The 96,832-nt window shown below is 71.0% G+C and carries 99 protein-coding genes (1 of these 99 cut by a window edge); 56 read left to right on the top strand and 43 right to left on the bottom strand.

Annotated features, from left to right (window positions below):
* Positions 1–116 precede the first annotated feature (116 nt).
* The gene (locus VEC03_RS16755) at positions 117–500 is read right to left on the bottom strand and encodes a hypothetical protein (RefSeq protein ID WP_324917683.1); all 384 of its coding nucleotides are present in this window, start codon (positions 498–500) and stop codon (positions 117–119) included.
* A gap of 64 nt (positions 501–564) precedes the next feature.
* Positions 565–1,407, bottom strand: a complete 843-nt coding sequence (gene cobA / locus VEC03_RS16750) for a uroporphyrinogen-III C-methyltransferase (protein WP_324917680.1) — start codon at positions 1,405–1,407, stop codon at positions 565–567.
* A gap of 113 nt (positions 1,408–1,520) precedes the next feature.
* Here cobA and VEC03_RS16745 point away from each other — a divergent pair, with 113 nt between their 5' ends.
* Genes VEC03_RS16745 through VEC03_RS16700 form a run of 10 tightly spaced genes read left to right on the top strand, consistent with a single transcriptional unit; the run spans position 1,521 to position 11,071 of the window.
* Positions 1,521–3,266 (top strand): cytochrome D1 domain-containing protein, encoded by a 1,746-nt coding sequence (locus VEC03_RS16745; protein ID WP_324917677.1) that lies wholly within the window; start codon positions 1,521–1,523, stop codon positions 3,264–3,266.
* Positions 3,267–3,291: 25 nt separating this feature from the next.
* Positions 3,292–3,600 (top strand): c-type cytochrome, encoded by a 309-nt coding sequence (locus VEC03_RS16740; RefSeq protein ID WP_324917674.1) that lies wholly within the window; start codon positions 3,292–3,294, stop codon positions 3,598–3,600.
* Between the two features lie 4 nt (positions 3,601–3,604).
* Positions 3,605–3,937: a cytochrome c gene (locus tag VEC03_RS16735; protein WP_324917671.1), complete on the top strand. Its 333-nt coding sequence runs from the start codon at positions 3,605–3,607 to the stop codon at positions 3,935–3,937.
* On the top strand, positions 3,934–5,130 hold the full coding sequence (locus VEC03_RS16730; protein ID WP_324917668.1) for a cytochrome D1 domain-containing protein: 1,197 nt from the start codon (positions 3,934–3,936) through the stop codon (positions 5,128–5,130). The genes VEC03_RS16735 and VEC03_RS16730 overlap by 4 nt, the downstream gene beginning before the upstream one ends.
* 21 nt (positions 5,131–5,151) lie before the next feature.
* Positions 5,152–6,150, top strand: coding sequence for an Lrp/AsnC family transcriptional regulator (locus tag VEC03_RS16725; RefSeq protein WP_324917665.1), 999 nt, complete (start codon positions 5,152–5,154; stop codon positions 6,148–6,150).
* Positions 6,150–7,304 (top strand): COX15/CtaA family protein, encoded by a 1,155-nt coding sequence (locus tag VEC03_RS16720; RefSeq protein WP_324917662.1) that lies wholly within the window; start codon positions 6,150–6,152, stop codon positions 7,302–7,304. The genes VEC03_RS16725 and VEC03_RS16720 overlap by 1 nt, the downstream gene beginning before the upstream one ends.
* Complete coding sequence (locus VEC03_RS16715; protein WP_324917659.1) at positions 7,301–7,789, top strand: Lrp/AsnC family transcriptional regulator; 489 nt, start codon at positions 7,301–7,303, stop codon at positions 7,787–7,789. The genes VEC03_RS16720 and VEC03_RS16715 overlap by 4 nt, the downstream gene beginning before the upstream one ends.
* Complete coding sequence (locus VEC03_RS16710; protein WP_324917656.1) at positions 7,786–8,286, top strand: Lrp/AsnC family transcriptional regulator; 501 nt, start codon at positions 7,786–7,788, stop codon at positions 8,284–8,286. Before VEC03_RS16715 ends, VEC03_RS16710 begins: the two co-directional genes overlap by 4 nt.
* A gap of 6 nt (positions 8,287–8,292) precedes the next feature.
* Positions 8,293–9,486: a heme d1 biosynthesis radical SAM protein NirJ gene (gene nirJ / locus VEC03_RS16705; RefSeq protein WP_324917654.1), complete on the top strand. Its 1,194-nt coding sequence runs from the start codon at positions 8,293–8,295 to the stop codon at positions 9,484–9,486.
* Positions 9,473–11,071, top strand: a complete 1,599-nt coding sequence (locus VEC03_RS16700; protein WP_324917651.1) for a cytochrome D1 domain-containing protein — start codon at positions 9,473–9,475, stop codon at positions 11,069–11,071. Before nirJ ends, VEC03_RS16700 begins: the two co-directional genes overlap by 14 nt.
* A gap of 111 nt (positions 11,072–11,182) precedes the next feature.
* Here the strand turns inward: VEC03_RS16700 and VEC03_RS16695 are convergent, their stop codons facing one another.
* Positions 11,183–11,578 carry a DUF302 domain-containing protein gene (locus VEC03_RS16695; RefSeq protein ID WP_324917649.1) on the bottom strand — a complete coding sequence of 132 codons (396 nt, stop codon included), beginning with the start codon at positions 11,576–11,578 and terminating at the stop codon, positions 11,183–11,185.
* A 54-nt stretch (positions 11,579–11,632) separates the two neighbouring features.
* Positions 11,633–12,007, bottom strand: a complete 375-nt coding sequence (locus VEC03_RS16690; protein ID WP_324917646.1) for a metalloregulator ArsR/SmtB family transcription factor — start codon at positions 12,005–12,007, stop codon at positions 11,633–11,635.
* 142 nt (positions 12,008–12,149) lie between these two features.
* On the opposite strand from VEC03_RS16690, the gene VEC03_RS16685 reads away from it, so the two are divergent.
* From VEC03_RS16685 to VEC03_RS16670, 4 genes are read left to right on the top strand one after another with little or no spacing between them, the layout of a single operon-like run.
* Positions 12,150–13,226 (top strand): efflux RND transporter periplasmic adaptor subunit, encoded by a 1,077-nt coding sequence (locus VEC03_RS16685; RefSeq protein ID WP_324917644.1) that lies wholly within the window; start codon positions 12,150–12,152, stop codon positions 13,224–13,226.
* A 15-nt stretch (positions 13,227–13,241) separates the two neighbouring features.
* On the top strand, positions 13,242–16,484 hold the full coding sequence (locus tag VEC03_RS16680; RefSeq protein ID WP_324917641.1) for an efflux RND transporter permease subunit: 3,243 nt from the start codon (positions 13,242–13,244) through the stop codon (positions 16,482–16,484).
* Positions 16,481–16,690: a DUF2892 domain-containing protein gene (locus tag VEC03_RS16675; protein ID WP_324917638.1), complete on the top strand. Its 210-nt coding sequence runs from the start codon at positions 16,481–16,483 to the stop codon at positions 16,688–16,690. Before VEC03_RS16680 ends, VEC03_RS16675 begins: the two co-directional genes overlap by 4 nt.
* A 1-nt stretch (position 16,691) precedes the next feature.
* Entirely contained in the window at positions 16,692–18,104 is a 1,413-nt protein-coding gene (locus tag VEC03_RS16670; RefSeq protein ID WP_324917635.1) for a TolC family outer membrane protein, read from the top strand.
* Here the strand turns inward: VEC03_RS16670 and VEC03_RS16665 are convergent.
* The 10 genes from VEC03_RS16665 to VEC03_RS16620 form a co-directional block, all read right to left on the bottom strand.
* Positions 18,064–18,768 carry a Crp/Fnr family transcriptional regulator gene (locus VEC03_RS16665; RefSeq protein ID WP_324917632.1) on the bottom strand — a complete coding sequence of 235 codons (705 nt, stop codon included), beginning with the start codon at positions 18,766–18,768 and terminating at the stop codon, positions 18,064–18,066. The two genes, VEC03_RS16670 and VEC03_RS16665, sit on opposite strands and share 41 nt — an antisense overlap.
* An 81-nt stretch (positions 18,769–18,849) precedes the next feature.
* Complete coding sequence (locus VEC03_RS16660; RefSeq protein WP_324917629.1) at positions 18,850–20,748, bottom strand: 2Fe-2S iron-sulfur cluster-binding protein; 1,899 nt, start codon at positions 20,746–20,748, stop codon at positions 18,850–18,852.
* Positions 20,748–22,172 carry a cbb3-type cytochrome c oxidase subunit I gene (locus tag VEC03_RS16655; protein ID WP_324917626.1) on the bottom strand — a complete coding sequence of 475 codons (1,425 nt, stop codon included), beginning with the start codon at positions 22,170–22,172 and terminating at the stop codon, positions 20,748–20,750. Before VEC03_RS16655 ends, VEC03_RS16660 begins: the two co-directional genes overlap by 1 nt.
* Before the next feature lie 135 nt (positions 22,173–22,307).
* Positions 22,308–22,817 (bottom strand): hypothetical protein, encoded by a 510-nt coding sequence (locus tag VEC03_RS16650; protein WP_324917623.1) that lies wholly within the window; start codon positions 22,815–22,817, stop codon positions 22,308–22,310.
* A complete protein-coding gene (locus VEC03_RS16645; protein WP_324917620.1) occupies positions 22,814–24,295 on the bottom strand; it encodes a hydrogenase iron-sulfur subunit in 1,482 nt (493 codons plus the stop codon). Before VEC03_RS16645 ends, VEC03_RS16650 begins: the two co-directional genes overlap by 4 nt.
* Positions 24,270–25,133, bottom strand: a complete 864-nt coding sequence (locus VEC03_RS16640; RefSeq protein WP_324917617.1) for an SCO family protein — start codon at positions 25,131–25,133, stop codon at positions 24,270–24,272. The genes VEC03_RS16645 and VEC03_RS16640 overlap by 26 nt, the downstream gene beginning before the upstream one ends.
* Before the next feature lie 4 nt (positions 25,134–25,137).
* The gene (cyoE, locus tag VEC03_RS16635; RefSeq protein ID WP_324917614.1) at positions 25,138–26,034 is read right to left on the bottom strand and encodes a heme o synthase; all 897 of its coding nucleotides are present in this window, start codon (positions 26,032–26,034) and stop codon (positions 25,138–25,140) included.
* A gap of 13 nt (positions 26,035–26,047) precedes the next feature.
* Positions 26,048–27,775 (bottom strand): cbb3-type cytochrome c oxidase subunit I, encoded by a 1,728-nt coding sequence (locus VEC03_RS16630; protein WP_324917610.1) that lies wholly within the window; start codon positions 27,773–27,775, stop codon positions 26,048–26,050.
* A 16-nt stretch (positions 27,776–27,791) separates the two neighbouring features.
* Positions 27,792–28,331, bottom strand: coding sequence for a cytochrome C oxidase subunit II (locus VEC03_RS16625; protein WP_324917607.1), 540 nt, complete (start codon positions 28,329–28,331; stop codon positions 27,792–27,794).
* A gap of 10 nt (positions 28,332–28,341) precedes the next feature.
* Positions 28,342–28,497, bottom strand: a complete 156-nt coding sequence (locus VEC03_RS16620) for a hypothetical protein (RefSeq protein WP_324917604.1) — start codon at positions 28,495–28,497, stop codon at positions 28,342–28,344.
* Positions 28,498–28,656: 159 nt separating this feature from the next.
* Between VEC03_RS16620 and VEC03_RS16615 the strand changes: the two genes are divergently transcribed.
* Entirely contained in the window at positions 28,657–29,550 is an 894-nt protein-coding gene (locus VEC03_RS16615; RefSeq protein WP_324917600.1) for a COX15/CtaA family protein, read from the top strand.
* A gap of 35 nt (positions 29,551–29,585) precedes the next feature.
* On the opposite strand, the gene VEC03_RS16610 is transcribed toward VEC03_RS16615, so the two are convergent.
* The 9 genes from VEC03_RS16610 to had all read right to left on the bottom strand — a co-directional run bounded on the left by VEC03_RS16610 (position 29,586) and on the right by had (position 38,087).
* Entirely contained in the window at positions 29,586–29,882 is a 297-nt protein-coding gene (locus tag VEC03_RS16610) for an iron-sulfur cluster assembly protein (RefSeq protein WP_324917598.1), read from the bottom strand.
* Positions 29,883–30,027: 145 nt separating this feature from the next.
* Positions 30,028–30,273 carry a YfhL family 4Fe-4S dicluster ferredoxin gene (locus tag VEC03_RS16605; protein ID WP_324917595.1) on the bottom strand — a complete coding sequence of 82 codons (246 nt, stop codon included), beginning with the start codon at positions 30,271–30,273 and terminating at the stop codon, positions 30,028–30,030.
* A gap of 38 nt (positions 30,274–30,311) precedes the next feature.
* The gene (bcrD, locus tag VEC03_RS16600) at positions 30,312–31,154 is read right to left on the bottom strand and encodes a benzoyl-CoA reductase subunit D (protein ID WP_324917592.1); all 843 of its coding nucleotides are present in this window, start codon (positions 31,152–31,154) and stop codon (positions 30,312–30,314) included.
* A 2-nt stretch (positions 31,155–31,156) separates the two neighbouring features.
* Positions 31,157–32,497: a benzoyl-CoA reductase subunit A gene (gene bcrA / locus VEC03_RS16595; protein WP_324917589.1), complete on the bottom strand. Its 1,341-nt coding sequence runs from the start codon at positions 32,495–32,497 to the stop codon at positions 31,157–31,159.
* 21 nt (positions 32,498–32,518) lie between these two features.
* The gene (bcrB, locus tag VEC03_RS16590; RefSeq protein ID WP_324917586.1) at positions 32,519–33,859 is read right to left on the bottom strand and encodes a benzoyl-CoA reductase subunit B; all 1,341 of its coding nucleotides are present in this window, start codon (positions 33,857–33,859) and stop codon (positions 32,519–32,521) included.
* Positions 33,856–35,034 carry a benzoyl-CoA reductase subunit C gene (gene bcrC / locus VEC03_RS16585; protein ID WP_324917583.1) on the bottom strand — a complete coding sequence of 393 codons (1,179 nt, stop codon included), beginning with the start codon at positions 35,032–35,034 and terminating at the stop codon, positions 33,856–33,858. The genes bcrB and bcrC overlap by 4 nt, the downstream gene beginning before the upstream one ends.
* A 14-nt stretch (positions 35,035–35,048) precedes the next feature.
* Positions 35,049–35,822 carry a cyclohexa-1,5-dienecarbonyl-CoA hydratase gene (locus VEC03_RS16580; RefSeq protein ID WP_324917581.1) on the bottom strand — a complete coding sequence of 258 codons (774 nt, stop codon included), beginning with the start codon at positions 35,820–35,822 and terminating at the stop codon, positions 35,049–35,051.
* Positions 35,823–35,876: 54 nt separating this feature from the next.
* Positions 35,877–36,998 carry a 6-oxocyclohex-1-ene-1-carbonyl-CoA hydratase gene (gene oah / locus VEC03_RS16575; RefSeq protein WP_324917578.1) on the bottom strand — a complete coding sequence of 374 codons (1,122 nt, stop codon included), beginning with the start codon at positions 36,996–36,998 and terminating at the stop codon, positions 35,877–35,879.
* Between the two features lie 21 nt (positions 36,999–37,019).
* The gene (gene had / locus VEC03_RS16570; protein ID WP_324917575.1) at positions 37,020–38,087 is read right to left on the bottom strand and encodes a 6-hydroxycyclohex-1-ene-1-carbonyl-CoA dehydrogenase; all 1,068 of its coding nucleotides are present in this window, start codon (positions 38,085–38,087) and stop codon (positions 37,020–37,022) included.
* Positions 38,088–38,284: 197 nt separating this feature from the next.
* On the opposite strand from had, the gene VEC03_RS16565 reads away from it, so the two are divergent.
* The 8 genes from VEC03_RS16565 (at position 38,285) to VEC03_RS16530 (ending at position 46,231) form a co-directional block, all read left to right on the top strand.
* Positions 38,285–40,060, top strand: coding sequence for a 2-oxoacid:acceptor oxidoreductase subunit alpha (locus VEC03_RS16565; protein WP_324917570.1), 1,776 nt, complete (start codon positions 38,285–38,287; stop codon positions 40,058–40,060).
* The gene (locus tag VEC03_RS16560; protein WP_324917567.1) at positions 40,057–40,914 is read left to right on the top strand and encodes a 2-oxoacid:ferredoxin oxidoreductase subunit beta; all 858 of its coding nucleotides are present in this window, start codon (positions 40,057–40,059) and stop codon (positions 40,912–40,914) included. Before VEC03_RS16565 ends, VEC03_RS16560 begins: the two co-directional genes overlap by 4 nt.
* Entirely contained in the window at positions 40,911–41,417 is a 507-nt protein-coding gene (locus tag VEC03_RS16555) for a ferritin family protein (RefSeq protein ID WP_324917564.1), read from the top strand. Before VEC03_RS16560 ends, VEC03_RS16555 begins: the two co-directional genes overlap by 4 nt.
* A 10-nt stretch (positions 41,418–41,427) precedes the next feature.
* Complete coding sequence (locus tag VEC03_RS16550; protein WP_324917562.1) at positions 41,428–41,829, top strand: RidA family protein; 402 nt, start codon at positions 41,428–41,430, stop codon at positions 41,827–41,829.
* 82 nt (positions 41,830–41,911) lie between these two features.
* Complete coding sequence (locus VEC03_RS16545) at positions 41,912–42,541, top strand: 2-oxoacid:acceptor oxidoreductase family protein (RefSeq protein WP_324917558.1); 630 nt, start codon at positions 41,912–41,914, stop codon at positions 42,539–42,541.
* A complete protein-coding gene (locus VEC03_RS16540; protein ID WP_324917556.1) occupies positions 42,538–44,184 on the top strand; it encodes an NAD(P)-binding protein in 1,647 nt (548 codons plus the stop codon). The genes VEC03_RS16545 and VEC03_RS16540 overlap by 4 nt, the downstream gene beginning before the upstream one ends.
* Entirely contained in the window at positions 44,181–45,332 is a 1,152-nt protein-coding gene (locus tag VEC03_RS16535) for a transketolase C-terminal domain-containing protein (protein ID WP_324917553.1), read from the top strand. Before VEC03_RS16540 ends, VEC03_RS16535 begins: the two co-directional genes overlap by 4 nt.
* The gene (locus tag VEC03_RS16530; protein WP_324917551.1) at positions 45,329–46,231 is read left to right on the top strand and encodes a thiamine pyrophosphate-dependent enzyme; all 903 of its coding nucleotides are present in this window, start codon (positions 45,329–45,331) and stop codon (positions 46,229–46,231) included. The genes VEC03_RS16535 and VEC03_RS16530 overlap by 4 nt, the downstream gene beginning before the upstream one ends.
* Before the next feature lie 44 nt (positions 46,232–46,275).
* Here the strand turns inward: VEC03_RS16530 and VEC03_RS16525 are convergent, their stop codons facing one another.
* Together VEC03_RS16525 and VEC03_RS16520 are read right to left on the bottom strand one after the other, a co-directional pair.
* Entirely contained in the window at positions 46,276–46,692 is a 417-nt protein-coding gene (locus VEC03_RS16525; RefSeq protein ID WP_324917548.1) for an Rrf2 family transcriptional regulator, read from the bottom strand.
* Positions 46,689–47,141, bottom strand: a complete 453-nt coding sequence (locus VEC03_RS16520; RefSeq protein ID WP_324917544.1) for a GNAT family N-acetyltransferase — start codon at positions 47,139–47,141, stop codon at positions 46,689–46,691. Before VEC03_RS16520 ends, VEC03_RS16525 begins: the two co-directional genes overlap by 4 nt.
* A gap of 215 nt (positions 47,142–47,356) precedes the next feature.
* Here VEC03_RS16520 and VEC03_RS16515 point away from each other — a divergent pair, with 215 nt between their 5' ends.
* Genes VEC03_RS16515 through VEC03_RS16445 form a run of 15 tightly spaced genes read left to right on the top strand, consistent with a single transcriptional unit; the run spans position 47,357 to position 64,489 of the window.
* Positions 47,357–48,520: an ABC transporter substrate-binding protein gene (locus tag VEC03_RS16515; RefSeq protein WP_414708512.1), complete on the top strand. Its 1,164-nt coding sequence runs from the start codon at positions 47,357–47,359 to the stop codon at positions 48,518–48,520.
* Positions 48,521–48,548: 28 nt separating this feature from the next.
* Positions 48,549–49,424 carry a branched-chain amino acid ABC transporter permease gene (locus tag VEC03_RS16510; RefSeq protein WP_324917538.1) on the top strand — a complete coding sequence of 292 codons (876 nt, stop codon included), beginning with the start codon at positions 48,549–48,551 and terminating at the stop codon, positions 49,422–49,424.
* Complete coding sequence (locus VEC03_RS16505; protein ID WP_324917535.1) at positions 49,417–50,382, top strand: branched-chain amino acid ABC transporter permease; 966 nt, start codon at positions 49,417–49,419, stop codon at positions 50,380–50,382. The genes VEC03_RS16510 and VEC03_RS16505 overlap by 8 nt, the downstream gene beginning before the upstream one ends.
* Positions 50,379–51,176 carry an ABC transporter ATP-binding protein gene (locus VEC03_RS16500; RefSeq protein WP_324917532.1) on the top strand — a complete coding sequence of 266 codons (798 nt, stop codon included), beginning with the start codon at positions 50,379–50,381 and terminating at the stop codon, positions 51,174–51,176. The genes VEC03_RS16505 and VEC03_RS16500 overlap by 4 nt, the downstream gene beginning before the upstream one ends.
* On the top strand, positions 51,169–51,867 hold the full coding sequence (locus VEC03_RS16495; RefSeq protein ID WP_324917529.1) for an ABC transporter ATP-binding protein: 699 nt from the start codon (positions 51,169–51,171) through the stop codon (positions 51,865–51,867). The genes VEC03_RS16500 and VEC03_RS16495 overlap by 8 nt, the downstream gene beginning before the upstream one ends.
* A gap of 23 nt (positions 51,868–51,890) precedes the next feature.
* On the top strand, positions 51,891–52,298 hold the full coding sequence (locus VEC03_RS16490; protein WP_324917526.1) for a thioesterase family protein: 408 nt from the start codon (positions 51,891–51,893) through the stop codon (positions 52,296–52,298).
* Between the two features lie 40 nt (positions 52,299–52,338).
* Positions 52,339–55,068, top strand: coding sequence for a molybdopterin-dependent oxidoreductase (locus VEC03_RS16485; RefSeq protein WP_324917523.1), 2,730 nt, complete (start codon positions 52,339–52,341; stop codon positions 55,066–55,068).
* On the top strand, positions 55,065–55,724 hold the full coding sequence (locus VEC03_RS16480) for a 4Fe-4S dicluster domain-containing protein (RefSeq protein WP_324917520.1): 660 nt from the start codon (positions 55,065–55,067) through the stop codon (positions 55,722–55,724). The genes VEC03_RS16485 and VEC03_RS16480 overlap by 4 nt, the downstream gene beginning before the upstream one ends.
* A complete protein-coding gene (locus VEC03_RS16475) occupies positions 55,721–56,575 on the top strand; it encodes a DmsC/YnfH family molybdoenzyme membrane anchor subunit (protein ID WP_324917517.1) in 855 nt (284 codons plus the stop codon). The genes VEC03_RS16480 and VEC03_RS16475 overlap by 4 nt, the downstream gene beginning before the upstream one ends.
* Positions 56,576–56,606: 31 nt before the next feature.
* Positions 56,607–57,941: a phenylacetate--CoA ligase gene (locus tag VEC03_RS16470; protein WP_324917515.1), complete on the top strand. Its 1,335-nt coding sequence runs from the start codon at positions 56,607–56,609 to the stop codon at positions 57,939–57,941.
* A gap of 2 nt (positions 57,942–57,943) precedes the next feature.
* A complete protein-coding gene (gene hcrC, locus VEC03_RS16465) occupies positions 57,944–58,414 on the top strand; it encodes a 4-hydroxybenzoyl-CoA reductase subunit gamma (protein ID WP_324917512.1) in 471 nt (156 codons plus the stop codon).
* Positions 58,411–60,768 carry a 4-hydroxybenzoyl-CoA reductase subunit alpha gene (gene hcrA / locus VEC03_RS16460; RefSeq protein ID WP_324917510.1) on the top strand — a complete coding sequence of 786 codons (2,358 nt, stop codon included), beginning with the start codon at positions 58,411–58,413 and terminating at the stop codon, positions 60,766–60,768. Before hcrC ends, hcrA begins: the two co-directional genes overlap by 4 nt.
* Positions 60,765–61,742, top strand: a complete 978-nt coding sequence (gene hcrB / locus VEC03_RS16455) for a 4-hydroxybenzoyl-CoA reductase subunit beta (RefSeq protein ID WP_324917507.1) — start codon at positions 60,765–60,767, stop codon at positions 61,740–61,742. The genes hcrA and hcrB overlap by 4 nt, the downstream gene beginning before the upstream one ends.
* A gap of 55 nt (positions 61,743–61,797) precedes the next feature.
* The gene (locus VEC03_RS16450; RefSeq protein WP_324917504.1) at positions 61,798–63,951 is read left to right on the top strand and encodes an AMP-binding protein; all 2,154 of its coding nucleotides are present in this window, start codon (positions 61,798–61,800) and stop codon (positions 63,949–63,951) included.
* Between the two features lie 40 nt (positions 63,952–63,991).
* Positions 63,992–64,489 carry a ferritin family protein gene (locus VEC03_RS16445; protein ID WP_324917501.1) on the top strand — a complete coding sequence of 166 codons (498 nt, stop codon included), beginning with the start codon at positions 63,992–63,994 and terminating at the stop codon, positions 64,487–64,489.
* Between the two features lie 49 nt (positions 64,490–64,538).
* On the opposite strand, the gene VEC03_RS16440 is transcribed toward VEC03_RS16445, so the two are convergent.
* Positions 64,539–64,958, bottom strand: coding sequence for an acyl-CoA thioesterase (locus tag VEC03_RS16440; protein WP_414708509.1), 420 nt, complete (start codon positions 64,956–64,958; stop codon positions 64,539–64,541).
* A 155-nt stretch (positions 64,959–65,113) separates the two neighbouring features.
* Here VEC03_RS16440 and VEC03_RS16435 point away from each other — a divergent pair, with 155 nt between their 5' ends.
* The 9 genes from VEC03_RS16435 (at position 65,114) to panC (ending at position 72,460) form a co-directional block, all read left to right on the top strand.
* Positions 65,114–65,707, top strand: a complete 594-nt coding sequence (locus tag VEC03_RS16435; RefSeq protein WP_324917495.1) for a TRAP transporter small permease — start codon at positions 65,114–65,116, stop codon at positions 65,705–65,707.
* On the top strand, positions 65,704–67,035 hold the full coding sequence (locus tag VEC03_RS16430; protein ID WP_324917492.1) for a TRAP transporter large permease: 1,332 nt from the start codon (positions 65,704–65,706) through the stop codon (positions 67,033–67,035). Before VEC03_RS16435 ends, VEC03_RS16430 begins: the two co-directional genes overlap by 4 nt.
* Positions 67,036–67,087: 52 nt before the next feature.
* On the top strand, positions 67,088–68,131 hold the full coding sequence (locus tag VEC03_RS16425) for a TRAP transporter substrate-binding protein (protein ID WP_324917489.1): 1,044 nt from the start codon (positions 67,088–67,090) through the stop codon (positions 68,129–68,131).
* 7 nt (positions 68,132–68,138) lie between these two features.
* Complete coding sequence (locus tag VEC03_RS16420) at positions 68,139–68,429, top strand: DUF2249 domain-containing protein (RefSeq protein ID WP_324917486.1); 291 nt, start codon at positions 68,139–68,141, stop codon at positions 68,427–68,429.
* Positions 68,426–69,703, top strand: coding sequence for a hypothetical protein (locus VEC03_RS16415; RefSeq protein ID WP_324917484.1), 1,278 nt, complete (start codon positions 68,426–68,428; stop codon positions 69,701–69,703). The genes VEC03_RS16420 and VEC03_RS16415 overlap by 4 nt, the downstream gene beginning before the upstream one ends.
* A gap of 72 nt (positions 69,704–69,775) precedes the next feature.
* Positions 69,776–70,258: a hemerythrin domain-containing protein gene (locus VEC03_RS16410; RefSeq protein ID WP_324917481.1), complete on the top strand. Its 483-nt coding sequence runs from the start codon at positions 69,776–69,778 to the stop codon at positions 70,256–70,258.
* Between the two features lie 136 nt (positions 70,259–70,394).
* Positions 70,395–70,784, top strand: coding sequence for an aspartate 1-decarboxylase (panD, locus tag VEC03_RS16405; protein WP_324917479.1), 390 nt, complete (start codon positions 70,395–70,397; stop codon positions 70,782–70,784).
* Complete coding sequence (panB, locus tag VEC03_RS16400; RefSeq protein ID WP_324917476.1) at positions 70,781–71,584, top strand: 3-methyl-2-oxobutanoate hydroxymethyltransferase; 804 nt, start codon at positions 70,781–70,783, stop codon at positions 71,582–71,584. The genes panD and panB overlap by 4 nt, the downstream gene beginning before the upstream one ends.
* 39 nt (positions 71,585–71,623) lie before the next feature.
* A complete protein-coding gene (gene panC / locus VEC03_RS16395; protein ID WP_324917473.1) occupies positions 71,624–72,460 on the top strand; it encodes a pantoate--beta-alanine ligase in 837 nt (278 codons plus the stop codon).
* A 53-nt stretch (positions 72,461–72,513) separates the two neighbouring features.
* Here the strand turns inward: panC and VEC03_RS16390 are convergent, their stop codons facing one another.
* Genes VEC03_RS16390 through ubiU form a run of 5 tightly spaced genes read right to left on the bottom strand, consistent with a single transcriptional unit; the run spans position 72,514 to position 76,957 of the window.
* Positions 72,514–73,995, bottom strand: coding sequence for a UbiD family decarboxylase (locus tag VEC03_RS16390; RefSeq protein ID WP_414708508.1), 1,482 nt, complete (start codon positions 73,993–73,995; stop codon positions 72,514–72,516).
* Positions 73,996–74,002: 7 nt separating this feature from the next.
* On the bottom strand, positions 74,003–74,578 hold the full coding sequence (locus tag VEC03_RS16385; RefSeq protein ID WP_414708507.1) for a UbiX family flavin prenyltransferase: 576 nt from the start codon (positions 74,576–74,578) through the stop codon (positions 74,003–74,005).
* Positions 74,575–75,024, bottom strand: coding sequence for a ubiquinone anaerobic biosynthesis accessory factor UbiT (gene ubiT, locus VEC03_RS16380; protein WP_324917464.1), 450 nt, complete (start codon positions 75,022–75,024; stop codon positions 74,575–74,577). Before ubiT ends, VEC03_RS16385 begins: the two co-directional genes overlap by 4 nt.
* Positions 75,024–75,920, bottom strand: a complete 897-nt coding sequence (gene ubiV / locus VEC03_RS16375; RefSeq protein WP_324917461.1) for a ubiquinone anaerobic biosynthesis protein UbiV — start codon at positions 75,918–75,920, stop codon at positions 75,024–75,026. The genes ubiT and ubiV overlap by 1 nt, the downstream gene beginning before the upstream one ends.
* 2 nt (positions 75,921–75,922) lie before the next feature.
* Positions 75,923–76,957, bottom strand: coding sequence for a ubiquinone anaerobic biosynthesis protein UbiU (ubiU, locus tag VEC03_RS16370; RefSeq protein WP_324917458.1), 1,035 nt, complete (start codon positions 76,955–76,957; stop codon positions 75,923–75,925).
* Between the two features lie 146 nt (positions 76,958–77,103).
* Here ubiU and VEC03_RS16365 point away from each other — a divergent pair, with 146 nt between their 5' ends.
* Together VEC03_RS16365 and VEC03_RS16360 are read left to right on the top strand one after the other, a co-directional pair.
* Positions 77,104–77,871, top strand: coding sequence for a Crp/Fnr family transcriptional regulator (locus VEC03_RS16365; protein ID WP_324917455.1), 768 nt, complete (start codon positions 77,104–77,106; stop codon positions 77,869–77,871).
* A 192-nt stretch (positions 77,872–78,063) separates the two neighbouring features.
* Positions 78,064–80,094 (top strand): hybrid sensor histidine kinase/response regulator, encoded by a 2,031-nt coding sequence (locus tag VEC03_RS16360; RefSeq protein ID WP_324917452.1) that lies wholly within the window; start codon positions 78,064–78,066, stop codon positions 80,092–80,094.
* Positions 80,095–80,100: 6 nt separating this feature from the next.
* Here VEC03_RS16360 and VEC03_RS16355 read toward each other — a convergent pair whose 3' ends face one another.
* The 10 genes from VEC03_RS16355 to VEC03_RS16310 all read right to left on the bottom strand — a co-directional run bounded on the left by VEC03_RS16355 (position 80,101) and on the right by VEC03_RS16310 (position 89,265).
* Positions 80,101–82,074 (bottom strand): hybrid sensor histidine kinase/response regulator, encoded by a 1,974-nt coding sequence (locus VEC03_RS16355; RefSeq protein ID WP_324917449.1) that lies wholly within the window; start codon positions 82,072–82,074, stop codon positions 80,101–80,103.
* Entirely contained in the window at positions 82,067–82,933 is an 867-nt protein-coding gene (locus VEC03_RS16350) for an ATP-binding protein (RefSeq protein WP_324917446.1), read from the bottom strand. The genes VEC03_RS16355 and VEC03_RS16350 overlap by 8 nt, the downstream gene beginning before the upstream one ends.
* Positions 82,930–83,949 carry an ATP-binding SpoIIE family protein phosphatase gene (locus VEC03_RS16345; RefSeq protein WP_324917443.1) on the bottom strand — a complete coding sequence of 340 codons (1,020 nt, stop codon included), beginning with the start codon at positions 83,947–83,949 and terminating at the stop codon, positions 82,930–82,932. Before VEC03_RS16345 ends, VEC03_RS16350 begins: the two co-directional genes overlap by 4 nt.
* Positions 83,940–84,350 carry an anti-sigma regulatory factor gene (locus VEC03_RS16340; RefSeq protein ID WP_324917440.1) on the bottom strand — a complete coding sequence of 137 codons (411 nt, stop codon included), beginning with the start codon at positions 84,348–84,350 and terminating at the stop codon, positions 83,940–83,942. The genes VEC03_RS16345 and VEC03_RS16340 overlap by 10 nt, the downstream gene beginning before the upstream one ends.
* Positions 84,337–84,714 carry an STAS domain-containing protein gene (locus VEC03_RS16335; protein WP_324917436.1) on the bottom strand — a complete coding sequence of 126 codons (378 nt, stop codon included), beginning with the start codon at positions 84,712–84,714 and terminating at the stop codon, positions 84,337–84,339. The genes VEC03_RS16340 and VEC03_RS16335 overlap by 14 nt, the downstream gene beginning before the upstream one ends.
* Positions 84,715–84,721: 7 nt before the next feature.
* A complete protein-coding gene (locus tag VEC03_RS16330) occupies positions 84,722–85,579 on the bottom strand; it encodes an STAS domain-containing protein (RefSeq protein ID WP_324917432.1) in 858 nt (285 codons plus the stop codon).
* 101 nt (positions 85,580–85,680) lie between these two features.
* Entirely contained in the window at positions 85,681–86,034 is a 354-nt protein-coding gene (locus VEC03_RS16325) for a response regulator (RefSeq protein ID WP_324917429.1), read from the bottom strand.
* An 86-nt stretch (positions 86,035–86,120) separates the two neighbouring features.
* Positions 86,121–87,116, bottom strand: a complete 996-nt coding sequence (locus VEC03_RS16320) for a tellurite resistance/C4-dicarboxylate transporter family protein (protein WP_414708511.1) — start codon at positions 87,114–87,116, stop codon at positions 86,121–86,123.
* 50 nt (positions 87,117–87,166) lie between these two features.
* Positions 87,167–87,964 carry a SapC family protein gene (locus VEC03_RS16315; protein WP_324917423.1) on the bottom strand — a complete coding sequence of 266 codons (798 nt, stop codon included), beginning with the start codon at positions 87,962–87,964 and terminating at the stop codon, positions 87,167–87,169.
* Positions 87,965–87,966: 2 nt separating this feature from the next.
* Positions 87,967–89,265 carry a hemolysin family protein gene (locus VEC03_RS16310; RefSeq protein ID WP_324917420.1) on the bottom strand — a complete coding sequence of 433 codons (1,299 nt, stop codon included), beginning with the start codon at positions 89,263–89,265 and terminating at the stop codon, positions 87,967–87,969.
* A 24-nt stretch (positions 89,266–89,289) separates the two neighbouring features.
* Between VEC03_RS16310 and VEC03_RS16305 the strand changes: the two genes are divergently transcribed.
* Complete coding sequence (locus VEC03_RS16305; protein WP_324917417.1) at positions 89,290–90,126, top strand: symmetrical bis(5'-nucleosyl)-tetraphosphatase; 837 nt, start codon at positions 89,290–89,292, stop codon at positions 90,124–90,126.
* Between the two features lie 17 nt (positions 90,127–90,143).
* Here the strand turns inward: VEC03_RS16305 and VEC03_RS16300 are convergent, their stop codons facing one another.
* A complete protein-coding gene (locus VEC03_RS16300) occupies positions 90,144–91,577 on the bottom strand; it encodes a DEAD/DEAH box helicase (RefSeq protein WP_324917414.1) in 1,434 nt (477 codons plus the stop codon).
* 80 nt (positions 91,578–91,657) lie between these two features.
* Positions 91,658–92,518, bottom strand: a complete 861-nt coding sequence (gene ypfJ, locus VEC03_RS16295) for a KPN_02809 family neutral zinc metallopeptidase (RefSeq protein WP_324917413.1) — start codon at positions 92,516–92,518, stop codon at positions 91,658–91,660.
* A gap of 28 nt (positions 92,519–92,546) precedes the next feature.
* Between ypfJ and pcp the strand changes: the two genes are divergently transcribed.
* The 6 genes from pcp to VEC03_RS16265 form a co-directional block, all read left to right on the top strand.
* Positions 92,547–93,218 (top strand): pyroglutamyl-peptidase I, encoded by a 672-nt coding sequence (gene pcp, locus VEC03_RS16290; RefSeq protein WP_324917410.1) that lies wholly within the window; start codon positions 92,547–92,549, stop codon positions 93,216–93,218.
* Positions 93,219–93,274: 56 nt separating this feature from the next.
* Positions 93,275–94,126, top strand: a complete 852-nt coding sequence (locus tag VEC03_RS16285; protein WP_324917407.1) for a 3',5'-nucleoside bisphosphate phosphatase — start codon at positions 93,275–93,277, stop codon at positions 94,124–94,126.
* Positions 94,123–95,040, top strand: a complete 918-nt coding sequence (locus VEC03_RS16280) for a DMT family transporter (protein ID WP_324917404.1) — start codon at positions 94,123–94,125, stop codon at positions 95,038–95,040. The genes VEC03_RS16285 and VEC03_RS16280 overlap by 4 nt, the downstream gene beginning before the upstream one ends.
* A 3-nt stretch (positions 95,041–95,043) precedes the next feature.
* Positions 95,044–95,679, top strand: a complete 636-nt coding sequence (locus VEC03_RS16275; protein ID WP_324917401.1) for an L-threonylcarbamoyladenylate synthase — start codon at positions 95,044–95,046, stop codon at positions 95,677–95,679.
* 123 nt (positions 95,680–95,802) lie between these two features.
* Positions 95,803–96,465 carry a site-2 protease family protein gene (locus tag VEC03_RS16270; protein WP_324917398.1) on the top strand — a complete coding sequence of 221 codons (663 nt, stop codon included), beginning with the start codon at positions 95,803–95,805 and terminating at the stop codon, positions 96,463–96,465.
* A 7-nt stretch (positions 96,466–96,472) separates the two neighbouring features.
* A protein-coding gene (locus VEC03_RS16265) for a tryptophan--tRNA ligase (RefSeq protein WP_324917395.1) crosses the window boundary here: on the top strand, positions 96,473–96,832 show its beginning. 933 nt of this gene lie beyond the right edge of the window; only the first 360 of its 1,293 coding nucleotides appear in the window; it begins with the start codon at positions 96,473–96,475; its stop codon lies beyond the right edge, outside the window.

The following is a 96,832-nucleotide window of genomic DNA, read 5'->3' as shown; positions in this document are numbered from 1 at the left end:
ACTCGCACGCATGCCACCCGCTGCTCGTGCCCGTGCGGATGGGGAGACGCGCCGTGCTGCTTGGATGCCATCGTCCGGCTGGGCTCGATCGGATGAGCCCGCTCAAGCGTTGCGCCTCAAGCCCGCCGCGCCGCCCAGCTGAACCCGCCCCACAGCACCAGCCAGGCGGCGGTGCGAAAGCCCATGGCGGCCACGCTCTCGCGCGCGACGGTGCCGGGCTGCGCCAGGTACAGCCAGACGATGAAGGCCAGCATCAGCGCATTCAGCACAAGGATCGTGGCGGCGCCGCGCCGCCCCTTGCGCGCGTCGAACCAGCCCCGCACGCCGGTGGACAGGTAGGCCGCGCCCATCGCCGTGTTGAACGCCAGCAGCGGCAGATACACCACGTAGCCCGGATCGGCACCGAGCAGCACGCGGACCCCGGCAAACAGCGTGGCCACGCCGAACACGCCAGCGATGATCGCCAGCACGCGCCGCAGGCTAGAAGGCGGGAGGGCCATGGCAGCCATCTTGCCAGCCGCATCCCCACCTGTACCGGCAGGGACATTGCGGCCGGCGGCGGGATCAGGCGGTCAAGGCGTGCTCGCGCACCGCCCAGGTCCACGCGGGCGGCGCCGGGTGGAACCAGGCCAGGTCGGAGCGCAGACGGACCACGTCGCCGACCACGATCAGCGCGGGCGCGGCGACGCGGTGCTGTGCCGCCAGTGCCGGCAGCCCACCCAGTGCTCCTTCGACCACTCGCTGGCGCGAAGTAGTGGCCTGCTCCACCAGCGCGGCCGGGGTGGTGGCTGGCAAGCCATGCGCCATGAGTTCGCGGCAGATCGTGTCCAGCCGCGCCAGGCCCATGTAGATCACGACGGTCTGGTGCGGCCGGGCCAGCGCAGCCCAGTCGGGATCCTCGCCGCCTTCGCGGCAGTGGCCAGTGGCGAACACCACGCTGGTGGCCAAGCCGCGGTGCGTGAGCGGAATGCCGCCATAGCTGGCCATGCCCTGGGCTGAGGTGATGCCCGGCACGACCTCGAACTCGATGCCGGCCTCGGCCAGCGCGAGCGCCTCCTCGGCCCCGCGGCCGAACACGTAGGGATCGCCGCCCTTGAGCCGCACCACGTCGTTGCCCTCGCCGGCCAGACGCACCAGCAGGGCGTTGATCTCCTCCTGCGGCATCGAATGCTTGCGGCTGCGCTTGCCCACGCAGATGCGCCGCGCCTGCACCGGCAGCAAGGCGAGCACGCCCTCGCCCACCAGGTGGTCGTACAGCACCACCCGCGCGTTCGCCAGCAGGCGTGCCGCCTTGAGCGTGAGCAAGTCCGCATCGCCGGGCCCCCCGCCCACCAGCCAGACCTTGCCGGGCATGCCCGCGGCAGCGCGCCGCATGGGTGACACCACGGCTTCGTGTTCGATCGTCATGGATTCATCGTCGCCGCGCAGCGCCGCCGCAGCCTTGAACCAAATCAAGGACGCGCACAGGGTTGCTCCGGATCATCCGTCGCAGCCAAGAGCAACCCCAAAGGAGAAAAGCCATGCCCTCACGCGCATTCCGCGCGGCCGTCCTCGCCCTCGCCGCAGCCGCGGCGGCGGGCACGGTGGCGCAGCAGCAAACCGCGGCCGCTCCGGACGACGGTCACAAGCAGGTGACCCCCGCCGAGCAGACCTACCAGCAAGGCACTTCGCCGCTGGCCCAGGAGCCGATGTACCAGAGCACCAACCCGAAGGCGCCGCCGATGACGCAGGCCGAGTTCGACCTCGGCCGCAAGATCTACTTCGAGCGCTGCGCCGGCTGCCACGGCGTGCTGCGCAAGGGCGCCACCGGCAAGCCGCTCACGCCGGACATCACGCTCGCCAAGGGCACCGAGTACCTCAAGATCTTCATCGGCTACGGCTCGCCGGCCGGCATGCCCAACTGGCTGACCTCGGGCGAGATGGACGCGAAGACCGTCGACGTGATGGCGCGCTACATCCAGCAGGACCCTCCCCAGCCGCCGGAATTCGGCATGGCGCAGATGAAGGAAACCTGGAAGGTCATCGTGCCGCCGGAGCAGCGGCCGAAGAAGAAGATGAACGACTACAGGATCGACAACATCTTCTCCACCACGCTGCGCGACACCGGCGAGGTGGCGCTGATCGACGGCGACACCAAGAAGATCATCAACATCGTCAAGACCGGGTACGCGGTGCACATCTCGCGCACCTCGGCCTCCGGCCGCTACCTGTTCGTGATCGGGCGTGACGCCAAGATCAACATGATCGACCTGTGGATGCCCAAGCCGGACAACGTGGCCGAGCTGCGCATCGGGCTGGAGGCGCGTTCCGTCGAAACCAGCAAGTACAAGGGCTACGAGGACAAGCTGGCGATCGCCGGCGCCTACTGGCCGCCCCAGTACGTGATCATGAAGGGCGACACGCTCGAGCCGCTCAAGATCGTCGGCACCCGGGGCATGACGGTGGGCACGCAGGAATACCACCCCGAGCCGCGCGTGGCCTCCATCGTCGGCAGCCACTTCAAGCCCGAGTTCGTGGTCAACGTCAAGGAGACCGGCAAGACCCTGCTGGTGGACTACAGCAACATCGACGCGCTCAAGGTCACCGAGATCGGCAGCGCGCCCTTCCTGCACGACGGTGGCCTGGACGCCAGCAAGCGCTACTTCATGGTGGCGGCCAACCAGAGCAACAAGATCGCCGCGATGGACCTTAAGGATGGCAAGCTGGCCGCGATCACCGAGGTCGGCAAGATCCCGCACCCCGGCCGCGGCGCCAACTTCACGCACCCGAAGTACGGCCCGGTGTGGTCCACCGGCCACCTCGGCGACGAGACGATCTCGCTGATCGGCACCGATCCGGTGAAGCACAAGGCCAACGCCTGGAAGGTGGTGCAGACCCTCAAGGGCCAGGGCGGCGGTTCGCTGTTCCTCAAGAGCCATCCGAAGTCCAGGCACCTGTACGTAGACACGCCGCTGAACCCCGATCCCAAGATCTCGCAGACGCTGGCGGTGTTCGACATCGACAACCTGGACAAGGGCTACCAGGTGCTGCCGGTGGCCGAGTGGGCCGGCATCAAGGACGGCGGCGCCATGCGCGTGCTGCAGCCCGAGTTCAACAAGGCCGGCGACGAGGTCTGGCTGTCGGTGTGGTCCGCCAAGGACAAGCAGTCGGCCATCGTCGTGATCGACGACAAGACGCTCAAGCCCAAGGCCGTGATCAAGGACCCGCGCCTGGTCACGCCCACCGGCCACTTCAACGTGCACAACACCCAGCACGACGTCTATTGATTCGTACCCTCACGGAGACTCACGCATGAAAAAGCAACTGATGCTGCTGGCGCTGGCCACCGCCTTCTCGGCCGGCGCCTGGGCCAACCCCGAGGCCGCCATGAACAAGGCCGGCTGCATGGCCTGCCACGCCAAGGACAAGAAGCTGGTCGGCCCGGCGTTCAAGGACATCGCGGCCAAGTACAAGGGCCAGGACGTCGTCGCCAAGCTGATGGACAAGGTCCGCAAGGGCGGCAGCGGCAGCTTCGGCCCGGTGCCGATGGCCCCCAACACGCCGGCGCAGATCAACGACGCCGACCTGAAGGCCGCCGTCGAGTTCATCCTCAAGAGCTGATGCCATGAAAGCCGCGTCGTTCGCGCTCTGCCTGTCCGCTGCGCTCGTCGCCGCGGCGCAGGCCGAGCCGGCGCCCGACGCGGCCCGCCAGCGCGAGCTGGTGCGCCTGGTGCGGCAGGACTGCGGGTCCTGCCACGGCATGCGCCTGACCGGCGGCCTGGGCCCTGCGCTCGATGCGCAGCGCCTGGCCGACTGGCCGCTCGATTCGCTGGTGGCCACGATCTACAAGGGCCGCCCCGGCACGCCGATGCCGGGGTGGTCTGCCCTCTTGTCCGAAGCCGACGCGACCTGGATCGCGCAGCAGCTGCGGCAAGGTTTTCCGACGGAGTCACGATGAAGCGGCGCACGCTGCTCGCCGCCGGCGGCAGCGCCCTGCTGGCCGGCTGTGCTTCCTGGCCGGGCCGTGCCCCAAGCGCCGGCACCGGCGACCTGGGCGTGGTGGTCGCCCGCGCCACCGGCCAGCTCGCGGTGGTCAACACCACCGAGCGCCGCATCCTGGGCCAGATCGACGGCCTGGGCGACCTCTCGCATGCCAGCGTGGTCTATGCACGCGACGGCGCCCATGCCTTCGTGTTCGGCCGCGACGGCGGCATGACGCAGGTGCACCTGCCCAGCCGGCGCGTGCTGGCCCGCGTGATGCAGGCCGGCAACAGCATCGGCGGCGCCATCTCGCAGGACGGCTCGCTGGTGGCCGCACAGAACTACACGCCGGGCGGCGTTCGCGTGTTCGATGCGCGAACCCTCGCTCCAGTGGCCGACATCCCCGCCACCTATACGGCGGCCGACGGCTCGCTCAAGCGCTCGCGCGTGGTCGGCCTGGCCGACCTGCCGGGGCGGCGCTTCGTCTTCAGCCTGTTCGACGCCGACCAGGTCTGGGTGGCCGACCTCGCCGATCCGGCGCAGCCGAGGATCACCAAGTTCGAGGGCATCGGCCGCCAGCCCTACGACGCGCTGCTCACGCCCGACGGCCGCCACTACCTGGCCGGCCTGTTCGGCGAGGACGGCCTGGCGATGATCGATTTCTGGGCGCCGCAACCGCGCGCGCGCCGCATCCTGTCCGGCTACGGGCGGGGCCAGCAGCCGCTGCCCGTGTACAAGATGCCGCACCTGCGCGGCTGGGCGGTGGCCGGTCGCCACGCCTGGCTGCCGGCGATCGGCCGGCACGAGTTGCTGGTGGTGGACACCACCACCTGGGAGGAAGTGGCGCGGGTGCCGGTCGCCGGCCAGCCGGTCTTCGTGATGGCGCGCCCCGACGGCCGCCAGGTCTGGGTCAACTTCGCCGTGCCCGACTACCACAAGGTGCAGGTGGTCGACACCGTCAGCCGCCAGGTGGTGCGCACGCTGGAGCCGGGCAAGGCGGTGCTGCACATGGAATTCACGCCGCGCAGCGAAGCCGTCTGGATCAGCTCGCGCGACGCCAACCGCGTGAGCGTGGTCGACACGGCCAGCTTCGAGACGCTGGCCCGGCTGCCGGTGGAGCAGCCCAGCGGCATCTTCTTCACGTCGCGCGCCGCGCGCATCGGGTTGTAAGGGCAGGCCATGGTGCGCCCGGTGGTCCTGCAAGGCGCGTCGCTGCAACTGCTCAACGGCTTGCAGCGCGATTTCCCGCTCGAGCCGCAGCCCTTCCTCGCGGTCGGCCGGCAGCTCGGGCTGCCGGAGGCCAGCGTGCTGGAGCGGCTGCGCAACCTGCGCGAGCGTGGCGTGCTGGGGCGCATCGGTGCCGTGTGGAACGCCGGCGCCGGCGGCGCGGCAGCGCTGTGCGCGCTGGCGGTGCCGCCGGCGCGACTGGCCGAGGTCGCACAAGCGGTCAGCGACGAGCCCGGCGTCAACCACAACTACGAGCGCGAGCACGACTGGAACCTCTGGTACGTGATGACGGGTGTCGACGCCCGCCGCGTGCGCGAGACCGCCACCCGGCTGGCGCAGCAGGCCGGCGTGCCGTCCCTGTTCCTGCCCATGGTGCGGGCCTATCGCATCGACCTCGGATTCGACCTGTCGGGCACACATGCGCCGGCGTTGGCGGCACCGTTCGTGCAGCCGCGCAGCACGCCAGTCGCACCGGCCGAACGGCCGCTGGCCGCACTGGCCGAACAGGGTTTGGCGCTGGTGCCGCGGCCTTACGACCTGTGGGCGGCCGAGCTCGGCTGGACCACCGGCGCGGTGCTCACCACCCTGCGGCGCTGGCAGGCCGGCGCCACCCTGCGCCGGTTCGGTGCCGTGGTGCGGCACCACGAAGCCGGGTTCGGTGCCAATGCCATGACCGTGGTGCAGGCGCCGCCGGCCCAGGTCGATTCGCTGGGCGCGGCGCTGGCGGCCCAGCCGGGCGTCACGCTCGCCTACCAGCGCGTGCCCGACACCGGCTGGCCCTACAACCTGTACTTCATGGTGCACGGCCGGGAACGCGCGGCCGTGCAGGCCCTGGTCGCGCAGGCGCTGGAACGCACCGGTGCCCGGCGCTACCCGCACGCCACCCTGTTCAGCGGCCGCCGCTTCAAGCAGACCGGCGGGCGCTACTTCACCGACGCGGCGCCCGTCGCCTGCCCCGCCTGATGGACGCGACGCCGCTCTATGACCTTTCCCCGGCGCTGCGCCTGGCGCTGATGGGCCTGACGCTGGCCGCCGGCCCGCTGGCCTGGGTCTGGGTGCGCCACGCCGGCACCAGCCCGGCCCGCCGGCTGCGCGCGCTGACGCTGCTCACCCTGTTCCTCACCTTCGACCTGGTGGTGTTCGGCGCCTTCACGCGGCTGACCGACTCCGGCCTGGGCTGCCCCGACTGGCCGGGCTGCTACGGCAACGCCAGCCCCACGGGCGCGCACGCCGAGATCGCCGCCGCGCAGGCCGACATGCCGACCGGTCCCGTCACGCACACCAAGGCCTGGATCGAGATGGTCCACCGCTACCTGGCCACCACCGTCGGCGTGCTGATCACCGCGCTGGCCCTCGGCACCTGGTCTCAGCGCCGGCGCGGCGTGGCGGTGCACCCGGCCTGGGCGATCGCCACCTTCGCCTGGGTCTGCGTGCAAGGCGCCTTCGGCGCACTCACGGTGACCATGAAGCTGTTCCCCGCCATCGTGACGCTGCACCTGCTGGGCGGCGTGCTGCTGCTGGTGCTGCTGCGCCGGCAGGCGGCCGACTACGCCTTCGCGCTGGACGGGCACGCGCCAGCACGCATCGGCATCGCCACCCGCCGCCTGCTCTGGGCCGGGTTCGCGTTGCTGTGGCTGCAGGTGGCCCTGGGCGGCTGGGTCAGCACCAACTACGCGGTGCTGGCCTGCAGCGACTTCCCGCAATGCCAGGGCAGCTGGTGGCCGGCCATGGACCTGCCGCAAGGCTTCGAGTTGTGGCGCGAGCTGGGCCTGACTGCGACCGGCCAGCCGATCGACTTCGCCGCCCTCACCGCCATCCACTACGTGCACCGGCTCGCGGCCTATCTCGTGCTCACCGTGCTCGGCCTGCTGGCCTGGCGGCTGCACCGCGAAGGCGTGCATCGGCCGGCGCGCTGGATGGGCGCGCTGCTGCTGGCTCAGCTGCTCACCGGACTGTCCAACATCGTGCTCGGCTGGCCGCTGCTTGCGGCGGTCGCCCACACCGGCGGCGCCGCCGCGCTGCTGGTGGTGATGACGGGTGTGCTGTGCGAGACGCGGGCGGCGGCCCTCCCGCGGGCGCGCAGCGCCAGCGGCAACACCGTGGAGGCCACCGCATGAACGCGTTCGATGTCCACGCCCATTCCGACCGCATCGACGCGGCGCTGATCGACCACTTGCACGAGGGCTTCCCCTTGGGCGACCGGCCCTTCGCCGAGGTGGGCGCGGCGCTGGACCTGAGCGAGGAGGAGGTGCTGGAGCGGCTGCGCAAGCTGCTGGCCACCGGCGTGCTCACCCGCTTCGGGCCGCTCTACCAGATCGAGAAGGCCGGCGGCGCCTACCTGCTGGCCGCGCTGGAGGCGCCGGCCGGCCGCTTCGACGAGATCGCCGCGCAGGTCAATGCGCACGTGCAGGTGGCGCACAACTACCGGCGCGGCCACCGGCTGAACATGTGGTTCGTGGTGGCCGCCGAATCGCAGGCCGCAGTGGACCAGTGCGTGAACGCGATCGAGGCCGAGACCGGGCTGCGGGTGCACCGCTTCGTGCGCGAGCGCGAGTACCGGGTCGAGCTGCGCCTGCGGGCGCTGGCGCCGGAGGCGTCGTGAAAACCGCGCTGACCCCCTTCGAGCGCCAGCTCATCGCCGCCACCCAGGGCGGCCTGCCGCTGGTTCCGGAGCCCTACGAGGCGGTGGGCGCGCTGCTCGGCGCGAGCGCCCGCGAGGTGCAGGACACGCTGGCCTCGCTGATCGAGCGCGGCGTCATCCGCCGCATCGGCGCGGTGCCCAACCATTACCGGCTCGGCTACGTCGCCAACGGCATGACGGTCTGGGACGTGGACGACGAGCGCGTCGACGAACTGGGCGAGCGCATCGCCCGGCTGCCCGGCGTGACCCACTGCTACCGCCGCAGCCGGGCCCTGCCCGACTGGCCCTACAACCTGTTCGTGATGCTGCACGGACGCACGCGCGCCGAGGTCGAGCGCCAGGCGCTGACGGTGCGCGACCTGCTGGGCGACGCCTGCCGCGACCGCGCCATCCTGTACAGCACCCAGCTGCTGAAGAAGACCGGCGTCCGCCTGCCCGGGGGCGCCCCTAAGGAGTAACCGCGCATGCTGCGCATTTCCCAATACCTGCGCGAAGTGGCCGAGGCCGAGCGCACCGGCCGCTATCCCTCGCCTCCGCCCGCGCGCAGCCGCGGCCCGGTTCGGCCGGTGGTGATCTGGAACCTGACCCGCCGCTGCAACCTGACCTGCAAGCACTGCTACGCACTGTCGGCCGACCACGCCTATCCCGGCGAGCTGGACGAAGCGCAGATGCTGGCGGCCCTCGAGGACCTGGAGGCCTACGGCGTGCCGGCGCTGATCCTCTCCGGCGGCGAGCCGCTGCTGTCGCCCCACCTGTGGCCGGTGGCGCGGCGCGCGCGCGAGCTGGGCTTCCACCTGGGCCTGTCCACCAACGGTACGCTGATCGACGCTGCGATGGCCGGCCGCATTGCAGCCCATGGCTTCGACTACGTGGGGATCAGCCTGGACGGCCTGCGCGACACGCACGACCGTTTCCGCCGCCTGCCGGGCGCCTTCGACAGCTCGCTGGCCGCATTGCGCCTGTTGCGCGAGCGCGGCGTGAACATCGGCATGCGCTACACGCTGACGGCCATGAATGCGCACGACCTGCCCGCGCTGCTCGACCTGATGAAGCAGGAGCGCGTCGGCAAGTTCTACTTCTCGCACCTGAACTATGCCGGCCGCGGCAACATCCATCGTGCCCGGGATGCGCAGTTCGCCGCTACCCGCTCCGCCATGGACCTGCTGCTGGAAACGGCGTGGCAGGCCGCGGCCCGCGGCGAAGCGGCCGACTTCGTCAGCGGCAACAACGATGCGGACGCGGTCTACCTGCTGCGCTGGGTGCAGGACAAGTGGCCGCGCTGGGCGCCGGCGCTGCGCGAGCGGCTGGTGGCCTGGGGCGGCAATGCCTCCGGCGTGGCGGTGGCCAACATCGACAACCTGGGCCACGTGCACCCGGACACCATGTGGTGGCACCACGACCTGGGCTGCGTGCGCGAGCGCCCGTTCTCCGCCATCTGGGAAGACCGCAGCGATGCGCTGATGGACGGCCTCAAGCGCCGGCCGCGGCCGCTGGAGGGCCGCTGCGCCGCCTGCCCGCAGGCCGACATCTGCGGCGGCAACACCCGCGTGCGGGCGCAGCAGCTCACCGGCAATCCATGGGCGGAGGATCCGGGCTGCTACCTCGACGACGATGAGCTCGGCATCGCGAGCGAAAGGGTCGACCATGCACTGGTGTAGGGCCCACGCCCGAAGCGCCTTCCGTTCCGCGGTGGCCGCTGGCCTGCTCCTGCTGGCGCATGCGATTGCAGGCGCGCAATCCACCGTCCCCGATGCCGCGGCGCTGTACCGCGCGAACTGCGCGTCCTGCCACGGCGAGCAGCGCCTGGGCGGCATGGGTCCCGCCCTGCTGCCCCAGAGCCTGGAGCGGCTCAAGCCGGCCGAGGCCACGCAGGTGATCCGCGAGGGCCGTCCCGCCACCCAGATGCCGGGCTTCGGGCAGCAGTTGTCCAGGGACGAAGTGGCGGCGCTGGCAGCGTGGATCTACACGCCGGTGCAGCCGGCGCCGCGCTGGGAGGAGGCCGACATCCGCGCCTCCCGGGTGTGGAACCCCGAATCGGCGACCTGGCCGGCCAAGCCGCGCTGGAGCGGGGACCCGATGAACCTGTTCGTGGTGGTGGAAGGCGGCGACCACCACGTCTCGCTGGTCGATGGCGACCGCATGGAGGCCATCCATCGCTTCCCGTCCCGCTACGCGTTGCACGGCGGGCCCAAGTTCACGCCGGACGGCCGCTACGTGTTCTTCGGCTCGCGCGACGGCTGGATCACCAAGTACGACCTGTGGAACCTGGCCGTGGTGGCCGAGGTGCGCGCCGGGCTGAACATGCGCAACGTCGCCGTCAGCAGCGACGGCCGCTGGGTGCTGGCGGCCAACTACCTGCCACATTCGCTGGCGCTGTTCGACGCCGACCTGAACCTGGTGCGCACCTACGCGGCGGCCAGCCTCGACGGCCAGCACAGCTCGCGCGTGTCGGCGGTCTACGACGCCGCGCCGCGCCGCAGCTTCGTGGTCGCGCTCAAGGACATACCGGAGCTGTGGGAGATCTCGTACGACGAGAAGGCGCCCCCGGTCTTCGACGGCCTGGTGCACGACTTCCGCATGGGCGAGGGCCTGGCCAAGCCCGGCTTCCTGGGTGTGCGTCGCACCCCGCTGGAAGAGCCCCTGGACGACTTCTTCTTCGACCCGGCGTACCGGCACGCGATCGGCGCCGCGCGCCCCAAGCCCGGGCAGCCGGGCTTTGGCCAGGTGGTCAACCTGGACGCACGGCGGCGCATCGCGCAACTGCCGCTGGGCGCCATGCCGCACCTGGGGTCGGGCATCACCTTCGCCTGGAACGGCACCCGCGTGCTGGCCACGCCCGACCTCAAGGAAGGCCTGGTGACGGTGATCGACATGGACGGCTGGAAGCCGGTCAAGCGCATCGCCATCCCCGGCCCGGGCTTCTTCATGCGCAGCCACGAGAAGACGCCCTACGCCTGGGTCGATTCCATGATGAGCCCGGCGCGCGACACGCTGACCGTGATCGACAAGCGCACGCTGGAGCCGGTCGCCGCGCTGCGGCCGGAGCCGGGCAGGACGGTGTCGCACATCGAGTTCACCCGCGACGGCCGCTACGCGCTGGCCAGCCTGTGGGAGCGCGAGGGCGCCGTGATCGTCTACGACGCCGCGACGCTGAAGGAAGTCAAGCGCCTGCCCATGAGCAAGCCGGTGGGCAAGTACAACGTGGGCAACAAGGTGGGGCGTTCGGAGGGAACGTCGCACTGACGGCGCCCCCGGCCCGCCGGCGCGGCGGCGGCATCCATCCCTTCGTCATTCCCGCGGAGACAGGAATCCAGGGCGTGCGCATGCTGCGCCGAGGCCGGCTCCCCCGGGGGGTCAACCCTGCGCCTGCAAGGCCGCGCGCACCCGCTGCAGGCGCTCGCGCGCCTCATCGGCGACGCCCCTCACGCCGGGGTTGCTGGTGAGCTGGACCATCATCTGGGGATCCAGGAAGCCCACCGACACGCGGCCGCCGTCCAGTTGCCGCAGTGTCACGTTGCAGGGCAGCAGCAAGCCGATCTCCGGCTCGGCCTGCAGCGCCTGGTGCGCCAGTGGCGGGTTGCAGGCGCCCAGGATGCGATAGGCGGGCATGTCCTCGCCCAGCTTCTCCTTCATCGCCTTCTGTACGTCGATGTCGCTGAGCACCCCGAAGCCCTCCGTCTTCAGGGCGGCGAGCACCTTGTCGAGCGCCTGTTCGAAAGGGCCGGAGATCTCGACATGGAATCCGTACATGGTCAGTGGTCCTCGATAAGTGGGCGCCGGAGTGGCCCGGCGCCGGGATGCCCGTTACCGGGCGGAACGCCGGCGGCGCGACGCCGCCGGTGCTGCGTTGGCTGCGAACAGCCGGTGCTCGACCGCGGTCCGCTCCTGCTGGCGGGCGATGTTGCCGCACACCAGGTCGCACAAGGCGTACACGGCCGGGTCGGCAATGCTGTAGTAGACCGCGGTCCCCCGGCTTTCGCGCTGGACCAGCCCCTGCTGCATCAGGAAGGACAGGTGGCGCGACACGTTGGCTGAGGTGTAGCCGGTCGCCTGGGCCAGCTCGCCCACGTTGTGCTCGCCGCTGCGCAGCAGGTTGAGGATGTGCAGCCGGGTCGGCTCGGAGAGCGCCCGGAAGTAGGCGGCAACCCGCTCCAGGGCCTGCGGGGGGAGGTTTTCCATGGTGAAGCACCCATCACATTGGCGGCGGGAATCATGCCCCAGGCGGTCCTGTCGGCCGTCGCCGGAGCCTTGAAATTCCCAACCGCTTGCATATTTAGCTACTTGCGCAAATAATACATCAACGATGGATCGCCTGCACGCCATGACCCGCCCTCTCCTGAGCAAGACCCGCCGGGCCGGCTCCGCCCTGGCCGTGTTGCCGCTGGCCGCAGTCCTGTTCCTGGCGCCGGCCTGGGCTGGCGATGCCGCGCCGGCCCGGCCTGCGCCGCTCGCAACCGCCAGCGTCGCCAGCGAGGGCGAGGCCGGCCGCAGCGCCTACGACGGCGTGGTGGAGGCGGTGCGCCAGACCGTCATCGCCGCCCAGGTGCCGGGCGCCATCGTCGCCCTGGAGGTCAAGGCCGGCGACCGGGTCCGGGCCGGCCAGGTGCTGGCCCGACTGGACGCGCGCGCCGCCGAACAGACGGCCGCCGCCGGCGCCGCGCAGGTGCGCGCCGCCCGCGCCGGGCTGGACGCGGCCACCCGCGAGTACGAGCGGCAACGCCAGCTGTTCGAGAAGAACTACATCAGCCAAGCGGCGCTCGACCGCGCCGAGGCGCAGTACAAGTCGGCCCAGGCCGAGGCCGCCGCCCAGCTGGCCAGCGCGGGCGCCGCGCGAACCCAGTCCGGCTTCTACGTGGTCAAGGCGCCCTACTCGGGCGTGGTGGCGGACGTGGCGGTGGTGCTGGGCGACATGGCCATGCCCGGCCGGCCGCTGCTGACCGTCTACGACCCGTCCGCCCTGCGCGTGACGGCGGCGATCCCGCAATCGGTCGCGGCGCGCATGGCGCCCGGCGCGGCGCCGGAGGTCGAGTTGCCCGGCGCCGCCGGCGGCCGCGTCCATCCGGCCGGGTGGCAACTGCTGCCGACGGTGGATCCCGCCACCCACACGCTGGAACTGCGCCTGGACCTGCCGGCCGGGCTGGGCGGCGCCGCCCCCGGGCAGTTCGCCCGGGCCTGGGTGCCGGTCGCCGGCAACGCCAAGCGGCTGTTCGTGCCGGCCCGTGCCGTGCTGCGCCGCGCCGAGCTGGTGGCGGTCTACGTGGTGGGTACCGACGGCAAGCCGCTGCTGCGGCAGGTGCGGCTGGGCGGCGCCGAGGCCGAGCGGGTCGAGGTCCTCAGCGGGCTGTCAGCCGGCGAGCGCGTGGCGCTCGACCCGCAGGCGGCAGCCCGCGTTCGCTGAGCCACGGAGGCCCGCATGAACGCTCCCCGCCTCGGCATCTCCGGCCGCATCGCCGCCTGGTTCCAGTCGGCGCAGATCACGCCGCTGCTCGCCTTGGTGGCCTTGCTGCTGGGCGCCTTCGCCGTGCTCGTCACGCCGCGCGAGGAGGAGCCGCAAATCAACGTCACCATGGCCAACGTGCTGGTCCCCTTCCCGGGGGCCTCGGTACGCGACGTCGAGCAGATGGTGGCCACCCCGGCCGAGCAGGTGCTGTCGCAGATCGCCGGCGTCGAGCACGTGATGTCGGTGTCGCGGCCCGGACTGGCGGTGATCACCGTGCAGTACGAGGTCGGGGTGCCCCGCACCGAGGCGCTGGTTCGCCTGTACGACACGGTCAACGCCAATGCCGATTGGCTTCCGCGCGGCCTGGGCGTGGGCGAGCCCCTCATCAAGCCCAAGGGCATCGACGACGTGCCGATCGTCAGCCTGACGCTGTTCGCCCGCGACCCGGCACTGGGCGCGTTCGACCTGGAGCGCGTCGCGCACAGCCTGGAAGCGGACCTCAAGCGCGTGCCCGGCACCCGCGAGGTCGACACCATCGGCGGGCCCGGCCGCGGCGTTCTGGTCGAGCTCGATCCGGCGCGCATGGCCGGCGCCGGCATCACCGTGGCCGACCTGCGCCAGTCGCTGCAATCGGCCAACCTGGGGGCGCCGCTGGGCGAGCTGCTGGGCGGCAACCGCGCGGTGGCGCTGGAGGCCGGACCCTTCCTGACGGGTGCCCGCGAGGTCGGCGAGCTGGTGGTCGGCGTGCACCAGGGGCGCCCGGTGTTCCTGCAGGAAGTGGCCACCGTGCGCGACGGGCCGCTGCCGGCGCAGCGCCACGTCTGGCACGGGATCGCCGGCGACGATGGGGGCGAATTCCCGGCCGTCACGCTCGCGGTGACCAAGAAACCGGGCGAGAACGCCATCGACGTGGCCGATGCCGTGCTGCAGCGCGTGGGCGAGCTGCGCAACACCGTGATCCCGCAGGGGGTGGAGGTGGCGCAGACGCGCAACTACGGCGCCACCGCCAACGACAAGGCGAAGAAGCTGATCCAGAAACTGCTGTTCGCCACCGCCGCGGTGGTGGCGCTGGTCTTCGTCGCGCTCGGCCGGCGCGAGGCGGCGATCGTCGGCACCGCGGTGATCCTGACGCTGACGGTGACGCTGTTCGCGTCCTGGGCCTGGGGCTTCACGCTCAACCGCGTCTCGCTGTTCGCACTGATCTTCTCCATCGGCATCCTGGTGGATGACGCCATCGTGGTGGTGGAGAACATCCATCGCCACCAGGCGCTGCACCCGGACAAGACCCTCGGGCAGCTCATTCCCGGCGCGGTGGACGAAGTCGGCGGCCCCACCATCCTGGCCACCCTGACCGTGATCGCGGCGCTGCTGCCGATGGCCTTCGTCAGCGGCCTGATGGGTCCGTACATGAGCCCGATTCCGATCAACGCCAGCATGGGGATGCTGCTGTCCCTGGCCATTGCGTTCACGGTGACGCCCTGGCTGGCCCGCCTGTGGATGAAGCACGCACCCGGCGCCCGGCACGACGAAGGCCCGACCGGGCTGTCGAAGCGGTTGGCACCGCTGTTCGACCGCGTCTTCCGGCCGCTGCTGGACGAGCGCACCGGCTCGCGCAACCGCAAGCTGCTGGGGCTCGGCGTAGCCGGCCTGATCGCGGTCTCGCTCGCCTTGCCGGCGCTCGGGCTGGTGCTGATGAAGATGCTGCCGTTCGACAACAAGTCGGAGTTCCAGGTCGTGGTGGACATGCCGGCCGGCACGCCGGTGGAACACACGGCCGGCGTGCTGCGCGAGATGGGTGCCTGGCTCGCCGGGCAGCCTGAGGTGACCGACTACCAGGCGTATGCCGGCACCGCCGCCCCGATCAACTTCAACGGGCTGGTGCGCCAGTACGACCTGCGAGCCGGCGGCGAGGTGGGCGACCTGCAGGTGAACCTGGTCGGGCACGCGCACCGCAATGAGCAGAGCCACGCCATCGCCACCCGCATGCGCCCTGAGCTGCAGGCGATCGGCCGGCGCCACGGCGCCAACGTCAAGGTGGTGGAAGTGCCGCCCGGCCCGCCCGTGCTGGCCCCGATCGTGGCCGAGATCTACGGCCCCGACGCGCAGGGACGCCGCGACGTGGCCAAGGCCGTGCGCGCCGTGTTCGAGCGGACCCCCGGCGTAGTGGACGTGGACGACAGCGGCATCGCGCCGGCGCCGCGCAAGCTGCTGCTGGTGGACCGCAGCAAGGCGGCCCGGCTGGGCGTGCCGCAGCAGGCCATCGTCGCCACGCTGCGCGCCGGTTTGGCCGGCGAACCCGCAGCCTGGCTGCACGACGCCAGCAAGTACCCGGCCGCCGCCGTGCTGCAGTTGCCGGCCGAGCGCCACGGCGACCTCGACGCGCTGCTGCAGCTGGCCGTGCGCGGCGCCGGCGGGCAGCTGGTGCCCATCCGCGAGCTGGTGACGGTGACCGACACGGTGCGCGAACAGCCCGTCTTCCACAAGGACCTGCTGCCGGTGCACTTCGTCACCGGCGACATGGCCGGTGCGGTGGACAGCCCCCTGTACGGCCTGTTCGGCATGCGCGGCGACATCGGCGCGATCCGCACGCCCAACGGCGGCGAGCTGGCCGAGTACTTCATCACCCAGCCGTCGGACAGCTATCGCGAGTACGCGATCAAGTGGGACGGCGAATGGCAGATCACCTACGAGACCTTCCGCGACATGGGCGCCGCCTATGCCGTGGGGCTGGTGCTGATCTACCTGCTGGTGGTGGCGCAGTTCGGCTCCTACCTCACGCCGCTGGTCATCATGGCGCCGATCCCGCTGACCATCGTCGGCGTGATGCCCGGGCACGCACTGCTGGGCGCGCAGTTCACCGCCACCAGCATGATCGGCATGATCGCGCTGGCCGGCATCATCGTGCGCAACTCGATCCTGCTGGTGGACTTCATCGAGCTGCAGCGCAGCCAGGGCATGCCGCTGGAGCAGGCGGTGGTGCGCTCGGCCGCCACGCGCGCGCAGCCGATCCTGCTGACCGGCCTGGCGGCCATGCTGGGCGCGTTCTTCATCCTGGACGACCCGATCTTCAACGGCCTGGCCATCTCGCTGATCTTCGGCATCCTGGTCAGCACCCTGCTGACGCTGGTGGTCATCCCGCTGCTGTATTTCGTCGCGTACCGCCGCAAGGCGGCGCAAGTCCCTCCCCTGTCCTCAACCCAAGGAGAATCCACATGAACATCAACCAGGTCGTCCGCCTGTTCGCCGGCACCGTGATCCTCGTCTCGCTGGCGCTGGGCGCGCCCGCCAGCCCGCTGTTCGCCAGCAACTGGTGGCTGGCCCTCACCGCCTTCGTCGGCTTCAACCTCGCCCAGAGCTCGCTGACCCGCTTCTGCCCGCTCGAGAAGATCCTGGTCCGGCTGGGCATCCGCCCGGGGTGCTGACATGCGCTTGCGGCCGGCGCTGACCGCGCTGGCGTTCGCCTTTGCGGCAGCGCCGGCAGCATCCACCGGACTGGTCGAGACCTGGCGCGCCGCGGCAGCCCACGATCCCGGGTTCGCAGCGGCGCGTGCCGCGCGCGAGGCCGGCCAGGCCCGCAGCCGCCAGGCCGGCGCGCTCTGGCGGCCCCAGGCGATGCTGGAGGCCGGCGCCGGCGCCGCCACCAGCGAGAACGCCATTCGCGGCGCCGGCTTCGCGGCGCCGGGGTTCGGCTCCGCGACCGGGGTCGACTTCGATACCTCGATCACGGGCGGGACCAGCACCCGCTACGGCCTCGCCGTGCGCCAGCCGCTGGTCGACCGCGAACGCGACGCCCAGCAGGAGCAGCTGCGGATCGCCTCCGGCCTGGCGGACCTGCAGTGGCACAGCGCCGAACAGGACCTCGCCCTGCGCAGCGCCGACCTGTTCTTCCAGTCGGCGCTGGCGGCCGAGCAGCTCCGGCTGCTCGGCCGGCAGGAAGACGCCGCCCTGAAGGCGCGCGTCGAGGCCCAGGACCGGTTCCGCATCGGCGACCGGCCGATCACCGACGTGCACGAGGCCACCGCGCGGGCGGCCGCGCTGCGGGCCCGGCGCCTGGCCGCCGGCAGCGAGCTGGAGGTCAGGCGCGCGCGCCTAGCCGACTTCACCGGCCGGCCGGCCGACATCCAGTTGCCCTTGCCGCGCGGCGCGCTGCCGCAGGCCGACATCGGCTCGCTCGAATCCTGGCTGGAGCGTGCAGAGCGCGAGAACCCGCAGGTGCGGATGGCCGAGGCGCAGCTGCTGCACGCCCGGCAGGAAACGCGCAAGAACGACGCCGTGCTGTCACCCAAGGTCGACCTGGTCGCGCGGCTGGGCCGCGAGCGGCTCTCGGGGAGCGGCGATTTCGGACGGGCGAGCCAGACCGGCACGCAGCACTCGATCGGCGTGCAGCTGTCGGTGCCGCTCTACACCGGCGGGATGCGCAGCGCCCGTCATGACGAATCGCTGGCCCTTGCGCAGCAGGCCAGCGCCGAGCTGGAGCAGGTGCGCCAGCAGGCCGCGCAGCAGACCCGCGCGGCCTGGCTGGACTTGCGCGTGGGCCTGGAGAAGACCGCAGCGCTCGAGGCCGGCTTGGCGGCCAGCTCCGCGCGACTGGATGCGACGCGTACAGGGGTGCAGGCCGGTGACCGGACCACGCTGGACCTGCTGAACGCCCAGAACGATGCGGCCGAGGCGGAACTCGCCCTGGTCCAGGCGCGGGTGCAGCTGATCATGCTGCGGCTGCGGCTGGCGGCGATGACAGGTGCCCTCGGCGAGGCGGACCTGGCGGCTGTGGACGGGCTTCTTGGAAGCGTGCCGGCTACTGTAGCTGGTACTGCGCCAGCTTCTTCGGGTCGCTGATCCGGATCTCGCGCCGATCGATCTCGATCAGCCCTTCCTCCTCCAGCTCGTGCAGCACGCGCGAGAAGTACTCGGGCGTCAGCGACAGGCGCGAGGCGATGGTGGCCTTGCTGACCGGCAGCGAGACGGTGACGCCGCCGTGCTTCTCGGCCGCTTCGCCGACGTCGCGCAGCAGGTAGCCGATGATGCGCTGGGCGCCGCTGCACAGGGTGTAGTCCTCCACGTCCCGGACCAGCCCATGCAGCCGGCGCGAGATGCCGGCCAGCATGCGCAGGCAGAAGCGCGGGTCGTTCTCGATCTCGGACATCACCGCCGCCTTGGACACGCTGAGCACGAGCGCATCGGTCAGCGCCTGCGCGGTCACGATGTAGGGCCGGCCGGTGAACATCAGGGCCTCGGCGAAAGTGCCGCCCGGGCCGATGATCTCGATCACCTTCTCCTGGCCGTTGGACGAGAGCGCGAACAGCTTGACCTGCCCCATCACCGTGACGTGGAACTCCTCGCACGGATCGCCCACCCGGAAGATGGTCTGGCCGCGGTTGAACCGGCGCAGCGTGCAGCCGGCGGCCAGCCGTGCCAGCTCGGTCGGCGCCACGTCATGGAACAGCGGGAGGGCCGAGAGGTAGCGCGGCAGGTCGAAAGCGGGTCGGCTCGGTTGGTCCATCGCGGCGGCTTCCACGGGCCGGCCATGCGCGTCCCGTAGTGCAAAGTTTGCGTCCCTGACGTTTGGTCAGTTTGCGCTCGGTCAAACCGGCTGCACGGCCGGCGCGAAGGCGTCCGAGAAGCAGGCCTGCTCGTCCAAGCCGCGCGCCAGGAAGGCCTGCACGGCCGTATCCACCATGCGCACCGAACCGCAGACATAGACCTCGTGCGTACCCAGGTCCGGGAAGTCGGCCAGCAAGGCCTGGTGCACCAGGCCGGTGCGGCCGGTCCAGCCGTCCTCGGGCTGGGGTTCGGATACCACCGGGATCACGTGGAAGTCCGGGTGCTCGACCTGCCACTGCAGGGCCTGGTCGAGCAGGTACAGATCCTGCGGCCGGCGCACGCCCCAGTACAGGTGCATGGGCCGCCGCAGGCCCTGGTAGAAGGCGTGTTCCACGATGCTCTTGACGGGCGCGAAGCCGGTGGCGCCGGCCACGAAGAGCAGCGGCCGGTCGCTGTCCTTCAGCTGGAACTGGCCCAGCGGCCCTTCGAAGTCGAGCAGGTCACCCGGCTTCATCGCCTCGAACACGTGGGTGGTGAAGCGGCCGCCCGGCACCAGCCGCACGTGCAGTTCGATGCGGTCGTTGCGGTGTGGCGGGTTGGCGAAGGAGAACGCGCGCCGTCCGCCGTCGTCCAGCACGATGTTGATGTACTGGCCCGCGGCGAAGGGCACCGGCCCGCCTTCCGGGTCGAGCCAGATGCGCATCACGTCCGGCGCGAGCCGCTCCATCTGCAGCACCCGGCCACGGCGGGCCGACAGCGGCTTGGCTCCTTCCACCGCGCGCTCGACCTGGATGCACAGGTCCTCGCGCGCCGTCGCGCAGCACATCAGCGCCTTGCCCTGGGCCTTCATCGCATCGGGCAGCGCCGATTTCTGCGACGGCCGGTGCTCCACCGAGCCCTGCTCCACCGTGCACAGGCACAGCCCGCAGGCGCCGTTGCGGCACTCGTAGGGGAGCGCCAGGCCTTCGCGCAAGCCGGCGTCGAGCAGCGTTTCGCCGGCGCGCACCTTCACGTGCGCCGACGAGCCACCGGCGTCCAGCACCACCATGGCATGGTCGGCCTGCTGGCCGCCGGCCGGCCTCAGCAGCCAGGGCAGGGCCACCATCAGCAGCGTGGCGGCCATTGTGAGTGCCCACACCTCGGCGTGCGAACCCTGCGCCATCGAGGGCAGCAAGGCCAGGTAGAACCAGTCCAGCTTCACCTGGGCCACCGCGGTCGAGAGGTCGGCCGCCCCGCCCTGGCTGAGCACCGGCTGCAGCAGCGCCAGCACCAGCAGCGCGGCGACCGAGCCGATGGCGATCGGCTTGGGCGGCGTGGTGCGCGCGCGCGGCACGCGCTGCACGTGCACCCACATCAGCAGCAGCACCACCAGTGGCAGCCCGATGTGCAGGAAGGACAGCAGCGAGAAGAAGCGATCGCTCACGCTCGTGCTGTAGATGAAGTTGCGCATCAGCGTGCCCTGGAAGCTGGGCAGCCACTCCAGCCATTCGAAGCTGGTGGTGATGACGAACTGGGCCAGGCGGTCCCAGGGCAGCATGTAGCCGTTGATGCCGGAGGCATAGACGCCCCAGATCAGCACCACGCCGGTGATCCAGGAGAACCAGCGATAGCCGTTGAAGCGCTCGAAGGCAAAGTGCCGCAGCAGGTGCAGCAGCATGGTCACCACCAGCGCGTCGGACGCGTAGCGGTGCAGGCTGCGCAGGATGCCACCGGCATACCACTGGCCGTGGGTGATGGCCTCGACCGAATCGTGGGCGGCGCCCACGCCGGTCTCGAAGAAGGCGTACAGGTACAGGCCGCTGGCCGCCACCACCCAGAACAGGTGGAAGGTCAGCGAGCCGAGGTGATACAGCGGGTTGATGCGATCGCCGAAGGCGGCGTCGAACAGACCCTCCACACGCAGGAACAGCCAGCGCAGCGCGGCCTGGAGTTTTCGCATCAGTTCACCGCCTCCAGCGCCGCCGAGGGCGCACCGGCGCCGCGCATGGCGCGCAGCACCACCACCACGAACAGCAGGCCGCCGACGATGGCGACCGCCCCGCCCAGTCCCATCAGGCCCATGCCGGCGATCTCACCGGTGGAGCGCAGCACCTGCTCGGCGCCGGCCACCTTGCGCTGCACGCCGTAGCCACCGGACCAGACCAGGCCGACGATGTGCATCAGTTGGCCGATGCCGTAGACCCAAGGCTGCGCCGTGGCCAACCGGCCCTGCGGCGCGGCATAGCCCAGCGAGGGCAGCACCCGGTACACCACGCCCATGAGTGCCAGCGTCACGCCGACGATGCAGCCGTGGTAGTGGGCCGGGATGCGCACGTTGCTGCCGGCGATGAACACGCCGATCAGCCCGCCGGCGCCGAACAGCAGCACCGAGGACAGCAGCGCGGCGCGCCACGGCCGGGCCTCGCGCGGCAGCGGCGGCGCGGACAGCAGGCCGACCACGGCCGCCAGCGCCACCGGCAGGATGGCCGGCCCGCCGCCCACCCGCATCGCCCAGGTCAGGATGGCGCGGTGCTCCACCGAGGCCACGTCGTAGGCCAGGTAGGCGACCGGGGTGGCGAACACCGCCGCCAGCGCCAGCCAGAACATCAGCACGGTCACGCGCGGGCTGAGCGGTAGCCGCGCGCCGCAGGCGCCGGCCAGCCACAGCCAGGCGACCAGCATCAGCAGGGTCCAGGTGAACTGCAGCGCATGGCCGCCGCCCCAGAACAGGATCTCGTAGTAGGCCTTGCCTTCCAGCTCGGTCGGCACCACCGCCCAGGACCAGGCGAAGGCCAGCAGCGCCACGGCCGTGGCCACCGCCGCCGCATTGAGCCCGAAGCCGAGCGCGCCGGCGGCGTCCAGCCGCGCGCCCGTGCCGCGGGCCTGCAGCAGCGTGCGGCCCACCAGCAGCGCCGCCCCGGCACCGAACAGCAGGAGCCCGCCCACGAACAGCGGCGCCGTCAGCATCGGGATGTAGTTGGCCATGATGGGCTCGCCGGCCCCGGTGAAGGGCGCCAGCGCCATGGCGGCGGTGCCGGCAGCGGCGAGGCCCAGCGCGGCGCGGGCCCAGCCAAAGGCGCGCGGCGCGGCCACCAGGCTCCACAGCATCCCGGCCAGCGAGACGAACCACACCAGCACCGACAGGTCCACGTGCGCCACCAGCGCCACGTGGAAGAAGTCGGCGGCCGGCAGCAGCCGGTTGACGCCCGGCGTGCGCGAGACCACCAGCAGGATGGAGAACAGCCCGGAGCCGACCAGCGAGGCCATGCCCAGCCAGAGCCAGCCGCGCGCCAGCGCCAGGCGCGCATCGGCCGGGACCGGCAGGCTGTAGCGGGTGCGGCCTTCGGAAGCGCAGTCACGGTGGCCGCGAACAGGAAGATCCAAGGTAGTCATATCAGTTCTCGATCAGCGCGCCGCGTTCGATCGCGTACGGCCCGGTCCAGTGCCACCGCGGAACCGGCTTTGCCGGGCCGCTGGTGGCGCCCCTTGAGGGGAGGCGCCGAAGGCGCTTCGGGGTGGTCATGTGAACGTGATGCCGCCCTTCTCGGCGTCGAAGTCGATCACCAGCACCTGCGCGGGCACCAGCTTCAGGGTGGCTTCGCGGGTGTGGTTGAAGGCGTCGCCCGGCTGGTCGCGCAGGCGCACGACGATGCGGTGCTCGCCGGCCGGCAAGTCGACCCGGTGGTAGACCGAGGACGCGCCGTCCCGGCTCAGGCCGGAGGGCGGGGCCACCTGGCTGAGGATGGTGCGGCCGTCCAGTTCCACCTCGATCGCCACCGGCACCCGCTCGCGGCCGCACTTCATGGGCGTGCGCATGTTGGGCGGCAGCTTGGCCAGTTCTTCCTGCGTGTAGGCCCGGCAGGGCTCGACCCGTTCGCCGTGGTGGATGAAGCTCACCTTCAGCACGGCTTCGCCGGCACCCAGCGGGTGGTAGGTCGGCCAGTGCGAGAACACGGCGATGAAGGCCGCGAACAGGCCGTACAGCACGCCCTGGCCGAGCCAGGCTTTCCATGTCGTCTTGTCGTTCATGCGATCGATTCCTCCTCCGCGCGCCGGCGGCCCAGCGCCTCGGCCAGCACCTGCTCCTCGCCGGCGTCGGCCCACACCGCGGTCCAGCGCCCGCGCGGCACCTCGCCGCGCAGGTGCGGCTCGCGCGTGCCGGCCAGCCGCGCCTGCATCCACTGCGGTCCCAGCCGGTACTCGCAGCCGCCCTCGCGGCAGCCGGCCACCAGCACGCCGGCCGCGCCTTCGCGCAGCGCGTAGTCGACGAAGGCGGGCGGCAGCTGCGCGGTGCACGCGAGTTCGATGACCAGCACTTCCGGTCCGGCCAAGCCCTGGGCGCTTGCGCCGCAGGCACAGCCGAACACGACCTGGGAGGCGCCCTGCTCCAGCCCGCGGCGCAGGCGCTCGCGCAGCTGGGCCACGGTGGGGGCCGGCAGGTCGATGCCGGTGAGCAGCGGCTGCGCCTTGCGGAACGGGGTCGACGAGGGGCAGGCTCCGGCGCAGATGCCGCAGCCGGCGCAGGCCGCGGCCCGCACCACGGCCACCTGCTTGCCCGCCTTGCCGTCCGGGTGCGGTGCCAGCGTGATCGCGCCGAACGGGCAATCGTCGACGCAACGGCCGCAACCGCTGCAGTGATCGGGGTCGACGACGGCGACCGCCGGCCGTGGCTGGCGCGACAGGAAGGGCAGCGCGAACAGCGCGCCCAGCACCACCGCGAGCAGCACCCAGGTGGCCTCGGCCGACGTGGCGGCCACCAGCGGGTGCAGGAACAGCAGCAGCCAGTCGAAGGCGAGCCGCTGCGGCACGGTGGCCAGTTCCGCCGCCCCTTGGCTGTGCACCGGCAGCACCAGCGACAGGCCACCCAGCAGCAGCACGGTGCCCGCGGCGAGCGCCCGGCGCGGGAACACGGCGGCATGGCCGGTGCGCTGGATGTGGGCCCAGCTGCCGAACACCAGCAGCAGCGGCAGCCCCAGGTGCACGAACACGAACAGCGAGAACAGGCGGTCGCTCACGGCGCCGCCCAGGAAGTTGCGCGCCAGCGGCGAGGCCAGGAACGGCAGCGCGTCAAGCCATTCGGCGGTCGCGATGGCCGAGTACTGGCCCAGCCGGTCCCAGTTCAGCCAGAAGCCGCCGATGGCGCAGGCCCAGGCGAGCGGCAGCAGCGGCACGCCGGTCAGCCAGGCATAGCGGCGGTAGTGCCGGTAGCGGCCCAGCATCGCCTCGCGCAGCAGGTGCAGCAGCAACACGAGGACGAAGGCGTCGGCCGCATAGCGGTGCAGTCCCCGCAGCAGCGTGCCGGTCGCGAACGGCAGGTGCGCCAGCGACTCGATCGAGCGGTATGCGCCCTGCGCGGAGGTATCGAGCAGGATGTACAGGATGACGCCGCTGGCCGCCAGCAGCCAAAGCAGTAGGAAGGCCAGCGCGCCGAGCTGCTTCAGCGGGTTGCCTGCGGCGCCGAACGCGGCGTCGAAGCCATGTTCAAGCGTGAAGACGCTGCGGCGCATGCGGGCTCTCCTTCCGCCGTTGCCGGCGCCGCTGCCGCCACTCGTTGAGCATGTACAGCGCCATCGCCAGGATGAAAGTCAGGCCCCCGGCGATCTCCCAGATGAGGCTGTAGTCCACCCGGTAGGTGCCCGTGTCGGGGTCGTAGACCGTGCAGACGATGCGGATCTGGTCCCAGAGCTCCTCCAGCAGCCCCTGCTGCGGCACCGGCTGGCCGGCCACCAGGGCCGTGAGCGCCTCGCCCAGGGTGTCGACCGCCGGGCGGTCGCCATAGACCTGGCGCACGATGCGGCCCTCGGCGTCCAGCAGCGTGACCTGCAGCACGTGGTCGAAGCCGGCCGGCGTCATCGCGTAGCGGAAGCCGAAGCCGCTGGTCAGCTGCGGCAGCACGGCCGCCGGGGCACTGAGGAAGTTCCAGTTGTCGCGGTCGATCCGGTTCTGGGCGGCGAAGGCGCGCATCGCCTCGGGCGAATCGGCCGGCTGGTTGAACCCGATGCTGACCACGTTGAAGCGGTGGTCGCCGAAGCGCGTGCCCAGGGCCTCCACCGCTTCCAGCAGCGAGCGCGTGGTGGCCGGGCAGATCTCGAAGCAGCCGGTGTAGATGAAGCTGACCATCAGCGGCTTGCCGCGGTAGGAGGACAGCGCCACCGGCTTGCCCTTTCGGTCCAGCAGGACGGCGTCCGGCGCCAGCTGGCCCACCACGGCCTGGCTGGCCAGCTGCGCCTCGCGCGCATCCAGTTTCGGGACTTCCTGGGCTGCAGCGAGCGCTGCGAAGGCGGCCAGCACGGCGGCGAAGCACGGGCGGGCCAGGAGGGCGATCAGTCGGGCAGCATCGGGCATCGGACTACAGCAGGGCGTCCAGCGTGGCCGCCACCAGCAGCGCGCTGAGCTGGATCAGCGAGGCGAAGAACGCGGGCATGGCGGTGGCGCGCGAAGGCTTGCGCGCCAGTTGCCAGGCCTTGAGCAGGAACCAGCCGCCACCACCGGCGGCGCCGACCGCATAGACGCCGCCGGCACCGCAGGCGAACAGCGGCACCAGCGAAGCCGCCACCAGCATCACCGTGCTGGCGAACACGATCCAAGCGGCGCGGGCTTCGCCCACCACCACCGGGAGCATGGGTACGCCGGCTCGCTCGTACTCGGCGCGGTTGGCGATGGCCAGCGCCCAGAAGTGCGGCGGTGTCCACAGGAACAGCACCAGCGCCAGCAGCCAGCCTTCCGCCCCGGGGGAAGGGTCGGCGGCCGCGGCGCCGGCCAGCACCGCGAAGCTGCCGGCCAGCCCGCCGATGACGATGTTCCAGTGCGTGCGCCGCTTGAGCCACAGCGTGTAGACCACGCCATAGAAGAAGGCGCCGAGGAACACGTAGGCGGCCGCGGCTGCGTTGAGCGCCGCGCCAGCGGACGCGACGGCGCCCACCAGCAGCAGCGCCATCACCCACAGCCAGCGCGGATGGCGCTCGATGGCGCCGGTCGCGAAGGCCCGGCCGCTTGTGCGGCCCATGAGGCGGTCGGACTCGTGTTCGGCGTACTGGTTGAAGGCCCCGGCACTGGCCGAGGCCACCAGCACCGACAGCGCGAGCACCGCCACCTGCCAGGCCGCCAGCGACGCGCCGGGCGTCACGGCCAGCCCGACCAGCGCTGTGATCATGATCAGCGTGCCGATGCGCAGCTTGAACAGCGAGATCACCAGCCGGGCCCGGGCCATGGGGCCCGGGGCGGCGGCGAGGGTGGAGGGGCCCATCGCTCGCCTCCGATCAGCTCAGTCCCCAGAGCTGGCCCAGGTACTTCCAGTTGATGAAGTAGTACAGGACGAAGGCCACCAGGAACAGCATGGCGATCACGAAGGTGCCCGGCGCCGCGAAGCCGGCCGAGCCGTAGCTCTGCACCGCCACGCTCGGGGCCGCTCTCGGCACCGGGGTGCCGACGGAGCTGGGCTTGCCGGCATCGAGCTTCTTGCCGAACAGCAGCGAACCGACCGTGATCGCGATGTACAGGCCGCCACCGGTGATGGCAGCGACGCCCGAGATGCCCACCAGGCCCATCATCAGGTAGGCGGCACCCGGCCACTCGTAGGCCAGGGCGGCGCCCTGGAAGGCCATGTCCCAGTGCCGGCGCGACACGCCCAGGGTGCCGGCGCCCATCATCACCAGGGTGAAGAAGTACATCGACAGGCCGAACAGGTAGGGCTGGAGCTTGGCCAGTTGCGGCCAGATCATTTCGCGCTTGAACAGCGCGGGGATCAGGAAGTAGGTCATGCCCATGAAGGTCAGCGTGGTGCCGATCACCACGGTGGCATGGAAGTGCCCGGGCACGTAGATGGTGTTGTGGATCAGCATGTTCAGCTGCTCCGTGCCCATCATCACGCCCGAGATCCCGCCCAGGAAGCCGAAGCCTACGATCGAGAGCGCCACGCTGGAGAACACCGGGTTGCCCCAGGGTGCCTTGCGCAGCCACTCGAACAGGCCGCGGGTATAGCCCTTCTGGCGCTGCGCCACTTCCATCGCGCCGGGGATGGTCAGGCCGTGGATCATCGAGGCCAGCACCGCGAAGTACATGAAGTAGCTGGTGTTGACCACCTTCCAGCCGGTGGACATGCCCGGGTCGGCCAGCAGGTGGTGCGCGCTCGCGAGTTGCAGGAACAGGATGTACAGCAGGAACGCGCCGCGGCTGACGCGCTCGCTCATCGGCTTGGCGCCGAAGGCGATGGCGGCGACCGCATACCAGATCGAGATGTGGGCGGCCACGTTGATCTGCTGCGAGGAGTGGCCGAAGGCCCACCAGATGGTGCGGTAGATCAGCGGGTCGACTTCCTTGACCAGCCCGATGGACTGCAGGAAGGTCGGGATCAGGATGATCGCCCCGGAGACGATGGTGAACACCGCGATGATCGCGGCGACGATGGCGCCGAAGGTCACCAGCGGCACGGAGCCCTCGTAGGTCTTCTCGCGCTTGGCCACGACCAGGGTGCCGAAGAACACGAAGCAGGCGATCAGCGCGCCGACGGCGAACAGGATCAGGCCCGCGTAGAACGAGGGCGCCGCCATCATCGGCACGTACGAGGTCATCATGACGCTGGAGCCGCCCTGAAAGACGGCCACGTTGTTCATGACGGCGCCGATCAGCATCAGCGCGAAGGCCGCCCAGGCGATCTTCGGCGTCGCGATCCGGCATCGCAGCAGGGTCGATGAACAGAAGTACAGGACGGCGACCTCGAAGAAGATGATCCAGAAGATCAGCATGTCGATGCCGTGGGCCGTGAGCACCATGTAGAAGGTGTCGGGCGCGAGCCAGTGCACGGCGGGCCAGCGGGTGAGCACGACACCGATGGCGAGCAGGCCGCCGACCAGCAGCGCCACCACCGCCACCACGGCGTTGACGATCATCAGGCGCTCGGCCTGCGCCTCGAACTGCAGGCCCGTGCGCGGGCAGGTGCGGTAGGTGGTGGCGACGTAGCCGCCGGACAGGGGAAGGGTTGCGGACATGGCGTTCCCTCCTTCTTTACTTGACGTACAGCCGGCCCACCATGGTGTGGTGGTTGATGCCGCAGTACTCGTTGCAGACGATGGAGTAGGTGCCCGACTGGTTCGGCGTGACCTTGATCACGTGCTCGTAGCCCGGGACGACCTGGATGTTGATGTTGGCGGGCTGCAGCGAGAAGCCGTGGTTGTAGTCCATGGCCGTCATGTGCAGCTTGTAGGTCTTGCCCTTTTCCAGCTCGAGGATGGGCCACCAGGACCACAGGCGGCCGATCAGGTAGACGTCGCTGTCGGGCGGCGGCGCCACCACGGGGATCTTCTGCTCGGTCTCGGTGCGGACCGTGTATTTGGCGGCGAAGGCCTCGGCCTTGGCGGCGAACTTGTCAGGCGTGGTCTTGTAGGTCTCGGTCGACAGGTTCTGCTTCCCGTAGGCGTGCCAGTAGACCATCATGAAGAACATCACCATGCACCAGACGAAGGCGATGGCGATCCAGGTGCCTTCGACCCGGTCGAGCGGATGCTTCCACCAGAGGCGCTCGGATGGCGGCAGGATGGCGGTCATGGGCGTGCTCCTATTTCGCGACCGGGATGGTCAGGATGTCGATCACGCCCCACAGCGTGTAGACGATCATGGGGATCAGGACCCCCAGGAACAGCAGCAGGAACGGGTTGTCCAGCAGCTGCTGCATGAACGGGACCTTCCCGTCGTCGGATTCGTCGTGGCTCATGGTGCTCCTCAGCGTGTTTGTTCGCGGAGTGCATCGTTGTCCGAGTGGCGTAGTCGGACATTGATCTGGAACAAGTTTTAAAAATGTGCGTTCCATGGTCCTTTTGCGCGCGCATGCAATCGCACTAGGATCGACCGCATGACAGCGGAGCCACGACGCATGCGGACCCTGCGCGCACTCGCATTCGCGTGTGCCGCGCTGGTGCTCGCGATCACCACGCTCAGCGCCTTCATCCGCCTGTCGCGCACGGGACTGGGCTGCGAACCCTGGCCGCAGTGCTACGCGGTGGAGGCGCTGCGCATCGCCTCGATGGACAACGCCGCGATCGGTGCGGCCCGCATCGCGCACCGCATCAGCGCCAGCGCCGTGCTGCTGGTGATCATCGCGGCGCTGATGGTGGCGCTGGCGCGCAACCCGCCGCTGCGTCGCCAGGGCCGGTTCGTGCTGTGGCTGCTGGGGCTGGCCGCGTTCCTGGCCGCCTTCGGGCGCGCCACCGCGGACTCGCTGCTGCCGGCCGTGACGCTGGGCAACCTGCTGGCCGGGCTGGCGATGTTCGCGGTCGCCTGCGCGTTCGTGCGCTCAGCCGGCGGGCGCGAGCGTCCGGCGCTGTCGCCCGCCTGGCGCGCCGGGGCCTGGGTGGCCGCCGGCCTGCTGCTGCTGCAGATGGCGCTCGGCGGGCTGGTCAGCGCGAACCATGCGGGCCTGAGTTGCCCCGCCTCCTCGGCCTGCGTCATCGACGGCGCTTCATGGGCCCTGTTCAACCCCTTCCACGCTGCAGGCGATCCGGCCCAGCCGCTGAACCCGGCGGGTGCGCTGCTGCACCTGTCGCACCGGATCGGCGGCCTGCTGGTGGCGCTGGTGCTGGTCGGCCTGGGCCTGGCCGCCTGGCGGCGCCGACGGCGCGTTGCGGCGGCGCTGCTGGTGCTGCTGCCGCTGCTGCAGGTCGCCGCCGGCGTGCTGCTGGTCTCGGCCGGGCTGCCGCTGGCGCTGGCGCTGCTGCACAACGTGATGGCGGCGGTGCTGTTGGCCGCCACGGCCTCGCTGCTCGATTGAATTCCGCCGCGAGGGCGCGGCGGGATGGGCGGGATCTATCCCAAGGCCGCGCGGCGCTGCCGTGCCTCGGGGGGATCGACCACCAGCACTTCGACGTACCAGCGGCCTTCCAGGTGGTCGAAGAGCTCGGCTTCCAGGTCTTCCACCATCACCTGGCGCAGCAGCCCGGGCGCCAGTTCCAGCACCACCCGCGCGCGCCCGTTGCGCAGGGTGGCATGGCGCACGGCGCGTCGCTGCAGCAGGTTGCCGCCCTCGAGCGGATCGGTCACCGCCGCCAGCGCACGCTGGACGGCAGGCAGATCGCCGGCCGGGCCTTCGTAGGCGAAGAGCATGATGTCCCGGGGAACGAATGGGCGCCCGCCCCCGCCGTGCCTCCAAGAGTGAACCCGCGCGAACGCGGACCTTGTGCCAGTCCGCCGGCGGGGCCCCTCAGTGGCGATCGCGGCCCGCCGGCCGCGGCGGGGATGGGCGATGCCCCTAGCCGTGCAGGGCTTCGTACTTCGCCTGCAGCTCTTCCGGCGATTCGACGAAGTCGGGATGCTGCTCGATGCAGTCGGCCGGGCACACCAGCTTGCACTGGGGCTCGTCCTCCGCACCCACGCACTCGGTGCAGCGCATGGGATCGATCACGTAGATGTCGTCGCCCACGCTGATCGCCTCGTTGGGGCAGACCGGCCTGCAGGCGTCGCAGGACGTGCAATTCTCGGTGATGGTCAGGGCCATGGATGTCTCCTTCGGGTACTGCTTCGTCGATCGCGCGCTCAGGCAGCTGCGCGCTGCTGCAACTCCTGCAGCTTCTCGTGGCGGTACGCGCCCCACAGGGCGGCGCCGATCGCGCCGGCGTAGATGGAGTCGGAGTGGCTGGCGACCTCCACCGGCACCTTCTCGGCCACCATCTCCTCCTGCACCGCGGCCAGCAGGCCCTCGTCCAGCGCCAGGCCGCCGGTGAGCAGCGCGGTGCCGCTCTTGATGCCGGTGACCTTGAGCAGCTTGACGATGCGCGAGGCCATGGACACGTGGATGCCCTTGAGGATGTCGGGGGTGGAGATGCCGCGGCTGACCATGTTGATCACGTCGGTCTCGGCCAGCACGGCGCAGATCGAGCTGACCTTCTCCGGGTCCACCGAGCTCCTGGACAGCGAGCCGATCTCCTCCACCGCCACGCCGAGGTAGCGGGCGATGTTCTCCAGGAACTGGCCGGAGCCGGAGGCGCACTGGCTGGTCATCTTGTACGACAGCACCTTGCCGCGCTCGTCGACGTAGATGGCGCGGCCGTTGAGCGCGCCCACGTCCACCACCGCGCTGATGCCCGGCCGCAGGAACACCCCGCCGCGCGCGTGCGTTGTCATGGAGTAGAAGTGGCCGGTGGCGAACTTGACGTTCTCTCCCTCGCCCGTGGTGGCGATGTAGTCGATGTCGTTGGCGGCCAGGCCGGCGTCGGCCAGCACCGCGTCGCGGCCCTCGCTGGCCAGCGTCATGGGGTCGCGGCGGCGGATGCGCTCGCAGCGCTTGGCCAGCCAGTGGATGCTGCCGTCGTCGTCGGTGCGGAACAGCGTGCTCTTGACGGCGCCCGAGCCGATGTCGATGCCAATGGTGTGCGTCATGGTCATTCCCTCCGTTCGGCCGTCTTGCCGTCTTCCATCACCGCGCGCCACGCGAAGGTGGCGGCGCCCAGCGCCCCGGTGTAGATCGAGTCCGGATCGATGTTCAGCGACAGTTCGCCGTAGTTCTCGTACACCAGTTCCTTCAGCGCCTTGACGGCGGCCTCGTTCTTGGCCACGCCGCCGGTGAAGGTGAACTGGTCGCGGATGCCGCCCGAGCGCGCCAGGATCGACATCGCGCGCAGGATGATGGCGCGGTGCAGGCCGGCCATGATGTCCTCGCGCTTGTCGCCCAGGCTGAGCCGGTCGCGCAGCTCGGCGCCGGCGAACACGGTGCAGGTCGAGTTGATCTTCACGGCCTTGGTCGACTTCATCGCCATGGGGCCCAGCTCGTGCAGGCCCATGTTCATCTCGTCGGCGATGTAGCCCAGGTAGCGTCCGCAGCCGGCCGCGCAGCGGTCGTTCATCTGGAAGCTCTCGACGATGCCCTTGGGATCGACCTGGATCGCCTTGGTGTCCTGGCCGCCGATGTCCAGCACGGTGGCGGTGTGGGGGTACATCACGTGCGCGCCCAGGCCGTGACACAGGATCTCGCTGCGGATGTGCTCCTTGGAGAACGGGAGCCGCGCGCGCCCGTAGCCGGTACCCACGGTGTAGGTGTCCTCCATCTCGGTGTCCAGCACGCCCTTGATCGGCGCCTCGACCTGGGCGCGACGTGCCGTGGTCTCGGGCATGGCGACGAAGGTGCGCTCCAGCGCGTTGAGCAGGTGGCGCCGCACGGAGTCGGCGTAGACCCGGTTCTCCACTTCGATGATCGATCGGTCGAACAGGTTGAGCAGGTAGTCGTAGCGGGTGTTCGCTTCCTTGGCCACCTGCTCGCCGATGGACAGGTACTGGCTGCCGGCGATGTCGCGGAAGAAGTCGCTCTTGCGGCGCGCACCCGGCGCGAACAGCGAGGCGGCCTCGGCCTTCAGCCGGCGGAACACCTCGTCCAGCGCCTCGCCGACCGCCTTCGTGTCGGCGCCGAAGTTGGCGGTCGCCAGGTTGCGCACGCAGGTCTCGTGCAGGTCCTCCAACTGCTCCAGGTACTGCTCGGCGCGGAAATCGCGCTCGAGCTGCTCGATGAAGCCGTCCAGCGCCCCGTTCAGGGCGCCGGTGCCGGCCAGCGCCTGGCGGAACAGGTAGAAGCGGCCGTTGAGCAGCGCCTCCGTGCGGGCCACCGCCGCGGCGGTGTCGTAGTTGGAGCGCGAGTTGGTGATCCCGCGTCCCAGGATGTTGCGGTTCTCGTCCACCACCACCGCCTTGGTGGTGGTGGAGCCGAGATCGATGCCGATGAAGCAGCGCATGATCGTGTCTCCTCCTCGCGTTCAGGCCACCATCGGCGCGGCACCCGCACCGACGCCGGTGGCGCGCTTCTGCTTGACCATCTGGAAATAGCTCTCCAGCCGGTTCTTGACGTTGGCCGCCGAGAAGTAGCGTGGGTCCACCAGGTCGGTCTCGACGAAGGCGGCCGGCTTGCCGGTGCGCTTCTCGACCTCCCGCAGGATCAGCAGCTGGCCGGCGGAGAAGCTGTTGCAGCTCTTGATCGAGTTGATCAGCAGGCCGTCGGCCTGGTACTCCTCGATGTACTTGCAGATCATGTCGATGCGCGAGGGCAGGTTCAGGTTGGTGTAGCAGCCCAGGCAGTAGTCGGCCAGCGACTCCAGCGGGTGGTCGGGGTCGTGCCGGAAGCCGAAGTCGTACAGGCCGCCGACCTTGGCGTAGGTGGAGGACACCACCACCGCCCCCTCGTCGTAGAACATCTTCCAGAAGTCGCGGAAGCTGGTCCAGTTGGGCGGGCCTTCGACGATCAGGCGGTACTTCTCCTCGCCCATGTCGCCCTCGGGCGTGACCGGGCCCTTGCCTTCGCGGATGCGCTGCTCGATCTCGGCGCGCAGGCGGCGGTAGTACTCGGTGGCGTCGGGCGTGCCGCGGAAGGCGGTGAAGATCGGGCCGATGTAGTACACGGCGCCGAAGTAGCCGTCGATCGGGCTGGGCCGGTGCTTGGCCGACTGCAGCACCGCGACCAGGTCGTCCTCGGCCTTGACCGATTCCTTCATGTACTGGCGCAGCAGGTCGATGTCGAACTTCACGCCCGAGACCTTCTCCAGCCCCGGGATGATGGTTTCCTTGAGCTGCTTGACCACGTAGTTGCGCATGGCCGGGTCGATCTGGCCCTTGCCCTGGTAGGGCACGTGCAGCATCAGCGTCTCGGTGCCGTACTTGTGGCGGATCAGCTCGAACCACTTCATGAAGGTGAAGCAGCCCGTGTACGACAGCAGCAGCACGTCGGGCGTGGGCAGCGGGTCGCCGGTGGGACCGACCTCGCCGCCCAGCATCATCCCGAGGTCGGCCTTCACGTAGGTGCAGACGTCCTCGGAGTGGCCGTCGCGCTCGGCGTCCATGATGAACTTGCCGGACTTCTTGCGCATGCCGTTCTGCAGCGCGTTGGTCTCGGGCAGGCTGCGCGCGAAGCCGAAGCACATGAGCAGCTCGTTCAGGTTGCCCGGCACGAAGGTGGCGGCGACCTTGCGGTTGTTGGCACGGGCCTGCGCCAGTTCCATGTAGTTCTTGTTGATGAGCTCCTTCTGGAAGTTCATCGCGTCGTCCTTGATCGCGACCGGCTTGGCCTTGCGCGCCCCGGACAGGGGGACCACTTTGTCGTTCATGCTGCGTCACTCCAGAGCTTGATGGAATCGGCGAAGGTGCCGGCCTGTTCGCGGATCGGCGCCATCTGGCCGGTGTTCTCCGCATACTTGAACGCCGTGTACGGGATGCCGTTCTTGGCCAGCACGTCCTGCAGCATCGGGCGCTCGAGCAGGGCCGGGTCGCAGAACGAGGGGGCGGCGAACACCACGCCCTCGGCGGCGCGCGTCTTGACCTGCTTGACCAGGAACACGCCCTTCTCGGCGCGGGTGGCGTCGTACTTGGCGGCGGTGGAGGCCGACTGGTGCAGGAAGGCCTTGGACAGCTCCTCCAGCGGGTTGCCGCCGGTGGGCACCTCGCCGAGCAGCCAGCGCGTGACCAGCATGAAGTCGTCGTCCACCACGTAGCAGCCGGCCATCTCGACCGACTTGATCAGCGCCAGCGGCGGCTGCTCGCAGAACGAGCCGGTCATCACCACCCGCGCGTTGTCGCGGCGCTGGCGCGGCACCTTGTCGGTTTCGGCCAGGTACTCGCGGATCAGCGCGGTGTGCTCCTCGGGCGGCAGCACCATGCCGGCGCGCAGCACCAGGTAGACCTCGGAGGTGGGCGCGTTCCAGGGCGTCGCCGAGCGGTAGGCGTACAGGTCGCGCACCGCCGCCCGGTTCTCGTTGTAGACGCGGATCGAGGCATTGAGCTCGGCGTCGGTGATCGGCGAGCCGCGCATCTTGCCCAGCGCCTCGCGCAGGTCCTGCATCTCGTGCACGTAGAAGTTGCCGCCGACCTCGTCGACGTAGTTCTGCGGCACGTCGAAGTACTTGACGTACTTGTCCGGGAACAGGATCTGCCACATGCCCGACAGGTTGCGGATCACGTCGCAGATCGAGGGGAACAGCATGCCGTCCAGGCAGTCCAGCCGCCCGGTCAGGCCCAGTTCCAGGGTGGAGCGCGGGATGCGGCAGATGTAGCTCTGGTAGTAGGCGTCGCCCTGGATCACCTCCAGGTTGTCGCCGCCGCCCAGGATGCCCACCGGCAGGTAGCCGGCGGCGTGGATCAGTTCGCGCGGCACGTAGACCGGCATGTAGCCGATCGCCTTGCGGCCGGGCGCGGCCGCCTTCCATTCCTTCACCGCGGTGAAGTCCAGGTCGTCGAACAGGTTCTGGCAGCGCTCGACGATGCGCTGCACGGGAGTAAGGGTCATCGTGGTCGCTCCGTTCATTGGTGGGTCCATTGGGGTTGCCGCTTCTCGAGGAAGGCGGCCAGCCCCTCGTTGGCGTCGTGCGTGCGCATCAGCCAGTCGAGGTAGAGGCGCTCGAGCTCGGCCAGGCGTTCGCGCACCTGGCGCTGCAGCGGGCCGCGCGCGGCGACGGTGGCGCAGCCGAGGGCGGCGGCGCTGCGGCCGAGCAGGTGCTGGTCGAACCAGTCCAGCGCGGCCTTCTCCGGGTTCTCGTCGACCTGCTGCACCAGGCCGATGCGATGGGCCTCCAGCGCGCCGATGCTGCGGCCGGTCAGCAGCAGGTCCTCGGCGTCGGGCTGGTTGACGCGATACGGCAGCAGGGCCGAGGCAGCCGGCGCGAACACGCCCAGCTTGATCTCGGGCTGGCCGAACTGCGCACCCGGCGCGGCGATGATGCGGCCGCAGGCCAGTGCCAGTTCGAGCCCGCCGCCCAGGCACTGGCCCTGCACGGCGACCAGCACCGGCACCGGGAACTCCAGCAACTGCAGCAGCATCGCGTGCAGCGACTTGAGCATGCCGGCGCAGCGATCGGGCAGGTGTTCCTCGACGCTGGCGCCGAAGCTGAAGTGCGATCCTTCAGCGTCGAGCAGCACCCCGCGCAGCTTCACGTTCCGGCGGTACTGCGTCAGGGCTTCGGCCAGCGCCGCGATCATGGCGGCGTCCACGATGTTGGCCTTGGGCCGCGACAGTCGCAGCCGCAGCAGCGCGCCGTCGCGGTCGAGCCAGGATTTGAGGGGAGATGCAGCTTCCATCTCAAGGCTCCAGGTGCTGGACCCCCGCCTTCGCGGGGGCGAAGGGGTTTCGCTTCACTTCGCCCCCTTCGGCTGGATCTCGTCGTGCAGCGACCCGATCCAGCTCTGCCCCGCGGCGAGCTTCTGGCGCAGCGCGATGAAGTCGATCTCGCGATCGTCCTTGGGGCCGTCGTTGAACGCGGTGAAGCCCGAGCGCGCCTCGGTCATCATGTTCAGGGCCAGCCAGGCGCGCGAGTTCTCCTTGTTGCGGTTCCAGATGTCGAGCTTGGGCTTGCGCAGTTCCTCGATCGTCTTGAGCGTGCACTCGGGGAAGGTCAGCAGGATCTTGGCGCACAGGTCCTCGACCGCCTGGTCCAGCATGGACAGGTCCACCGTGCCGCGCGCCATCAGCGCCTTGGCTTCCGTGGCGGCGGCGCCGGTCTTGAACTCGCCGAAGGCATTGCGGCCGAACTCGTCGAAGGCGCGCTGCGTCTCCACCAGCGGGTTGGCGACGAACTGGCCGTCCACCTTCAGCGCCGGCACCACGCCGGTGATCATCCCCATCTGGTAGGCCTTGTGGGCCGAGAACGGCTCGCACAGCACGCAGGCCGCCATGGCGCGCTCGGCACCGACGATCACCGGCAGGAAGTCGGTGGCGCCGCCGATCGGCGCCGAACCGTGCTTGGGGCCGGCCTGGCCGAACCTGGCCAGGTCCTGCGCCACCGTGAAGTCGCAGGCCATGCCGATCTCCTGGCCGCCGCCGATGCGCATGCCGTTGACCCGGCAGATCACCGGCTTGTCGGCCGCCAGGATGGCGCTGACCATGTCGTTGAACAGCCGCATGTACTGGCGGTATTCCTGCGGGTGGCCGGCGTAGTACTCGGCGTACTCCTTGGTGTTGCCGCCGGTGCAGAAGGCCTTGTCGCCGGCGCCGGTGAAGACGATGCAGTTGACGTCGCGCGCATTGGAGGCGGCGCGGAAGGCCAGGATCACCGCCTTGACCATGTCGGTCGTGTACGAGTTGTACTGGGCCGGGTTGTCCAGCGTGATCCAGGCGTTGTACAGGCCCGCCACCTCGGTGCCGTCGGGCTTGCGCGCGGGGCGCTTCTCGTAGCGCACGCCCGGCGTGCCCGGTTGCGGTGCCAGGTCGTGGTCCTTGAATTCGCGCTTGGGCATCAGGCGATCAGGGGCGTTCATTCGTCGTGTCTCCTTGGGTATTCAGCGCGGTTGCAGCACCACGCGGGCGCGGATGTCGTGCCGGTGCACGGCTTCGAAAACGGAATTGATCTCGGACAGCGGGTGCGCCTCGACGAACGGGGCGACCTGCACCTTGCCGTCGAGCACGAGGTCGAGCGCGGCCGGGTAGTGCTCGGGCGGGCAGCCCCAGTTGCCGAGCGCCCGTGCGTCGAAAGCCATCAGGTTGGACAGGCGCACCTCGACCTTGTCCATGGTGAAGCCGACCACGCTCAGGGTGGCGCCGTGCACCAGCAGGTTCCAGGCCGTCTGCTGGCCGGCCGCGGTGCCGGAGCACTCGAAGATGAACCACTCGGTGGGCTTCAGGCCGCGCTCCTTGGCGAACGCGGAGACCGCCTGCTTGATGGCCTTGGCGTCCATGCCGCGGCTGTTGAGCGTCTGGGCCGCACCGTGGCGGGCCACCGCTTCCAGCTTGCGGCCGTCGACGTCGATGGCCAGCACGCTGGCGCCGAAGGCGTTGGCCACCTGCACGCAGTAGCCGCCGACGCCGCCGGCGCCGATCACCACCGCGACGCTGCCGGGCGTGACGCCGGCGCGGCGCACCGCCTGGTAGGGCGTGGTCAGCGCATCGGCCACCACCGACACCTGCCACAGCTGCAGGTTGGCGGCCGCCAGGCGCTTCTCGTCGACTTCGCACAGGCCGCGGCCGGGCACCACGATGTGCGAAGCGAAGCCGCCCTGGATGTCGTTGCCCGGCATCTTCTGGCCCCGGCAGATGGTGCCCAGCCCGCGCCGGCACAGGTCGCATTCGCCGCAGGGCAGCACGGCCGGCACGATGACCGCCTTGCCCATCCAGCCCTGGGCGCCCTCGCCCGCGGCGACCACGCGGCCGCTGATCTCGTGGCCCAGCGCCAGCGGCAGCGGCTGGTTGGTGCGCACGCCGTCGTAGTAGTAGCCCAGGTCGGTGTGGCAGACGCCGCAGCCGGCCACCTGCACCACCACTTCGCCCGCTGCGGGCGCCGCCTGGAAGTCCTGCCGTTCCATCGGCGCCTTCGGCCCGGTCATGACCCAGCGGTATGCCTCGATGCCCATTGCGTCTCCATCCGTTGTAGGCCCCGCGATTCGGTCCGGCTGCGGGTTTGTCCGGAGGTCAACCGGTAAATTGGTACTCGATTGCCGATTTAGGGCATTCTGGGCACCCGTTCCCGGTCAATCCTTGATCTGGTTCAAGGCTGCAGACGCATCGCGGGCGGTTTACTCCAAGCCACGAACCCGTGGAGACAAGCCCAGTGGATGCAAGCATCACCACCGAACAGCCGGCCCGCGCCGCGCCGGCTGCCAACCGACTCGACAGCGTGTCGCTCGCCATCGCCGGCAGCGGCGGCAGCGGCGTCATGACCGCCGGCACCTGGCTGCTGGACGCCGCCGCCCGCAGCGGCCTCTACGGCCTGATGGTGCGAACCAGCGGGCCGCAGATCCGCGGCGGCGAGGCCGCCGCCCTGCTGCGGCTGGGCACCCGCCAGCTCGAATCGCTCGACGACAGCTTCGACGTGCTGCTGGCCATCGACTGGCAGAACGTGCACCGCTTCGCCGACGAGATCCCGCTGCGCGCCGACGGGCTGCTGGTCTGCGACGCCGACGCCGGCGAGGTGCCCGAGGTCTTCCGTGCCAGCGGCGCGAAGGTGATCGCGCTGCCGCTGAAGAAGATGGCCAAGGCGCACCCCGGCAGCTGGATCAACATGCTGGCGCTGGGCATCACGGGCGCCCTGGCCGGGCTGGCGATCGAGCCGATGGAAGAGGCCGTACGCGCCGGCTGGAAGCGCGACGCCGAGGTGCTGCAGGCCAACCTCGGTGCCCTGCGCGCCGGCGCCGAGGCGGTGGCCGAGCACGCGCTGGTCCGGCGCACCCCCGCGCCCACCACGCAGCCGCGCTGGCTGCTCAGCGGCAACGAAGGTGCAGGCTACGGCGCGCTGCGCGGCGGCGTACGCTTCGTCGCCGCCTACCCGATCACGCCCGCCACCGAGCTGCTGGAGTGGATGGCCCCGGCGCTGGCCAAGGCCGGCGGCTGCCTGCTGCAGGCCGAGGACGAGCTGGCTTCGGTCAACATGATCATCGGCGCGTCGTTCGGTGGCGTGCCCTCGCTTACCGCCACCGCCGGCCCGGGCCTGGCACTGATGACCGAAGGCATCGGCTTGGCGGTCGCGGCCGAGGTGCCGATCGTGGTGGTCGATGTGATGCGCGGCGGCCCCTCCACCGGCATCCCGGCCAAGAGCGAGCAGAGCGACCTGTCGTTCGCGGTCGGCGGCCTGCACGGCGATGCACCCCGCCTGGTGCTGGCGCCGACCTCGATCTCCGACTGCGCCGCCACCGCCCAGTGGGCCGTCGAGCTGGCCGAGGCGCTGCAGTCGCCGGCCATCGTGCTGTCCGACCAGTTCATGGGCCAGTCGCGCGCCATCGTGCCGGCGCCCCAGCTGCCGCCGCCGGCCGCCCGCCGGCTGGTGGCCGAGCCGAACGCGCCCGACTACAAGCGCTACCGCGACACGCCGAGCGGCGTGTCGCCGATGGCGATCCCGGGCGCGCCCGGCACCACCTACACCGCCGACGGCCTGGAACACACCGAAGGGGCCATCCCCAGCAGCCAGGCCCGCGACCACGCCAAGCAGCTGGACAAGCGGCTGCGCAAGCTGGTGCAGCACGACTACGGCTCACGCTGGGCCGACATCGAAGGCGACGGCCCGCTGGCCGTGATCACCTTCGGCTCCGCCAGCGGCCCGGTCCGCGAGGCGGCGCAACGGGCGGCCGCGCAGGGCGTGCAGCTGAAGATGATCACGCTGCGCCTGCTGGCGCCGCTGCAGCCGGAGGTGTTCGCCAAGGCGCTCGAGGGCGTCGAGCGCGTGATGGTGGTCGAGCAGAACCACGGGGCCCAGCTGCTGCGCTACCTGCGCGGCATGGCCGACCTGCCCCGTCCCGAGAGTTTCCACAAGCCCGGGCCGCTGCCGCTGCGGCCCGCCGAGATCTGTGCCGCCCTGCTGGACTGGGCCGCCCTGGAGGAGCAGACCGCATGAACGACATGTGCCACCCCCCGGCCCTGGAGGCCGCGCCCGCTGCCTACGCGGCCAAGGACTACAAGTCCGACTACAAGCCGATCTGGTGCCCGGGCTGCGGCGACTACACGGTGCTCAACGCCGTGACCAAGGCCCTGTCCATCGTTCAGCGGCCGCCGCACGAGGTCGCCGTGGTCTCGGGCATCGGCTGCTCCTCCCGCATCCCGGCCTACACCAACTGCTACGGCTTCCACGGCGTGCACGGCCGCGCGCTGGCGGCGGGCACCGGCCTGAAGGTCGCCCGCCCCGACCTCACGGTGCTGGTGGCCAGCGGCGACGGCGACGGCTACTCGATCGGCGGCAACCACTTCCTGCACGCCTGCCGGCGCAACGTGGACCTGACCTACATCGTCATGGACAACCACGTGTACGGCATGACCAAGGGCCAGCCCTCGCCCACCACCGAGCCCGACTGGGACAGCAAGCTGTCGCCCGGCGGCACCGGGGTGCGCTCGTTCCACCCGCTGGTGATCGCGCTGGCCTCGGGGGCCAACTTCGTGGCGCGCTGCTTCTCGGGCGACCAGAACACCACCGCCGAGATCATCGCGGCCGGCATCCGGCACCCGGGGTTCTCCTTCATCGAGATCCTCAGCCCCTGCGTGACCTTCCGGCCCGAGCAGCGCGGCTGGAAGGACCTGGTGCACCCGGCCGCGGTCGCGCCCACCGACGACGCCGCCCGCGCGGCCAAGCGGATCATGACCGACGACGGCTTCAACATCGGCATCCTGTACGCCGGCCAGCGGGTGCCGTATGGCGGCGGCCCGGGCGCCGCGCGGCAGACGCCGGACGAGATCGCGGCGGAGTTCGCGCTATGAAGGCCGCCCTGCTCTCGCCGCCCCGCAGCATCGACGAGCTGATGGCGCGCGCCTGGCTCCTCGAGCAGGAGGCCACCCAGCGCTACACCGAGTTCGCCGAGGTGATGGAGACCCACAACAACCGCGAGGTGGCGGACCTGTTCCGCTCGCTCGCGGCGCAGGAGGCCGCCCACGCCGAGCACATCCAGCGCAAGATGCTCTGGCAGCGCCCGCCGTCCGCCGCCGAGGCCGGCGCGCCGGAGGCGCCGCCGCTGGAGGAGGCGCACTACCTGATGCAGCCCTGGCATGCGCTGCAGCTGGCGGTGCAGGCCGAGCAGAAGGCGCACGACTTCTTCGCCTGGCTGGCGCAGTCCTGCGACAACGAGGAGCTGCGCCGCGCCGCCACCGAGCTGCAGGCCGAGGAGAAGGAGCACATCGCCCTGCTGCAGTCCTGGCTGCAGCGCGTGCCCGAGCCCGCGCCCGACTGGGACCAGGACCCCGATCCCCCCCGCTATACCGACTGAAAGGACTGCCATGCGAGTACTGTTGCCCGAGGGCTGGGCGCCGCCGCAGGGCTATGCCAACGGCATCGAGGTGCCGGCCGGTCGCATCGTCTTCATCGCCGGCCAGGTGGGCTGGGACGCGCAGCAGCACTTCCAGTCCACCGAGATGGCGCCGCAGTTCGCCCAGGCGCTGGACAACGTGCTGGCGGTGCTGGCGCAGGCCGGCGGCGAGCCCCGGCACATCTGCCGCATGACCGCCTACTGCTGCGACAAGCCGGCCTACCTGGCGGCGCGCGCCGAACTGGGCGCGATCTGGCGCCAGCGGATGGGCCGTCACTACCCGGCCATGAGCATGATCTTCGTGTCCGACCTGCTGGACCACCCCGGCCTGGTCGAACTCGAGGCCACGGCGGTGCTGCCCGCCGCGTCATGAACGCGCACGGGCACGCGCAGGGCCGGCGCCACGCACCGGCGCTCGCGGCCCCCATGAAAACACCAAGCGGAGGTTCCATCCGATGAAGGTCGAGGACAAGGCCGGCGCGCGCATCGACGCTGCCACGGGCGGTGGCGCACGCGCCACCGAAGCGATGCTGGAGATCATCGTCCAGGGCCGCGGCGGCCAGGGCGCGCAGACGGCGGGCCAGATGCTGGCGCGCGCGTTCTTCGCCTCCGGCCGCCAGGTGCAGGCCTTCGCGAGCTACGGTGGCGCGCGGCGCGGCACGCCGGTCAGCTCGTTCATCCGGGTGGCCGAGCAGCCGATCCGGCTGCGCTGCGACATCGAGCGCGCCGACGCCATCCTGTGCTTCGATGCCAGCCTGCTGGCGCCGCCGCTGCTGTCGCGCGCCGACGCCGGCACGCTGGTCGTCGTCAACTCGGCGCGGCCAGCCTCCGCCTTCGCCACCGAGCTCGCCGGTTACCGCATCGTGCCGGTCGACGCGCTGGCGATCGCGCGCAGCCAGGGCCTGGGCCGCATCGTGAACTCGGCCCTGATCGGCGCCATCGGCCGGGTGCTGGGCGCACCGGCGCTGCCGGTGCTGCAGCAGGTGCTGCTGGCGCACTCGCCGCAGAAGGCCGAGGAGAACGCCGCCGCCTGCGCGCTCGGCTGGGAAGCCGCCGGCGCGCACCTGCAGGAGATGCCGCAATGAGCGCCGCCCTCACGCCCACCGCCTGGACCACCGGCAGCACCGAGGTCTTCAAGACCGGCACCTGGCGGGCCCTGCTGCCCGAGCACGTGATGCGGCCCTCGCCCTGCCAGCAGGCCTGCCCGGTCAACGGCGACATCGCCCAGTGGATCGGCCATGCGCGCAGCGGCGACCTGAGGCGCGCCTGGGACGTGCTGACCATCCACAACCCCTTCCCGGCGATTGCCGGCCGCATCTGCCACCACCCGTGCGAGACGGCCTGCAACCGCGGCGGCTACGACGAGGCGGTGTCCATCTGCCGGCTGGAGCGCTCCGCCGGCGACGCCGCGCTGGCCGCCGGCTGGCAGTACGCGCCGCCGGCCGAGGAACTGCCGGGCCACGTCGCCATCGTCGGCGGCGGCCCCTCGGGGCTGTCGGCCGCCTACCAGCTGCGCCGGCGCGGCTGGCGCGTCAGCCTGTACGAGGCCCGCCCGGAACTGGGCGGCCTGATGCGCTACGGCATTCCGCCCTACCGCCTCGCGCGCCAGGTGCTGGACGGCGAGATCGAACGCATCGTGCGGCTGGGTGTGCAGGTCCATTGCAACCACCGGCTGGATGGTCCCGGCGACCTCGATCGGCTGGCCGCCACGCACGACGCGGTCTACCTGGCCACCGGCGCGGCGATCAGCCGGCCCCTGCCGCAATTCCCGGCCGACGCGCCCTGGCTGATGCAGGGCAGCGACTACCTGGCCCTGTGCAACGCCGGCCAGCCGCCGCGCCTGGGCCAGCGGGTGGCGGTGATCGGCGGCGGCAGTGCCGCCATGGACGTGGCGCGCAGCGCCCGGCGCGCCGGCTGCGAGGTGATGCTGCTGGCGCTGGAGCCGCGCGACCGCCTGCCGGCCCAGCGCGAGGAACTGCACGAGGCGCTGGAGGAAGGGATCGTGCTGCACGACGCCACGTTGCTGCGCACCGTGGCCGGCGACGCCGGGGGACCCCTGTCCCTGGGCTGCGTGCTGGTGCGGCTGGAATCGGCCGTGCGGGGCGAAGCGCCCCGCGTCACGCCGATCGAGGACAGCCGCTTCACGCTGGAGGCCGACGCGGTGCTGGTCGCCATCGGCCAGCAGGCCGACCTGCAGCCCTTCGGCGGCCTGCAGGCCGCGGGCGGCCTGCTGCAGGTCGACGCCGGCCAGGCTACGTCCAACCCGCGCATCTGGGCCGGTGGCGACGTCGCCAGCATGGCCCGCTTCGTCACCGAGGCGGTGGGCATGGGCAAGCGCGCCGCGCTGGACATCGACCGCGCCCTGCGCGGCCTGCCGCGCGTGAAGCCCGTGATGCCGCCGCGCACCACGCTGCAGGAGATCGCGACCTGGTACTACCCGCACGCGCGCCGGCCCGGCGAGCGGCGCCAGCCCCCCGAGCAGCGGCTGGCCGACGGCGGCGAGGTGCAGCTCGCGCTGACGCCGCAGGAAGTGGCGGCCGAGTCCTCGCGCTGCTTCTCCTGCGGCACCTGCACCAGCTGCGACAACTGCTTCCAGTTCTGCCCCGACCTGGCGATCGCCCACGTCGACGGCGGCTACACGGTGCTGGCCGACTACTGCAAGGGCTGCGGGCTGTGCGTGCGCGAGTGCCCGACCGGCTCCATGCTGATCCGGGAGGAAACGAAATGAGCGAACCCCAGACCCTGCTGCTGGACGGCAACCATGCCGTCTCCTGGGCCGCCCGCCTGGCGCGGCCGCAGGTGGTCCCCGTCTACCCGATCACGCCGCAGACGCCGATCCTGGAGCTGATCACCGCCTTCCACGCCCGCGGCGAGATGGACGCGGAGATCCTCACGCCCGAGTCCGAGCACTCGGTGCTGGCAGCCTGCGTGCCGGCCTCGCTGGCCGGCGCGCGGGTGTTCACCGCCACCGCCTCGCAGGGCCTGCTGCTGATGCACGAGGTGCTGCACTACGCGTCCGGTGCGCGCGCGCCCATCGTGATGGCCAACGTCAACCGCACGGTGGCCTCGCCCTGGGCTTTCTGGCCCGACCAGACCGACAGCCTGGCGCAGCGCGACACCGGCTGGATCCAGTACTACAGCGAGAGCCCGCAGGAGTCGCTCGACTCCGTGCTGCAGGCGTTCCGCGTCGCCGAGCAGGTCGGTCTGCCCGCCATGGTCAACCACGACGCCTTCTACGTCTCGCACGCGCTGGAGGCGGTCCAGGTGCCGGGCCAGGCGCTGGTCGACGGCTTCCTGCCGCCCTACGCGCCGGCCCAGCGCCTGTCGCCCGAGATCGGTTCGTCCTGGGGCAACGTGGTGAGCCAGGACATGTACTACCGGCACCGGCAGGCGATCGAGCAGGCCATGCAGCAGGCGCTGGTGGCGGCCCAGGAGGCCGACCTCGAATGGGCGCGGCTGACCGGGCGCTCCTGGGGCATCCTGGAGCGCTACCGCTGCGAAGGCGCCCGGCTGGTGGTGGTGGCCATCGGCAGCCTGTGCGGCACCGCCCGCGAAGCCGTCGACGCGCTGCGCGCCGAGGGCGTGGCGGTCGGCCTGCTCAAGGTGCGGCTGCTGCGGCCGCTGCCGCAGGCGGCGCTGCGCGCCGCGCTGGCCGGCGTACCCGACGTGCTGGTGCTGGACCGCAACCACTCGCCCGGCCTCGGCGGCATCCTGAACCAGGAGATCCGTGCCGCCCTGTACGGCATGGAGCGCGCGCCGAACGTGCACGGCCTGCTGGCCGGCGTCGGCGGCGTCAACGTGCCGCCGCGGCGCATCTGCGAACTCGTGCGCGCCGCGATGGGCCGCGCGCCCGCTTCCGAATCGACCTGGGGATGACCACCATGTACGCGCTCGAACCCGCTGCCGACCCGATGCTGTGCTCCGGCCATGCCGCCTGTCCCGGCTGCATGGACGCGCTGTCGGTGCGCCACGTGCTGGCCCGCATCGGCACCAACGCCGTCGCCGTGATACCGCCCTCGTGCATGGCCATCATCGCCGGCCCGCAGCCCTACAGCTCGCTGAAGATCCCGGTCTACCAGCCGACGCTGGAGGCCAGCGCCGCCGCCGCATCGGGCCTGCGCCGCGCACTCGATGCCCAGGGCAAGCACGATACCCACGTGCTGGTGCTCGCCGGCGACGGCGGCACCTACGACATCGGCCTGCAGTGCCTGTCGTCGGCCGCCGAGCGCAACGAGAACATCCTGTACATCTGCCTCGACAACGAGGGGTACATGAACACCGGCGCGCAGAAGTCCTCGTCGACGCCGCACTACGCCCGCACCAGTTCCACGCCCTCGGGCAAGCCCACGCGCAAGAAGAACCTCACAGCCATCATGGCGGCCCATGGGGTGCCGTACGCGGCCACCGCCAGCATCGGCTTCCTGCCCGACATGCTGCGCAAGGTCGAGAAGGCCAAGGCGACCCGGGGCTTCCGCATCCTCACGCTGCTGGTGCCCTGCGTGGACGGCTGGGGCCTGGCCGACGACGCCGGGCTGCAGGCGGCCCGCCTGGCGGTCGAATGCGGCGCCTTCCCGCTGTACGAGGTCGAGGACGGCAACCGCTACACGCTCAACCACACGGCGCGCACGCGGCCGGTGTCGGACTACCTGGCGCTGCAGAAGCGCTACCGCAGCATGGGGCAGGCCGACATCGAGGCGCTGCAGGCCGAGGTGGACCAGGGCTGGAACTGGTTGCTGCGGCTGGCACAGCCGGAAGAGGCGCAGATGGCGCCCTGATCGCACGGAAGAAAGTCGCTCGCGACTTTCTTCCCCGCCAAGCTTCAGCCCCGCCCCTCCGCCTTCTGCACCAGCTTGAGCATGGTCGCGATCGTGATCGAGCTGAAGGTGGCGCGCGCGATCTGGTCGATCTCGGTCAGCACCTGGCCGACCGCGCGTTCGGCGGCGGCGATCTCGTCGCCGTCGTCGTGGTGGGGGCTGGACGAGATGTCCTCGAACTGCTCGATCACGTCCATCAGCGTCAGCCGGCGCGCGTTGGCGGCGAAGCGGTAGCCGCCGCCAACGCCGCGCACCGACTCGACCACGCCGGCTCGCGCCAGCTCGGCCAGCACCTTGGCCAGGTGGTGGGCCGACACGCCGTACTTGGTGGCGATCTCCGAGGCCGGGATGTGCCGCTGCGGATCGGCTGCGAACTCCAGCACGCTGTACAGCGCCAGCAGGGTGTTGACCTGCAACTTCACCGGCGCACCCTCGCGGCCGGCGGCACGTCCATCTCGAGCGGGATCATGCGCGCGGCCATCATGCCCTGGCTGCGGAAGAACGACAGGATCAGCGTGTTGTCGCTCGACAGCAGCGTGCGCAGCTGTCGCACCCCCGCTGCGCGCAGCGCGTCGCACAGCGCACCGATCAGGCGCGTGCCGATGCCGGCCTGGCGCACGCGCGGGTCGATGTCGATGGCGAACACCCAGCCGCAGGGCGGCGAGCCGAACTCCCAGTCACGGACCTCGCCGATGAGGAAGCCGACCACCTCGTGGCCGGCCACGGCCACGAGGAACCAGCGCTGCTCGCCGCGCGGCGCATGGCCGTAGCGGCGATAGATGCGCTCCCAGTAGTTGCGCTTCTCCAGCCCGGTGACGGTGGCATCGATGGCGATCACCTGCTCCAGGTCGGCGCGGCGCACGGCACGCACGGTGACGGCGCCGGAGCTCGGCGGGATCGGTGGCGGCGGGCGGCGCCGGGCCACTGCGCGCGGGGCCGCCGGGGGTTTGTTTCGGGTAGCGATGGGGACACTCCGGGAAAGCTTATGCCAGATCAAGGAATTACGGCATCAGCCTACCAGAATGCCCTGCACTGTGGCGATTCCGTTCAGCCGCAGGTTCAAACACAGGAGACAAGGCAATGGGCATGTTCAGGTTCAACCGGGCGCTCGCCCGGCAGGTGGCGGGCGCGACGCTCGCCGTGTGCGGTCTGGTGGGCTTCGGCGCCGCCGGCGCGCAGGAGCCGATCCGCATCGGCACCTTCCTCTCGGTCACGGGGCCGGCGGCGTTCCTCGGTGACCCCGAGCTCAAGACGCTGGAGCTGTACGTCGACCGCATCAACGCCGAAGGCGGCGTGCTGGGCCGCAAGCTGCAGCTCGTCTCCTACGACGACGCGGGCGACGCCGAGAAGGCGCGCACCTTCGTCAAGCGCCTGATCGAGCAGGACAAGGTCGACGTCATCGTCGGCGGCTCCACCACCGGCGCCACCATGGCGGCGGTGCCGCTGGCCGAGCAGTCGTCCACGCCCCTCATCTCGCTGGCCGGCGCCGTGACCATCGTCGAGCCGGTCAAGAAGTGGGTGTTCAAGACCCCGCACACCGACCGCATGGCGTGCGAGAAGATCTTCGTCGACATCAAGGCACGCAAGATGAGCAAGGTCGCCCTGATCTCCGGCAGCGGCGGCTTCGACAAGTCGATGCGCGCCGAGTGCGTCAAGGTCGCTCCCAAGTACGGCATGGAGCTGGTGGCCGACGAGACCTACGGCGCCACCGACACCGACATGACCGCGCAGCTCACCAAGATCAAGGGCAGCGGCGCGCAGGCGGTCCTCAACGCCGGCTTCGGCCAGGGCCCGGCCATCGTCACCCGCAACTACCGGCAGGTCGGCCTGACCCTGCCGCTGTACCAGTCGCACGGCGTGGCCTCGCGCGAGTACATCAAGCTGTCCGGCCCCGCCGCCGAAGGCGTGCGCCTGCCCGCTGCCGCGCTGCTGGTGTCCGACATCCTGCCGGCCGAGGACGCGCAGAAGCCCGTGGTGGTCAACTACCGCAAGGCCTACGAGGACAAGTTCAAGTCCGACGTGTCCACCTTCGGCGGCCACGCGTACGACGGCCTGATGATCGCCGTCAACGCGATCAAGGCGGCCAAGTCCACCGACAAGGCCAAGGTGCGCGACGCGATCGAGGCGACCAAGGGCTACGTCGGCACCGGCGGCGTGGTGAACATGTCGGCCACCGACCACATGGGCCTGGACCTCACGGCATTCCGCATGCTCGAGGTCAAGGACGGCAACTGGTCCCTCGTCAAGTAACGCGGCCCGGCTGAAGGAGGACCGCAGCATGAGCGCTGCCTGGCTCCAGTTCATCGCCAGCGGCCTGACCGCGGGCGCGATCTACGCCCTGGTGGCGCTCGGCTTCGCCATCGTGTTCAACGCCAGCGGCGCGATCAACTTCGCGCAGGGCGAGTTCGTGATGGTCGGCGGCATGAGCGCGGTCAGCTTCCTGGCCATGGGCCTGCCGCTGCCGCTGGCGATCCTGCTGGCGGTGGCGACCTCGGCGATCGTGGCGCTCCTGATCGAGCGCATCGCGATCTCGCCGGCGCGCAACGCCAGCACCGTCACGCTGATCATCATCACCATCGGCGTGGCGCTGTTCCTGCGCGGGCTGGCCCAGCTGGTCTGGGGCAAGGGCGTGTTCCGGCTGCCGGGCTTCTCCGGCGAGGATCCGATCGCCTTCTTCGGCGCCACCCTGATGCCGCAGAGCCTGTGGGTGATGGGCGGCGCCGCGCTGGCGGTGCTGGCGCTCGGCGCCTTCTACGGCCGCACCCTGACGGGCAAGGCCATGCTGGCCACCAGCTACAACCGGCTGGCGGCGCAGCTGGTGGGCGTCAACACCCGCGCGGTGCTGTTCGCCAGCTTCGGGCTCGCGGCGGCGCTGGGCGCCATCGGCGGCGTGCTGATCGCGCCGATCGCCTTCACCTCCTACGACGCCGGGATCATGCTGGGCCTCAAGGGCTTTGCCGCTGCCATGCTCGGCGGCCTGGGCAGCTTCGCCGGCGCGGTGGTCGGCGGCGTGGTGCTGGGCCTGCTCGAGGGCCTGGGCGCCGGCTTCGTTTCATCGGCCTACAAGGACGCCATCGCCTTCGTGGTGATCCTGGCCGTTCTCTTCTTCCTTCCCGGAGGGCTGCTCGGTGCACGCCACAGCGACCGTGTCTGAACCCGTGGCCGCGCGCCACTGGGCCGCGCATCCGCGCAGCGGGGGCACCCTGCTGCTGGCGCTGGTGGTGGCCTTGCTGCCGCTGGCGATGCCCAACAACTACGCCTACGACGTCGCCATCCAGGTCGCGCTCAACGGCATCGTCTGCATCGGGCTCAACCTGCTGATCGGCTATGCCGGCCAGATCAGCCTCGGGCATGCCGGCTTCTTCGCACTCGGCGGCTACGCCAGCGCCCTCATCGCCTCGCGCTGGGGCGTGCCGGTGTGGCTGGCCATCCCGGGCGCCTGCCTGGCCGTCGGCGCGCTGGCCTACGTGATCGGCCGCCCGACGCTGCGCCTGAAGGGCCACACGCTGGCCATGGCCACGCTCGGCCTGGGCGTGATCATCTCGATCGTGCTGACCACCGAGGACCGCATCACCGGCGGCCCGGACGGCATGTCGGTGCCGCCGCTCGCGCTGTTCGGCCTGGCGGTCCAGGGCGAGAAGGCCTGGTACTGGATCAGCGGCGCGCTGCTGGTCGCCACCGTGTGGCTGGCGCTCAACCTGATCGATTCTCCCAACGGCCGCGCGCTGCGCGCCCTGCACGGCTCCGAGATCGCCTCGCAGACGCTGGGCGTGGACAGCGCCCGCTTCAAGCTGCAAGTGTTCACCTTGTCGGCGGTGCTGGCCGCCCTGGCCGGCGCGCTGGCGGCGCATTACGCCGGCTTCATCACGCCGGCCAAGTCCTCCTTCCTGCACTCGGTGGAGCTGGTGATCATGGTGGTGTTCGGCGGCATGGCCTCGGTGTTCGGTGCCGTCATCGGCGCCGCCGTGCTCACCATGCTGCCGCAGGTGCTCACCGTGCTGAAGGACTACGAGATGATGGTCTTCGGCGCCGTGCTGGTCGCCACCATGGTGCTGTTCCCGGAAGGCCTGGTGCCCAGCATCGCGCGCCGCTGGGCGGGGAGGAAGGCATGACCTTGCTGCACGTCAGCGGGCTGTCCAAGTCCTTCGGCGGCGTGCACGCCGTGGCCGACGTCGACATGCACATCCAGCAGGGTGCGGTGCATTCGGTCATCGGCCCGAACGGCGCCGGCAAGACCAGCCTGATCAACATGCTCAGCGGCGTGTACCGCCCGAGCACCGGTGCCATCCGTCTCGACGGCGTCGACCTGGCCGGCCAGCCGGTGCACCGCTTCGCCGCCGCCGGCATCGGGCGCACCTTCCAGAACCTGCAGGTGTTCTTCAACATGACGGCGCTGGAGAACGTGATGACCGGCCGCCACCTGCGCGAGCGCTGCTCGCTGGCGGCCTCGCTGCTGCGCACCCGCTCGCTGGTGCGCGCCGAGGCCGAGTGCCGCCAGCTCTCGCGCGAACTGCTGCGGCTGGTCGGCCTGGCCGGCTACGAGGACACGCCCTCCGATGCCATGCCCTACGGCGCGCTCAAGCGGCTGGAGATCGCCCGCGCCCTGGCGGCGCAGCCGCGGCTGCTGCTGCTGGACGAGCCCGCCGCCGGCCTGAACGCCACCGAGGCGCGCGAGATCGACGCGCTGATCCAGCGGCTGGCCGAAGGCGGCACCACCATCGTGCTGGTCGAACACAACATGGCCCTGGTCATGGAAGTGTCCGACCACGTGTTCGTGATGGACCACGGCCGCAAGCTGTCCGAGGGCACGCCCGAAGAGGTCTCGCGCGACCCGCGCGTGATCGAGGCCTACCTCGGCAGCGAGGCCGCCCCCGCCGAAGCCCTTGCGGAGGCCGGCCATGCTTGAAGTCGACCAGCTCCAGTCGAAGTACGGCCGCATTCCGGCGATCGACGGCGTCAGCCTGCGCGTGGATGCCGGCGAGCTGGTGGCCCTGGTCGGCGCCAACGGCGCCGGCAAGACCACGCTGCTGCGCGCCATCTCCGGCGTGCAACCGGCCAGCGGCGGGACTATCCGCTTCGAAGGCAAGGACCTGGCGCGGCGGTCGGCCCGCCAGCGGGTGCAGCTGGGCATCGTCCAGGTGCCCGAAGGCCGGCAGGTGTTCGGCCCGCTGTCGGTGGAGGACAACCTGCAGCTCGGCGCCTTTGCGCGCGGCGACTCCGCCGACGTGGAACCGATCTACGAGATGTTCCCGGTGCTGCGCGACAAGCGCCGGCAGCCGGCCGGCAACCTGTCGGGCGGCCAGCAGCAGATGCTGGCCATCGGCCGCGCCCTGATGGCCCGGCCGCGCCTGCTGCTGCTGGACGAGCCCGGCATGGGCCTGGCCCCGCGCCTGGTCGCCGAGATCTTCTCGCGCATCGCCGCGCTGAGGAAGCTGAGCACCACCATCCTGCTGGTGGACCAGAACGCCCGTGCCGCGCTCGGCGTCGCCGACCGCGGCTACGTGATGGAGACCGGCCGCATCGTGCTGGCGGGCGCCGCCCGCGACCTGCTGGCCGACCGCGCGGTGCAGAAGGCCTACCTCGGCGCCGCCGCCTGAACCCCCAAGGAAAGAGAAGGACCATGAAACCCAGCCTGCAACCCGGCCTGCGCCACACCGCGCGCTTCGAAGTCACGCGCGACCGCACCATCGACTTCATGGGCGAGAAGGCCCGCGTCTACGCCACGCCCATGCTGGTGCGCGACGTCGAGGTCGCCTGCCGCGAGCTGCTGCTGCAGCACCTGGACGCCGGCGAGGACTCGGTCGGCACCCGCGTCGAGCTGGACCACACCGCCGCCACGCTGCAGGGCATGGCCGTGACGCTGGAGGTGGAACTCACGGCGCTCAAGGGCCGCGCCGCCACCTTCACCATCACGGGCAGCGACAGCGTCGAGCCGATCTGCCGCGCCACCCACCACCGCTTCATCGTCGACGTGGGCACCACCGAGCAGCGGCTGGCCGCCAAGGCGGCCAAGGCGGGGCTGGCATGAGCGTCGCCAAGCCGACCGCGCCGGGCACGGAGGTGTTCGTGTGACTGCCCAGGTCGCCACCCGCAAGGTTCCGACCTACTGCTACCAGTGCGTGGCCGGGCCGGACCTGCTCACCGTCAAGGTGCAGGGCGGCGTGGCGACCGAGGTCGAGCCCAACTTCTGTGCCGCCGAGGTGCATCCCGGCGGCGGCAAGGTGTGCGTCAAGGCCTTCGGCCTGATCCAGAAGACGTACAACCCGAACCGGGTGCTCACGCCGATGAAGCGGACCAACCCGCGCAAGGGGCGCGACCAGGATCCGGGCTTCGTGCCGATCTCCTGGGACGAGGCGATGGGGCTCATCGCCGACAAGCTCAACCAGGTGCGTGAAGAGGGCCTGACCGACGAATCGGGCTATCCCAAGGTCGCGGCCAGCTTCGGCGGCGGCGGCACGCCGCAGTCCTACATGGGCACCTTCCCGGCCTTCCTGTCGGCCTGGGGACCGGTGGACATGGGCTTCGGCTCGGGCCAGGGCGTCAAGTGCTACCACTCCGAGCACCTGTACGGCGAGTTCTGGCACCGCGCCTTCATCGTGGCGCCCGACACGCCGCTGTGCAACTACCTCATCTCCTGCGGCACCAACATGGAGGCCTCGGCCGGCGTCGCCGGGATCTGGCGCCACTCGCGGGCCCGGGTTCGCGGCATGAAGCGGGTCCAGGTCGAACCGCACCTGTCGATCACCGGTGCCTGTTCGGCGCAGTGGGTGCCGATCAAGCCCAAGACCGACGCCGCCTTCCTCTACGCGCTGATCCAGGTGATGCTGCACGAGGCGCGGCGCGACCGCCTCGACCTCGAGTTCCTGCGCAAGCTCACCGGCTCGCCCTACCTGGTCGGCCCCAACGGCTACTTCCTGCGCGAGCGCGACTCGAAGAAGCCGCTGGTCTGGGACGAACTGCGGGGCGCCGCCTGCCCGCACGACACCCCGGGCATCCGCGAGGCGCTGGAAGGCGCCTACACGGTGGACGCGGTCGAGATCGGCCCCGATGGCGACGTGCTGGCCGAGGGCGCGCTGGAAGGCCAGACCGCCTTCACGCGCATGGTGGACCACATGCGCGGCTACACGCCCGAGTGGGCCAGCGGCGTGTGCGACGTGGACGCCGGCACCATCCGCCAGATCGCCAACGATTACCTGGACCACGCCTGCATCGGCCAGACCATCGAGATCGACGGCGTGACCATGCCCTACCGCCCGGTGGCGGTCACGCTCGGCAAGACCGTGAACAACGGCTGGGGCGGCTACGAGTGCTGCTGGGCCCGCACCATGCTGGCCACCCTGGTCGGCGCGCTGGAGGTGCCCGGCGGCACCATCGGCACCACCGTGCGGCTGGCGCGCCCGATGTCGCAGCGGCTGGAGAGCGTCAAGCCCGGCCCCGACGGCTTCATGCACTTCGGCCTGAACCCGACCGACAAACAGAACTGGTCGGCCAAGCCCAACATCCGCAACGCCTACCGCACCATGGTGCCGCTGGCCAGCGACGGCCCCTGGAGCCAGGCGCTGGGGCCCACGCACTTCTCGTGGATGTTCCTGGACCAGACGCCCGCCGGCCTGCCACGCGTCACCCTGCCGGAGGTCTGGTTCTTCTACCGAACCAACCCGGCCATCTCGTTCTGGGACACGGCGGCGCTGGCGCAGAAGATCGCGCGCTTCCCGTTCGTGGTGGCCTTCGCCTATACGCACGACGAGACCAACCACTTCGCCGACGTCCTGCTGCCCGACGCGATGGACCTGGAGAGCCTGCAGCTGATCCGCATCGGCACCACCAAGTTCATCGAGCAGTTCTGGGAGCACCAGGGCTTCGCGCTGCGGCAGCCGGCGGTGGCACCGCGCGGGCAGGCGCGCGACTTCACCGACATCGCCACCGAGCTGGCCGCGCGCACCGGCCTGACCGCCAAGTACGTGGCCGCCATCAACAAGGGCGCCGCCGGCGTGCCGCTGAAGAACCCGCACGCCGACTTCTCGCTGCCGACGGACCGGGTCCCCGAGCTGGACGTCATCTGGGACGCGGTGTGCCGCGCGGCCAGCGCCGAAGTCACCGACGGCCGGGAGATCCACGGCCTCGACTGGTGGAAGGAGCACGGCCTGGCCACCAAGCCGTTCCCGCGCAAGGACTGGTACCTGTACCCGACCATGGTCGAGCGCGGCATGCGCTTCGAACTGCCCTACCAGGAACGCCTCGCCCGCGTCGGCGCCGAGCTCGGCCGCCGCCTGCACGAGAACGACATGCACTGGTGGGACGAGCAGCTCAAGGAATACCAGGCGCTGCCGCCCTGCAAGGACTTCGGCGCGCCCTGGATCGCCTCGCTGCGTGCCGATGGCGGCAAGCCGGAGGACTACCCGTTCTGGTTGCTCACCGCGCGCAGCATGCAGTACGCCTGGGGCGGCAACGTGGGCGTGCAGATGATCAAGGAAGTGGCCGACAACATCGCCGGCCACAAGGGCCTGATCATCAACTCGAAGACCGCCGAGCGGCTGGGCATCGCCGAGGGCGACCGGGTGGAGATCGCCACGCCGCACCGCCGCGTCAGCGGCCTGGCCGTGCTGCGCCAGGGCATCCGGCCCGACACCCTGCTGGCCATCGGCCAGTTCGGCCACTGGAACACGCCGCTGGCCAAGGACTTCGGCGTCCCGAGCATGAACGCGCTCACCTCCATGAAGATGGAGCTGACCGACGCCACCGGTTCGGGCGCCGACATCGTGCGCGTCTCGCTGCGGCGCGGCAAGGGGGCCGCATGACTCGCTGGGCCATGGTCGCGGACCTGCGGCGCTGCGTCGGCTGCCAGACCTGCACCGCCGCCTGCAAGCACGCCAACGCCACCCCGCCCGGGGTGCAGTGGCGGCGCGTGCTGGACATCGAGATGGGCGAGTTCCCCAACGTGCAGCGCGCGTTCATCCCGATGGGCTGCCAGCACTGCGACGAGCCGGCCTGCGTGGCCGTGTGCCCCACCACCGCCACGCGCAAGCGCGAGGACGGCATCGTCACCATCGACTACGACCTGTGCATAGGCTGCACCTACTGCACGGTCGCCTGCCCCTACCAGGCCCGCTTCAAGACGCCGATCGGCAAGTTCGCCTACGGCGACACGCCGACCGAGAACGAGGCCTTCCGCGAGGACGAGGCGCGGCGCGAGGTGGCGACCAAGTGCACCTTCTGCGTCGAGCGCATCGACACCGGGCTGGAGAAGGGCCTCAAGCCGGGCGTGCACCCGGAGGCCACGCCCGCCTGCGTCAACGCGTGCATCGCCGAGGCGCTGGCCTTCGGCGACATCGAGGATCCGGAGAGCAACGTGTCGCAGCTGCTGGCGCGCAACGAGCACTTCCGCATCAACGAGGAGGCCGGCACCGGCCCCGGCTTCTTCTACCTGTGGGACCGCAAGCGGGAGGAGCCATGAACGCCAAGCACCTGCAGAAGCTGCAGCCGTACTGGGACTGGCGTGCCGCCGGCAACTTCATCTGCGGCGGCGCCGGCGCCGGCCTGGCGGTGGTCACCACCATGCACGCGATGGACACGCCCGGCGCGCGCTGGATCGTCGCCGCCGCGCTGGCACTGGTGGGCCTGGGCCTGTTCAGCGTCTGGCTGGAGATCGGCCGGCCGTGGCGCGCGCTCAACGTGTTCATCCACCTGCGCACCTCCTGGATGTCGCGCGAGGCCGTGGCCGCGGTCGTGCTGTTCCTGCTGGGCAGCGGGCTGGTCGCGGGCATGCACTGGCGCGCCTGGCCCACCGGCATCGCCGCGCTGGTGTTCCTGTACTGCCAGGCCCGCATCCTGCGCGAAGCACGGGCCATTCCCGCCTGGCGCGCGCCGCTGACGCTGCCGCTGGTGATGCTGACCGGGCTGGCCGAAGGCATCGGCCTGTTCTGGCTGGTCGCCGCCTGGCTGCAGCCGGCCGCCTTCCTCGCGCTGCCGCTGGCCGGCATGCCGATCGTGCGCTGGGCGCTGTGGCTGGTCTGGCGCCGCAAACTCGAGGGCCGCGCGTCGCCGGTCGCCCTGCGCGCGCTGGATCGCAACGGCCGGCTGCTGCTGTGGGCCGGCACCGTCGCCCCGGTCACGCTGGCCGCGCTGGGCACGAGCGGCTGGCTGCCGCCGATCGCCAGTGCCGCCGTGATGGCGCTGGGCGGCCTGCTGGTGGCTGCCGGCGGCGCCGCCTTCAAGTTCTGCCTGGTCACCCGCGCATCGCACCACATGGGCTTCTCGATCCCGCGCATGCCGGTGCGGGGGGTGCCGCGGGCCGCATCCACCTGACGACAACGATAGAAGGACGAGAGACAACGCCATGGACGTCGCCACCCCCACCGCCACCAGCCGCGACCAGCGCTACCTGCACGCCGAACTCGAAACCATGTCGCGCGAGCAGCTCGCCGCGCTGCAACTGCGCCGCCTGCGCGACACGCTGGAGAACGCCTACGCCAACGTGCCGGCGGTCCGGCGCAAGCTCGACCAGGCGGGCGTGCGCCCCGGCGACGTGCGCCGGCTGGAGGACGTGGCCATGCTGCCCTTCACCCAGAAGTCCGACCTGCGCGACAACTACCCGTTCGGCCTGTTCGCCCGCCCGATGGAGCAGATCACCCGCGTGCATGCCTCGTCGGGCACCACCGGCAAGGCCACCGTCGTCGGCTACACCCAGCAGGACCTGGACAACTGGGCCGACCTGGTGGCTCGCTCGCTGTACGCCGCCGGCGTGCGGCCGGGCGACATCGTGCACAACGCCTACGGCTACGGCCTGTTCACCGGCGGCCTGGGCGCGCACTACGGCGCCGAGCGGGTCGGCGCGACGGTGGTGCCGATCTCCGGCGGCGCCACCGAGCGCCAGGTCGACCTGATCCGCGACTTCGGCGCCAGCGTGCTGTGCTCCACCCCGTCCTATGCGCTGGCCATCGCCGAGGTCGCCGAGCAGCAGGGGGTGGACCTGCGCCAGAGCCGGCTGCGCGTGGGCATGTTCGGCGCCGAGCCCTGGAGCACGGCCATGCGCAGCGAGATCGAGTCGCGCATCGGCCTGCGGGCGATGGACATCTACGGCCTGTCCGAGATCATGGGCCCGGGCGTGGCCTGCGAGTGCGAGCACCGCAACGGCCTGCACGGCTGGGAGGACCACTTCCTGTTCGAGGTGATCGACCCCGAGACCGGCACGCCGCTGCCCGAGGGCCAGGCCGGCGAGCTGGTGATCACCACCCTGACCAAGCAGGCGCTGCCCATGCTGCGCTACCGCACCCGCGACATCACCCGGGTCACGCGCGAGCGCTGCGACTGCGGCCGCACCCACGCGCGCATCCTGCGCATCACCGGCCGCAACGACGACATGCTGATCATCCGCGGCGTCAACGTCTATCCCTCGCAGATCGAGGCGGTGCTGGTCGGCCGCGAGCGGCTGGCGCCGCACTACCAGCTGGTCGTCACGCGCGAAGGCATCCTGGACGAGGTGGCGATCGAGGTCGAGGCCCTGCCCGGCGTGCCGGCCGGGGACTTCGCCCGGGTCGGCAAGGACCTGGCCCACCAGGTGAAGGTGCACGTCGGCATCTCCACCCGCGTCACGGTGCTGGAGCCGGGTCGCATCGCCCGCTCGCAGGGCAAGGCCGTCCGGGTGCGCGACCTGCGGCCCAAGGGGGACTGACCATGCCCAAGCGATTGCTCACCCTCAACGTCAACGGCCGCGAGCAGACCGTGGCCGTCGCCGACGGCGCGCTGCTGCTGGACGTGCTGCGCGACGTCCTGCAGCTCACCGGCACCAAGCAGGGCTGCGACGGCGGCGAGTGCGGCGCCTGCACCGTGCTGGTCGACGACCGGCCGCGGCTGGCCTGCTCGACCCTGGCCGTGCAGGTCGAGGGCCGGCGCGTCGAGACCATCGAGGGCATGGCCCGCCAGGGCCGCCTGTCGCCGGTGCAGCAGGCCTTTCACGAGAAGCTGGGCGCCCAGTGCGGCTACTGCACGCCCGGCATGGTGATGGCATCGGAAGGGCTGCTGCGCAGCAATCCGCACCCCTCGGTCGAGGAGATCAAGGCGGCGCTGGCCGGCAACCTGTGCCGCTGCACCGGCTACGTGAAGATCATCGAGTCGGTCCAGGCAGCCGCGGAGGGCGCGCGATGACGAACCCCCGCATGACCCGCCCCGGCGGCATCGGCGTGCGCACGCCGCTGATCGACGGTTTCGAGAAGGTGACCGGCCGGGCCCGCTACACGGCCGACATCGCGGCACCCGGCGCGCTGGTCGGCCGGATCCTGCGCAGCCCGCATCCGCACGCGCGCATCGTCTCGATCGACACCACCGCCGCGCAGGCCCTGCCGGGCGTGCACGCGGTGTGCACCGGCGAGGACACGCCGGTTCCGTTCGGCGTGCTGCCGATCGCCGAGAACGAGTACCCGCTGGCGCGCGGCAAGGTGCGCTACCGCGGCGATCCAGTGGCCGCGGTGGCGGCCGTCGACGAAGCCACCGCCGAGCGCGCGCTGGCGCTGATCGAGGTCGAGTACGAGGTGCTGCCGGCCCTGACCACGGCCAAGGCGGCGATGAAGCCGGGCGCGGTCGCGATCCACGACGACAAGCCCAACAACGTGCTGCGCGAGGTGCATGCCGAGTTCGGCGACACGGCGGCCGGGTTCGCCGCCGCCGACCTGGTGCGCGAGAAGAGCTTCACCTTCGCCGAGGTCAACCACGCGCACATGGAGCTCAACGCCACGCTGGCCGAGTACGACCTCGAGCGCGACGGCGTGACCCTGCACACCACGACGCAGGTGCCCTACTACGTGCACCTCAAGGTCGCCGCCTGCCTGCAGATCCAGGAGTCGCAGGTGCGCGTGATCAAGCCCTTCCTCGGCGGCGGCTTCGGCGCGCGCACCGAGTGCCTGCACTTCGAGATCATCGCCGCGCTGCTGGCGCGCAAGGCGCGCGGCACGGTGCGCCTGCTGCAGACGCGCGAGGAGACCTTCCTGGCGCACCGCGGCCGGCCCTGGACGGCGGTGAAGATGAAGCTCGGCCTCAAGCGCGACGGCCGCATCACCGCGCTCGCGCTGGAGGCGACGCAGGCTGGCGGTGCCTACGCCGGCTACGGGATCATCACCATCCTCTACACCGGGGCCTTGATGCACGGCATCTACGACATCCCGGCGATCAAGCACGACGCCTGGCGCGTCTACACCAACACGCCGCCGTGCGGCGCGCAGCGCGGCCACGGCACGGTGGACACCCGCGCCGCCTTCGAGGCGCTGCTCACCGACATGGCGGTCGAACTCGGCCTCGATGCGCTGGCCGTGCGGCAGAAGAACCTGCTGCCGCAGGTCCCGTACCGCACGATGTACGCGCAGAACATCCTCAGCTACGGCCTGCCCGAGTGCCTGGAGAAGGTGAAGGCGGCCTCCGGCTGGAACGAGCGCAAGGGCCGCATGCCCAAGGGCCGCGGCCTCGGGCTGGCGTGCTCGCACTTCGTCTCCGGCACCTCCACGCCCAAGCACTGGACCGGCGAGCCGCATGCCACGGTGCAGCTGCGCCTGGACTTCGACGGTGGCGTGACGCTGTTCACCGGCGCCGCCGACATCGGCCAGGGCTCGAGCACCATGGCCGCGCAGTGCGCCGCCGAGGTGCTGGACGTCGCCCTGTCACGCATCCGCGTCGTCTCGTCCGACAGCGCCGTGACGCCCAAGGACAACGGCAGCTACTCGTCGCGCGTGACCTTCATGGTCGGCCGCGCGTCCATCGCCGCCGCGCAGGAGCTGAAGGCGCTGCTGGTGAAGGCGGCCGCCGGCCGGCTCAAGGTAGACGAATCCGAGATCGAGGTGCGCGACGAGGTGTTCTGCGTGCGCGGCAGCGCCCAGCCCGGCCTGGTGTGGATCGAGGCGGTGCGAGCGGCGATGGTCGACACCGGCGCCGTCACCGTGAAGGGCACCTACACCTGCCCGATCGAGTTCCAGGGCGACAAGAAGATCCGCGGCAGCGCCATCGGCGCCACCATGGGCTTCTGCTACGCGGCCCAGGTGGTCGAGGCCTCCGTCGACGAACTGACGGGCAAGGTCACGGCGCACAAGGTGTGGGTGGCGGTGGACGTCGGCCGCGCGCTCAACCCGCTGGCCGTGGAAGGCCAGACCCAGGGCGGCGTGTGGATGGGCATGGGGCAGGCGCTGTCCGAGGCGACCGTGTACGACGACGGCCGGATGCTGCACGGCAACCTGCTCGACTACCGCGTGCCGACCATGGCCGAGAGCCCGGACATCGAGGTTCTCATCGTCGAGAGCGTCGATCCGAACGGACCGTTCGGCGCCAAGGAGGCGTCCGAAGGCATGCTCGCCGGCTTCCTGCCGGCCGTGCGCGAGGCCGTGCAGGAAGCGGCCGGCGTGAGCTGCGACGCCTTCCCGCTCAGCCCCGACCGCATCGTCGAACTGCTGGACGCCCGGGAAGCCGCCACCGCCCGTGCCGCAGCGGCGGCGCGCCGGGCACAGGAGGTGGCGGCATGAACGCGTTGCACGAACTGCGCACGCTGCGCCCGGCCACCGTCGACGAAGCGGTCCGCGCCATGGCCGACACCGGCGCGCAGCCGCTGGGCGGCGGCACCGACCTGCTGCCCAACCTGCGCCGCGGCCTCGGCACGCCGCGGGCCCTGGTCGACCTGACGGCCGTCGAGGCGCTCGGTGCCGTCGCGGTGCAGGCCGACGGCTCGCTGCGCCTGGGCGCCACGGCCACGCTCGCCGCGCTGGCCGGCCACGCCGCGGTGCGCGCCGGCTGGCCGGCGCTGGCCAAGGCGGCCGCCCTGGTCGCCGGCCCGACGCACCGGGAGGCCGCCACCCTCGGCGGCAACCTGTGCCAGGACACGCGCTGCGTGTTCTACAACCAGAGCGACTGGTGGCGCGCCGGCAACGGCTACTGCCTCAAGTACCGGGGCGACAAGTGCCACGTGGTCGTCAAGAGCGACCGCTGCTACGCCACCTACCACGGCGACGTGGCGCCGGCGCTGATGGCGCTGGACGCCACCGCCGAGGTCCTCGGCCTCGGCGGCTCGCGCACGCTGCCGCTGGCGGCACTGTTCGTCGAGGACGGCCAGCGCCGCCTGACGCTGGCCCCCGGCGAGTGGCTGGCCGCCGTCGTCGTGCCGCCGGCTGCCGGCTGGCGCGCCGACTACGCCAAGGCGCGCGTGCGCGACGCCGTCGACTTCCCGCTGGCCGGCGCCGGGGTGGCGCTGAAGCGGGAGGGCGACCGGCTGGCCGGCCTGCGCGTGGCGATCACCGGCACCAACTCGGCGCCGCTGGCCGTGCCGACCGACAGCGTGGTCGGCCGGCCGTGGGACGCCGAAGCCGCGGCCTTGCTGGCCAAGGCGGTGACGGCCACGGGCAACGTGCTGTCCACCACCGTCGCCCCGGTGAAGTACCGGCGCCGGATGCTGCAGGCCCTGGTGCGCAAGCTCGTCGACGAGCTCTGGGCCCAGCCCGCCTAGGACGCCTCGCATGCGCCGCACCGCCCATCCCCGCACCTGACCGAAGGGACGCCCGATGCACTGCCCGAGATGCCGCCAACCGCTCGCCGAGGGCGAGCAGGCCTACCTCTGCTGCGCCGATGCCGCCGTGCAGTGGCAGTGCGACCAGTGCGGCAAGGTCAGCGAGGGCTTCGCCTTCCCGTACGGGAGCTGCCCGCTGTGCGGCGGCAAGCTGGGGCCGCGCGAGCCGCAGCGCAGCGCCCGGTCCGACCAGGCCGCGCTCGACGCCGTGCGCCTGGCCTTCGAGATCGAACTGGGCGGCCGCGCCTTCTACCAGCGGGCGGCCATGGAGGCCACCGACGAGGCCATGCGGGCCTTGTTCGCGCGCATGGCGGTGCTGGAAGGCGAGCACATGGAACTGCTCTCGCGGCGCTACCACGTGGAGCCGCCGCCCTCGCTGGAGCGCTTCCGGATCCAGGTCGCGGCCCTCTTTGCGGAAGTGGAACACCGGCCGCAGGACCCGGACAACCTGTTCCGCATCGCCATCGGGCTGGAGAGGCGGGCGGCCCGCTTCTTCGCGACGCGCTCGGCGCAGGCCCCGGCCGGCTCGGTCGAGCAGCGGCTGTACCTCGAGCTGGGCGCGGAGGAGCGCGAGCACGTCGCGCTGCTCACCGCCGAGCACGAGCGCTGGCTGGCCGGCCAGGCGGGCCAGCCGCCAGCCGCAGCGGCGCGCCCGGCCCCGGCCGCACACCCCTCCGGCGTGCGCTTCAACGCCGCTGCCCTGCTGCTGGCCTCGGCCGACCCCGACCGCATCGCCCTGGTGTGCGGCGAGCAGCAGCTCAGCTACGGCGAACTGCGCCGCCGGGTGGCCCAGGCCGCGGCCGTGTGGCAGGCGCGCGGGCTGAAGCCGCGGGACCGCGTCGCCATCAAGCTGCCCGATGGCATCGACTGGGTGGTGGCCTTCCTGGGCACCATCTGGGCCGGCGGCGTGGCCGTGGCCGTGAACCCGCACATTCCGGCACCCGAGTGGCACTACATCCTGGACGAGGCCGGCTTCAACGTCATCCTGGCCGAATCCGCCGACGACACGCCCCCGCCCTGGCGCGAGCGCGTGATCGGCGTGGATGAAGGGCGGCACGCCGTGGCGGCCGCCACGCCGGTGCCGCCGCACGAGGTCGACGAGCTGGAGCCAGCGTTCTGGGTCCATTCGTCCGGCACCTCGGGCAAGCCCAAGGCCGTGGTCCATGCGCACCGCTTCGTGCACGAGATCGAGCGCGTCTCGCGCGAGCGGGTGGGCATCGTCGCGGGCGACCGCCTGTTCGCGACCTCGCGCCTGTTCTTCTCCTACCCGCAGACCAACGCCCTGTACGCCGGCCTGAAGATCGGCGCCACGGTGATCCTGGATCCCCAGTGGCCGAATGCGGAGTCGGCGGTGGCCACGGCCGAGCGCTTCAAGCCCACGGTGTTCCTCAGCGTGCCCTCGCTGTACCGCTCGATCCTGCACGCGGGCCTGGCGCCGCGGCTGGCGGCGGCCGGCGTCACCCGCTGCGTCTCGGCCGGCGAGGCCCTGCCGGCCAGCCTGCGGGCGGCCTGGCGCGAGGCCTGCGGGTTGCCCATGGTCGACGGCTACGGCGCCTCCGAAACGCTGGTACTGGTGCTGACGGCCAAGGAGGGCGACGACGGGCTGCAGCCCTCGCCCGGCGTCGACATCCGTCCGCTCGATCCGGAAGCGGCCGCCGCCGGCATCCCGAGCCGGCTGCAGATCCGCGTGTCGACGCTGGCACTCGGCTACCTGGACCGGCCCATCGCCCAGGCCGAGACCTTCCGCGACGGCGCCTTCTGCCCCGCCGACCTGTTCCTGCGCACCGAGGGCGGCGGCTGGCGCTTTGCCGGTCGCGAGGACTCGCTGGTCAAGATCAAGGGCCGCTGGGTCAACCTGGTGGAACTGGAGGAGAAGCTGGCCGCCGGCGTCTCCGGCCTGCTGGAGGCCGGCACGGTCTGCGTGCCCGACGCCGACGGCGTCGACTGCGTGGCGCTTTTCTACGCGACCCGCGAAGGCCAGGCCGATGCGGTCGCTGCCGTGCTGCGCGAGCGGGCGGCCGCGCTGCCGCCCTACCAGCGGCCCAGCGTGCTGCAGCCCGTGTCGGTGCTGCCGCGCACCCCCACCGGCAAGCTGCTGCGGCGCCGGCTGGCCGAGCTGTTGCCGCCAGCGGGCGCGCGAACGACCTGACCTGCACCCTTCCCCCCACGGCACACGAAAGGAGCGAAGCATGGACGACTCATTGCCCGCCTTCCTGGCCCGCGCCATCGCGCTCGAGCACGAGGCCGCGGAACGCTACCTCGAGCTGGCGGACATGATGGAAGCGCATCGCAACGATGCGGTCGCGGCGCTGTTCCGCGACATGGTGCGCTACTGCCGGCTGCACCACGATTCGATCGTCGAGCGCGCGCGCGGCGTCTCGCTGCCGCAGCCGCGATCCTGGGAGTTCCGCTGGACCCTGCCGGGCGAGGTCGGCGGCGAGGAGGCGTTCGACTACACGCTCGATCCCTGGAACGCGCTGCGCTACGCGCTCGAGAACGAGACGCGGGCGATGACGTACTACAGCCAGGTCGGCATGGCCTCGGCCGTGCCGGAGATCCGGCGGCTGGCGGCGGAATTCGCCGCCGAGGAGACCGAGCACATGGAGGCGCTGCAGGACTGGCTGGCCCGCACGCCGAGGCCGTCGGCGCCCTGGTCGTCCGATCCGGACCACTCCGTGCGGGTGTGAGGCGACCGCGATGCGAAGCACCGCCATGCCGACCCGCCCCGCCGACGCGCTATTCGCACAGCGCGCGGATGTCCTCGGGAACCGGGATGGCGCGGATGCGCCGGCGGTCCTTTTCGTCGCGCACCACGAAGATGCGCGTTTCGGTGCTCTCGCAGATCAGGTCGTCGCCGCGCATGACGACGTGCTTCTGCAGGAACACCTTGGGTCGCCACTCGACGATGGAGGTGGTGATCGTCAGGCGCTCGCCGTAGGTCGCGCTCTTGACGAAGCGGGCATGGTGCTCCAGCAGCGGCGTGCCGACGATCCCCCTCGTGTGCTCCAGCTCGTGCCACGGCGGCACGCCCTGGGCCATGAAGAAGTTCAGCGAGGCCGCGTCCATCCAGCGGTGGTAGCGCGGGAAGAACACGATTCCCGCCGGGTCGCAGTCGCCGAACCGGATGTCGACGTTCATTGTCGTTGTCTTGCCCATGTCCGATTCCGAGGTGTCAGCCGCCGATTCTATGGCGCGGCCGCTTCCGCGCTGCCCGCACGGAAACGCATCGCACGTTCAACACGAGCCAGGAGAGAACCCATGAAGCGCACCCGCCAGGGCGACGTCCGCCAGCCGGCGACCGGAGGTCCTCGATGATGGACAGCGTTGCCGTCTCCACCCTGCCGCCCGCCGTCACCGTCGAGGGTGCGACCGCGCACCACGGGCCGCACGACACCGCGCAAGTGCCCTTCGGCCCCGTTGGCCGGGGCCTGATGCGGCTGTGCCAGGTCGCGGCGGTCGTCGGCGCGATGGTGTTCACGGCGCTGGTCGTCATGTCCATCGTCTCGATCACCGGGCGCAAGCTGTGGTCGGCGCCGGTGCCGGGCGACGTGGAACTGCTGCAGATCTGCGCGGCGTTCGCCTCCGCCACCTTCTTCGCGTACTGCCACCTGAACCGGGGCGACGTGAAGGTGGACTTCTTCACCGACCGGCTGCCGGCGCGCGCCGTGCACGCGCTGGACGCGGTCGGCTCGCTGCTGGTCGGCCTGTTCGGCGCCCTCATAGCGTGGCGCACCGGCGCCGGCGCGCTGATGCTGGAGCAGGCCGGCGAGACCTCGATGATCCTGTCGCTGCCGCTGTGGCTGGGGATGGCGCTGATGGTGCCCGGCTTCGTGCTGCTGGCGCTGGCCGGGCTGTACATGGCCGCCTGGCACCTGCGCTGCGCGCTGCGGAGGGCCGTGCGATGACGGGCATCCAGTCCGGGCTGGTGCTGTTCGGCGCGCTGATGGCGCTGCTGGTCGCACGGGTGCCGATCGGCATCGGCATGTTCATGGTCGGCGCGACCGGCTACGTCTGGTTCACCGGCGTCGAGTGGGCGCCGCTGATGAATTCGCTGAAGAACCTGGCCTATGCGCGCCTGTCCAACTACGACCTGATCGTCATCCCGCTGTTCCTGCTCATGGGGCAGTTCGCCACCCACGGCGGGCTGTCGCGCTCGCTGTTCCGCTTCGTCAGCGCCTTCATGGGCCACATGCGCGGCGGCATCGCGATGGCCTCGGTCGGTGCCTGCGCGGCGTTCGGCGCCATCTGCGGCTCCTCGCTGGCCACCGCCGCCACCATGGGCCAGGTGGCGCTGCCTGAACTGGAGCGCGCCAAGTACTCCGGCGCGCTGTCCACCGGCGCGCTCGCGGCCGGCGGCACGCTGGGCATCATGATCCCGCCCTCGGTGCCGCTGGTGATCTACGCCATCCTCACGCAGGAGTCGATCGGCAAGCTGTTCATGGCCGCGATCATCCCCGGCGTCATCGCGATGCTGGGCTACATGCTGGTGATCCAGGTCATCGTGCGCTGGCGGCCCGGGAGCGGACCGGCCGGCGTCCGCGTGCCCTGGCCCGAGCGGCTGCGCTCGCTGCTCGTCGTGCTGCCGGTGCTGCTGGTGTTCGTGGTGGTGATCGTCGGCATCTACGGCGGCTGGGCCAATCCCACCGAAGCGGCGGCCATCGGCGCGGCCGCCTGCGGCATCCTGGCCGTGACCAGCGGCGGCATGCGCTGGAAGGGCCTGTGGGAAGTGGGCCTGGGCACGGCGCAGACCACCGCGATGATCTTCCTGGTGCTGCTGGGCGCCGACCAGCTCAACTCGGCGCTGGCGCTCTCGCAGATGCCGACCGAGCTCGCCGCCTGGGTCAAGGACAGCGGCTTCCCGCCACTGCTGGTGATGGTGGCCATCCTGCTGGTCTACGTGCTGCTCGGCTGCGTAATGGACTCGCTGGCGATGATCCTGCTCACCATCCCGGTGTTCTACCCGGTGGTGATGGGCCTGGACTTCTGGGGCCTGGGCCCCACCGACAAGTCGATCTGGTTCGGCATCCTGGCGCTGATGGTGGTCGAGATCGGGCTGGTGCATCCGCCGGTCGGGATGAACGTCTACATCATCAACCGGCTGGCCAACAAGGTCCCGCTGGCCGACACCTTCCGCGGTGTCATGCCCTTCCTGCTGTCCGATTTCGTGCGCATCGCCTTGCTGCTGTTCTTCCCCGTGCTGTCGCTGGTGCTGGTGCGCACCTTCCAGACCTGAGCAGTTTCCGGGTTCCCCGCCAACCGGCATCCACAACGAAGGAGACATTGACATGCAGAACCGTTCCCTCACCCGGCTCGTCGCCGCCGCGGCTCTCGCGGTGGCCGCCTCGACGCCAGCCCTGGCGCAGCAGGTGGTGCTGAAGGTGCACCACTTCCTGCCCGGCACGTCCAACGTGCACAAGAACCTGATCACGCCCTGGTGCGACAAGATCAACAAGGAATCGAACGACCGGCTCAAGTGCCAGATCTACCCGGCCATGCAGCTGGGCGGCACGCCCGCGCAGCTGTTCGACCAGGCGCGAGACGGCGTGGCCGACATCGTGTGGACCATCCCCACCTATTCGGCCGGGCGCTTCGTCAAGAGCGAAGTGTTCGAGCTGCCCTTCTTCACGCGCAGCGCCAAGGGCTCCAGCAAGGCCTACTGGGAGTTCGTGCAGAAGAACGCGCTGGACGAGTACGCCGGGGTCAAGCCGCTGTGGCTGCACACCAATGACGGGTCATCGTTCCACCTGACCAGCGCCAACGGCATCAGGACGCTGGACGAGCTCAAGGGGCTGAAGATCCGCGCCGCCACCCGCCTCAATTCGCGCATGCTGGCGGCACTGGGCGCGACGCCGGTGCAGATGCCGCTGCCGGCGGTGCCCGAAGCCATGGCCAAGGGTGTGATCGACGGCGCCATGGTCCCGTGGGAAGGCGTGCCGGCGGCCAAGCTGCAGGAGATCGCCAAGAGCCACGTGGACGTGCCGGCCGGACAGCCCAAGTTCGCCAACTCGATCTTCGCCTTCGTGATGAACCAGGCCAGGTACGACAGCCTGCCGGCCGACCTGAAGAAGGTGATCGATACCAACAGCGGCGCCGAGGTCTCGGCCTGGGCCGGCGAGAAGGGCTTCGACAGCGTGGTGGCCCCCTTCCACAAGCTGGCGACCGAGCGCGGCAACCAGGTGGTCGCCCTGCCCGAGGCGGAACTGGCGCGCTGGGCCAAGGCCACGGCCGAGATCGACGACCAGTGGATCAAGGAAGTGTCGGCCAAGGGCGCCAACGGCGCCGCCCTGCTGGAGCAGGCGCGCGGCCTGGCCAAGCAGTACGACCACTGAGGCGGCCATGAGCTACCCGCCCCCCAATGCCCCCGCGCCCGGCGGCCGTACCGCGCCGCTGCAGTGGCAGGACGGCGGGCGGGCCCACATCGACGTGCGCGGGCTGCCGGCCCCGCAGCCGCTGGTCGCGATCCTGCGGCTGGTGCGCGCGCTGCCCGAGGGCACGTCGGCGGTCGTGGTCCACCACGACCGCGATCCCATGCTGCTCTACCCGGAGCTGGCCGAACTGGGCTGGGGCGCCACGCGCATCGAGGGCGATCCCGGCGAAGTGCGGCTGCTGCTGGAGGTGCTGTCGTGACCGCCATCGGCGGCGCCTTCCTGGGCGGTGCCAGCGGCCGCCTGCTGCCGGCGTCGGTGCCGCTGCGCTTCTTCGGCGCCGCCGCAGCCTGCCATGTGCTGGCCTGGCTCGCGCTGCTCGCAGCGCCCGGCGACTGGATAGTCTTCTCCGGCGGACTGGGCTGGCCGCTGGCTGCGCTGCACCTGTTCACGCTGGGCGTGTTCGGGATGACGGCGCTGGGCGCCGCCGCGCAGCTGCTGCCGGTGGCGACGCGCCAGGCCCCGGTCGGCGAACGCGCGCTGGCCGCGATCTGGTGGATCTACAACGGCGGCCTGGCATTGCTGGTGCTCGGCATGGGACTGGCGCGTCCGCCCTGGCTGCTGGCCGGTGGAGTCATCGTCGGCAGCGCCCTGGGCGCCTGGGCCCTGCTGGTGGCGCGCCACCTGCTGGGCGCACGCGGGATGCCGGGCGTGCTGGCGCACGCCTGGGGCGCGATGGCCTCGTTGGCCGTGCTGCTCGCCTCGGCGCTGCTGCTGGTGGCCGGCTGGCAAGGCTGGCCGGCGCCCTCGCGCGCCGACCTGCTGCCGCTGCACCTGCTGTTCGCGCCCTTCGGTTTCATGGGACTGCTGGTGCTGGGGCTGTCGTACATCCTGGTGCCCATGTTCACGCTGGCGCAGCCGCTGCCGCGTGAATCGGCGCAGCTCGCCTCCGGCGGGCTGGTCGCCGCCGGGCTGCTGCTCGGGGCGGCCGCCGTGTTCGTGTCGGCCGCCGGCCTGCTGCGCGCGGCGGCCTGGGCCTGCGGCAGCGCCGGCGTGCTGCTGCACCTGGTGCTGATGCGTCGCGCGATCACACAGGGCATGCGCAAGTCGCTGGGCCGCTCCTTCGTGCTGCTGCACGTGGGCTGGGGCGCGCTGCTCGCGACTCTGCTGCTAGGCGGGTTGCTGTGGGCCGGCTTCGACGAGCCGCGGCTGCGCGCCGGGTTCGCGCTCGCGCTGCTCGCCTGGCTGCTGAGCATGGTGCTGGGCTTCATGCAGCGCATCCTGCCCTTCCTGTCCGCGCTGCATGCGGCGGGCGGGCGCCGGCGTGGGCCGACGGCTTCCTCGCTCACGCACGAACCCTCGCTGCGGGCGCACTTCGCCTGCCACGCGGCCGCGCTGGCCACGCTGGCGCTGGCGGTGCTGCTGCAGAGCCCGCTGCTCGCGCGCCTGGCCGCAGCGGTCGGGTTGGCCGGCGCCTGCGCCTTCGCCTTTTTCCACGTCCACCTACTGCGCCGCCTGCGCGCCGCAAGAACTTGAGCCAGTTCAAGGCAGCGAAGCCGCCTTGTGCCTATCGTCGATCGCCCGGAAGTCCTCGAAGGAGACATCATCATGATCACCACCCAAGTCGGCCGCATGCTCGATGACGAGCACCGCAGCAACCTCGACCTGCTGGCCAAGGTCGAGCAGGCGATCAGCCGTGCGCCGGGCGCCAGCACCGAGCTCACCACGCTGCTGCAGCGCTTCGCGCACGCGATGGAATTCGACATCGGGCGGCACTTCCAGTTCGAGGAGGAATTCCTGTTCCCGCGCATGGCGGAAGCGGGCGACGGCTCGATGGCGGAGCTGATGACCGAAGAGCACCAGTCCATTCGCGAAGTCGCCGGCGAACTGATCCCCCTGGTGCGCGCCGTCGCCGCCGGCCACGTCGACGAGGAATCCTGGGATCGCCTGCGCATGCTCACGCTGGAGCTGGTCGAGCGCCAAGTCAGCCACATCCAGAAGGAAACGATGGCGCTGCTGCCGCTGCTGGAAGACTTGCTGGATCCCAACACCGACGGCGAACTGGCGCTGGAGTACGCGGCGGAGGCCTAGTCCGCCTGGATTTCGGCAGCCTGCCGTCCCGCTGCGCACTCCCTTCACGGAGGTGCGCCTCAGCGGGATTCGCCCGGCGTGCGGCGGCTCCGCTCGCCCTGCCGTCCCGCCTTGCAACGAACCTCCTGACGAGTCCATGCTGCGCACCCTGCTCAAGTCGAAGATCCACCGCGCGAGCGTCACGCATTGCGAGCTGCACTACGAAGGCTCGTGCGCGATCGACGAGGACCTGCTCGACGCGGCCGACATCCGCGAGAACGAACAAGTGCATGTCTGGAACGTCGACAACGGCGAACGGCTGGTCACCTACGCGATCCGCGCCGAACGCGGCAGCGGCATCGTTTCGCTGAACGGCTCGGCAGCTCGCCGGGCGACCGTCGGCGATCGGGTCATCATCGCTTCCTTCGCGATGGTCGACGACGCACAGGAGCCGCCGCACCGGCCGAAGCTCGTCTTCGTCGATGCGCGCAACCGTGCCGCCGAACTGCGCTCGGCCGTGCCGCTGCAGGCGGCGCAGGCCCGATGACCGGGCGCCGGCCGCTGACGCTGCACCGCCTGCGGGCGATGCATGCGGCCGGCGAGAAGATCGCGATGCTGACCTGCTACGACGCCGCCTTCGCGCGGCTGCTCGACGGCTGCGGCGTCGACGTGCTGCTCGTCGGCGACTCGCTCGGCATGGTGCTGCAGGGCCGCGACAGCACGCTGCCGGTGACACTCGACGAGACCGCCTACCACACGGCCTGTGTCGCGCGCGGCCGCGAGACCGCGTGGCTGGTCGCCGACCTGCCCTTCGGCAGCTACCACGCGTCCCACGAGCAGGCGGTCGCCAGCGCCGCCCGGCTGATGCAGGCGGGCGCGCAGATGGTCAAGCTCGAAGGCGGCGGCTGGACCGTGCCGCTGGTTCGGTGCCTGGTCGAGCGCGGCATTCCGGTGTGCGCCCACCTCGGCCTGACGCCGCAGTCGGTGCACGCGCTCGGCGGCTGGCGCGTGCAGGGTCGCGACGATGCGGCGGCCGCCACGCTGCTCGCGGACGCGCGCGAACTCGCCCAAGCCGGTGCCGCCATGCTGGTGCTCGAGCTGGTGCCGGCGGCACTCGCCGCCAGCGTCGCCGCGGCGCTGCCGATCCCGGTGATCGGCATCGGCGCCGGCCCCGGCTGCGGGGGCCAGGTGCTGGTGCTGCACGACATGCTCGGCATCACGCCGCCACCGCGGCCGCGCTTCGTGCGCGACTTCGCAGCCGACGGGGGCGGCATCGTTGACGCGGTGCGCCGATACGTCGCTGCGGTGAAGGACGGCTCGTTCCCGTCGCCCGAGCACACCCACTGATCCCCCTGGCACAGGACAAACGCTGCGAAAGGAGCCGCGATGCAGGTCATCCACACCGTTGCCGAGCTGCGCGCTGAGCTGGCCGGCGCCCCCCGCTCCGCCTTCGTGCCGACGATGGGCAACCTGCACGAGGGCCACCTGTCGCTGGTGCGCCGGGCGGGTGCGCTCGGCGGGCCGGTGGTGGCGAGCATCTTCGTCAACCGGTTGCAGTTCGCGCCGCACGAGGACTTCGACACCTACCCTCGCACGCTCGCGCGCGACTGCGGGATGCTGCGCGAGGCCGGCTGCACGTTCGTGTTCGCGCCATCCGAGGCCGAGCTGTACCCCGAGGCGCAGGACTACACGGTGCAGCCGCCGCCCGGGCTGGCCGGCATCCTCGAGGGGCAGTTCCGGCCCGGCTTCTTCAACGGCGTGTGCACCGTCGTGCTGAAGCTGTTCAACCTCGTCCAGCCGCGCGTTGCGGTGTTCGGCAAGAAGGACTACCAGCAACTGGCGGTCGTGCGCGGCATGGTCCGGCAGTTCGCGCTGCCGATCGAGGTGATCGGCGGCGAGACGGTGCGCGCCGATGACGGGCTCGCGCTGTCGTCGCGCAACGGCTACCTGGACCAGGCCGAGCGTGCCGAAGCGGTACAGCTGTCGCGTGCGCTGCGCGCGGTCGATGCCGCGGTCGCCGGCGGCCGCCGTGACTGGGCCGATATCGAGGCCGAGGCGATGCGGGCGCTGGCCGAGCGCGGCTGGCGGCCCGACTACGTCGCGATCCGGCGGCGCCAGGACCTGCAGGCGCCGCAGCCGGGGGACCAGCTGGTCGCACTCGCCGCGGCCAAGCTCGGGACGACGCGGCTGATCGACAACATGGAACTATCGGCCTGCGCGTGAGCAAACCGGGCCAAGCGGCATCACGCCATCCGGGCTGCGAACCAGAAGCAGGGTCATAGTCCGAGTGCCTCGCACAAGCGATCGGCCCGTTCGCGCACTTCCGCGCTCATCTCGATCGGCCGTCCCCACTCCCGCTTCGTCTCCCCCGGCCACTTGTTGGTCGCGTCCAGCCCCATCTTGCTGCCCAGCCCGGGCTCGGGCGAGGCGAAGTCGAGGTAGTCGATCGGCGTGCCCTCGACCAGCATGGTGTCGCGCGCCGGGTCCATGCGGGTGGACATGGCCCAGACCACCTCGCGCCAGTCGCGCACGTCCACGTCCTGGTCGACCACGATCACGAACTTGGTGTACAGGAACTGCCGCAGGTGGCTCCACACGCCCATCATCACGCGCCGCGCATGGCCGGGGTAGGCCTTGCGGATCTGCACTACTGCCACGCGGTAGCTGCAGGCCTCGGGCGGCAGGTGGAAGTCGGTGATCTCGGGGAAGGCGCGCTGCAGCAGCGGCACGAACAGCTCGTTCATCGCCAGCCCCAGTACCGAGGGCTCGTCGGGGGGCTTGCCGGTGTAGGTGGAGTGGTAGATCGGCTCGCGCCGCATCGTGATGCGGTCCACGGTCAGCACCGGGAATTCGGCCTGCTCGTTGTAGTAGCCGGTGTGGTCGCCGTACGGCCCCTCCAGCGCATGCTCGTAGCCACTGGCGTGCGCCGCATCGGGCCGGATGTGGCCCTCCAGCACGATCTCGGCCGTGGCCGGCACCACCAGCGGCACGCCGATCGCGGACGTCACCTCGGTGCGGCTGCCGCGCAGCAGGCCGGCGAACTGGTACTCCGACAGCGCATCCGGCACCGGCGTCACCGCGCCCAGCAGCGTGGCCGGATCGGCACCCAGCGCCACGGCCACCGGGTACGGCTCGCCCGGGTGCTCGAGGCCATGGTCGCGGAAGTCGAGTGCGCCGCCGCGGTGCGGCAGCCAGCGCATGACCAGGCGGTTGGGGCCCAGCACCTGCTGGCGGTAGATGCCCAGGTTCTGGCGCGGCTTGTGCGGCCCGCGGGTGACCACCAGGCCCCAGGTGATGAGCGGCGCCACGTCGCCCGGCCAGCAGTGCTGCACCGGCAGCGCGCCCAGGTCGACCTCGGCGCCCTCCAGCACCCGCTCCTGGCAGGGCGCGCCCGACACGTGCCGCGGATTCATGTGCCAGAGCCGCCGCAGCAGGCCGCCCACGCCCATCATCTCCTTCAGGCCCTGCGGCGGCGCGGGCTCGCGCAGGCGCGCCAGCAGCTCGCCGATCGGGCGCAGCTCGCGCAGCTCGGACACGCCCATCGCGCGCGCCACCCGCTGCGGCGTGCCGAACAGGTTGGCCAGCACCGGCATCGAGTGGCCTGCCGGCCGCTCGAACAGCAGCGCCGGGCCGCCGGCACGCAGCACCCGGTCGCACACCGCCGTCATCTCCAGCACCGGCGACACCGGTTCGGCGATGCGGCGCAGTTCGCCGCCGGCTTCCAGCTGCCCGATGAACTCGCGCAGGTCGCGGTACATGAGGGGCCTAGGCAGCGATCGGCAGGCCGGCCCAGCGCGCCGACAGTGCATGCGGCACGCCCAGCACATCGAGCACGCGTGCCACCGTGTGGTCGACGATGTCGTCCACGCTGCGCGGACGCAGGTAGAACGCCGGCACCGGCGGACAGACCACGGCCCCCATCTCGGTCACTGCCACCATGTTGCGCAGGTGGCCCAGGTGCAGCGGCGTCTCGCGCGCCAGCAACACCAGCCGGCGGCGCTCCTTGAGCGTGACGTCGGCCGCGCGGGTCAGCAGGTTGTCGCCCAGGCCGTGCGCGATTGCGGCCAGCGTTCGCATCGAGCAGGGCGCCACCACCATGCCGCGGGCCGGGAAGCTGCCGCTGGCGATGGCGGCGCCGATGTCGCGGGGATCATGGTTCACGTGGGCCAGCTCCGCCAGCGCCTGGGGCTCGATGCCCAGCTCGTGCCGGATGCTGCGCGCAGCCGCTTCGGACATCACGAGATGGGTACTCACGCCCTCGCAGCCGCGCAGCACCTCCAGCAGCCGGCGGCCATAGACCGCGCCGCTGGCGCCGGTGATCCCGACGATGAGTGGCGTCAAGCGCGGCCCCGCCGCAGCCACGCGGCATGCAGCAGCGGCAGCTCCAGTGCGTCCAGCGTGTTCTTCACCACCAGCCCGAGCTCGGTGTCGCCTTCCATGGACAGGCGCCGGTCGAAGAACAGCATGTCGGCATCGACCGCGCGCTGCGCCAGGCGCAGGAAGTCGGGGGCGCTGGCGGTGATGGCGAGATCCACCTGCGACTGGCGCGGCAGCGGCTTGAAGCGCCGGCCGTCCCAGGTGAAGTCCAGCTGCACCCGGGCGTCGCGCACGCCCAGGCGAAAGCGCTTGCCGCGCAGATGCTCGGACACGTCCAGCGGCAGTTGCGGTGCGAGGCCGACATTCAGCGCGGTCACCAGGGCCAGGCTGGCCGGGAACGAAGGCAGCCGGTGCAGCACCGCCGCGACCGGCGCCGGGCACTCCGGCAGGCGAAGTTCGGTGGCGGCCATCACGCGGCTCCCTGGACCTGGGCCAGGCCCGCCTTGCCGTGCCAGTAGCCGTTGCAGGGTTCGCCCGGCAGCAGCTCGCGCAGCCCCTGCTGGCCCGCCGACGGCGCGAGCTCGCCGCGGCGCACCGCATCGAACAGGCTCACCACCTCGGCCATGTGCCTGGACTGCGGCGACAGCCGCAGCACGTCGACGCCCAGGGCCTGCAGCTCGGGCACCTCGGCGATGAGGCTGTGCACGCGCGCCGACTGCGTCTGGATGCCGTTGAGCACCAGGAAGGGCTCGCCCTCGCGGGTGGACAGCAGCAGGCCGTCGGGGTCGTTGATGCACAGGAAGCCGCAGTCGTCCTTGGGCAGGTTGTGGTGGCGCGCGGTGAAGCAGCGCGCCGAATAGGCCAGCGGCAGGCGGCCGAAAGCGAACACCTCGGTCTGCAGCCCCGTCGGGCGCGCCGCCTGCAGCGCCGGCAGGCCTTCGCGCCCGATCTCCAGCGGCACCACCCAGCGCGCCGCGCCCAGCCCGGCCATCCACTGCAGCGAGTCGGCGTTGAACAGGTTCAGGTGCAGGCCGGCGACGAAGGGGCCGCGCGAGCCCACGCTGCGCACCGCCCCCATGTCGTTGGCCTCGACCCGGAAGCGGCCATTGGCGGCGATGCGCTGCATGGCGGACACGTCGCTGCCGGACTCCAGCAGCACCTGGGTGGACAGCACCACCTCCTTGCCGGCGTCCTGCAGCATCTGCGCGAGTTCCAGCCAGTCGGCGGGGCGCAGCTCGTGGCGGCGCGAGCACACCGCCTCGCCGAGGTAGACGATGTCCACCGGCCAGTCGGCGGCGTCGGCATAGAAGGACAGGACTTCCGGCCGCGGCCAGTAGTACTGGATGGGCCCGAGTGACAACTGCATGCTCATTTCCAGGGGCGGTGGTAGGCGCCCAGCGTGTGCTGCTGGCCTTCGGCGAGCTGGTCCAGCTCCACCATCCAGCGCGTGTTGACCGTGTAGCGATGCGACAGCGCGAGCGCGTGATCGATCGCCTCGCGCCAGACCCGCGTGACCTGCGCGACGTAGGCCGCGCTGCGCTGGCGGCCCTCGATCTTGACGGCGCGCACGCCGATCTTGAGCAGCTGCGGCAGCAGCTCCAGCGCGTTCAGGCTGGTGGGCTCCTCGACCGCGTAGTAGGCCTTCTCGTCGGCGACGTCGAACCGGCCCTTGCACAGCGTGGGGTAGCCGGCCTTCTCGCCGCTGCCGTAGCGGTCGATCAGCACGCCGCCCAGGCGCGCCTCCAGGCCGGTGGGCTTCTCCTCCCAGCGCACCGACTTGGCCGGCGAGCACACCCCGTGCATGTTGGGCGACTCGCCGGTCGCATAGGACGAGAGCGCGCAGCGCCCCTCGACCATCACGCACAGGCTGCCGAATCCGAACACCTCGATCTCCACCGGCGTGTGGTCGATCACCTGCCGCACCTGCTCGAGCGACAGCACCCGCGGCAGCACGGCGCGCTGGATGCCGAACTGCTCGTGGTACAGGTTGATCGCCTCGTGGTTGGTGGCCGAGCCCTGCACCGACAGGTGCAGCCGCAGCCCCGGGTGCCGGCGCGCGGCGTACTGCATCAGCCCGGGATCGGCCAGGATCACCGCGTCGATGCCCAGCGCCGCGGCGGTGTCGATGGCCGCGCGCCAGCGGCCGGGATCGCCCGGAGCGGGATAGGTGTTCACCGCCATCAGCACCTTGCAGCCGCGCCCGTGGGCGTGGCGGATGCCGTCGGCGATGGCCTTCTCGTCGAAGTTCAGGCCGGCGAAGTTGCGGGCGTTGGTGGCATCGCGCAGCCCGAGGTAGACGCAGTCGGCGCCCTCGTCGACGGCGGCGCGCAAGGCGGGCAGGCTGCCGGCGGGGCAGACCAGTTCGAGCCGCTTGGGCTCGGCTGTGACGGATGGGGTAGGCACGTGGCGGGAAGGGAACGCGAGCGGGAAACGGGCTGCACGATAGACCCGCCCTTGCGAAAAAACCTTGATCTTCTTCAAGGCGGAGCGACCGGGCGCCTGCTGGAATGGGCAACGTGCCGTTCCTGCACACGGCACCGGAGAACGCCATGTTCGATATGCCCACGCAACCGAACGCCGGGGACGCGGCACCCGCCGGCGAGCCCGTGCCGCCGCTGACGGCGGGTCGCCCCTGCGCCGCCTGCGGACTGCTGCCGCTGTGCTTCCCGCATGGCCACGGCGTGCCCGAACCGATCGGCATCCGCCATCAGCAGGTGCGCAAGGGCGACAGCCTCTTCCGCCAGGGCGACCCCTTCGTCCATGTCCAGGCGGTGCGCACCGGCTACTTCAAGACCGTGATCGCCGACCGGCTGGGCACCGAGCAGGTGATCGGCTTCCACCTGCCGGGCGACCTGCTGGGGCTGGACGGCATGCTGCACGGCCGCCACGGCTGCGACGCCATCGCGCTGGAGGATTCGGAAGTCTGCGTCGCCTCCTACTTCGACGCCGGCGAGATGTGCCGCCTGTCGCCGCAGGTGCAGGAAGGCTTCTGGCGCTCGTTCGCGCTGGTGCTGACCAACCACGAACGCCGCGCCCTGCTGCTCGGCCAGGGCGTGCAGGCGCAGCAGCGGCTGGCCATGTTCCTGGAGGACTGGGCCCGGCGCCTGCGCAATGCGGGGCTGCCGCACGAGGAGATCGTGCTGCCCATGAGCCGCCAGGAGATCGGCAGCCTGCTGGGCCTGGCGCTGGAAACCGTCAGCCGCTGTTTCGCCAAGCTGGAAAGCCGCGGCGCGCTGGAGGTGCGGCAGCGCTCCATCCGCATCGTCGATCCCAAGCTGCTGGCCAGCGCGGGCCTGTGGCCGCAGGACGAGGAGTGACGGCCACCGTCGGCCCGGCTCGGCCGCAGCGCGACTGAGCCGTCCGGCTGGCGCGGGTCCGCGCCGTCGGACTACACCGACGGCCGTCGGGATCCCCAAGAATCCACAAAGTGGGCTTCACTGGTGAGGCCCACTGTCGCTTTCCAGTGCAGCCGGCAGGTTCTCCTGCCGCTTCGGCTGCAACGCACCTGAATGACGCCAACCGTCGATGCCGTCGCGCCGGCCTTCCTGAACGGAGGCGGCCAGGTGGGCGCGCTGATGCGTGCCCACGACTGGTCCGGCTCCGGCCTGGGCGACCCGTCGACCTGGCCGCAATCCCTGCGCTCGGTGGTGGAACTGATGCTGAACAGCAAGTTCCCCATGTTCCTCGTCTGGGGGCCGCAGCTGTGCTGCCTGTACAACGACGCCTACGTCGACATCCTCGGCTCCAAGCATCCCTGGGCACTGGGGCGGCGCTTCCAGGAGGTCTGGTCCGAGATCTGGGACGACCTCATCCCCCTGGTCGACCAGGCCCTGAAGGGTGAGGCGGTCTTCCGCGAGAACCTGCCGCTGACCATGCACCGGCACGGCTTCGACGAGCCGGTCTGGTTCACGTTCTCGTATTCACCGGTGCGCGACGAGAGCGGTGAGGTCGCCGGCATGTACTGCGCCTGCGTGGAGACCACGGAACAGGTCCTGGCCGAGAGCTACCGCAAGGAGGAGAACGAGCGCTTCCGCGCGTTGTTCGAGCAAGCGCCCGGCTTCATGGCGATCCTGCGCGGCAAGGACTTCGTGTTCGACCTCACCAACCACGCCTATTCCCAGATGGTGGGCCACCGCGAGATCGTGGGCAAGCCGGCGCGCGTCGCCCTGCCGGAAGTGGTGGACCAGGGGTTCATCAGCCTGCTGGACCAGGTCTACGAGAGCGGCGAACCCTACGTCGGGCGCGCGGTGCCGGTCAAGCTGCAGCGCCGGCCCGACGAGCCGCTGGAGGAGCGCTTCCTCGATTTCGTCTACCAGCCGATCCGCGATGCGCGCGGTGCCGTCACCGGCATCTTCGCGCAGGGCAGCGACGTGACGGAGCACAAGCGTGCCGGCGAGGAGTTGCGCCTGCTCGCCGCCAACCTCTCGCAGGCGAACCGCCGCCAGAGCGAATTCCTGGCGACGCTCGCGCACGAGCTGCGCAACCCGCTGGCGCCCATGCGCACGGCGCTCGACCTGATGCGCATAGCGCCCGACTCGGCGTCGCTGGCCAGGACCCGGGACCTGATGGAGCGGCAGCTGGGCCACCTGGTCCATCTGGTCAACGACCTGCTGGACGTGGCGCGCATCAGCACCGGCAAGATCGAACTCAAGAAGGAGCGCGTCCTGCTGCGGGACATCGTGGTGAGTGCGGTGGAGACCACGCTGCCCGGCATCGAGGCACGGAACCAGGACCTGCGCGTGCAGGTCCCGGACGAGCCGATCTGGCTGGATGCCGATCCCAACCGGCTGGCCCAGGTGATCGGCAACCTGCTGACGAATGCGCGCAAGTACACCGGGGATGGCGGGCGGATCGAATTGGCCGTTCGCCGCGAGGGCAATGAAGCGGTGGTGGTGGTCGCCGACGACGGGATCGGCATCTCGGCCGATTCGCTGCCGCACATCTTCGACATGTTCACGCAGGTCGGGCATGGCATCGACCACTCGCAAGGCGGCCTGGGCATCGGGCTGTCGCTGGTCAGGCGCCTGACCGGCAAGCATGGCGGGCGGGTGGAGGCCCACAGCGCCGGCCCCGGACAGGGTTCGACCTTCACCCTGTGGCTGCCCATTGCCGGCGAGCCCGAACCGGCTGCGGCCGTCGCGGCGCCCGGGTATGTCGATCCGAGGCCGGCCGCGCAGCGGCCGCTGCGCATCCTGATCGCCGACGACAACCGCGATGCCGCCGAACTGCTCAAGGAAGTGCTGGAGATCGACGGCCATGTGGTCCGGGTCGCGCACGACGGCCGGTCGGCCCTGGAACTGGCAAAGGACTTCGTGCCGGACCTCGCCTTGCTGGACCTCGGCATGCCGGTCATGAACGGCTACGAGCTCGCCAAGGCGATGCGGCAGACGCCGCAGCTGCGATCGGCCCGGCTGGCGGCCATCACGGGCTGGGGCGCGAAGGAGGACCGGGAACGCAGCAAGGCCGCTGGATTCGACCACCACCTGACCAAGCCGGTCGACCTCGGAACGCTGCACGGACTGCTGTCCGGCATCCGGTAGCCGGACTCAGGCCGGGCTGCGCAGCAGGTCGGTGATGCCGCCGACGAGGCGGTGGGGCTCCAGCGGCTTGGCCATGTGCAGGTCGAAGCCCGCTTCCAGCGCCTTGCGCCGGTCCTCCGGCCGCGCGAAAGCCGTTAGTGCCACCATGGGCACCCGCGTGGCCCCGGCCGGCTGCAGCGCGCGGACGGCGCGGGCCAGTTCGTAGCCGTCGTGGCCCGGCAGGCCGATGTCGCTGACGATCACCTGCGGCCAGCCGGCGCGGATCTCCGCCAGCGCGGCGTCGTAGTCGATGGCCACCCGCACCCGGGCGCCGCGGTCGGTGAGCGTCATGGCCATGATCTCGCGGGCTTCCTGGTCGTCCTCCACCACCAGCACGTCCACGCCGCGCAGCGGCTCCACCGCCGCCGACGGCTCGGCGGCAGGCGCCGGCACCTGCGCGTGCAGGCCTCCTTCTTCAGCGGGCTGGCCGGCGGGCAGGTCCACCCACACCAGCGTTCCGGTGCCGGGACCGGCGCTCGCGGCGCCCACGTCCCCGCCGTGCAGCTCCGCCAGGTGCTTGACGATCGAGAGCCCCAGCCCCAGGCCGCCGTGCCGGCGATTGCCCGGCGCGTCGCTCTGGGTGAAGCGGTCGAAGGCGTGCGCCATGAATTCCGGATCCATGCCGACGCCGAAGTCCCGTACCTGCAGCCGCAGACGCTCGCCCGCGCGGGCGAGCGACACCTCGACGCGCCCGCCGTCCTGCGAGAACTTGACCGCATTGGTCATCAGGTTCCAGCAGATCTGCTGGTAGCGCGCCGGATCCAGCCAGGCCGGCGCATGGGCGCCGTCGAGATCCGTTTCCAGCTGGACGTGGCGCTCGGCGATCGATGCGTCCAGCGAGCCGATCGAACTGCGGACCAGCTCGGCCGGGTCGACCCACTGGCGCTCCAGCTGCAGCTTGCCGGAATTGATGCGCGAGACATCCAGGATGTCCGAGATGATCCGGGCCTGGGTCTGGGCGTTGCGTTCGATCGCCTCGATGCCCCGCAACCCCTCGGGCGTGATGCCGCGGCGCCGCAGGATGTGCGCCCAGCCGACGATCGCGTTCAGGGGCGTGCGCAGCTCGTGCGAGAGCACCGCGATGAAATCGTCCTTGGTGCGGCTGTGCCGCTCGGCCGCTGCCCGCGCGGCCTGTTCGCGCTCCAGCAGTTCGCGCCGGCGCTGCTCCAGCTCGTGCCGCTCCGTCAGGTCCGTCACCGTCGCCACCCGCAGGCCGCGGTCCGGCTCCGACAGGCTCAGCTGCAGGTGCAGCGCATGGCCGTCGGCGTGCAGCAGCGTCAGCTCGCCGCGCCACGGGGCCGCGCCCAGGCCGGCCAGCAGGTGCCCCGTCGTCTCCCGCAGGTCCGCAGGGGCGAGCTCGGCCACCGTCCGGCCCATGATGGCCTCGGCCGTCCGGCCCAGCATGCGCAGCAGGGCCGGGTTCGCTTCCACGAAACGCCCCATCGCGTCGACCAGTGCGATCCCGCCCTCGGCCTGGTCGTAGATCGCGCGGAAGCGCCGCTCGCTTCCGCGCAGCTCGTCCTCCGCCCGGCGCGCCCGGATCAGCGCCTGCAGCGTGGCCACCAGCACCGAGGGCTCGACCGGATGGACGAGGTAGCCATCGGCCCCGGCGTTCAGGCCGGCCACCTGGTCCTCGTCCTTCACGTACTGGGCGGACAGGTGCACCACCGGCAGCAGCCGCGTCGAGGACCGGGCGCGGATCGCCCGGCACACCTGGAAGCCATCCATGTCCGGCAGGTGCACGTCCAGCACCACCGCCGAGATGTCGGGGCCGGCGGACAGCTCCAGCGCCTGCGCACCGGTGCCCGCCTCCTGCACCCCGAAGCCGGCAGCCCGGATCACCCGGCCCGTGGAATAGCGGGTGGCCGGGTTGTCGTCGACCACCAGCACGGTGTGGGCCGCGCGGTCGATGCTGTTGTGCAGCTCGGGCGCCTCACGCATCGCCCTGCGCTCCACCCAGCCGGATGGGAATCGTGACCCAGAAGGTCGAGCCTCGCCCCGGCTCGCTGCGCACGCCCACCGTGCCGCCGAGCAGGTGGGCGAGGCGCCTGGACAGCGCGAGCCCGAGGCCGGTGCCGTGCAGGCGCTTCTGCAGCGGCGACTTGACCTGGGTGAAATCCTCGAACAGGGTGCCGAGGAACTCGGGCGCGATGCCCACCCCGGTGTCGGACACCGAGAACGTGACGAGCTCGCCGTCCCGGCTGGCACCGACGCGCACCTCGCCGCGCGGCGTGAACTTCAGCGCGTTGGAGATGTAGTTGCGCAGGATCTGCGACAGCTTGCGGTCGTCGCTGAACAGCCGCGGCACGTCGCCCGGCTCCTCGAACACGAGGTGGACCTCGGGGTTGGTCAGCACCGGCTTGAACATGCCGCGCAGGGCCGAGAACAGGTCCACCATCTCGAACCAGGCCGGCGAGATCTCGACCCGGCCGGCCTCGACCTTGGCGAGGTCGAGCAGGTCGTCGACCATCTCGGCGAATTCGGTGGCCGAGGACTGGATGAAGCCGACCTGCCGTTCCTGCTCCTCGGTCAGCGGCCCGTCGACGCGATCGATGAGCAGCCGGGCGATGCTGCGGATGGCGTTGATCGGCGTGCGGAATTCGTGGCTCATGTAGGCCAGGAACCGGCTCTTGAGCTCGGTCGCCTCCCGCAGCTGCTCGGCCTGCGCATCCAGCTCGGCATACAGGGCCACGACGCCCCGGTTGGTCTCCTCGAGTTCCGCGCGCAGGCTCGCAAGCTCGTCGCGGCTGGCCTGGAGCGCCTGCTCCAGCGAGGCGACGTCGTCGGCCGTGCCGCTCATCGGGGCCTCCTACGCAGCACCGCCACCGTCGTATCGTCGCGCCCGCGCGAGTGCTGGCGCACCAGCATGGCGGCCACCAGCGAAGGATCGTGCCCCAGCACCGGGTGCAGCAGCTCGGATTTCCAGCGCGTCTCGACGCCGTCGGTGCACACCGCGATGAGGGCGTGCGGCGGCCAGTCGAAGCGCACCTCCTCGGGCGTGCGGATCCGGACGCCGGCGGTGCCGTGCTGCGTCAGCAGGGTGCGGTCCTCGACGCCGGAGACGATGCGGCCCACCACGTTGCCGGCCCCCGTGAGGGTTCCGCTGCCGTCGCTGCCATCGACCTGCACCATCGCCACCGCCGCGCCGCGGCTGCCCCGCAGCCGCTCATGGACGCGTGCCAGCAACTGCGGCGTCGCGCTCGACGGGGCGTGCAGGAACGCCTGGATGGCCAGCTGCGCCGCCTCGGCGGCGTCGGGGCCATGGCCCAGCCCGTCGGCCACCAGCAGCGTGGCACGGTGCCCGTCGATGACGCAGGCCCAGCCGTCGCCGGACACCGGTTCCCCCGGCTTGGCAATCGAGATCGCGCCCACCTGCAGCGCCTGCCGGGCCGGGGTAGCGGCGCCCTCCGCCCGGATGCGCGCGAGCACGAGGGTGCCGCCCGGAACCGAGGAGTGGATGTCGAAGTCGGTCGCCAGTCGACGCACGGCGCCCAGCCCCGTGCCCGGCGTGCCGGAAGTGGAGTAGCCGTCGCCGAGGCTGCGCGCGACGTCGGGCATGCCGGGGCCGTCGTCGAGCGCGATGACTTCGACTTCGCGCCGGTCGGGCCGAGCCGCCAGCAGCAGCCGCCCGCCGGTGGCGTGTCGCAACAGGTTGGTGGCCAGCTCGGTCACCACGATCGCCAGCCGCCCGGCTTCGACCTCGCCGAACCCGCAGGCCATGGCTGCCTGGGCGGCCTCGCGCCGGGCCGAGCCGACCCGGCTGGGGTCGTTGCCGATCGGCAGGTCGGCGTGCTGGGTGCCGGAAATCACTTCCACCGCGTGATGGTCACACAGGTGCCCCGTCCCGGGGCGGACTTCAGCTCGAATTCCTGCACCAGCCGCTTGCTGCCCGGCAGCCCCAGCCCCATGCCCTTGCCGGAGCTCCAGCCGTCGGACAGGGCCAGCTCGGTGTCGGCGATGCCCGGCCCCTGGTCCTCGAACTGCAGCCGCAAGCCGTCGCGCAGGCCTTTCCGGACGATCTCCCAGCGCATGCGGCCGCCTCCGCCGTGAACCAGCGTGTTGCGCGCCAGTTCGCTGGCGGCCGTGACCATCTTGGTCTGGTCCACCAGCGTGAACTTCAGCTGCTGCGCCAGCAGGCGCACCTTCTGCCGGCACGCGACGATGTCGGCTTCCGACCCCAGCGGCAGGGCATCGGCCGTGGGGTCAGCGGCGGCCACTCGAGGCCTCCCCCTGGGCCTGGGCCAGCAGTTCGACGCCGCGCTCCACGTTCAGCGCGGTGCGGACGCCTTCCAGCGACAGGCCCAGCTCGACCAGGGTGATGGCCACGGCCGGTTGCATGCCGACCACCACCGTGGCCGCATCGAGGATGCGCGAGATGCCGGAGATGCTGGCGAGCATGCGGCCGACGAAGGAATCGACGATCTCCAGCGCGCTGATGTCGATCAGCACGCCCTTGGCGCCGGTGGCGGCGATCTTGTTCGCGAGGTCGTCCTGCAGGGCCAGTGCCATCTGGTCCTCCATGTCGACCTGGATGGTGACCAACAGCATCTGGCCCATCTGCAGGATCGGGATGCGGTACATGGCCGCCTCAGGTGGTCCTGGCGATGGTGTAGCCGCGCTGCTGCAGGGCCAGCGACAGCGCGTCGGCCAGCGAGGCCTTGGAGGCGATGCCCTGCAGGTCGATGCCGAGGTGCACGATGGTCTGCGCGATCTGCGGGCGGATGCCGCTGATGATGCACTCGGCACCCATCAGCCGGATAGCGCTGACGGTCTTGAGCAGGTGCTGCGCAACCAGCGTGTCCACCGTGGGCACGCCGGTGATGTCGATGATGGCCAGCGTGGAGCCGGTCTCGACGATGCGCTGCAGGAGCGCCTCCATCACGGCCTGGGTGCGGCTCGAATCGAGCGTGCCGATCATCGGGATGGCCAGCACGCCGTCCCACAGCTTGATCACGGGCGTCGACAGTTCCAGCAGGTCCTGCTGCTGGCGCCGGATGATGTCCTCGCGACTCTGCTGGTAGGTCGAGACGGTCCACTGGGCCATCTGGTCCACCATCACCGACAGCGACCAGATGGCGGCAAGCTGGGCCTTGGCGTCCGGCACGCTGCGCGACAGGGCGTCGAACATGGGCCGCTTGAAGGCCAGCACGAAGGTGCTCGTCTCCGCCGCGCTCTGGCCCTGGGCGGCGCGCGAGCGGGACAGGTTGGTCAGCACGTCGCGCAGGGGCGCCCAGGCCGGCGCCTGGATGAACTGCTCGGGGTCGGCGCCGCCGTTCAATGCATCGCGCATGGCGCCGACGACCTCGCCGGCATAGGCCGGCGCGTCGGGCCACTGCCCCCCGCCGTGGCTGCCGGTGGCCTTGGCGGCCTCCTGCAACCATTGGGAAACGATCGGCTCCTCGTGCTGTCGCAGGAGCGCCAGCACGGTCTGGGCTTGTTCTGTCATCGGATGGGGGAAAGGACGCGCCGGAATGGCACCGGTCCATTCTAAGGATGAGGAGCGCTTGGCCCCGTAGGGTGAGTCCTACGCGTGTTCCCTGCGCCGCGTCAGGCGATGCCCATCAGCGCGGCGACCCTGCTGGAGAACTCATCCGCCGGCACGGGACTGGGGTAGTAGGCATTGCCGCCCGCGCGTTCGCATTCCGCCTGCACTTCGGCACCGTAGAGCGCCGAGAAGAAGACGATGGGCATGGCGGCGGTCGCCGGGTTGGCCCGCAGCGTGCGGCACACCTGCAGCCCGTCCATGTCGGGCATGAAGACGTCGATGACGAGGGCATCCACCCGCGGCGCGGACTCGAGCGCGTCCTTGCCGTTCCAGGCCTCCTCGACCCTGAAGCCCGCGTGGCTGAGCAGGCGCGCCATGGCATATCGGTGGACGGGGTTGTCGTCGACAACCAGCACCGTTCGGTTCCCTCTCTGATCCATCATGGGATTATCGATGCGGCCGGGTTCACCCTTCCGGGTGTCGCCACGGGATCCCGAGCCGCTCACGTTGCCGCGGCGGCGCCGCCGCCCTGGCGCACCCGCATCAGGTGCCGCACCAGGCCCACCGCCGTCAGCAGCCACGCCAGGACCGCCAGCCAGAAGAAGCCGCGCGCCAGCGGCAGCAGGAACCGGAGCCCCAGCACCTGCGCCATCTGGTGCGTGGCGGCGGAATACATGCCGAGCGGGAACACGGCGCCCCAGTACGCGACGTCGTAGCGCCAGGGGTCGGGACCGCGCAGCAGCCGCCAGCCGATCAGCGCCAGCAGCAGCGGGATCCACCAGGTGCCGACGGCCCAGTACAGCACCGTGCCGCCCTTCACGAACGGCAGCAGGCCCTGCAGGAAGGGGGCACTGGCCGCCTCGGCCACCAGCAGCCCGCCCGCAAGCGCCGAGATCGCCATCGCGCCCATGTTGATCCAGTAGGTGGGCGTCAGGTCCTGCGGCGAGAAGCCGAAGAAGACGAGGCGGTAGAAGATCAGCGAGATCACCCACACGTACAGCATGCCGCCGCACAGCCAGGCGGCCAGCGCGCCGAAGTTCAGGGCCAGCCGCAGCGGTTGCTCCGCCTGCGGCGCCAGCAGCGCCGCGAGCACGGCCATCGATTGCGTGGCCACCACCGTCAGCAGCCACGCGCCGCTGATGCCGCCGGCCAGCAGGGGCTTGTTCCGTCCCACCGTCAGGGCCATCAGGATCGCGTAGGTGAGCCCCACCCACAGCACGACGCCGATGGCCCCCAGCACGAAGGACGCGCCGCGATCGAGGCCCAGCACCGCCAGCAGGCTGCCCAGCACGCAGGTGCCGGCCACGGTGGTAAGGAAGCCAGGGGCGCGCTGGTGGTCGCACAGGTCGGCCAGCATCCGGCCCCGGTGCCGCGCCAGCCGCACCAGCGAAAGGACCACCAGCAGCGGCCAGGCCAGCGCGCAGGTCGCGAGCAGGGCGCGGGCGATGGCCTCGTGGCCCTGCTGGTGCGCAGCCACGCCGAGCATGCCGGTCGCCATCACGATGGCGAAGTTGGCCGGCGACAGTTCGGCGATCGGGGCGGCGCGGCTCAAGCGGACTTCTGGGTGCGTGCGGCCTTGCCGGTGTCGGCGGCGGGCGCCGCGGTGGCCGGCGCCGATGCATCGCCTGCGCCGCGCTGCGCCATCCGGTCCACCAGCCGGTTCAGGTTGGACAGCGACAGCAGGTGCATGGAGAGCAGGTGGAGCTCGCCGGTGCGGAACAGCGACAGCACCTTGTCGTCGGGCAGTTCGCGCAGCTTGTTCTCGTCCACCACCATCAGGCCGGCGACGGTGAAGCTGCGGCCGTCCACCAGGTCGGCCTTGGCGCTCATCTCCACCAGCAGGCCGGCATCGGCCAGCTTGCGGCAGAAGGCCTCGGTGCGCAGGTACTCGACCTGGTAGCGCTGCAGGAAGTCCAGCGCGTTCTGCAGGAAGGGCGTGTTGCCGCCCTTCTCGTCGAACAGCGCCTCGCCTTCCTGCTCGTTCAGGCCGGGGAAGGCCTCGTCGATGCACACCCCCATCTGCTCGCCCGGCAGCTCGGCCAGCACGAAGGGATAGCGGCGCACGAAGGCCGGGATGTAGGCGGCGGTCCAGCGGTCCTGCGCGTCCACGAACAGGTTCTCGCGGTTGCGCAGCCCCAGCACCACCACCGGCGCGACCTTGCCGCCCGCCTGCTTGGTGAAGACGATGGCGTACTCCTTGCACGCCTCGGTGAATTCCACGCCCGCCAGGTACAGCGAGTTGGCGTTCCGCGCGAAGCCGAAGCCGCTGCTCGGGCGGATCTTGCGGCCGCGGTGCTTCTCGCGATTGAGCAGCACCGGCTTCTCGTAATACAGGGTCTCCGACATCCTCACTCCACGTTCGTTTCGCTCGTTCCCGGCAAGGCCAGCACCTTGTCGATGCGCTTGCCGTCCAGGTCCACCACCTCGAAGGTCCAGGACCCGCACTCTATCCGCTCGCCGACCTCGGGCAGGTGGCCCGACACCGCCATCAGCAGGCCGGCCACCGTGTTGTAGCGGCCGCGGTCCTCCTCGGGCAGCTCGCGGATGGCCAGCCGGGCCTTGAGTTCCGCCACCGGCATCAGGCCGTCCAGCAGCCAGCTGCCGTCGGCGCGCGGAGTGGCCCAGGCTTCGCCCACTGCTTCCGGGCTGAGCTCGCCGGTGATGGCCTCCAGCAGGTCGCGCGGCGTCACCATGCCCTGCACCACGCCGTACTCGTCGACCACGAACACCATGCGGTGCGACTGGCGGCGGAACTGCTCCAGCAGCTCCATGCCCGACAGCGTCTCGGGCACGAAGGCGGCGGGCACCGCCTGCGCCTCGATCTTGCCCTGGTGGTCCGGCCCCAGCGCCAGCAGGCGCGAGATGCTGACGATGCCCAGCACGTCGTCGAGCCCGCCGCGGCACACCGGGTACCAGGAGTGCGCGCCTTCGCGGCCGGCCTGGCGCAGGCCCTCGGCCACCGAGGCCGAGGCCTCCATCCACTCGATGTCCGAGCGCGGCACCATCATCGAGGTGAGCGGCCGGTCGTCCAGGTGGAACACGTTGCGCACCATCTGGTGCTCCTGGGCCTCGATCACGCCGGCGTCCACGCCCTCCTCCAGGCTGTGCGCGATCTCCTCCTCGGTCATGCCGCGCCGCTGCGTGGTGTCTATGCGCAGCAGCTTGAGCACGGCCTGGGTGGTGGCCGCCAGCAGCCGCACGAAGGGCGAGGCGATCCGGGCCAGCCAGGCCATGGGCCGCGCGACCAGGCGCGACACGTTCTCCGGGTAGAGCTGGCCGATGCGCTTGGGCACCAGCTCGCCGAACACGATGCTGACGAAGGTGATGATGGCCACCACGATGGCGGTGGCGGCCACGCTGGCCACGCCGGCCGACGCGCCGTAGCCCTCCAGCCAGCGCGCCAGCTTCGCGCTGAAGGCGGCCTCGCCGACGATGCCGATCAGCATGCTGATCGAGGTGATGCCCACCTGCACGGTGGACAGGAACTGGGTGGGGTGCTCCAGCAGCCGCAGGGCGGCGGATGCGCCCGCGTCGCCGTCCTCGGCCAGCGCCTGCAGGCGCGCCCTGCGGCTGGTGGCCAGGGCCATCTCCGACATCGCGAACACGCCGTTGAACAGCGTCAACAGCGCGATCAGCAGAAAATCCACGGCTCGCGAGAGGGATCGGACACGATGGGACGACTTTATCTGATCGGGGATGTGCAGGGCTGCGACGCCGCGCTGGGCCGGCTGCTGGACGAACTGGCCTTCTCCCCGAGCCGGGACCACGCCATCGTGCTGGGCGACCTGGTCAACCGCGGCCCCGATTCGGCGGCGGTGCTGCGGCGGCTGATGGCCCTGGGGGCATCGGCCACCTGCCTGCTCGGCAACCACGACCTGAGCCTGCTCGCCACTGCGCGAGGCCTGCGCGCGCCGCACCGCAACGACACCCTGGACTCGGTGCTGCAGGCTCCGGACCGCGACGCGATGCTGCACTGGCTGCGGCAGCAGCGCATGGCGCTGCACGCGCACGGCCTGCTGATGGTGCACGGCGGCGTGCTGCCGCAATGGGACCTGGCGCAGGTGCTGGCGCTGGCCGGCGAAGTGGAGGCGGTGCTGCGCGGGCCGGACCTCGTGGACTTCCTGGCCCGCATGTACGGCAACGAACCGGCGAGCTGGGACGACGCGCTCACGGGCGCCGACCGGCTGCGGGTGATCGTCAACGCGCTGACGCGGCTGCGCTTCTGCACGCCCGAGGGCGTGATGGACCTGAAGGCCGACGGCCGCATCGACCAGGCGCCCCCGGGTTTGCTCCCCTGGTTCGACGTGCCGGGCCGACGGACCGCCGGCACGACGATCGCGTTCGGGCACTGGTCGCAACTCGGGCTGCTGCTGCGCGAGGACGTGATCGCGCTGGATACCGGCTGCGTGTGGGGCGGTTGCCTCAGCGCGCTACGCTGGGACCCGGCGAGCGGGTCACGTGAGGTGGTCCAGGTGCGGTGCGAGCAGGCGCAGGTGCCGGGCCGCTGAGGCGGCCGGCAGGCGCCCTACTGCTCCGCCACAGGCTGCTTGAACAGCGCCGGCACCTTGCGCCGGGTCTTGATGTTGGCCGACATGCGGCTGACCGCGGGCTTGGCGGCGCTTTCCCACGCCGGCCTGGTGTCCCCGGCCGGGGGCTCGTAGGGCTGCTCGAAGAAGGGATCGCGCGGCGCCTGCGGGGCGCGGCTCGGCCGAGCGGGGCGTTCGCGAGGCGCATCCAGTGCGTCGCGCGGGTCGCCCAGCTCGCCGCGTTCGCGCCAGGCGCGGCGCCCATCGTTGATGCGGCCGCGCGGACGCTCGTCCTCGAACTCGATCGCTTCCAGCTCGACCTTCTTCTTCAGCAGCTTCTCGAGTTCGGCCACCAGCCGGTTGTCGCTGGGCGACACCAGCGTCACGGCCAGCCCCGAGGCGCCGGCCCGGCCGGTGCGGCCGATGCGGTGCACGTAGTCCTCGGGGTTGAAGGGCACGTCGAAGTTGAAGACCGCGGGCACGTCCTTGATGTCCAGCCCGCGCGCGGCCACGTCGGTGGCGACCAGCAGGTCCACCTCGCCGGCCTTGAAGGCGGCCAGGGCCTTGAGCCGCTCGTCCTGGCTCTTGTCGCCGTGCAGCGCGGTGGTGCGGAGGCCGTCGCGCTCCAGCGACCGTGCCAGCCGGGCGCAGCCCAGCTTGCTGTTGACGAACACGAAGGCCTGGCCGATCTCGCGCTGGCGCACGATCTGCCGGACCGCGCGGCGCTTGTCGTCGTCCGTCACGCTGTAGAAGTGCTGCTCGACGGTGGACGCGGTGGCGTTGGGCCGCGACACCTCGATGGTGATCGGGTCCTTCAGGTAGCTGTTGGCCAGCCGCCGGATCTCGGGCGAGAAGGTCGCCGAGAACAGCAGCGTGGTGCGCTGCTTGGGCAGGTACGACAGGATGCGCTGCAGGTCGGGCAGGAAGCCGATGTCCAGCATGCGGTCGGCCTCGTCCAGCACCACGTACTCGACCTGGTTGAGCACGGCGTTCTTCGCTTCGATGTGGTCCAGCAGGCGGCCCGGCGTCGCCACCAGCACCTCGACGCCCTTCTTCAGCTCGGCGGTCTGCGGCTTCATGTCGATGCCGCCGAACACCACCGTGCTGCGCAGGTTGGTGTACTTGGCGTACAGCTTGACCTGCTGGGCCACCTGGTCGGCCAGTTCGCGCGTGGGCAGCAGCACCAGGGCCCGCACCGGGTGGCGGGCGGGCGAGGTGGACGAGTTCTCGTACTTGAGCAGGCGCTGCAGCAGGGGCAGCGAGAAGGCGGCCGTCTTGCCGGTGCCGGTCTGGGCGGCACCCATCACGTCCTGGCCGGTCAGCACGACCGGGATCGCCTGGGCCTGGATCGGCGTCATCTGCTCGTAGCCCATTTCGGCCACGGCCCGCGCCAGCGGCTCGGCCAGGGAAAGCTTGGAGAAGGAAGCAGTCATCAACCCGTGATTGTCGCACCCGGGCATGGATGGGCTGGGAGTCGGGTCATTGGGGCGCGGGGCCCCGCTGCCCAGGGCGGTCAGAGCGCCCGGGCGCTGAAGGTGTCGCAGGCCTGGACGCTGCCGCTGCGCAGGCCGGTGCCGAACCAGCGCTGGCGCTGCTCGCTGGTGCCGTGAGTGAAGCGCTCGGGCACCACGGCCCGGCCGGCGGAACGCTGCAGCGCGTCGTCGCCGATCCGGGCAGCGGCGTTCATCGCCTCCTCCACGTCGCCCTGCTCCAGCACCTGCCGCGCCTTCTGGGCATGGTGGGCCCACACGCCGGCGAAGCAGTCGGCCTGCAGTTCCAGCCGCACGCTCATCGCGTTCTGCTCCGCCGGGCTGGCCCGGCCACGCAGGCGGTCGACGCGGCCGGTGATCCCCAGTTCCTGCTGCACGTGGTGGCCCACCTCGTGCGCGATCACGTAGGCCTGGGCGAAGTCGCCCGGCGCGCCCAGCCGGCTCTTCAGCGTCTGGTAGAAGTCCAGGTCGATGTAGACCTTCTCGTCGGCCGGGCAATAGAACGGGCCCATGGCCGACTGCCCCTGGCCGCAGGCGGTGCCGATCGCGCCGCGGAACAGCACCAGCCGTGGCTGGTCGTACTGCGCGCCGCCCTGCCGGAAGAGCTCGGTCCAGACATCCTCGGTGTCGGCCAGCACGGTGGAGACGAACCGCGCCATCGTGTCGTTGGCGGGGATGGGCTGCGGCTGACCCTGCTGCTCGGCCACCGGCCCGCCGCTGAGGATGTCCAGCAGGGTCAGCGGGTTGATGCCGAAGATCGCCCCGCCGACCAGTGCGATCACGATGGTGCCTATGCCGATGCTGCGGCCGCCCAGGCCGAAGCCGCCACCGCCCCTGCGCATGTCCTCGACGTTGCCCGATTCCCGGTTGCCTTCCCAGCGCATGGCACGACCCCTGCAGTACAGTGAAACGATGCTAGATGACCCACCGCCGCCCGCTGTCGGCCCGCGCCGCGTCCTCGTCACCGGATTCGACCCTTTCGGCGGCGCCGAGGTGAACCCGAGCTGGGCGGCCGTGCAGGCACTGGACGGTATGGAACTGGAAGGGCACCGCGTGGTCGCGGCCCGCCTGCCGACCCGATTCGACCGGTGCCTGGGTGAGCTCGACCGGCTGATCAGCGCGCATCGCCCTGCCCTGGTCCTGTGCACCGGCCAGGCCGGTGGGCGGGCCGCCATCTCGCTGGAGCGGGTGGCGATCAACGTGAACGACGCTCGCATCCCCGACAACGCCGGCGACCAGCCGGTCGACACGCCGGTGGTGGCCGGCGGGCCGGCCGCCTACTTCGGCACCCTGCCGATCAAGGCCATGCTGGCGGCCTTGCTGGCCGGCGGCATCCGGGCCGAGGTGTCGCAGACCGCCGGCACCTTCGTCTGCAACCATGTGTTCTACGGCCTGATGCACCGGCTCGCCACCGACCCGGCCTGCGCCGGCGTGCGCGGCGGCTTCGTCCACGTGCCCTGGCTGCCCGAGCAGGGCCATCCCTCGATGACGCAGGAGCAACTGGTGCACGGGCTGACGCTCGCCCTGCGCTGCGCCGTGCGCACGGCCGCCGACATCCGCCTGCAGGCCGGGGCCCTCGACTGAGGGGTCATCCGCCGCGGGCCTGACGCGGCCGGGGCCGCGCTCCTAGAATCGGGCCGGTGCCGCCCCTCAACGCCGACCTCCATTGCCACTCGGTCGTCTCCGACGGCACCCTCACGCCCGAGGAACTGGCGGCGCGCGCCAAGGCCAACGGCGTCGAGCTGTGGGCGCTGACCGACCATGACGAGATCGGCGGCCAGGCACGCGCAGCCGCCGCAGCGCGCGCACAAGGCCTGAAATACCTCACCGGCACCGAGATCTCGGTGACCTTCGCCAACGAGACGGTGCACATCGTCGGGCTCGGGTTCGACGCGCAGGATCCGCGCATCCGCGAGGGCCTGTCGGCCACCCGGGGCGGGCGCGGCTCGCGGGCCCGCGAGATGGCCGCCCAGCTCGAGGCGGCCGGCATCCCGGGCACCTACGAGGGCGCGCTCAAGTACGTCGGCAACCCCGAACTGATCTCTCGCACCCACTTCGCCCGCTACCTGGTCGAGGTGGGCGTGTGCCGGGACACCGCCGAGGTCTTCCGGCGCTTCCTGACCGAGGGCAAGCCCGGCTTCGTGCCGCACCGCTGGGCCACGCTCAAGGACGCCGTGCACTGGATCACCGAGGGCGGCGGCGTCGCCGTGATCGCCCACCCCGCCCGCTACCGCTTCACCGCCAACGAGGAGTACGCCCTGTTCACCGAATTCAAGGCGCATGGCGGACGGGCCGTGGAGGTGGTCACCGGCAGCCACACCGCGGCCGAGGCGCAGCGCTACGCCCGGACGGCGCAGGAATTCGGGCTCGCCGCCTCGCGCGGCAGCGATTTCCACAGCCCCGACGAAAGCCACACCGACCTGGGCCGGCTGCCCCCGCTGCCCGAGGGGCTGGTGCCGGTGTGGGACCTGCTGGCGGACCGCATCCAGTGAGCACCGCGGCATTGGCGCGGCCCCAGGTGGCCGCCACCGGGCTGGCCGGCATCGCCCTGGTGCTCGGCGCCTGCGCCTGCTTCGCCGCGCTGGACACCACCACCAAGGTGGTCGGCGCCACTGCGCCGATGCTGATGGCGCTGTGGGTCCGCTACGCGTTCCAGGCCGTGGCGACCACGGCGGCGGTGCTGCCGCAACGCGGGCTGCAGGTGCTGCGCACGCGCCACCTGCCGTTCCAGTGCCTGCGCGGCCTGCTGCTGCTGACCAGCAGCATGCTGGCCTACCTCAGCCTGCGCTACCTGCCGGTGGGCGAGTTCACGGCCATCATGATGATTGCGCCGCTGGTGGTCACGCTGCTGGCCGCGACCTTCCTGAAGGAGCGGGTGTCGGCGCTGCGCTGGACGCTGGTGGCCGGCGGCTTCGCCGGCACGCTGGTCATCATCCGACCGGGCGGCGAGAGCTTCAGCTGGGCCATGCTGCTGCCGCTCGGGCTGGTCGCCAGCAACGCCTGGTTCCAGGCCATCACCAGCAAGCTCGCCCGCACCGAGGACCCGGTCACCATGCACCTGTACACCGGCTGGGTGGGGACGCTGCTGGCCTCGCTGGCGCTGCCCTCGGTCTGGCAACCGGGCCTGGGCGCGTGGACCTGGGCCGGCATGGCCCTGATGGGGCTGAGCGCCACCGTGGGGCACTTCCTGCTGATCCTGGCCTACCGCAACACGCCGGCCTCGACGCTGACCCCCTACCTGTATTCGCAGATCGGCTTCGCCATGCTGGGCGGCTGGCTGGTGTTCACGCACGTACCCGATGGCTGGTCGCTGTTCGGCATGGGGCTGATCGCCCTGTGCGGGGCGGCCGGCGCCTGGCTCACCGTGCACGAGTCGCGCAGCGCGCTGCGCCTGGCGAGGATCTGAGCCGTGGCCCAGTACTTCGAGCTCCATCCCGCCAACCCGCAGCTGCGCCTGCTCAAGCAGGCCGTGGGGCTGCTGCAGCAAGGCGGCCTGCTGGCCGTGCCCACCGACTCCAGCTACGCGCTGGTCTGCCAGCTGGACGACAAGGCCGCGGTGGACCGCCTGCGGCAGGTGCGCGGCGTCGACGAGAAGCACCACCTCACCCTGCTGTGCCGCGACCTGAGCGAGCTGTCCACCTTCGCCCGGGTGGACAACCGCCAGTACCGGCTGATCAAGCAGGCGACGCCGGGGCCCTTCACCTTCATCCTGGAGGCCACCCGCGAGGTGCCGCGGCGCGTGAGCCATCCGCAGCGCAAGACCATAGGCCTGCGCGTGCCGGACCACCAGGTGCTACAGCAGTTGCTGGAGTTGCTGGGCCAGCCGCTGCTGGGCACCACGCTGATCCCGCCCAGGGAATCGGAGCCGCTGAACGACGCCGAACACATCCGCGAGCGCTACGAGCGGCTGATCGCCGGCGTGATCGATGCCGGGGCCTGCCCGCTGGAGCCCACCACCGTGGTCGACCTCACGCCCATGGGGACCGGCGGCGAAGCGACCATCCTGCGGCAGGGGCGCGGGGAGGCGGAGCGGCTGGGGCTGTAGGCGACTTCCTGGTCATTCCCGTGGAGGCGGGAATTCCGTGCGTCCGCTTTCGCGGACTGCTCCGGTCCTGGATCCCCGCCTGCGCGGGGACGACGGATGCGTCTGAGACAATCCACCCCTTCCATGGAAAACATGATCCAGACGGTGCTGATCTTCGCGCTGCCCGTCCTCTTCTCCATCACCGTGCACGAAGCCGCGCACGGCTACGTTGCACGCTGGTTCGGCGACAACACCGCCTACGCGATGGGGCGGGTGACGCTCAACCCGATTCCGCACATCGACCCGATCGGCACGATCGCGATGCCGGTGCTGCTGTACTTCGCCACCTCGGGCGCCTTCCTGTTCGGCTATGCCAAGCCGGTGCCGGTGGACTTCACCCGGCTGCGCCATCCCAAGCGGGACATGGTGTGGGTGGCGCTGGCCGGCCCGGCCTCCAACTTCGTGCAGGCCATCCTGTGGGCCCTGCTGTTCACCGTGCTGGCGGGCGCCGGCCTGAACGAGCGCTTCTTCCTGGAGATGGCCAAGGCCGGCGTGCTGGTCAACCTGGTGATGTGGGCCTTCAACCTGTTCCCGCTGCCGCCGCTGGACGGCGGCCGCATCGTGGCCGGCCTGCTGCCGCCGCGCGCGGCCTGGAACTACAGCCGCCTGGAGCCCTGGGGCTTCTTCATCGTCATGGGCCTGGTGATCGCCGGCATCGTCGGCAGCCTCTGGCTGCGGCCGCTGATCTCCATCGGCTATGGCGTGCTGGGCGTGCTGCTGGCGCCGCTGAACGCGCTGCTCTTCTGAACCACCCATGAACGCTCCCGTCGTCCGCTACCTCACCGGCATCACCACCACCGGCACCCCGCACCTGGGCAACTACGTCGGCGCCATCCGCCCCACCGTGCAGGCCAGCCGCCGCCCCGGCACGCAGAACTTCTACTTCCTGGCCGACTACCACGCGCTGATCAAGTGCGACGAGCCGGCCCGCATCCAGCGCTCCACGCTGGAGATCGCCGCCTGCTGGCTGGCCGCCGGGCTGGACCCGGAGCACGTCTACTTCTACCGGCAGTCGGACATCCCCGAGATCCCCGAGCTGACCTGGCTGCTGACCTGCGTCACGGGCAAGGGCCTGCTCAATCGCGCCCACGCCTACAAGGCGCAGGTGGACAAG

This window comes from Ramlibacter sp. (genome assembly GCF_035627355.1).
Lineage (GTDB): Bacteria > Pseudomonadota > Gammaproteobacteria > Burkholderiales > Burkholderiaceae_C > Ramlibacter.
This window is presented reverse-complemented; position numbering and strand designations above follow the sequence as displayed.

Excerpts from the sequence above, each read along its gene's own strand:
- pcp (WP_324917410.1), top strand. The coding sequence starts at position 92,547 with ATGCTAGATGACCCACCGCCGCCCGCTGTCGGCCCGCGCCGCGTCCTC.
- VEC03_RS16360 (WP_324917452.1), top strand. The coding sequence starts at position 78,064 with ATGACGCCAACCGTCGATGCCGTCGCGCCGGCCTTCCTGAACGGAGGC.
- VEC03_RS16315 (WP_324917423.1), bottom strand. The coding sequence starts at position 87,964 with ATGTCGGAGACCCTGTATTACGAGAAGCCGGTGCTGCTCAATCGCGAG.
- VEC03_RS16330 (WP_324917432.1), bottom strand. The coding sequence starts at position 85,579 with ATGACAGAACAAGCCCAGACCGTGCTGGCGCTCCTGCGACAGCACGAG.
- hcrA (WP_324917510.1), top strand. The coding sequence starts at position 58,411 with ATGACGAACCCCCGCATGACCCGCCCCGGCGGCATCGGCGTGCGCACG.
- VEC03_RS16645 (WP_324917620.1), bottom strand. The coding sequence starts at position 24,295 with ATGCGCCGCAGCGTCTTCACGCTTGAACATGGCTTCGACGCCGCGTTC.
- VEC03_RS16625 (WP_324917607.1), bottom strand. The coding sequence starts at position 28,331 with ATGACCGCCATCCTGCCGCCATCCGAGCGCCTCTGGTGGAAGCATCCG.
- bcrB (WP_324917586.1), bottom strand. The coding sequence starts at position 33,859 with ATGAACGACAAAGTGGTCCCCCTGTCCGGGGCGCGCAAGGCCAAGCCG.
- VEC03_RS16335 (WP_324917436.1), bottom strand. The coding sequence starts at position 84,714 with ATGTACCGCATCCCGATCCTGCAGATGGGCCAGATGCTGTTGGTCACC.
- VEC03_RS16440 (WP_414708509.1), bottom strand. The coding sequence starts at position 64,958 with ATGGGCAAGACAACGACAATGAACGTCGACATCCGGTTCGGCGACTGC.
- VEC03_RS16720 (WP_324917662.1), top strand. The coding sequence starts at position 6,150 with ATGGACGCGACGCCGCTCTATGACCTTTCCCCGGCGCTGCGCCTGGCG.
- ypfJ (WP_324917413.1), bottom strand. The coding sequence starts at position 92,518 with ATGCGCTGGGAAGGCAACCGGGAATCGGGCAACGTCGAGGACATGCGC.
- VEC03_RS16490 (WP_324917526.1), top strand. The coding sequence starts at position 51,891 with ATGAAACCCAGCCTGCAACCCGGCCTGCGCCACACCGCGCGCTTCGAA.
- oah (WP_324917578.1), bottom strand. The coding sequence starts at position 36,998 with ATGAACGCCCCTGATCGCCTGATGCCCAAGCGCGAATTCAAGGACCAC.
- nirJ (WP_324917654.1), top strand. The coding sequence starts at position 8,293 with ATGCTGCGCATTTCCCAATACCTGCGCGAAGTGGCCGAGGCCGAGCGC.
- bcrC (WP_324917583.1), bottom strand. The coding sequence starts at position 35,034 with ATGACCCTTACTCCCGTGCAGCGCATCGTCGAGCGCTGCCAGAACCTG.
- VEC03_RS16530 (WP_324917551.1), top strand. The coding sequence starts at position 45,329 with ATGACCACCATGTACGCGCTCGAACCCGCTGCCGACCCGATGCTGTGC.
- VEC03_RS16545 (WP_324917558.1), top strand. The coding sequence starts at position 41,912 with ATGAAGGTCGAGGACAAGGCCGGCGCGCGCATCGACGCTGCCACGGGC.
- VEC03_RS16550 (WP_324917562.1), top strand. The coding sequence starts at position 41,428 with ATGCGAGTACTGTTGCCCGAGGGCTGGGCGCCGCCGCAGGGCTATGCC.
- VEC03_RS16740 (WP_324917674.1), top strand. The coding sequence starts at position 3,292 with ATGAAAAAGCAACTGATGCTGCTGGCGCTGGCCACCGCCTTCTCGGCC.
- VEC03_RS16300 (WP_324917414.1), bottom strand. The coding sequence starts at position 91,577 with ATGACTGCTTCCTTCTCCAAGCTTTCCCTGGCCGAGCCGCTGGCGCGG.
- bcrA (WP_324917589.1), bottom strand. The coding sequence starts at position 32,497 with ATGCGCTGCTTCATCGGCATCGATCTCGGCTCCACCACCACCAAGGCG.
- VEC03_RS16390 (WP_414708508.1), bottom strand. The coding sequence starts at position 73,995 with ATGTACCGCGACCTGCGCGAGTTCATCGGGCAGCTGGAAGCCGGCGGC.
- VEC03_RS16615 (WP_324917600.1), top strand. The coding sequence starts at position 28,657 with ATGCGGACCCTGCGCGCACTCGCATTCGCGTGTGCCGCGCTGGTGCTC.
- VEC03_RS16320 (WP_414708511.1), bottom strand. The coding sequence starts at position 87,116 with ATGGCGACCGGCATGCTCGGCGTGGCTGCGCACCAGCAGGGCCACGAG.
- panB (WP_324917476.1), top strand. The coding sequence starts at position 70,781 with ATGACCGGGCGCCGGCCGCTGACGCTGCACCGCCTGCGGGCGATGCAT.
- VEC03_RS16670 (WP_324917635.1), top strand. The coding sequence starts at position 16,692 with ATGCGCTTGCGGCCGGCGCTGACCGCGCTGGCGTTCGCCTTTGCGGCA.
- VEC03_RS16450 (WP_324917504.1), top strand. The coding sequence starts at position 61,798 with ATGCACTGCCCGAGATGCCGCCAACCGCTCGCCGAGGGCGAGCAGGCC.
- VEC03_RS16365 (WP_324917455.1), top strand. The coding sequence starts at position 77,104 with ATGTTCGATATGCCCACGCAACCGAACGCCGGGGACGCGGCACCCGCC.
- VEC03_RS16605 (WP_324917595.1), bottom strand. The coding sequence starts at position 30,273 with ATGGCCCTGACCATCACCGAGAATTGCACGTCCTGCGACGCCTGCAGG.
- VEC03_RS16515 (WP_414708512.1), top strand. The coding sequence starts at position 47,357 with ATGTTCAGGTTCAACCGGGCGCTCGCCCGGCAGGTGGCGGGCGCGACG.
- hcrB (WP_324917507.1), top strand. The coding sequence starts at position 60,765 with ATGAACGCGTTGCACGAACTGCGCACGCTGCGCCCGGCCACCGTCGAC.
- VEC03_RS16495 (WP_324917529.1), top strand. The coding sequence starts at position 51,169 with ATGCTTGAAGTCGACCAGCTCCAGTCGAAGTACGGCCGCATTCCGGCG.
- VEC03_RS16350 (WP_324917446.1), bottom strand. The coding sequence starts at position 82,933 with ATGAGCGGCACGGCCGACGACGTCGCCTCGCTGGAGCAGGCGCTCCAG.
- VEC03_RS16510 (WP_324917538.1), top strand. The coding sequence starts at position 48,549 with ATGAGCGCTGCCTGGCTCCAGTTCATCGCCAGCGGCCTGACCGCGGGC.
- VEC03_RS16660 (WP_324917629.1), bottom strand. The coding sequence starts at position 20,748 with ATGCGAAAACTCCAGGCCGCGCTGCGCTGGCTGTTCCTGCGTGTGGAG.
- ubiT (WP_324917464.1), bottom strand. The coding sequence starts at position 75,024 with ATGGCCGCCACCGAACTTCGCCTGCCGGAGTGCCCGGCGCCGGTCGCG.
- VEC03_RS16745 (WP_324917677.1), top strand. The coding sequence starts at position 1,521 with ATGCCCTCACGCGCATTCCGCGCGGCCGTCCTCGCCCTCGCCGCAGCC.
- VEC03_RS16715 (WP_324917659.1), top strand. The coding sequence starts at position 7,301 with ATGAACGCGTTCGATGTCCACGCCCATTCCGACCGCATCGACGCGGCG.
- VEC03_RS16270 (WP_324917398.1), top strand. The coding sequence starts at position 95,803 with ATGGAAAACATGATCCAGACGGTGCTGATCTTCGCGCTGCCCGTCCTC.
- VEC03_RS16580 (WP_324917581.1), bottom strand. The coding sequence starts at position 35,822 with ATGGAAGCTGCATCTCCCCTCAAATCCTGGCTCGACCGCGACGGCGCG.
- VEC03_RS16685 (WP_324917644.1), top strand. The coding sequence starts at position 12,150 with ATGACCCGCCCTCTCCTGAGCAAGACCCGCCGGGCCGGCTCCGCCCTG.
- VEC03_RS16640 (WP_324917617.1), bottom strand. The coding sequence starts at position 25,133 with ATGCCCGATGCTGCCCGACTGATCGCCCTCCTGGCCCGCCCGTGCTTC.
- cobA (WP_324917680.1), bottom strand. The coding sequence starts at position 1,407 with ATGACGATCGAACACGAAGCCGTGGTGTCACCCATGCGGCGCGCTGCC.
- VEC03_RS16420 (WP_324917486.1), top strand. The coding sequence starts at position 68,139 with ATGAGCTACCCGCCCCCCAATGCCCCCGCGCCCGGCGGCCGTACCGCG.
- VEC03_RS16735 (WP_324917671.1), top strand. The coding sequence starts at position 3,605 with ATGAAAGCCGCGTCGTTCGCGCTCTGCCTGTCCGCTGCGCTCGTCGCC.
- VEC03_RS16630 (WP_324917610.1), bottom strand. The coding sequence starts at position 27,775 with ATGTCCGCAACCCTTCCCCTGTCCGGCGGCTACGTCGCCACCACCTAC.
- bcrD (WP_324917592.1), bottom strand. The coding sequence starts at position 31,154 with ATGACGCACACCATTGGCATCGACATCGGCTCGGGCGCCGTCAAGAGC.
- VEC03_RS16475 (WP_324917517.1), top strand. The coding sequence starts at position 55,721 with ATGAACGCCAAGCACCTGCAGAAGCTGCAGCCGTACTGGGACTGGCGT.
- VEC03_RS16355 (WP_324917449.1), bottom strand. The coding sequence starts at position 82,074 with ATGCGTGAGGCGCCCGAGCTGCACAACAGCATCGACCGCGCGGCCCAC.
- VEC03_RS16560 (WP_324917567.1), top strand. The coding sequence starts at position 40,057 with ATGAACGACATGTGCCACCCCCCGGCCCTGGAGGCCGCGCCCGCTGCC.
- VEC03_RS16500 (WP_324917532.1), top strand. The coding sequence starts at position 50,379 with ATGACCTTGCTGCACGTCAGCGGGCTGTCCAAGTCCTTCGGCGGCGTG.
- VEC03_RS16700 (WP_324917651.1), top strand. The coding sequence starts at position 9,473 with ATGCACTGGTGTAGGGCCCACGCCCGAAGCGCCTTCCGTTCCGCGGTG.
- VEC03_RS16470 (WP_324917515.1), top strand. The coding sequence starts at position 56,607 with ATGGACGTCGCCACCCCCACCGCCACCAGCCGCGACCAGCGCTACCTG.
- VEC03_RS16535 (WP_324917553.1), top strand. The coding sequence starts at position 44,181 with ATGAGCGAACCCCAGACCCTGCTGCTGGACGGCAACCATGCCGTCTCC.
- cyoE (WP_324917614.1), bottom strand. The coding sequence starts at position 26,034 with ATGGGCCCCTCCACCCTCGCCGCCGCCCCGGGCCCCATGGCCCGGGCC.
- hcrC (WP_324917512.1), top strand. The coding sequence starts at position 57,944 with ATGCCCAAGCGATTGCTCACCCTCAACGTCAACGGCCGCGAGCAGACC.
- had (WP_324917575.1), bottom strand. The coding sequence starts at position 38,087 with ATGGGCATCGAGGCATACCGCTGGGTCATGACCGGGCCGAAGGCGCCG.
- VEC03_RS16555 (WP_324917564.1), top strand. The coding sequence starts at position 40,911 with ATGAAGGCCGCCCTGCTCTCGCCGCCCCGCAGCATCGACGAGCTGATG.
- VEC03_RS16730 (WP_324917668.1), top strand. The coding sequence starts at position 3,934 with ATGAAGCGGCGCACGCTGCTCGCCGCCGGCGGCAGCGCCCTGCTGGCC.
- VEC03_RS16755 (WP_324917683.1), bottom strand. The coding sequence starts at position 500 with ATGGCCCTCCCGCCTTCTAGCCTGCGGCGCGTGCTGGCGATCATCGCT.
- panC (WP_324917473.1), top strand. The coding sequence starts at position 71,624 with ATGCAGGTCATCCACACCGTTGCCGAGCTGCGCGCTGAGCTGGCCGGC.
- VEC03_RS16480 (WP_324917520.1), top strand. The coding sequence starts at position 55,065 with ATGACTCGCTGGGCCATGGTCGCGGACCTGCGGCGCTGCGTCGGCTGC.
- VEC03_RS16445 (WP_324917501.1), top strand. The coding sequence starts at position 63,992 with ATGGACGACTCATTGCCCGCCTTCCTGGCCCGCGCCATCGCGCTCGAG.
- VEC03_RS16665 (WP_324917632.1), bottom strand. The coding sequence starts at position 18,768 with ATGGACCAACCGAGCCGACCCGCTTTCGACCTGCCGCGCTACCTCTCG.
- VEC03_RS16675 (WP_324917638.1), top strand. The coding sequence starts at position 16,481 with ATGAACATCAACCAGGTCGTCCGCCTGTTCGCCGGCACCGTGATCCTC.
- VEC03_RS16425 (WP_324917489.1), top strand. The coding sequence starts at position 67,088 with ATGCAGAACCGTTCCCTCACCCGGCTCGTCGCCGCCGCGGCTCTCGCG.
- VEC03_RS16410 (WP_324917481.1), top strand. The coding sequence starts at position 69,776 with ATGATCACCACCCAAGTCGGCCGCATGCTCGATGACGAGCACCGCAGC.
- VEC03_RS16610 (WP_324917598.1), bottom strand. The coding sequence starts at position 29,882 with ATGCTCTTCGCCTACGAAGGCCCGGCCGGCGATCTGCCTGCCGTCCAG.
- VEC03_RS16430 (WP_324917492.1), top strand. The coding sequence starts at position 65,704 with ATGACGGGCATCCAGTCCGGGCTGGTGCTGTTCGGCGCGCTGATGGCG.
- VEC03_RS16695 (WP_324917649.1), bottom strand. The coding sequence starts at position 11,578 with ATGTACGGATTCCATGTCGAGATCTCCGGCCCTTTCGAACAGGCGCTC.
- VEC03_RS16680 (WP_324917641.1), top strand. The coding sequence starts at position 13,242 with ATGAACGCTCCCCGCCTCGGCATCTCCGGCCGCATCGCCGCCTGGTTC.
- panD (WP_324917479.1), top strand. The coding sequence starts at position 70,395 with ATGCTGCGCACCCTGCTCAAGTCGAAGATCCACCGCGCGAGCGTCACG.
- VEC03_RS16690 (WP_324917646.1), bottom strand. The coding sequence starts at position 12,007 with ATGGAAAACCTCCCCCCGCAGGCCCTGGAGCGGGTTGCCGCCTACTTC.
- VEC03_RS16540 (WP_324917556.1), top strand. The coding sequence starts at position 42,538 with ATGAGCGCCGCCCTCACGCCCACCGCCTGGACCACCGGCAGCACCGAG.
- VEC03_RS16305 (WP_324917417.1), top strand. The coding sequence starts at position 89,290 with ATGGGACGACTTTATCTGATCGGGGATGTGCAGGGCTGCGACGCCGCG.
- VEC03_RS16435 (WP_324917495.1), top strand. The coding sequence starts at position 65,114 with ATGATGGACAGCGTTGCCGTCTCCACCCTGCCGCCCGCCGTCACCGTC.
- ubiV (WP_324917461.1), bottom strand. The coding sequence starts at position 75,920 with ATGCAGTTGTCACTCGGGCCCATCCAGTACTACTGGCCGCGGCCGGAA.
- VEC03_RS16620 (WP_324917604.1), bottom strand. The coding sequence starts at position 28,497 with ATGAGCCACGACGAATCCGACGACGGGAAGGTCCCGTTCATGCAGCAG.
- VEC03_RS16650 (WP_324917623.1), bottom strand. The coding sequence starts at position 22,817 with ATGAACGACAAGACGACATGGAAAGCCTGGCTCGGCCAGGGCGTGCTG.